This window comes from Streptomyces sp. NPDC099050 (assembly GCF_044759865.1).
GTDB lineage: Bacteria > Actinomycetota > Actinomycetes > Streptomycetales > Streptomycetaceae > Streptomyces.
Genome location: NZ_JBIWAE010000010.1, coordinates 1 through 115068, shown reverse-complemented (window position 1 = coordinate 115068; position 115068 = coordinate 1). Strand labels below are relative to the sequence as shown.

At 71.9% G+C, this 115068-nt stretch carries 92 protein-coding genes, 1 tRNA gene and 2 pseudogenes (1 of these 95 only partly in view); 38 read left to right on the top strand and 57 right to left on the bottom strand.

What is annotated here, in order from left to right; genetic code table 11:
• Positions 1-586, bottom strand: partial view of a ketopantoate reductase family protein gene (locus ACIQV3_RS18880; protein ID WP_403713525.1) — the 5' portion only. Its footprint begins 419 nt before the window's first position; the window shows 586 of its 1005 coding nt (coding positions 1-586); the start codon lies at positions 584-586; its stop codon lies off the left edge, out of view.
• A 45-nt stretch (positions 587-631) separates the two neighbouring features.
• Between ACIQV3_RS18880 and ACIQV3_RS18875 the strand changes: the two genes are divergently transcribed.
• Positions 632-1489 (top strand): aldo/keto reductase, encoded by an 858-nt coding sequence (locus ACIQV3_RS18875; protein WP_403713524.1) that lies wholly within the window; start codon positions 632-634, stop codon positions 1487-1489.
• A 159-nt stretch (positions 1490-1648) separates the two neighbouring features.
• Here ACIQV3_RS18875 and ACIQV3_RS18870 read toward each other — a convergent pair whose 3' ends face one another.
• The 3 genes and pseudogenes from ACIQV3_RS18870 to mgt form a co-directional block, all read right to left on the bottom strand.
• Positions 1649-2221, bottom strand: coding sequence for a DUF1697 domain-containing protein (locus ACIQV3_RS18870; RefSeq protein ID WP_403713523.1), 573 nt, complete (start codon positions 2219-2221; stop codon positions 1649-1651).
• A gap of 35 nt (positions 2222-2256) precedes the next feature.
• The gene (locus ACIQV3_RS18865; protein ID WP_403713522.1) at positions 2257-2679 is read right to left on the bottom strand and encodes a GNAT family N-acetyltransferase; all 423 of its coding nucleotides are present in this window, start codon (positions 2677-2679) and stop codon (positions 2257-2259) included.
• 44 nt (positions 2680-2723) lie between these two features.
• Positions 2724-3988: pseudogene (mgt, locus tag ACIQV3_RS18860) on the bottom strand (macrolide-inactivating glycosyltransferase).
• A 66-nt stretch (positions 3989-4054) separates the two neighbouring features.
• On the opposite strand from mgt, the gene ACIQV3_RS18855 reads away from it, so the two are divergent.
• A complete protein-coding gene (locus ACIQV3_RS18855) occupies positions 4055-4921 on the top strand; it encodes a phosphotransferase enzyme family protein (protein ID WP_403713641.1) in 867 nt (288 codons plus the stop codon).
• A gap of 23 nt (positions 4922-4944) precedes the next feature.
• The gene (locus ACIQV3_RS18850) at positions 4945-5583 is read left to right on the top strand and encodes a hypothetical protein (RefSeq protein ID WP_403713521.1); all 639 of its coding nucleotides are present in this window, start codon (positions 4945-4947) and stop codon (positions 5581-5583) included.
• Between the two features lie 30 nt (positions 5584-5613).
• On the opposite strand, the gene ACIQV3_RS18845 is transcribed toward ACIQV3_RS18850, so the two are convergent.
• Positions 5614-6204, bottom strand: coding sequence for a DUF2867 domain-containing protein (locus ACIQV3_RS18845; RefSeq protein WP_403713520.1), 591 nt, complete (start codon positions 6202-6204; stop codon positions 5614-5616).
• Positions 6205-6299: 95 nt separating this feature from the next.
• Between ACIQV3_RS18845 and ACIQV3_RS18840 the strand changes: the two genes are divergently transcribed.
• Positions 6300-6857 carry a TetR/AcrR family transcriptional regulator gene (locus tag ACIQV3_RS18840; protein ID WP_403713519.1) on the top strand — a complete coding sequence of 186 codons (558 nt, stop codon included), beginning with the start codon at positions 6300-6302 and terminating at the stop codon, positions 6855-6857.
• Positions 6858-6875: 18 nt separating this feature from the next.
• Here the strand turns inward: ACIQV3_RS18840 and ACIQV3_RS18835 are convergent, their stop codons facing one another.
• Both ACIQV3_RS18835 and ACIQV3_RS18830 read right to left on the bottom strand, forming a co-directional pair.
• Complete coding sequence (locus tag ACIQV3_RS18835) at positions 6876-7595, bottom strand: exonuclease domain-containing protein (RefSeq protein WP_403713518.1); 720 nt, start codon at positions 7593-7595, stop codon at positions 6876-6878.
• Between the two features lie 128 nt (positions 7596-7723).
• Positions 7724-9004 (bottom strand): SAV2148 family HEPN domain-containing protein, encoded by a 1281-nt coding sequence (locus ACIQV3_RS18830; protein ID WP_327303820.1) that lies wholly within the window; start codon positions 9002-9004, stop codon positions 7724-7726.
• A 321-nt stretch (positions 9005-9325) separates the two neighbouring features.
• Here ACIQV3_RS18830 and glgX point away from each other — a divergent pair, with 321 nt between their 5' ends.
• Positions 9326-11440, top strand: coding sequence for a glycogen debranching protein GlgX (gene glgX, locus ACIQV3_RS18825; RefSeq protein WP_403713517.1), 2115 nt, complete (start codon positions 9326-9328; stop codon positions 11438-11440).
• Here the strand turns inward: glgX and ACIQV3_RS18820 are convergent.
• Positions 11425-12708, bottom strand: a complete 1284-nt coding sequence (locus ACIQV3_RS18820) for an MFS transporter (RefSeq protein WP_403713516.1) — start codon at positions 12706-12708, stop codon at positions 11425-11427. The two genes, glgX and ACIQV3_RS18820, sit on opposite strands and share 16 nt — an antisense overlap.
• 82 nt (positions 12709-12790) lie before the next feature.
• Between ACIQV3_RS18820 and treY the strand changes: the two genes are divergently transcribed.
• The 3 genes from treY to ACIQV3_RS18805 all read left to right on the top strand — a co-directional run bounded on the left by treY (position 12791) and on the right by ACIQV3_RS18805 (position 17168).
• Positions 12791-15175 (top strand): malto-oligosyltrehalose synthase, encoded by a 2385-nt coding sequence (gene treY / locus ACIQV3_RS18815; RefSeq protein ID WP_403713515.1) that lies wholly within the window; start codon positions 12791-12793, stop codon positions 15173-15175.
• A gap of 168 nt (positions 15176-15343) precedes the next feature.
• A complete protein-coding gene (locus ACIQV3_RS18810; protein ID WP_403713514.1) occupies positions 15344-15721 on the top strand; it encodes a hypothetical protein in 378 nt (125 codons plus the stop codon).
• 94 nt (positions 15722-15815) lie between these two features.
• A complete protein-coding gene (locus tag ACIQV3_RS18805; RefSeq protein WP_403713512.1) occupies positions 15816-17168 on the top strand; it encodes a M14 family zinc carboxypeptidase in 1353 nt (450 codons plus the stop codon).
• A gap of 35 nt (positions 17169-17203) precedes the next feature.
• Here the strand turns inward: ACIQV3_RS18805 and ACIQV3_RS18800 are convergent, their stop codons facing one another.
• The gene (locus ACIQV3_RS18800; RefSeq protein ID WP_403713511.1) at positions 17204-17674 is read right to left on the bottom strand and encodes a GNAT family N-acetyltransferase; all 471 of its coding nucleotides are present in this window, start codon (positions 17672-17674) and stop codon (positions 17204-17206) included.
• A gap of 86 nt (positions 17675-17760) precedes the next feature.
• Positions 17761-18324 (bottom strand): FHA domain-containing protein, encoded by a 564-nt coding sequence (locus ACIQV3_RS18795; protein ID WP_403713510.1) that lies wholly within the window; start codon positions 18322-18324, stop codon positions 17761-17763.
• A gap of 112 nt (positions 18325-18436) precedes the next feature.
• Between ACIQV3_RS18795 and treZ the strand changes: the two genes are divergently transcribed.
• Positions 18437-20284: a malto-oligosyltrehalose trehalohydrolase gene (gene treZ / locus ACIQV3_RS18790; RefSeq protein WP_403713509.1), complete on the top strand. Its 1848-nt coding sequence runs from the start codon at positions 18437-18439 to the stop codon at positions 20282-20284.
• Positions 20285-20327: 43 nt separating this feature from the next.
• Positions 20328-21098, top strand: coding sequence for a class I SAM-dependent methyltransferase (locus tag ACIQV3_RS18785; protein ID WP_403713508.1), 771 nt, complete (start codon positions 20328-20330; stop codon positions 21096-21098).
• A 36-nt stretch (positions 21099-21134) separates the two neighbouring features.
• Here ACIQV3_RS18785 and ACIQV3_RS18780 read toward each other — a convergent pair whose 3' ends face one another.
• Together ACIQV3_RS18780 and ACIQV3_RS18775 are read right to left on the bottom strand one after the other, a co-directional pair.
• Positions 21135-22256, bottom strand: a complete 1122-nt coding sequence (locus ACIQV3_RS18780) for a M24 family metallopeptidase (RefSeq protein ID WP_403713507.1) — start codon at positions 22254-22256, stop codon at positions 21135-21137.
• A gap of 100 nt (positions 22257-22356) precedes the next feature.
• On the bottom strand, positions 22357-23514 hold the full coding sequence (locus ACIQV3_RS18775; RefSeq protein ID WP_403713506.1) for a heparan-alpha-glucosaminide N-acetyltransferase domain-containing protein: 1158 nt from the start codon (positions 23512-23514) through the stop codon (positions 22357-22359).
• A gap of 152 nt (positions 23515-23666) precedes the next feature.
• Here ACIQV3_RS18775 and ACIQV3_RS18770 point away from each other — a divergent pair.
• Positions 23667-23739 (top strand) — tRNA-His (locus ACIQV3_RS18770).
• Positions 23740-24166: 427 nt separating this feature from the next.
• Here ACIQV3_RS18770 and ACIQV3_RS18765 read toward each other — a convergent pair.
• Entirely contained in the window at positions 24167-24922 is a 756-nt protein-coding gene (locus tag ACIQV3_RS18765; protein WP_403713504.1) for an alpha/beta fold hydrolase, read from the bottom strand.
• Positions 24923-25123: 201 nt separating this feature from the next.
• Entirely contained in the window at positions 25124-27187 is a 2064-nt protein-coding gene (locus ACIQV3_RS18760) for a phosphocholine-specific phospholipase C (protein WP_403713503.1), read from the bottom strand.
• Positions 27188-27504: 317 nt separating this feature from the next.
• Here ACIQV3_RS18760 and ACIQV3_RS18755 point away from each other — a divergent pair, with 317 nt between their 5' ends.
• The gene (locus ACIQV3_RS18755; protein WP_403713640.1) at positions 27505-27654 is read left to right on the top strand and encodes a hypothetical protein; all 150 of its coding nucleotides are present in this window, start codon (positions 27505-27507) and stop codon (positions 27652-27654) included.
• A 52-nt stretch (positions 27655-27706) separates the two neighbouring features.
• Positions 27707-28246, top strand: a pseudogene (locus tag ACIQV3_RS18750) (contact-dependent growth inhibition system immunity protein); the annotation flags it as partial.
• Here ACIQV3_RS18750 and msrB read toward each other — a convergent pair.
• From msrB to ACIQV3_RS18730, 4 genes are all read right to left on the bottom strand, one after another.
• A complete protein-coding gene (msrB, locus tag ACIQV3_RS18745; protein WP_403713502.1) occupies positions 28218-28634 on the bottom strand; it encodes a peptide-methionine (R)-S-oxide reductase MsrB in 417 nt (138 codons plus the stop codon). The pseudogene ACIQV3_RS18750 and the gene msrB overlap by 29 nt on opposite strands.
• Before the next feature lie 36 nt (positions 28635-28670).
• Positions 28671-30068 (bottom strand): UDP-N-acetylmuramate--L-alanine ligase, encoded by a 1398-nt coding sequence (murC, locus tag ACIQV3_RS18740; protein WP_403713501.1) that lies wholly within the window; start codon positions 30066-30068, stop codon positions 28671-28673.
• A gap of 82 nt (positions 30069-30150) precedes the next feature.
• Positions 30151-30618, bottom strand: coding sequence for an indole-3-glycerol phosphate synthase (locus ACIQV3_RS18735; RefSeq protein WP_403713500.1), 468 nt, complete (start codon positions 30616-30618; stop codon positions 30151-30153).
• Positions 30619-30765: 147 nt separating this feature from the next.
• Positions 30766-31545 (bottom strand): pyrimidine reductase family protein, encoded by a 780-nt coding sequence (locus ACIQV3_RS18730; RefSeq protein WP_403713499.1) that lies wholly within the window; start codon positions 31543-31545, stop codon positions 30766-30768.
• Between the two features lie 36 nt (positions 31546-31581).
• Here ACIQV3_RS18730 and zapE point away from each other — a divergent pair, with 36 nt between their 5' ends.
• The 5 genes from zapE (at position 31582) to ACIQV3_RS18705 (ending at position 37457) form a co-directional block, all read left to right on the top strand.
• Positions 31582-32691 (top strand): cell division protein ZapE, encoded by a 1110-nt coding sequence (zapE, locus tag ACIQV3_RS18725; protein WP_403713497.1) that lies wholly within the window; start codon positions 31582-31584, stop codon positions 32689-32691.
• A 61-nt stretch (positions 32692-32752) separates the two neighbouring features.
• Entirely contained in the window at positions 32753-33184 is a 432-nt protein-coding gene (locus tag ACIQV3_RS18720; RefSeq protein ID WP_327303848.1) for an OsmC family protein, read from the top strand.
• A gap of 378 nt (positions 33185-33562) precedes the next feature.
• Entirely contained in the window at positions 33563-34945 is a 1383-nt protein-coding gene (locus ACIQV3_RS18715; RefSeq protein ID WP_403713496.1) for an alkaline phosphatase PhoX, read from the top strand.
• A 725-nt stretch (positions 34946-35670) separates the two neighbouring features.
• Positions 35671-36501, top strand: a complete 831-nt coding sequence (locus tag ACIQV3_RS18710) for a PPK2 family polyphosphate kinase (protein WP_403713639.1) — start codon at positions 35671-35673, stop codon at positions 36499-36501.
• A 17-nt stretch (positions 36502-36518) separates the two neighbouring features.
• Positions 36519-37457: a polysaccharide deacetylase family protein gene (locus ACIQV3_RS18705; RefSeq protein WP_403713495.1), complete on the top strand. Its 939-nt coding sequence runs from the start codon at positions 36519-36521 to the stop codon at positions 37455-37457.
• A 57-nt stretch (positions 37458-37514) separates the two neighbouring features.
• Here ACIQV3_RS18705 and ACIQV3_RS18700 read toward each other — a convergent pair whose 3' ends face one another.
• Together ACIQV3_RS18700 and ACIQV3_RS18695 are read right to left on the bottom strand one after the other, a co-directional pair.
• Positions 37515-37715: a hypothetical protein gene (locus ACIQV3_RS18700; RefSeq protein WP_403713494.1), complete on the bottom strand. Its 201-nt coding sequence runs from the start codon at positions 37713-37715 to the stop codon at positions 37515-37517.
• A 21-nt stretch (positions 37716-37736) separates the two neighbouring features.
• Complete coding sequence (locus tag ACIQV3_RS18695; RefSeq protein WP_403713493.1) at positions 37737-38411, bottom strand: AIM24 family protein; 675 nt, start codon at positions 38409-38411, stop codon at positions 37737-37739.
• Between the two features lie 70 nt (positions 38412-38481).
• Between ACIQV3_RS18695 and ACIQV3_RS18690 the strand changes: the two genes are divergently transcribed.
• From ACIQV3_RS18690 to ACIQV3_RS18670, 5 genes are all read left to right on the top strand, one after another.
• Positions 38482-39231, top strand: coding sequence for an aminoacyl-tRNA hydrolase (locus ACIQV3_RS18690; protein WP_403713492.1), 750 nt, complete (start codon positions 38482-38484; stop codon positions 39229-39231).
• 193 nt (positions 39232-39424) lie between these two features.
• The gene (locus ACIQV3_RS18685; RefSeq protein WP_403713491.1) at positions 39425-40900 is read left to right on the top strand and encodes a DUF692 domain-containing protein; all 1476 of its coding nucleotides are present in this window, start codon (positions 39425-39427) and stop codon (positions 40898-40900) included.
• Positions 40897-41946 (top strand): TIGR04222 domain-containing membrane protein, encoded by a 1050-nt coding sequence (locus ACIQV3_RS18680; RefSeq protein ID WP_403713490.1) that lies wholly within the window; start codon positions 40897-40899, stop codon positions 41944-41946. Before ACIQV3_RS18685 ends, ACIQV3_RS18680 begins: the two co-directional genes overlap by 4 nt.
• An 84-nt stretch (positions 41947-42030) precedes the next feature.
• Complete coding sequence (locus tag ACIQV3_RS18675) at positions 42031-42816, top strand: TIGR04222 domain-containing membrane protein (protein ID WP_403713489.1); 786 nt, start codon at positions 42031-42033, stop codon at positions 42814-42816.
• An 81-nt stretch (positions 42817-42897) separates the two neighbouring features.
• Positions 42898-44730, top strand: coding sequence for an alpha/beta hydrolase (locus ACIQV3_RS18670; RefSeq protein WP_403713487.1), 1833 nt, complete (start codon positions 42898-42900; stop codon positions 44728-44730).
• Between the two features lie 105 nt (positions 44731-44835).
• Here the strand turns inward: ACIQV3_RS18670 and hemQ are convergent, their stop codons facing one another.
• Positions 44836-45549, bottom strand: coding sequence for a hydrogen peroxide-dependent heme synthase (gene hemQ / locus ACIQV3_RS18665; RefSeq protein ID WP_327303858.1), 714 nt, complete (start codon positions 45547-45549; stop codon positions 44836-44838).
• Between the two features lie 4 nt (positions 45550-45553).
• Positions 45554-47065, bottom strand: coding sequence for a protoporphyrinogen oxidase (hemG, locus tag ACIQV3_RS18660; RefSeq protein ID WP_403713486.1), 1512 nt, complete (start codon positions 47063-47065; stop codon positions 45554-45556).
• Positions 47066-47244: 179 nt separating this feature from the next.
• Between hemG and ACIQV3_RS18655 the strand changes: the two genes are divergently transcribed.
• Together ACIQV3_RS18655 and ACIQV3_RS18650 are read left to right on the top strand one after the other, a co-directional pair.
• On the top strand, positions 47245-48228 hold the full coding sequence (locus ACIQV3_RS18655) for a DUF4349 domain-containing protein (RefSeq protein ID WP_403713485.1): 984 nt from the start codon (positions 47245-47247) through the stop codon (positions 48226-48228).
• 64 nt (positions 48229-48292) lie between these two features.
• Positions 48293-49681, top strand: a complete 1389-nt coding sequence (locus ACIQV3_RS18650; RefSeq protein ID WP_403713484.1) for an FAD-dependent oxidoreductase — start codon at positions 48293-48295, stop codon at positions 49679-49681.
• Between the two features lie 115 nt (positions 49682-49796).
• On the opposite strand, the gene hemE is transcribed toward ACIQV3_RS18650, so the two are convergent.
• Complete coding sequence (gene hemE / locus ACIQV3_RS18645; RefSeq protein ID WP_403713483.1) at positions 49797-50861, bottom strand: uroporphyrinogen decarboxylase; 1065 nt, start codon at positions 50859-50861, stop codon at positions 49797-49799.
• Between the two features lie 91 nt (positions 50862-50952).
• Here hemE and ACIQV3_RS18640 point away from each other — a divergent pair, with 91 nt between their 5' ends.
• From ACIQV3_RS18640 to ACIQV3_RS18615, 6 genes are all read left to right on the top strand, one after another.
• Positions 50953-51615, top strand: a complete 663-nt coding sequence (locus ACIQV3_RS18640) for a DUF3000 domain-containing protein (protein ID WP_243331447.1) — start codon at positions 50953-50955, stop codon at positions 51613-51615.
• Between the two features lie 332 nt (positions 51616-51947).
• Positions 51948-52610: a response regulator transcription factor gene (locus ACIQV3_RS18635; RefSeq protein ID WP_214956508.1), complete on the top strand. Its 663-nt coding sequence runs from the start codon at positions 51948-51950 to the stop codon at positions 52608-52610.
• Positions 52611-52743: 133 nt separating this feature from the next.
• A complete protein-coding gene (locus tag ACIQV3_RS18630; RefSeq protein ID WP_403713482.1) occupies positions 52744-54057 on the top strand; it encodes an HRDC domain-containing protein in 1314 nt (437 codons plus the stop codon).
• A gap of 136 nt (positions 54058-54193) precedes the next feature.
• On the top strand, positions 54194-54970 hold the full coding sequence (locus tag ACIQV3_RS18625) for a ferritin-like domain-containing protein (RefSeq protein ID WP_403713481.1): 777 nt from the start codon (positions 54194-54196) through the stop codon (positions 54968-54970).
• Positions 54971-55101: 131 nt separating this feature from the next.
• A complete protein-coding gene (locus ACIQV3_RS18620) occupies positions 55102-56328 on the top strand; it encodes an acetyl-CoA C-acyltransferase (protein WP_112447308.1) in 1227 nt (408 codons plus the stop codon).
• Complete coding sequence (locus tag ACIQV3_RS18615) at positions 56325-58457, top strand: 3-hydroxyacyl-CoA dehydrogenase NAD-binding domain-containing protein (RefSeq protein ID WP_403713480.1); 2133 nt, start codon at positions 56325-56327, stop codon at positions 58455-58457. The genes ACIQV3_RS18620 and ACIQV3_RS18615 overlap by 4 nt, the downstream gene beginning before the upstream one ends.
• 90 nt (positions 58458-58547) lie before the next feature.
• Here ACIQV3_RS18615 and ACIQV3_RS18610 read toward each other — a convergent pair whose 3' ends face one another.
• The 6 genes from ACIQV3_RS18610 to ACIQV3_RS18585 all read right to left on the bottom strand — a co-directional run bounded on the left by ACIQV3_RS18610 (position 58548) and on the right by ACIQV3_RS18585 (position 68660).
• Positions 58548-59807 (bottom strand): phosphodiester glycosidase family protein, encoded by a 1260-nt coding sequence (locus ACIQV3_RS18610; protein WP_403713479.1) that lies wholly within the window; start codon positions 59805-59807, stop codon positions 58548-58550.
• The gene (locus ACIQV3_RS18605) at positions 59800-60528 is read right to left on the bottom strand and encodes a hypothetical protein (protein WP_403713478.1); all 729 of its coding nucleotides are present in this window, start codon (positions 60526-60528) and stop codon (positions 59800-59802) included. Before ACIQV3_RS18605 ends, ACIQV3_RS18610 begins: the two co-directional genes overlap by 8 nt.
• On the bottom strand, positions 60525-61304 hold the full coding sequence (locus tag ACIQV3_RS18600; protein ID WP_403713477.1) for a rhamnogalacturonan acetylesterase: 780 nt from the start codon (positions 61302-61304) through the stop codon (positions 60525-60527). The genes ACIQV3_RS18605 and ACIQV3_RS18600 overlap by 4 nt, the downstream gene beginning before the upstream one ends.
• A 19-nt stretch (positions 61305-61323) precedes the next feature.
• A complete protein-coding gene (locus ACIQV3_RS18595) occupies positions 61324-65763 on the bottom strand; it encodes a glycosyltransferase (RefSeq protein WP_403713476.1) in 4440 nt (1479 codons plus the stop codon).
• The gene (locus tag ACIQV3_RS18590) at positions 65760-66941 is read right to left on the bottom strand and encodes a CDP-alcohol phosphatidyltransferase family protein (protein WP_403713475.1); all 1182 of its coding nucleotides are present in this window, start codon (positions 66939-66941) and stop codon (positions 65760-65762) included. The genes ACIQV3_RS18595 and ACIQV3_RS18590 overlap by 4 nt, the downstream gene beginning before the upstream one ends.
• 216 nt (positions 66942-67157) lie before the next feature.
• Positions 67158-68660 carry a hypothetical protein gene (locus ACIQV3_RS18585; RefSeq protein WP_403713474.1) on the bottom strand — a complete coding sequence of 501 codons (1503 nt, stop codon included), beginning with the start codon at positions 68658-68660 and terminating at the stop codon, positions 67158-67160.
• A 259-nt stretch (positions 68661-68919) separates the two neighbouring features.
• Between ACIQV3_RS18585 and ACIQV3_RS18580 the strand changes: the two genes are divergently transcribed.
• On the top strand, positions 68920-69996 hold the full coding sequence (locus ACIQV3_RS18580; protein WP_403713473.1) for an LCP family protein: 1077 nt from the start codon (positions 68920-68922) through the stop codon (positions 69994-69996).
• Between the two features lie 58 nt (positions 69997-70054).
• Here ACIQV3_RS18580 and ACIQV3_RS18575 read toward each other — a convergent pair whose 3' ends face one another.
• The 7 genes from ACIQV3_RS18575 to ACIQV3_RS18545 form a co-directional block, all read right to left on the bottom strand.
• Complete coding sequence (locus ACIQV3_RS18575; protein ID WP_403713472.1) at positions 70055-70570, bottom strand: GNAT family N-acetyltransferase; 516 nt, start codon at positions 70568-70570, stop codon at positions 70055-70057.
• A 20-nt stretch (positions 70571-70590) separates the two neighbouring features.
• Positions 70591-72105 carry an amino acid permease gene (locus tag ACIQV3_RS18570; protein WP_403713471.1) on the bottom strand — a complete coding sequence of 505 codons (1515 nt, stop codon included), beginning with the start codon at positions 72103-72105 and terminating at the stop codon, positions 70591-70593.
• Positions 72106-72206: 101 nt separating this feature from the next.
• Complete coding sequence (dxs, locus tag ACIQV3_RS18565) at positions 72207-74123, bottom strand: 1-deoxy-D-xylulose-5-phosphate synthase (protein WP_403713470.1); 1917 nt, start codon at positions 74121-74123, stop codon at positions 72207-72209.
• A 252-nt stretch (positions 74124-74375) separates the two neighbouring features.
• Positions 74376-75647 carry a sugar ABC transporter permease gene (locus tag ACIQV3_RS18560; RefSeq protein ID WP_403713469.1) on the bottom strand — a complete coding sequence of 424 codons (1272 nt, stop codon included), beginning with the start codon at positions 75645-75647 and terminating at the stop codon, positions 74376-74378.
• Positions 75644-76432, bottom strand: a complete 789-nt coding sequence (locus tag ACIQV3_RS18555; protein ID WP_267752825.1) for an ATP-binding cassette domain-containing protein — start codon at positions 76430-76432, stop codon at positions 75644-75646. Before ACIQV3_RS18555 ends, ACIQV3_RS18560 begins: the two co-directional genes overlap by 4 nt.
• A 168-nt stretch (positions 76433-76600) precedes the next feature.
• The gene (locus ACIQV3_RS18550; RefSeq protein ID WP_403713468.1) at positions 76601-77704 is read right to left on the bottom strand and encodes a sugar ABC transporter substrate-binding protein; all 1104 of its coding nucleotides are present in this window, start codon (positions 77702-77704) and stop codon (positions 76601-76603) included.
• Between the two features lie 130 nt (positions 77705-77834).
• Positions 77835-79049 (bottom strand): ROK family transcriptional regulator, encoded by a 1215-nt coding sequence (locus tag ACIQV3_RS18545; protein ID WP_243331471.1) that lies wholly within the window; start codon positions 79047-79049, stop codon positions 77835-77837.
• Positions 79050-79638: 589 nt separating this feature from the next.
• Here ACIQV3_RS18545 and mgtA point away from each other — a divergent pair.
• Positions 79639-82359 (top strand): magnesium-translocating P-type ATPase, encoded by a 2721-nt coding sequence (gene mgtA, locus ACIQV3_RS18540; RefSeq protein ID WP_403713467.1) that lies wholly within the window; start codon positions 79639-79641, stop codon positions 82357-82359.
• Positions 82360-83069: 710 nt separating this feature from the next.
• On the opposite strand, the gene ACIQV3_RS18535 is transcribed toward mgtA, so the two are convergent.
• From ACIQV3_RS18535 to ACIQV3_RS18510, 6 genes are all read right to left on the bottom strand, one after another.
• Entirely contained in the window at positions 83070-83996 is a 927-nt protein-coding gene (locus tag ACIQV3_RS18535; protein ID WP_403713466.1) for a carbohydrate ABC transporter permease, read from the bottom strand.
• Between the two features lie 12 nt (positions 83997-84008).
• A complete protein-coding gene (locus tag ACIQV3_RS18530; RefSeq protein WP_403713465.1) occupies positions 84009-84953 on the bottom strand; it encodes a carbohydrate ABC transporter permease in 945 nt (314 codons plus the stop codon).
• Positions 84954-84996: 43 nt separating this feature from the next.
• Entirely contained in the window at positions 84997-86448 is a 1452-nt protein-coding gene (gene ngcE, locus ACIQV3_RS18525; RefSeq protein ID WP_403713464.1) for an N-acetylglucosamine/diacetylchitobiose ABC transporter substrate-binding protein, read from the bottom strand.
• Positions 86449-86760: 312 nt separating this feature from the next.
• Positions 86761-89490 (bottom strand): aconitate hydratase AcnA, encoded by a 2730-nt coding sequence (gene acnA / locus ACIQV3_RS18520; protein WP_403713463.1) that lies wholly within the window; start codon positions 89488-89490, stop codon positions 86761-86763.
• A 139-nt stretch (positions 89491-89629) separates the two neighbouring features.
• Positions 89630-89788 (bottom strand): hypothetical protein, encoded by a 159-nt coding sequence (locus ACIQV3_RS18515; RefSeq protein WP_403713462.1) that lies wholly within the window; start codon positions 89786-89788, stop codon positions 89630-89632.
• The gene (locus ACIQV3_RS18510) at positions 89785-91413 is read right to left on the bottom strand and encodes a hypothetical protein (RefSeq protein WP_403713461.1); all 1629 of its coding nucleotides are present in this window, start codon (positions 91411-91413) and stop codon (positions 89785-89787) included. The genes ACIQV3_RS18515 and ACIQV3_RS18510 overlap by 4 nt, the downstream gene beginning before the upstream one ends.
• A 43-nt stretch (positions 91414-91456) precedes the next feature.
• Here ACIQV3_RS18510 and ACIQV3_RS18505 point away from each other — a divergent pair, with 43 nt between their 5' ends.
• Complete coding sequence (locus tag ACIQV3_RS18505; RefSeq protein ID WP_403713460.1) at positions 91457-92155, top strand: amidohydrolase family protein; 699 nt, start codon at positions 91457-91459, stop codon at positions 92153-92155.
• A gap of 61 nt (positions 92156-92216) precedes the next feature.
• Here the strand turns inward: ACIQV3_RS18505 and ACIQV3_RS18500 are convergent, their stop codons facing one another.
• A complete protein-coding gene (locus ACIQV3_RS18500) occupies positions 92217-93098 on the bottom strand; it encodes a haloalkane dehalogenase (protein WP_403713459.1) in 882 nt (293 codons plus the stop codon).
• A gap of 98 nt (positions 93099-93196) precedes the next feature.
• Here ACIQV3_RS18500 and ACIQV3_RS18495 point away from each other — a divergent pair, with 98 nt between their 5' ends.
• Both ACIQV3_RS18495 and ACIQV3_RS18490 read left to right on the top strand, forming a co-directional pair.
• Positions 93197-93688 (top strand): MarR family winged helix-turn-helix transcriptional regulator, encoded by a 492-nt coding sequence (locus ACIQV3_RS18495; protein WP_403713458.1) that lies wholly within the window; start codon positions 93197-93199, stop codon positions 93686-93688.
• Positions 93689-93766: 78 nt separating this feature from the next.
• Complete coding sequence (locus ACIQV3_RS18490; RefSeq protein ID WP_327303888.1) at positions 93767-95296, top strand: UDP-N-acetylglucosamine 1-carboxyvinyltransferase; 1530 nt, start codon at positions 93767-93769, stop codon at positions 95294-95296.
• Between the two features lie 491 nt (positions 95297-95787).
• On the opposite strand, the gene ACIQV3_RS18485 is transcribed toward ACIQV3_RS18490, so the two are convergent.
• Positions 95788-96420 (bottom strand): ADP-ribosyltransferase, encoded by a 633-nt coding sequence (locus ACIQV3_RS18485; protein ID WP_403713456.1) that lies wholly within the window; start codon positions 96418-96420, stop codon positions 95788-95790.
• A 401-nt stretch (positions 96421-96821) separates the two neighbouring features.
• Between ACIQV3_RS18485 and ACIQV3_RS18480 the strand changes: the two genes are divergently transcribed.
• On the top strand, positions 96822-98249 hold the full coding sequence (locus ACIQV3_RS18480; RefSeq protein WP_403713455.1) for a cytochrome P450: 1428 nt from the start codon (positions 96822-96824) through the stop codon (positions 98247-98249).
• Between the two features lie 3 nt (positions 98250-98252).
• On the opposite strand, the gene ACIQV3_RS18475 is transcribed toward ACIQV3_RS18480, so the two are convergent.
• Positions 98253-99800 (bottom strand): MFS transporter, encoded by a 1548-nt coding sequence (locus ACIQV3_RS18475; RefSeq protein ID WP_403713638.1) that lies wholly within the window; start codon positions 99798-99800, stop codon positions 98253-98255.
• 126 nt (positions 99801-99926) lie between these two features.
• Here ACIQV3_RS18475 and ACIQV3_RS18470 point away from each other — a divergent pair, with 126 nt between their 5' ends.
• Positions 99927-102056, top strand: coding sequence for a prolyl oligopeptidase family serine peptidase (locus ACIQV3_RS18470; protein ID WP_403713454.1), 2130 nt, complete (start codon positions 99927-99929; stop codon positions 102054-102056).
• A gap of 112 nt (positions 102057-102168) precedes the next feature.
• Here the strand turns inward: ACIQV3_RS18470 and ACIQV3_RS18465 are convergent, their stop codons facing one another.
• The 12 genes from ACIQV3_RS18465 to ACIQV3_RS18410 form a co-directional block, all read right to left on the bottom strand.
• Positions 102169-103200: an ABC transporter ATP-binding protein gene (locus ACIQV3_RS18465; protein WP_403713453.1), complete on the bottom strand. Its 1032-nt coding sequence runs from the start codon at positions 103198-103200 to the stop codon at positions 102169-102171.
• Positions 103197-104228 carry an ABC transporter ATP-binding protein gene (locus ACIQV3_RS18460; protein WP_403713452.1) on the bottom strand — a complete coding sequence of 344 codons (1032 nt, stop codon included), beginning with the start codon at positions 104226-104228 and terminating at the stop codon, positions 103197-103199. The genes ACIQV3_RS18465 and ACIQV3_RS18460 overlap by 4 nt, the downstream gene beginning before the upstream one ends.
• Positions 104228-105214, bottom strand: coding sequence for an ABC transporter permease (locus ACIQV3_RS18455; RefSeq protein WP_403713451.1), 987 nt, complete (start codon positions 105212-105214; stop codon positions 104228-104230). Before ACIQV3_RS18455 ends, ACIQV3_RS18460 begins: the two co-directional genes overlap by 1 nt.
• A complete protein-coding gene (locus ACIQV3_RS18450) occupies positions 105211-106182 on the bottom strand; it encodes an ABC transporter permease (protein ID WP_403713450.1) in 972 nt (323 codons plus the stop codon). The genes ACIQV3_RS18455 and ACIQV3_RS18450 overlap by 4 nt, the downstream gene beginning before the upstream one ends.
• Before the next feature lie 2 nt (positions 106183-106184).
• Positions 106185-107936 carry an ABC transporter substrate-binding protein gene (locus ACIQV3_RS18445; protein ID WP_403713449.1) on the bottom strand — a complete coding sequence of 584 codons (1752 nt, stop codon included), beginning with the start codon at positions 107934-107936 and terminating at the stop codon, positions 106185-106187.
• A 230-nt stretch (positions 107937-108166) separates the two neighbouring features.
• The gene (locus ACIQV3_RS18440; RefSeq protein WP_403713448.1) at positions 108167-108877 is read right to left on the bottom strand and encodes a GntR family transcriptional regulator; all 711 of its coding nucleotides are present in this window, start codon (positions 108875-108877) and stop codon (positions 108167-108169) included.
• A 74-nt stretch (positions 108878-108951) separates the two neighbouring features.
• The gene (locus tag ACIQV3_RS18435) at positions 108952-109884 is read right to left on the bottom strand and encodes an ornithine cyclodeaminase family protein (RefSeq protein ID WP_403713637.1); all 933 of its coding nucleotides are present in this window, start codon (positions 109882-109884) and stop codon (positions 108952-108954) included.
• A gap of 23 nt (positions 109885-109907) precedes the next feature.
• Positions 109908-110939 carry a proline racemase family protein gene (locus tag ACIQV3_RS18430; RefSeq protein WP_403713447.1) on the bottom strand — a complete coding sequence of 344 codons (1032 nt, stop codon included), beginning with the start codon at positions 110937-110939 and terminating at the stop codon, positions 109908-109910.
• The gene (locus tag ACIQV3_RS18425; RefSeq protein WP_403713446.1) at positions 110936-111940 is read right to left on the bottom strand and encodes a proline racemase family protein; all 1005 of its coding nucleotides are present in this window, start codon (positions 111938-111940) and stop codon (positions 110936-110938) included. Before ACIQV3_RS18425 ends, ACIQV3_RS18430 begins: the two co-directional genes overlap by 4 nt.
• A 42-nt stretch (positions 111941-111982) precedes the next feature.
• Complete coding sequence (locus tag ACIQV3_RS18420) at positions 111983-112912, bottom strand: dihydrodipicolinate synthase family protein (RefSeq protein ID WP_403713445.1); 930 nt, start codon at positions 112910-112912, stop codon at positions 111983-111985.
• Between the two features lie 88 nt (positions 112913-113000).
• Positions 113001-114383 (bottom strand): NAD(P)/FAD-dependent oxidoreductase, encoded by a 1383-nt coding sequence (locus ACIQV3_RS18415; protein ID WP_403713444.1) that lies wholly within the window; start codon positions 114381-114383, stop codon positions 113001-113003.
• Positions 114364-114696, bottom strand: a complete 333-nt coding sequence (locus ACIQV3_RS18410) for a (2Fe-2S)-binding protein (RefSeq protein WP_403713443.1) — start codon at positions 114694-114696, stop codon at positions 114364-114366. Before ACIQV3_RS18410 ends, ACIQV3_RS18415 begins: the two co-directional genes overlap by 20 nt.
• Positions 114697-115068: the final 372 nt, after the last annotated feature.

Genomic DNA, 115068 nt, shown 5'->3' with positions numbered 1-115068 from the left:
GCTTCGCGTACTTCCACCGCATCACGTCCTCGACGACCGGCGCCCCGAACCCGGCCTTCTCCAGGTCGGCCGCGATCCGCCGGGCCCGCGCGTCCGCGCCCCCGGCGGCCTTCCCGAGGTGCAGGATCCCGGTCAGCGGCGCACACGGCGCGGAGACCACCCCCGGCTCCAGGAAGGTCGCCGGCAGCCACACGCAGACCCCGTACACGCGCGCGAAGCGCCGTAGGGCGAGGCGTTCGCTCTCCACCCCGTTCTGCGCGCACAGCACCGGCAGCCGCTGCGCGGCCGTGCCGCCGCCCGCGACCTCCGCGTCGCCCCACGCGTCGAGGGCGGCGAGCGCGTCCTGGGTCTTGACGGTCAGCAACAGCACGTCTTCGGGGCGCAGTTCGCCGAGCTCCGCCGGACCGCCGACGACGGGCAGCCGGTGTACCCGCTCCCCGTCCGCCGTGGTGAGCCGCAGCCCGTCCGCCCGCAGAGCCTCCGCGTGGGGGCCGCGCGCGACGAGCACGACCTCGCTGCCGGACTCCGCGAGCCGTCCGCCGATGGTCGCGCCGATCGCTCCGGCGCCGATGATGATGTAACGCATGCCCTCGAGCCTGGCACATCCGCGGCCCTGGGTTACCGTCGGGCCATGTCTGTTGACGTGGATGAGACGTTCGCCCTCGGCGGGGACCTGCCCGTACGCCGCCTCGGACTCGGCACCGGCGGTCTGGTCGGCTCCGGCTACTGGGGCCCCCGCGACGCGCGCCCCGCGTCGGTCGCGCTGCTGCGCACGGCCGTCGCGCGCGGGGTCACCCTGATCGACACCGCCGACAACTACGGCCCCCACCTGGCCGAGGAGCTGGTCGCCGAGGCCCTGCACCCGTACGGGGAGCGGCTGGTGGTCTCCACCAAGGGCGGGGTGGTGCGCACCGGCCCCGACCAGTGGCACGCGGCGGGCCGCCCGGAGGACCTGCGCTCGATGTGCGAGGCGAGCCTGCGCAGGCTCCGCCTGGACCGGATCGACCTCTACCAGCTGCACCGCTTCGACCCGGCCGTCCCGCGGGCGGAGCAGCTGGGCACGCTGGCCGAGCTCCGGGCGGAGGGCAAGATCCGCCACATCGGGCTGAACACGGTGACGGCGGACCAGCTGAGGGAGGCCCTGACCCTGGTCCCGGTGGCCTCGGTGCAGAACCCGTACAACCTCCTGAACCGCTCCTCGGCGGAACTCCTCGCCCTGTGCGAGGCGCGGGGCATCGCCTTCCTCCCCTACTACCCGCTGGGCAGCGGGGCCCTGACCCGGGAGAGCGCCGCCGCGCTGACGGCGGTCGCCACGGAACACGGCGCGTCCACCGGCCAGATCGCCCTGGCCTGGCTCCTCCAGCACTCCCCGGTCCTGTGCCCCACCCCCGGCACGGGCTCCCCGGACCACCTGGCGGAGAACCTAGACGCGGCGACGGTCCACCTGACCCCGCACGAGATGACCCTGCTGAACGGCCTGGCGGACTGAGCCGCTCTCATCAGACGACGAGCGGCCGGGTGTCGGGGTCGGCGCCCTCGGTGAGCCGGCCGAGCCTGTCGTTGTCGAGAGAGGTCACGGTGGCGGAGCCGGTGGTGGGCGCTCGGCGTCCGTGGTGGTGAGGAGGGCGAGGTCGGCGAAGTCCATGCGTCAGTCTCGCGTGAGTTCCACCAGCTTCGCGACGGTGTTCCAGTTGCGGGTGGTCACGTCCAGGCCCTTGACCACCGCAGGCTTGGCGAGGGCCTCGCCCAGTTTGGAGCGGCCCAGGCCGTTCGGGGCGTGGAGGTAGATGACGCGGTCGCCCACGCGGTACTCCTCCGGGAGGTACGCGGGGGCGTCGATCGAGGCGAACCGGGACTCGGCGGGCTGCTCGGAGCAGAAGGTGGCGTGGAGCTGTTTGCCTTCGAGTTCGGCAGCGGGGAAGGGGCAGGCGTCGGCGACGGCGCGCAGGTGGGCACCGTCGAGCACCAGGCAGGGGACCCGGAAGCCGAAGTGCGACTCGATGGCGGCTTCCAGCTCGCGGGCGAGGGCGGTCGGGGCCTTCCCGCTCGCGTCGGCGAAGACGGCGTTGCCGCTCTGGAGGTACGTCTGCACCTCCTCGTGGCCGAGGCCCTCCAGGACTTGGCGCAGCTCAGCCATCGGGACCTTCTTGTTCCCGCCGACGTTGATGCCTCGGAGCAGCGCCGCGTATGTGGTCTTGGCGGCCTTGGTCGTCTTGGTCATGGCTGCACGATAGGGCGCACCCCTGACAACGCGGATCAGGCCCCGGCCGCGCGCCGCAGGTGCAGGTGCCCGTCGAGCGGGTAGGAGGGCGGCGCCGACGGCAGGATCCTGCCGAAGGCGTAGCCGCTCTTCTCGGCGACCCGGCAGGACGCCGCGTTGTCCACTTGGTGGAGGAGTTCGAGGCATTCCAGTCCCTCGGCCCGGAAGGCCTCGAAGGCCCAGGCGCTGAGGGTGTCCAGGGCTCGTGGGGCCACGCCCCGCCCGCGGGCCCGCGCCGCCGTCCAGTAGCCGGCCTCGGCGGAAGCCCTGCCCGGTCCGAGGCCCTTCAGCGCCACGTGGCCCACCACATCAGGGCCCTCCGGGGTCTCCTCCAGGACGGCGAAGCCGAACCGCGCGCCCAAGGCCCAGTCCCGCTCCCGGTCCCGCACCCACCGCAGCCCCTCTTCCACACCCTCCACGGGAGGACTCGCCCACCGTCGCAGACCGGGGTCCCGGTACGCCCTCACCGCTGTTCGGGCAGTTCGGCCTCGATGAGGTCGGCCGCCTGGTGGGTGCCGCCCTCCGTCGCCATCTCGCGGCGGATGCGGTCCGCGCGGGCGGCGACCTCCGGGTCGGCGACCAGGGCGAGGACGGCCTCGCGCAGGGTCGTGGCGTCGGCTTCGGCCATCGGGACGTGCCGGGCGACCCCCAGGCCGGCCAGCATGTCGGCGTTGCCGAACTGGTCGACCGCCTGCGGGACCGCGACCATCGGGGTGCCGGTGGCCAGCCCCTCCTGGCAGCCGCCCGTGCCCGCGTGGGTGATGAAGGCGTCGGCCTGGCGCAGGATGTCCAACTGGGCTACCCAGCGGTGGACTTCGACGTTGGCGGGGATCGCGCCGATCTCGGCCTCGTCGGTGAACTTGCCGATCTGGAGCACCACGTGCCAGTCGGGCAGGTCCCCGAAGGCCTCCACGCACGTCCGGTAGAAGGCGGGCTGCTTGGTGAAGGTGGACCCGAAGGAGATCAGGAGGACCTTCTTCCCCTCGGCGCCCGCGGGGCGCGTCCAGGTGCCCTGAGTGGCGCTGCGATCGCCCTGGCAGGCGCCGACGAAGGTGTACACGGCCTCGTCGACCCGGTCGGCGTGGGGCTGGAGGGCGCGCGGCATGAGGACGACGCTGCGGCGGGGGCGGCCGACGAACCGGTCGCTGTCCTCGTCGATGCCGTTCTCGTCGAGCCAGGCCCGGAAGCGGGCGTAGTACGCCCGCCCGCGCTCGGAGGCGTGCAGTGCGGCCGTCATCGGTGCGGCGACTTCCTCCTCGTAGCCGGTCCAGGCGACCAGGGTCGGGGAGAGGGAGACCGCGGGGACGCCCCAGCGGTGGGCCAGGACGATCGCGGGATAAGCGGTGATGTCGTGGAGGACGAGGTCCGGCTGGTCACCCTCGAAGGCGGCCGCGAGCTGCGGGAGGGCCTGGACGGCGTCGGTGAGGAAGGGCTCGATGTTGTCGATGACCTCGGTGCCCCACGCGTCGGGGTCCTCGTCGGTGGGGAGGGTGGAGTTCCAGATCACCGGCGTGGCACCGGTCTCGGCGATCTTGTCGGCGTATGCGGCGGGGATGGCGTAGCTGACGCGGTGTCCACGGGCGACCAGTTCGCGGATCACTTCGATGCTCGGGTTCACGTGGCCGGCGGCGGCGATGGAGAACATGGCGATGTGGGCGGGCTTCGGGGTCGTGGTCATGAGGAGAAGATAACGAGACGAGACGTCTCGTGCAACCTGTTGGGGAGAATCCTCAAGGACGGGCCGGGTGCGAAACTTGTCCGGTCATGAGCACGGACGGACTGCGGAGAGACGGCATGGACGAGGCACGGGCCCGGGAGGCCCTGACGGCGGCGGGCCTGGCACGGGCGGGGTCGCCCGCCCCCCGGCTGCTGGCCCTCGGCGAGAACGCCGTCTTCGCGCTCGACGACGGCCTGGTCGCCAAGGTCGGCCGGGAGGCCGCTCTGCTGCCGCGCGCCCGGTTGGAGCTCGCGGTGGCGGGCTGGCTGGCGGAGTCCGGGGTCCCCGCGGTCCGCGCGGCCGAGCCGGAGCCCCGGCTGGTGGACGGACACCCGCTGACGTTGTGGCACCGGCTCCCCGACGCCGTACGCCCGGCCGGCCCGGCGGACCTCGCGGCGCTGCTGCGGCGGATCCACGCCTTGCCCGCGCCCCCCTTCGCACTGCCCCCGCGCGATCTCCTGGGCGGGGTCGAGCGCTGGCTGCGACTGGCGGGCGGGGCGATCGATCCGGCGGACGCGGCGTACCTGCGGGCCCGCCGCGACGGGTACGCCGCCCAGGTCGCCGCCCTCACCCCGCACCTCGCGCGGGGCCCGATCCACGGCGACGCGCTGCCCCGCAACGTCCACGTGGGCCCGGACGGGCCGGTGCTCGTCGACCTGGAGACGGTCTCCGCCGACCTGCGCGAACATGACCTGGTGGTGATGACCCTCTCCCGCGACCGGTACGGACTGCCCGGCGCCTCGTACGAGGAGTTCACGGCGGCGTACGGCTGGGACGTGCGCGACTGGGAGGGCTGCGCGGTCCTGCGCGGCGCCCGCGAAACGGCCAGCTGCGCCTGGGTCTCCCAGCACGCCCCGGCCAACCCCAAGGCCCTGGCCGAGTTCCGCCGCCGGGTGGCCTCCCTGCGCGAGGGGGACCCGGAAATCCGCTGGCACCCGTTCTAGCGGTGCCGTATCCCTTTACCCCTATGAAACTGCCCCTCACCATCCACCGGGCCCGGCTCGGCCCGGTGGAGTTCAAGGTGATCCGCCCTGCCCGCCCGCCGGCCCGCGCGGTCCTGTCGGACGGCAACTGGCGCCTGCACGTCCAGGTCGACCAGGGGGCCGCGCAACTCATCGCCGGGCTGTGGTCGCTCGCGGCCACCTCCCCGCGCTCGCTGGTCCACCTGCCCCTGCGGCGCACCGACCCCGACACCGGGGCACCGGGCCTCGACCTGGTCCTCCTGCACCACTCGCTCCAGTTCGCGCCCTCGCGCTGGAAGGAGCTGCGGGCCCGGTTGGGCCCGGGCCGCCCGCAGACCGCGGACCTACCCGGACCGGCCTCCTCCGCCCCGGTGGTCGACCCCTGGCCGGAGCGGCGCCACGCGGAGAACCGGGACCGGTTCCACCAGCACGTCCACGCCGGGACGCTGTTCATGACGGGGAGCGCCAAACTCTTCGCCGACACCGCGCGGTTCTTCGCCGACGTCGCCCACCAGGGCCCCGGGTACGTCTTCGCCCACCCCGACCACCGGCACTACTGCGCGACGCTGGGCGCCTACGACAACACCGTCAGCGCCGGCAGCGGGATCCACATCGTCTACCGCGACCGGTGGCCGGCCCCGTGAGCACGTCTCTCTCCCCCCCCCCCCCCCGGATCAGGCCGCGCCGGAGACCGAACGGTCCTGCCACTCGCGGCCGATGCCGCGGATCATCGCCGGGTACACCCCCAGATAGCGGAAGGGCTTGATGCCCAGCATGTAGACGGCGCCGAGCAGGCCATTGGGCTTGACCAGGACCGCCATCTGGCCGCGGTAGCCGCCGCTGCCGTCCGGGACCCAGCTGATGTGCATCACGCCGTGCACGGTCCGGTTGGCCGTCTCCGCCGCCCACTCGTCGTGCGTCTGGTAGACGGAGCTGAACGGGACCGAGCCGAGGTCGGGCCCGCGGGGACCCTCGCGCAGGTCCGCCGGCAGCCGGTCGCGCAGCGTCGCCACCCGGCCCCCGACGCCGTCGGCGGGCTTGTCCCAGCCGAAGAGGGCCCCGAGCTTCCAGCGGATCGCGAAGAGCGCGCGGCCCACGAAGGTGGGGACGGGGTCTCCACCGCTCGCGAACTGGCGCACGAGCCGTTCGAGGTCGTCCGGGCCGCCGGGGGTCGGCAGCTCCCACACGTCCTCGACGTGGAAGTCTCCGGCGATCTCGTGGATCCGCCAGGGCCGGTCGGTGTGTGCGGTACTGGGGAGTCTCATGAGCAAGCCCCTATCTATACGATGCCGTATAGAAGAAGGTTAGCCGATCCATACGGCACCGTATAGATCAAACTCGTGCAGGACGGGGAGACATCGTGGGCGCCATCCGCACGCCGCGGCGCGGCTGGATCGAAGAGGGACTGCGGGCGCTCGCCGCCGGGGGCCCCGAGGCGGTCCGGATCGAGTCGCTCGCACAGTCCCTCGGCGTCACGAAGGGCGGCTTCTACGGGCACTTCGGCAACCGTGACGCCCTGCTCGCCGAGATGCTCGAGACCTGGGAGCACGAGGCCGCCCAGGTCGTGATCGAACAGGTCGATGGCGCGGGCGGAGACGCCAGGGCCAGACTGAAGCGGCTGTTCGCGATCGTCTCGGTCGCCGAGGGGCCGACGCAGGGCGTGGCGGCCGAGCTCGCGATCCGCGACTGGGCCCGGCGCGACGAGTCCGTCGCGGCGCGGCTGCGGCGCGTGGACAACCGCCGCATGGACTACCTGCGTTCGCTGTTCGGCGCGTTCTGCCCCGACGAGGACGAGGTCGAGGTCCGCTGCATGATCGTCTACTCCATGCGGATCGGAGACCACCTCATCGCCGCCGACCACGGCGGCCGCAGCCGCGCCGAGGTCATGGAGCTGACCCGCGACTGGCTGCTGCGGTAGGACCCCGCCCCTCGCGCGTCAGACCCGGTACGGCACGACCGGCCAGGCCCGCTCGACTATCGCCTCGGGGTCCGTGGTGCGCCGCAGGTAGCTCTGCAGCGAGGCCGCCTGCTCGGCCGCCGCGCGGACCTGGAGCTCGTGCAGGTCCGCCAGGGCGACCGTCCCTATCGCCGCGTGCGCGGCGCCCATCCGCCGTGCGGCGCGGGCCGCCGCCAGCGCGTCCGCGCCCGCGTCGTGCGCCGCTTCCAGGCTCACGCCGTAGTGCTCGCAGAGGGCCTGGAGGGTGCGCCGGCCCTTGCGGTAGCGGTCCGCGTGCTTGTCCAGGACCAGGGGGTCGATGACGGGCGGCGCGGCCGCCGCGGGCCAGCGCTCGCCCAGCGGGCGGATTCCGTGGCGGCGGCACTCGCGGTCCAGCAGGGTCAGGTCGTACCGCGCGTTCATCACCACCAGGGGGGTTCCCGAGCTCAGTGCCTCCACGAGCGTCCGGGTGATCTCCTCGATCGCCGGGGCCGCCGCCATCCCCCGCGAGCGGGCGTGGTCCGTGGAGATGCCGTGGATCGCCGAAGCCTGCTCCGGGATGGGCACGCCCGGGTCGACCAGCCAGGTCCGCTCCCGGGCCACCTGCCCGTCCGGGCCGACCGTGACGATGGCCGCCGTCACGATCCGGTCGGATTCGGTGTCGGTGCCCGTGGTCTCCAGGTCGAAGGCCACCATCGGCCCGCCGTGCCAGTCCCCCATCCAGTCTCCCGCCCAGTCCCCCGCCCGGTCCCCCATCACGTGCCCCCCGTACCCGTCCCTCTACGTCAACGGCTTTCAGCCTGACACGGGCCACTGACAGCCCCGGAGCCGGGGCGGCCGGCGACCGTTCAGGACACCGGGCGGGAGTCCTGCCAGATCGACTCGAATTCCTCGCGGTAGGTCGGGAACAGCCCGTGCTCGTGATCGGGTCGCACCGGTGCGGCCCGCCCGCCGCCGCGCAGGACGAGGACCGGCGCCTCCATGCCCCGGGCCCGGCGCAGGTACGACTGGACCACCGCGATGCCCGAGGACTCGCCCTCGACCAGGTAGGCGGTGAAGCGCGGGGTCTCGTCGAAGACGTGGATCTCGAACCGCGAGGGGTCGCGCAGGCCCGCCCGCACCCGCCGCACGTGCAGGATGTTCATCTCCACCGAGCGGCTCAGCTCGCCCTTGCGCAGGCCGAGCTCCCGCTCGCGCCGCTTGACGGCGCTGCTCGCCGGGTTCAGGAACAGCAGCCGCACCCGGCAGCCGGCCTCCGCGAGGCGTACGAGTCTTCGCCCCGAGAAGTTCTGGACCAGCAGGTTGAGCCCGATGCCGATGGCGTCGAGCCGCCGCGCGCCGCCGAAGAGGTCTTCCGCCGGGAGCTGGCGCTGCAGCCGCACCCGGTCCGGGTGGACGGAGATGACGTCCGCGTACCGGTCGCCGACCAGGTCCTCGACGGCGTCGATGGGCAGCCGGTCCGCCGCCGGGGAACCCGCGCCGCCGCCCAGTACCTCCAGCAGCCGCGCCGACGCCCGCTCGGCCTGCTCCAGGACCGCCCGGGACAGGGCCCGGTTGCGCGAGACGACGTTGCGCGTGACCTCCAGCTCGTCCAGCGCCTGCTCGATCTCGCGCCGGTCGTCGAAGTAGGGCTCGAAGCAGGGCCAGTGCTGGACCATCAGTTCGCGCAGCTGCGGGAGGGTGAGGAAGCTCAGCACGTTGTCGTCGGCGGAGTCGAGCAGGTAGCCCTTGCGGCGGCTGACCTCGCGTACGGCGACCGCCCGCTGCACCCACTCCTGGCCGGCGGGGCCCGCGGCGGCCACCACCCAGTCGTCCCCGCCGTGCACGGGCTCGTAGACCGGCCGGAGCACCGCTCCGACCACGGAGCGCAGCCGCTGTTCGATCAAGTTCAGCCAGATGTAGGCACGGCCGGCGCGCTGGGCCCGGGTCCGGACCTCGCTCCAGGCGTCCGCGCCCCAGTCCAGCTCGGCGCCGGCTCCCGCCTGCGCCTTCCCGGTTCCGCCGGCTTCCGGCGGGGCCAGCGACACGGCCCCGGCGGGGATCGCGCCGGCCGTCCCGCCCGCGGCGTCCGCCGGGCCGCCCTCGTGACCGCCGTCACCAGGGGGCAGCTCCAGACCTCCCGAGCTCACCCGTGCACCGCCTCCTGCGTCTGGACGCCCGTCTCCAGTGATCACGGAAGGGTACTCCGCGCGTGCGGCACCCTGCAGCCCGATGCGGGCGCCTGAGGCCCGACGCGGGCTCAGGGGCCGTACCCGGTCCGTCCGTTGGCTCATTATCCGCTCTGCCGACGATCTGATCTCCCCATCGTCGGCCCACCCTCTTATCAGCTCTCCGGGTCACCCGGTAGGACCCTCCCAAGTCCCCGCGTGGAAGCCCACTTTCGGGGAAGATCTGGCAGTGACGTGGTCCACGCCGGATCAGCCCGACACAGAGGGGAAGAGTCGTTTTCTATGCAGGTCTGGCCGGGGCAGGCGTATCCGCTCGGTGCCACGTATGACGGCGCCGGCACCAATTTCGCGGTCTATTCGGAGGCCGCCCGACGCATCGAACTGTGTCTGCTGCACGACGACGGTTCGGAGACAGCGATCGAGCTGCGCGAGACCGACGCGTTCGTCCGGCACGCCTACCTGCCGGGCATCATGCCCGGCCAGCGCTACGGGTTCCGGGTTCACGGCCCCTACGAGCCGGAGCGCGGACGGCGCTGCAACGCGGCGAAGCTGCTCCTGGACCCGTACGCGCGGGCCATCGCGGGCAGTGTCGACTGGGGCGAGGAGGTGTACGGCTACCACTTCGGCCGGCCCGACTCCCGCAACGATCTGGACTCCGCGCCCAAGAGCATGAGTTCGGTCGTGGTCAACCCGTACTTCGACTGGGCCAACGACCGGCCGCCGCGCCACGAGTACCACCACACGGTGCTCTACGAGGCCCACGTGAAGGGCCTGACCATGCGCCACCCGGACCTTCCCGAGGAGTTGCGCGGCACCTACGGGGCGCTCGCGCACCCCGCCGTCATCGGGCACCTGACCAAGCTGGGGGTGACGGCGCTGGAGCTGATGCCGGTCCACCAGTTCGTCAACGACCACCGCCTCGTGGACGACGGGCTCAGCAACTACTGGGGCTACAACACGATCGGCTTCTTCGCCCCGCACAACGGCTACGCCTCGGGCGACCGCGGCCAGCAGGTGCTGGAGTTCAAGTCGGCCGTCCGGGCCCTGCACGAGGCCGGCATCGAGGTGATCCTCGACGTGGTCTACAACCACACCGCCGAGGGCAACCACCTGGGTCCGACGCTGTCCTTCCGGGGACTGGACAACGCCTCGTACTACCGGCTCGCGGACGATCCGCGGCACTACATGGACACCACGGGCACCGGGAACTCGCTGCTGATGCGGTCCCCGCACGTGCTCCAGCTGATCATGGACTCGCTGCGCTACTGGGTCACCGAGATGCACGTGGACGGCTTCCGCTTCGACCTGGCGGCCACGCTGGCCCGCCAGTTCCACGAGGTGGACCGGCTGTCCTCGTTCTTCGACCTGGTCCAGCAGGATCCGGTGGTCAGCCAGGTCAAGCTGATCGCGGAGCCGTGGGACCTGGGCGAAGGCGGCTACCAGGTGGGGAACTTCCCGCCGCTGTGGACCGAGTGGAACGGCAAGTACCGGGACACCGTACGGGACTTGTGGCGCGGGCAGCCGCGCACGCTCGCCGAGTTCGCGGGCCGGCTGACGGGCTCCTCCGACCTCTACCAGGACGACGGCCGGCGGCCGCTGGCCTCGATCAACTTCACCACCTGCCACGACGGTTTCACCCTGAACGACCTGGTCTCGTACAACGACAAGCACAACGAGGCCAACCGCGAGGGCAACCGGGACGGCGAGACCCACAACCGCTCCTGGAACTGCGGTGTGGAGGGGCCGACGGAGGACCCGGACATCGGGGAGCTGCGCGAGCGCCAGATGCGCAACTTCATCGCCACGCTGATGCTTTCGCAGGGCGTGCCGATGATCAGTCACGGTGACGAGTTCGCCCGCACCCAGGGCGGCAACAACAACGCCTACTGCCAGGACAACGAGCTGTCGTGGGTGAACTGGCCGGAGCCCGGCAAACCGGCGCCCGCACTGCTGGAGTTCACCCGGCAGATGGTGTGGCTGCGGCGGGAGCACCCGGTGTTCCGGCGGCGCCGCTTCTTCCACGGCCGGCCGGTGGAGGGGACGCACGACGAGCTCTCGGACATCGCCTGGTTCACCCCGCACGGCGAGGAGATGCGGGCCCGCGACTGGCAGGCGCAGCACGCGCGGGCGCTGACGGTGTTCCTGAACGGGGAGGCCATCTCGGAGCCGGGCACCCGCGGGGAGCGGATCACCGACGACTCGTTCCTCCTGATGTTCAACGCGGGCGCCGAGGCACAGGACTTCACGGTCCCGGCCGGGCACGGCGCGCAGTGGCGCCTGGTCGTGGACACGGCGCGGCCCGAGGTACTGGCACCCGGTACCGGGCCGCAGTACGCGGCCGGGGACCGGGTGACACTGACAGGACGGTGTCTGGTGGTGCTTCAGCGCCCGGCGTAGGCGGCGCCTTCCAGCAGGACGTCCGGACGGGCGCCCCCGCCGGCAACGACCGGGGCGTGCGTCCGGCCCGACGGCACACGGGTGACCAGGGCCAGGACCAGGCACAGGGCGGCGGCCCCCACGGCCACCGCGAAGGCCGCGGAGGGCCCGTACCACTCGGCGAGCCGTCCGGAGACGGCGAGCGAGGCGGCCTGTCCGGCGACGAGCGAGCTGGCGGCGAAGGCCATCGACTCGGCGAGCCGGCAGGGGCTCACCGCGCGCTCGGTGATGGCGAAGGCGGTGATCAGGTGCGGGGCGTAGGCGGCGCCGAGCACGGTGACGACCACGTACAGCGGCCACAGGGTCTGCGTGAAGAGCAGCGGTACGGAGAGCACGAGCGCGGCGGCGGTGGCCCATCGCCAGCGCAGCCGCAGCCCGAAGCGGGCGGGCAGCGCGCCGAGCGAGAGCCCGACGGCGGCGCTGACGACTCCCATGGCCGCGTACACGATGCCGGCCTGGCCGGGGACGCCCAACTGTGCGGTCAGGGCGGCGATTCCGGCCTGGCAGGCACCGAACATGGCGCCCTGGAGGGCGAGGGAGCCCCGTACGGCGAAGACCACGCGCGGCGGACGGACCCGGACCCGGTTCTTGCCCCGGCCGGCTCCCGCGGGCACTCCGGCCGTGACGGCGGCGGTCGGGTGCAGTGCGTAGAGGCTGCCGAAGACGGCGACGAGGGCGGCCGCGCCGCCGAGGGCGACGGCCGGGTGCAGGGCGAGGGTGGCCAGTCCCACCAGGGCGGGTCCGAAGACGAAGGAGACCTCGTCCAGGGTGCCTTCGAGGGAGTGGATGGCGCCCACGACGCCCTCGTCGGACTTGGCGCGGTGGGCCAGCGCCACGGAGCGGGTACGGGCGAGCGGGCCGATCAGCGGGACGGAGGCCCCGGTGACGAAGCCGATCGCGGCGAGCGGGACGGTGGCGAGCTCGGAGAGCGCCCCGGCCACCAGAGCGGCGGTCGCCACCGCGTTGACGGCGGCGGCCGTCAGGACGACGGCACGCTGCCCGTGACGGTCGGCGAGCCGGCCCAGGACGGGTCCCAAGACCACCTGTCCGGCGGAGAGCGTGCCGCCGACTATGCCCGCGGTGGCGAGGGAGCCGCTGGTCTCGGCGACGAGGAGGACGCTGCCGAACTGCGCCATGGCGACGGGCAGTCGGGCGAGGAAGGAGATGAGCGGGAGTAGGGGCCCGGTCAGGGCAATGACTCTTCGATAGGTGTTGACGGTTCCAAACACTTGAGCAACGTTAACCCGGCGCATTCACCCGGATGCATTGGGTAATGGCACGGAATCCCGCATCCTGGGTACGTACGTTCTCATGAGCCTGCCCCCGCGCACCGGTCGCACGAGTCCCGAGTTCAACCGGCCGGAATCCGATGAACCACCGGCCGCCACCCCCACGTCCACCTACCGCCTGCAGCTGCGCCCCGAGTTCACCTTCGGCGACGCGCGGGCCGTCGTGCCGTACCTCGCCTCGCTCGGCGTGTCGCACCTGCACCTGTCCCCCGTACTGGAGGCGGTGCCCGGCTCCTCCCACGGGTACGACGTCACCGACCACACCCGGGTCCGGGTGGAGCTGGGCGGGGAGGGCGGGCTGCGCGCCCTGGCCGCCGAGGCCCGCGCGCACGGGCTCGCACTGGTGCTCGACATCGTGCCGAACCACATGGCGCTGCCGACGCCGCTGCGCCTCAACCGGCCCCTGTGGGAGGTGGCCCGGGAGGGCCCCGGCTCGCCGTACGCGCGCTGGTTCGACATCGACTGGGAGGCGGGCGGGGGGCAGCTGCTGCTGCCCGTGCTCGCGGAGCCGCTGGATCCCGGCGAGGTCAAGGTCGACGGGCGGGGCGACCGGGCCGTCCTGCGCGTCGGGGAGCTGGAGTTCCCGCTCCGGGAGGGCACGGCCGGGCTGGAGCCGGCGGCGCTGCTCGCCGCCCAGTGGTACCGGCCCGCGTGCTGGCGGGAGGCCAGGACCGGCCTCAACTACCGTCGCTTCTTCACCATTTCGGAGCTGATCGGGGTGCGTGTCGAGGACCCCGAGGTCTTCGGCGCCACCCACGCCAAGGTGTTGGAGCTGGTCCGCGACGGGGTCGCCCGGGGGCTGCGGATCGACCACGTGGACGGACTGGCGGACCCCGAGGGCTACCTGCGGCGGCTGCGGAACGCCGTCGGCCCGGACTGCTGGGTGGTGGTCGAGAAGATCCTGGCCCGCGAGGAACGGCTGGCTCCCGCCTGGCCCGTGGCGGGGACCACCGGGTACGACGCGCTGTACCGGGTGGACGGCGTACTGACCGACCCGGCCGGGGCCGCACGGCTCGACGCCCGGTTCCGCGAGGCGACCGGGCAGCCCCGGTGGGAGGTGACGGCCTCGGCGGGCGCCCGGGAGGTGCTGACCGGGGACCTGGCCGCGGAACTCACCACCCTGGAGCGACTGGCCGGTCCGGAACTAGCCCCCGGCGTACGCGAGTTGCTCATCGCCTACCCCGTCTACCGGCCCTACCCCGGCGACCCGGACCTCGCCCCCGGGGCCCTGGAGCGGGCCGCCGCGGAGGCCGGCGCGGCCCCGGTGGCGGGCGTACGCGAACTCCTGCTGCGGGACCCGGCCTTCGCGGCCCGCTTCGCCCAGACATCGGCGGCCCTGCGCGCCAAGTCCCTTGAGGACAGGGCCTTCTACCGGTACGCCCCGCTGCTGTCGGCCACCGAGGTGGGCGGGGATCCGGGGGCTCCGGCCGTCACGGTGGCGGAGTTCCACGCCTACGGCGCCGAGCGGGCCAGGCTGTGGCCCCGCTCCGGGACGGTGCTGACCACGCACGACACGAAGCGCAGCGCGGACGTCCGGGCACGGATCTCCGCGCTCTCGCAGGACCCGGAGTCCGTACCGGCGCCGGCCGGGGCGGATCCCCAACTCGCCTGGGTGGCCTGGCAGACGGCGTTCGGACTCGGGGCCGACGGCGCCGCCCCGGAACGCGCCGACCGGCTCGCCCAGGCCCTGCTCAAGGCCGTCCGCGAAGCCGCCCTGCACACCACCTGGACCGAGCAGGACCCCGCGTACGAGGCCACGGTCCCGGAGCACCTCCCGGAGGCCGCCCCGGAGCCGGCCGGCGCCCTGGCGGCGGCGGCCCGCGCCAACCTGCTCGGCGGGGCGCTGCTGCACCTGGCGATGCCCGGGGTCCCGGAGGTCTACCAGGGCTCCGAGACGGAGTACCGGGCCCTGGTCGACCCGGACAACCGGCGGCCCGCCGTCTTCCCCCGGGAGACCCTGGCCCGACTGGACGCGGGGGCCGCGCCCTCCGGTACGGCCGAGGAGAAGCTCGCCCTCACCGCCGCCCTGCTGCGGCTGCGGCGGAGCGAGCCCGGCCTGTTCACGGGCTACGCCCCGCTGATCGCCCGGGGCCCGGCGGCGGAGCACTGCGTGGCCTTCGCCCGCTCGGCCGGCCTGGTGGCGGTGGCCACCCGCCTGTCGCACGGACTGGCCGGGGCCGGCGGCTGGCGGAACACCACCCTGCCCCTGCCGCCGGGACGCTGGCGGCGGCTGCGGCTCCTGGGCGCGACGGGCGCCGGGGCCGGTGGGACCGGTGGGACCGCCGAGGCCGCGCGGGCGGCGCACGGAGCGACGCACGGAGCGGCGTACGAAGGCGAGCTGCGCCTCGCGGAGCTCCTCGCCGACGCCTCGCCGGTCGCCGTCCTGCTGCGGGAGGACCGTACCTAGCCTCACCGGCGCCTTCGGGACGTCCCGCCGTCCGGTTGTCGCCGCCGAACAGACCCTTCTCGGCCATCGGAGGCCCGGCAGCCGGTTTGTACAAGACCGGGCCCGGACGCCGTTGCGATCGTCTGCCCCGTTCCGCTCACCACTGATGCGTCCTCTGAAGGAGTCACCATGGGAATGAAGCAGATCAAGCGCAGGGCAGGCATCGTGCTCGCGGCCACCGCGATGCTGACGGGCGTATCCGGCATCGCATCGGCGACCTCGGCACAGGCGGCGGCGAACGCGAGCTGTTGGTACTCGGCCACGCCCAACAACTCCAGCCTCAAGACCACGCTCAAGGGGACGTACAACCTCAAGAGCGGCATCGGTTCGGTCTGCAGCAACGTCCGCTCGGTGAGCACCGGCACCGTCTTCTACGTCTGGTGCGGGGCCGTCAACCCCGACTCGGGCGTGCTGTGGTTCTACGGCCGGGTCGCCGGTACCGAGACCAAGGGCTACATGTCCTCGGACAACCTGAACTACGTCAGCGGAAGCTGGAGCTACTGCTAAACGGATCGGGTCGCGGGCGGCGGTACGGCGGTGCCGTGCGCCCGCGGCGCCCGAACACGGCTAGGGCGGGCTCGTGGCGGGAAGGGGATCACCTGTGACCCTCATCCGTGACATGTGCTACCCCACTCCCCACGAACTGGCCCTGGCCGCCCGCGCCCTGGCCGATGAACACCCCGGCCTGGCCACGCTCCGCCGGATCGGCGCGTCCCGGGCCGGGGAGCCCCTGTGGCTGCTCTCCGTGGGCTCCACGGCGATGGCCACGACCGGTGCCACGGCCGCTGCCATGACCAGTGGCTCGACCGCTGCCCTGACCGGTGCCACGGCCGGTGCCACGGCCGCTCCGAACGTGCTCGTCGTCGCCGGCGCCCACGCCAACGAGCCCGTGGGCGGGGCCACCGCCCTCGCGCTCGCCCGGCACCTGATCCGCGTATCCGCCGCCCCGGCCACGGCCACGGCCACGGCGACCTGGCACTTCCTGCTCTGCGCCGACCCCGACGGCGCGGCCCTGCACCGCACGCCCCGCCCGTACTCCCTGCTCGACTACCACCGGAACTTCTTCCGGCCGCCCGGTCCCGAACAGCCCGAGTGGGCGCCGTCTTTACTGCCCCCGGACCGCCTCCCGCCGGAGACCCTCGCCCTGACCCGGCTCATCGACGAACTCCGGCCCGCCCTCCAGGTCTCCCTGCACGGAACCGACCTCGGCGGCTCCTGGGTGCAGCTGACCCGGGACATACCCGGTCTCGCCGAGCCCTTCGGCAAATCGGCCGCCGACCTGCGCATCCCCGTGGAGACCAGCGCCTCGGACGCCTCGGGCTGGCCCTCGCCGGGGGCGGGGATCTTCGTGATGCCCCAGCCCGGGACCACGGCCGACGGGCCGCTCCACCCCGAGGACACCCGGCTCAGCACCTGGTACCACGCCCACCGCCACGCCGGCACGACCGCGATCGTCGAAGTCCCCATGTGGGCCTCGGACCTGGTGGACGACCCGGCCCCGCACCCCGACCCCCGCGCCGCCCTGCGCATCCTGGCCGGCCGGCTCACCGCCGACGCCGCGCGGGTGGCGGCCCTGCGGGAGGGCGCGGCCGGCGGTACGGATCCGGCCGCCGCGGCCCTGCTGCGCGCGGTGGACTGGACGCTCGCGCTGATCCCCCGGATCACCGCCGAGTGGACGGGCCCCGGCGCCCCCGCCGAGGCGACGGCGGCGTACATCGGCAGCATCGACGCCTTCGGCCGCAGGCTCTCGCTGCGCGCCGCCGCGATGCTGCTCCGGGTGCTGCGCGCCGAGGGGCACCCGACGGCGCCGGCCGTGGACCGGCTCGTCACGGGGTGGTGCGAGGAGTTCGCGGACCGCTTCCAGGCACGCTGGGTCCCGGTGGCCACGCAGGTGGAACACCAGTCCCGGGTCGTCCTGGCCGCCTACGACCGGCTCGTGGCGGCTGGCCGGTAGGCGGGGGGAGCCCGTAGGCGGGGGGTGCGCGCCGCCTACTCCACCGGCAGGGCGTACCGGAGCTTCGGCTTGCCGGTGGCCCCGAGCCGGTCGTAGAAGCGGATCGCGCCCTCGTTCCAGTCGGGCGTCTGCCACTCGACGTGGCCGAGGCCCAGCTCGCGGGCGAGCGCGGCCACCCCGTCCACGAGCGCGGCGCCGAGGCCGTGTCCGCGGGCCTCCTCGGCCAGGTAGAGGCAGTCCATGTGGAGGTAGTGGCGGGCCTCCCAGAAGGAGAACTCGGCCGAGCAGGCCGCGTACCCGGCGACCTCGCCCCGCGGGGTCTCGGCCAGCAGCACCCACAGCCGGGCCCCCGCGGCGAACAACTGCGGGCCGAGCCGGTCGCCGAGACCGGCCGGACGGGGCGCGGACCTCTCGTACACCATGTGCTCGCGCATGAGCTCGACCAGGCGGGTCAGGTCCTCGGGGCGCGCGGGCCGTACGACGGGGGCGGCAGACGTGTGTTCCATGGAAGTCATCCTCCGCACGACGCGCGTCCGGACGCCACCCGGGCCCCGGCCCGGCCCCGCAGCCCCGCAGCCCGGGCCCCGGCTCCTCAGCCGCCCGTCAGCCGGAAGCTCATCCGGCCGAAGCCGATCTGGTCACCGTCCCGCACCACCGCCGAGCCCGTCACCCGGCGCCCGTTGACCGTGGTCCCGTTCGTCGAGCCGAGGTCCCGCACCACCCAGACCCCGTCCCGGATGCCCAGTTCCGCGTGGGCCCGCGAGACCGTCTCGTGGCTCAGGCGCAGCCCGTTGCCCGGGTCGCGGCCGATCCGCAGCGGTCCGGCGCTCGGGTGCGGGAGGAGCAGCGGGGGCAGCTTCTCCACGGCCCACGCCCTGCGCACCCCCACGGACACCGCCGAGACCCGCCCCACCCAGCCGAACAGCCGCCGGGTCCACGGGCTCTCCCCCGTCTCCCTGCCCTCCAGGTCCGCCGTGAGTACGGCGAGGTCCTCGGAGCGGCGGGCGACGAGGGCGAGTTCCATGCGGCGCAGGAAGGTGTCGTGCGACAGTTTCCCGACGGCGGCGCCCTCCCTGAGCTGGCCCAGGGCACGGTCGCGCTCGGCATCGGAGAGCCGCGGGGCGGGGAAGGGAGGGAACTCGAAACTCGACGTCACCAGGTGATTGTCGGCCTGTCGAGGGCAGAGTGTCCAGAACTCCCGCGCCCGGCCGGAGATGATGGCCCGGACACGCAGGTTGGGGTACCGCCGCCAGACGAGGGGACCGTCCGTGCAGTTCGAGGTGTGGGCACCGCTGACAGACCGGGTCGTACTGCGGCTCGACGGGGCCGCGTACACGATGGCGCCCGATCCGGAGCGCGCCGGCTGGTGGGTCGCCGAGGCCCCGGCCGCCGACGGATCCCGGTACGGGTTCCAGCTGGGCGGCGGCCCGGAGACGCTCTTTCCCGGGGACGATCCGCGCGACCCGGTCCACCCCGGGCAGCACGCGGAGCACCCGGACCACCTGCATCACCCGGACCACGTACGCCCCGTACGGCCCGATCCGCGCGGGCGGCGCCTGCCGGACGGCCCCGACGGGATCTCGGCCGTGGTCGACTTCGCCGCCCTCTCCCCCGGCGAGCCGGCCCCCTCGCCCCGGGTGCCGCTCCAGGACGCCGTCCTGTACGAGCTGCACATCGGCACCTTCACCCCCGAGGGCACCTTCGACGCGGCCGCCGCCCGCCTCGGCCACCTCACCGCCCTCGGCATCACGCACGTCGAGCTGATGCCGGTCTGCTCCTTCCCCGGGCGGCACGGCTGGGGGTACGACGGGGTCGCGCCCTGGGCGGTGCACGAGCCGTACGGGGGCCCGGCCGGGCTGGTCCGGTTCGTGGAGGCCGCGCACGCCGCCGGGCTCGGCGTGGTGCTGGACGTGGTCCACAACCACCTCGGCCCCTCCGGCAACCACCTCCCCGTCTTCGGCCCGTACTTCACGGAGACCCACCACACCCCCTGGGGCGCGGCGGTGAACCTGGACGCGCCCGGCTCCGACGAGGTCCGCGCGTACTTCCTGGGCAGCGCGCTGGCCTGGCTGCGCGACTACCGGATCGACGGGCTGCGCCTGGACGCGGTGCACGCGCTCGCCGACGACCGGGCGCTGACCTTCCTGGAGGAGCTGTCCGCGGCGGTGGACGAACTGGCCGCCGAGACGGGCCGGCCGCTGTTCCTGATCGCGGAGTCCGACCGCTGCGATCCGCGCACCACGACCCCGCGCGCCGCCGGGGGCCTGGGCCTGCACGCACAGTGGAACGACGACTTCCACCACGCCCTGCACTGCGCGCTGACCGGTGAATCCCAGGCCTACTACGCGGACTTCGCCGAGGCCCCGCTCGGGGCGCTGGCCAAGACCATGACCCGGGCCTTCTTCCACGACGGGACCTGGTCCTCCTTCCGGGGCCGCCACCACGGCCGGGCGGTGGACCGGGGCCGCACCCCGGCGCACCGCTTCCTCGGCTACACCCAGACCCACGACCAGATCGGCAACCGCGCGCTGGGCGACCGGCTCGCGGCCTCCCTGTCCCCCGGGCTGCTGGCGTGCGCGGCGACGGTGGCGCTGACGGGGCCCTTCGTGCCGATGCTGTTCATGGGCGAGGAGTGGGGCGCCGGCACCCCGTGGCAGTACTTCACCGACCATCCCGACGAGGAGCTCGCCGAGGCCGTACGGGCGGGCCGGCGGCGGGAGTTCGCGGAGCACGGCTGGAAGGCGGAGGAGATCCCCGACCCCCAGGACCCGGCCACCCGGGACCGCTCCTGCCTCGACTGGGCCGAGCCGGGCGGGGGGTCCCACGCCCGGCTGCTGGACTGGTACCGCACCCTGATCACACTCCGCCGCACCCACTCCGACCTGCGGGATCCCGATCTGGCGGCGCTGCGGATCGCCCATGACGAGGAGCGCCGCTGGCTGACGTTCCGCCGGGGCGACGTCCGCGTGGTGGTGAACCTCTCCGGGGAGCCGGTCACCGTCGCACTCGGCCGCAACGGGGTCCGGGTGCTGGCCGCCTGGCTGCCCGTGGAGCATCCCGACGCCGACGGGCGAGTCCACGTACCGGCCGAATCGGCGGTGGTGCTGGGCCTGTAAACCCGGTCGCGGCGACCCGGGACCGTCTGATGAGGTGGGCCCCATGAAGATCGATTCCTCCGCGACCGGCCGCGGGCACACGGCCAAGTACGACCGGATCGGGGTGGGTTACCGGGAGATCCGGCAGCCTGATCCGCGGCTCGCCTCGCTGATCGCGGGCGCCCTGGGGGACGCCCGGACGGTGGTCAACGTCGGGGCGGGCGCCGGTTCGTACGAACCGGAGGACCGCGAGGTGACCGCCGTGGACCCGTCCCAGGTCATGCTCGACCAGCACCCTGGTACCCGCAAGGTCAAGGCCGGGGCGGAGGAACTTCCCTTCGAGGAGGGGCAGTTCGACGCGGCGATGGCGGTGATGACCGTCCACCACTGGCCGGACCCCGCGCGCGGGCTGGCGGAGCTGCGGCGGGTGTCCCGGCGCCAGGCCGTCTTCACCTGGGATCCGGAACACAGCACGGAGCTGTGGTTCTTCGAGGAGTACCTGCCGCAGATCGGGGAGCGGGAGCGCTCCAGCTTCGTCCCGCTGTCCGTGGTGACCGGGGAGCTGGACGCGCACACCGTGGTGCCCTTCCCCGTCCCGCACGATTTCACCGACGGGTTCCGTGCCGCCTTCTGGCGCCGGCCCGAGTCCTACCTCGACCCGGCCGTACGGGCCGCCAGCTCCACCTTCGCGAGCCTGCCGGCCTCCGTGGTGGAACCGGCGGTCGCCCGACTGCGCGAGGACCTGCGGTCGGGGGCGTGGCAGCGCCGCCACGCCGGCCTGCTGGAGCGGGAGAGCGTCGACTACGGCTACCGCCTGGTCCTCGCCGGGGCCTGAGCCCCGGCGAGGAGGCGCCCTCCCGCCGCCGGCCGCCTACTCCACGAGGGCCAGCTCCCGGGAGGCGTTGTTGAAGCTGCGGCAGCCGTTCGCGGTGACCGTGATGATGTCCTCGATGCGGACCCCGAACCGCCCCGGGAGGTAGATCCCCGGCTCCACGGAGAAGCACATGCCGGGGACGAGGGGCTGCTCCTCCCCTTCCACCATGTACGGCGGCTCGTGCGTGGTGACTCCGATGCCGTGGCCCGTGCGGTGGATGAACTGCTCGCCGTAGCCGAACTCGGTGATCACCGCGCGCGCCGCCCGGTCCACGTCCTGGCAGGCGGCTCCCGGCCGGGCCGCCGCCACGCCCGCCAACTGGGCCTCGCGGACGATGTCGTGGACGCGCTGCTCCTCCTCGGTGGGCTCGCCGACGTGGACGGTACGGGAGATGTCGGAGCCGTAGCCGTGCTTGAGGCCACCGAAGTCGAGGACCACCATGTCCCCGTGCTGGATGACCCGGTCACCGGCTTCGTGGTGCGGGTTGGCGCCGTTCGGGCCGGAGCCGACGACGGTGAAGTCCACCTGGGAGTGGCCGTGCACGCGCAGCAGCGCGTCCAGGTCGGCGGCGACGTCGCTCTCCCGGCGCCCGGCGAAGGGGACATGGAGGATCTGCGCGTACGCGGCGTCCGCCGCCTCGCCGGCCGCCGCGAGCCGGGCCAGCTCGCGCCCGTCCTTGACCGCGCGCAGCATCGGCAGCGCATCGCTCAGCGCGGCGTACGAGGTGTCCGGCAACTCCCGTTGCAGGCCCAGCAGGTGCAGGGCCCAGGTGTTGTCGCTGACCCCGAAGCGGCCGGTCACGTCGAGCAGCGGCGAGGTCACGGTGTACGGGTTCTTCCCGTCGGCCCAGTCCCGCAGGGTCAGGGCGCCCGCGCCGGGGGACTTCGCCGCGTCGGGGGCTTCCAATGCGGGGACGACGAGGACGGGGTCCTGCCCGGCGGCGAGGACGAGCAGGGTCATCCGCTCGGTGTCGACGGGCCGGTACCCGGTGAGGTGGGCCAGGTCGGGCCCGGGGGCGACCAGCAGGCCTGCCAGCCCCGCGTCGGCGGCGGCCTGCGCGGCGGCGGCCATCCGGGCGGCGTAGTCGGCGGCCGTGAAGGGATCGGAGTCATGGTCCATGACTCCGATCCTGCCGCGCCCCACCCCCGGACGGCAGGGGGCCGCGCCGATCACCCCGACCCCACCCCACGCGGCCCGCTGCGCGGGGCCGGGCTTCGCGTCACGCCGGGGTCGCCGCCCGCAGCGCCCACTCCAGCGGCCCCCGCCGCAGCTCCGTACCGCGCAGGAAGTGGGCCCAGGCCAGGCAGCCGATCACCGCGGCGCCCGAGAAGCCGCCCAGCACCTCCCACCCGCTCCAGCCCCGCGGGAACACCGCCAGCGCGAGCGCGTGCACCACGTACACCGTGAGGGCCATCGCCCCGACGGCGGCGAGCGGCCGCAGCAGTCGCGTCACCGCCCGGCCCGCGCGGTGCGCGGCCAGCGCGAGAAGGCCTATGAGGGCCGCCCCGACCCCGGAGTTGCCGAGGGTCTCCAGCGGGGTCTGGCTGTAGGGGCCGGCCACCAGCAGCCAGTCCCAGGAGGTGCTGGGGACGGCGCCGAACTGCTCCCCCAGCACGGCCGCGACCGGGTCGGGCTCCGCCGCGGCCCAGGGGTGTTCCCGTGCGACGGCCTCCAGCAGCGGCCCGCGCCGGCCGCCGGGTCCCAGCGCGAGCCAGGAGGCCCCGTAGCCGGCGAGGGCGGCCGCCGCCCCGTAGCCGGTCAGCATCCATAGCGAGCGCCGGCTCCGCAGGTCGGCGAGGCGGCCCAGGGCCATGCCGGCCAGGACGTACGGGAAGTAGGTGAGCAGCGGGTAGGCGCCCGAGAGCAGCAGGTCCCGCAGCATCCCGCCGGCCCCCGCCCAGCTCGCCAGGTCGGCGGGGAGCGGGGTGGCGCCGCGCCCCGCGGTGCGCAGTCCGAGGGCCGGGCCCAGGAGGTACGAGAGGACCGGGCCGAGCACCACCGAGGCGCCCGCGACGACTGCCAGGGTGCGGGTGCGCAGCCGGGTGAAGGGTTCTGCGGCCAGGAAGTAGACGGCGTAGAAGGACAGGATCACGAGGATGCCGGGCGAGAGCGCGGCGAGGCCCAGGCCGAGCGCGCCGAGGATCGCGCAGCGGGTCAGGGTGGCCCGCAGGGGCGGCGGGCCGGCGGCGCGGGAGCGGGCGAGCGCGAGGGAGAAGCCGGCGATGAGCGTGAAGACGGCCGGTGCCCGGCCGTCGGCGGCGACGAGCAGCCAGCCGGGGCCCTCGGGCACGGGCGGCGGGCCGACGTGCACGGCGAACATGCCGAGGACGGCGATGCCGCGGGCCGCGTCGAGGCCGGTCAGTCGGTTGGGTCCCATACGGATAGGGAGGGGGATCCGGGGCCCGGGGTTGCCTGCGCCCCACCCGGACCCGGGCCGGGCCGGGCCGCCGGAAAAGGCGTCGCGGGAGCACCCCGCTGATCAGCTATGCTGTGCTTGCACATCGAACGGGCGGTCCGCCGCCCTTCGTGGTGGGTGTAGCTCAGTTGGTAGAGCACCTGGTTGTGGTCCAGGTGGCCGCGGGTTCAAGTCCCGTCACTCACCCTATTGATCCCGTGGGGGTCGCGAGTTTTCCTCGTGACCCCCACGGGTTTTTTCGTTCCCCGCCGGGGCGGCGCGGCAGGATCAACCGCATGAAATGGGACATCGGCGGTGCCCCGGCGCGGCGGCGGTCTCCTCGCACTACGGCCTCGCCCGGGATGCCCGGGGGTGGGGCGTGATGGACAATTCGGTGGGCGGCTACTGCGCGCTGAAGCTGGCCCTGCGCACGCCGGACGCCTACCGGGCGGCGGCCGCGCTGTCGGCCCCGTACGCGGCCGTGCGGGACGCCGGCACCGGCGACCTGTTCGGCGGCGACGCGGGCCGCGCGCAACTACGAGACCTGGGCGCGCGAGGTCCCGTCCGCCCTGGAGTGGCTGGCGGGCCGGCTGAGCCCGCACTGACGGGGGGGACGGCGCCGGGCCCGGACGGCCTACCCGCGCAGGAAGGCCTCCACCTCGGTGGCGAAGGCGACCGGGGTCTCGTGCGGCGGGTAGTGGCCGGCGCCGGGCAGCGGCTGGATGCGGCAGTTCGGGTACGAGACCTGCCAGGTGCCCCGCATGAAGTCCACCGTGAGCGCGAGGTCGTACTCGCCGACGAGGACCAGCACCGGGACGGTGCTGCCCTTCACGGCGGCGGACAGGTCGAGCGGCTGCCAGCTCGCGAGGTACGCGGCGAAGGCCTCCTGCAGGGACACATCGAGGGAGTGCGCGACCATCCGCTCCAGCCAGTACGGGCTCGCGCGGCGGCCGGTGACGATGTCGAGGATGGCGCGGCGGTTCTCCGGGTCGGCGGCGGCCCCGTAGAAGAGGTCGTGGGTGGCGTCGTCCATCTCGTAGGGGCCGGCGGGGACCGGGTTGACGCCGATCAGCTTCTCGACCCGCTCCGGGGCGCGCGCGAGGACCTGCTGCATGGCCTTGCCGCCCATGGAGTGGCCGAGGAGGGAGAAGGTGTCCCAGCCGAGCTCGTCGGCGAGCGCGAGGACGTCGTCGGCGATCTCGGGGAGCGCGTACCGGCCGGGAACGTCCCTGCGGTCGCCGTAGCCGCGGTAGTCGAGGAAGGCGTACGAGAACTCCCGCGGGTCCAGGTGGTCCAGTACGGAGCCCCAGTTGGCGGACGTGCCGAACCAGTCGTGCAGCACGATGACGCGGACGGGGCCGGTGCCGGTCCTGCGGTGGGCGATGGCCATGCGTTCTCCCTCGGTGACGGGGCGGAAAGAATTGCCGCCGTACGTTCTGCCCACCGCACCTGCCATCACACCGTACGGCCGGTACTCCGCCGTCAGGTCGGTCTCGCCGTTCGCCCCTCCGCGATGCGGCGCCCGCGAAGCTCACGCAAGCGTTGACTTCGCGGGCGCCGAAAGCGAGCGGATCCACCCGTACGGGAACGGTCAGACGGTCTTGATCGCCGGGTCCGAGACTCCGGCCGCGCCCGTCTCCACGTGGCCGGCGAAGCGGCGCAGGAAGGTGGTGTCGGCGTCGGAGACGACGGTGACGTCGTACCAGCGGGCCGTGCCGGACAGCGACACGGTGTGCGCGACGGTGGCGCCCGCCGCGACGCGCACGACCTGGGCCGCGCCGCCGTAGGCGTTGGTGACGGTCAGGTTGACGGCCGCCGTGCCCCCGTTGGTCAGGGACAGCACCAGGTTGCCGGTGGACGCGGAGTGGCGGGCCGTGGCCTCGGGGCCGGCCTTCTTCGCCGGGCCCTTCCAGGTGCGCAGGAAGCCGTTCGGGCCCCAGACCGAGAGGTTGATCTGGTTGCCGGTGGAGGCGCTCGTGCTCCAGGTGTCCGACAGGGTCTTGCCCGCCTCGACCGTGTAGGGCCACGGGCCGTCCGTACGGTTGCCCGAGGTGCTGTGGAAGTGGGCGCCGAGGGTCGGACCGGAGGAGAAGGTCAGGGTGAACTTGCCCGTGGAGACGGCGGCCTTGCCGTCCACGTACGGGGCGTAGCCCAGGGCGCGCGTCGGCTTGGAGCCGGCTTCCTGCTTGGGCAGGGTGCCCGTCGCGGGCGGGGCCGGGTTGTAGGACGCGTGGCGGTTCTTGTCCGGCGGTACGTACGAGGCGGTGGACGGCAGGGCGGCGGGCGCGGAGTCGGCCCGGGTGAAGTCGAAGGCCGAGGTCAGGTCTCCGCAGACCGCGCGGCGCCACGGGGAGATGTTGGGCTCCTGCACGCCGAAGCGCTTCTCCATGAAGCGGATCACCGAGGTGTGGTCGAAGGTCTCGGAGCAGACGTAGCCGCCCTTGCTCCACGGGGAGACCACGATCATCGGGACGCGGGGGCCGAGGCCGTACGGGCCGGCCGCGTAGCCGGAGACGCCTCCGGTGTACAGGTCGCCGGTGACGCTCGCCGTGGACAGGCCCCAGGCCGAGGACGTGGGCGGGTACGGCGGGACGACGTGGTCGAAGAAGCCGTCGTTCTCGTCGTAGGTGATGAAGAGGGCCGTCTTCGCCCACACGTCGGGGTTCGCGGTCAGCGAGTCCAGGACCTGCGAGATGTACCAGGCGCCGAAGTTCGTCGGCCAGTTGGAGTGCTCGCTGAAGGCCTCGGGGGCGGCTATCCAGGAGACCTGCGGGAGGGTTCCGTTCACGACGTCCGCGCGCAGCTTGTCGAAGTAGGTGCCGCCCGCCTTGACGTTGGTGCCGGTCCGGGCCTTCTCGTACAGGGCGCTGCCGGGCTGGGCGTTGCGGTAGGTGTTGAAGTACAGCAGCGAGTTGTCGCCGTAGTTTCCGCGGAAGGCGTCGTTGATCCAGCCCCAGGATCCGGCGGCGTTCAGGCCGTCGCCGATGTCCTGGTAGACCTTCCAGGAGACTCCGGCCGACTCCAGGCGCTCGGGGTAGGTCTTCCAGCCGTAGCCGGCTTCCTGGTTGCCGAGGACCGGGCCGCCGCCCGCTCCGTCGTTGCCCGTGTAACCCGTCCACATGTAGTAGCGGTTGGGGTCGGTGGCACCGATGAAGGAGCAGTGGTAGGCGTCGCACACCGTGAAGGCGTCGGCGAGCGCGTAGTGGAACGGGATGTCGTTCCGGGTCATGTACGCCATGGTCGTGGCCGTCTTGGCCGGGACCCACTTGTCGTACTTGCCGTTGTTGTAGGCCTGGTGGCCGCCGGCCCAGTCGTGGTTCAGCCCCGTCAGGAACTGCATGCCGAGGTCGTTGATCTGCGGGTTGAAGGGCAGGATGTCCTTCGTGCCGTTGGACTGGTGGAAGACGGACTTGCCGTTGTCCTGGACGACCGGCCGCGGGTCCCCGAACCCGCGGACCCCCTTCATCGCACCGAAATAGTGGTCGAAGGAACGGTTCTCCTGCATGAGGACGACGATGTGCTCGATGTCCTGGATGGTGCCGGTACTGCCCTGGGCCGAAATGGCGGCGGCCCGCGCGATGCTCTCGTTCAGCATCGTGACGGCGGCGGCGCCACCGGCGATCTGCAGGAACCTGCGCCGATTCAATTCAGTCATGGAGAACGACCTCTGCGGGTGAGACGGGTGCGGGGGATGTCGATGGGCGCCCCAAGGACAGCGGCCCCGGGGTACCGGTCGGCATTGCTTGAATGACAGTGGGCCGTACACCTGGAGAACGGAATACCTCGTCAGACGGTTCATGCCCCACGCGCCACTTCCCTTCAGCGCCGTCGTCCCCGTGCGGCGGCGCGGCGGCCGCGGATACTCACCCGGTCGGCGGGCGGGATGAGCATCCGTATTCAGGACCGGGCCCGGACGGCGCGTCATGGTGAGGACGTGCCGAGATCCTCGCCGGCCGGGCCCGGCGGGCCCTGGTGGTCACCGGGGAGACCCCGAGCCGGGCCGTGCGGACGGCGCCCGCCGACTTCGCCGAGTTCCGCGCCGGCTTCGCGGGCCACACCTTCGGCGACGCGGGGGCTGCCGTCCTCGTGGAGCCGGTGGAGCGCGGCGGGTCCTCCACGTGAACACCGAGACCCACTCCGAGTACTGGCGGGTCGCGGGCATACCGGGCGGTGGCTGCGCCTCGGCGAGTTCTACCCCGTACCGGACGTCGGGCTGCCCGACAACGAGATCCAGGACTGGCTGCTGCGGTTGGCGGACCGGCTCAAGGAGAGCGTGGAGACGGGCGCGGCCCCGGCTCCCGCCACCCCGCGGACCCGCTGGGAGTGGCACGCCCGGTTCCCGGAACTCGGGCAGTTGCTCGGCGGCTGGTTCTCCCAGGACAGGCCGGACGAGTTCGAGGACCACGGGGCGGCCCTGCGGGACTACCCCGACGGCACGGATCCGGGCCTGGTCGCCCAGCTCTCGGGCGAGCTGCACGACCTGCTGTCCCTGCCGCTGGACGAGTCGGACTACGCGGTCGCGCTGGCGGAGCTCGGCATGGAGGTGGATCCGCCCGCCCCCAGCGGTCCCGGCGCATGGCTCGCCGAACTGGCTGACCTGCTGCGCCGAACCGGACGGACCCGATTTCGCGCGGCCCGTTCCGGGACGGACCCGCTCCCTTCCGGAAGCGGGTCCGCGGTCCCGGTCAGCCCTCGGCGGCTGCCGCGGGGGTGAGGCGCAGGGAGATGGAGTTGATGCAGTAGCGCTGGTCCGTGGGGGTCGGGTAGCCCTCGCCCTCGAAGACGTGGCCCAGGTGGGAGCCGCACTTCGCGCACAGCACCTCGGTGCGGACCATGCCGTGGGCGACGTCCGCCTTCAGTTCGACCGCGTCGGAGTCCTTCGGGTCGTAGAAGGACGGCCAGCCGCAGTGCGACTCGAACTTCTCCGTGGAGCGGAACAGTTCGGAGCCGCAGCCGCGGCAGCTGTAGACGCCCTCGGTCTTGGTGTCCGTGTACTCACCGCGGAAGGCGGGCTCGGTTCCGGCGAGGCGCAGTACCTGGTACTCGGACGGCGTCAGCTCCGCCTGCCACTGCTCGTCCGTCTTCTCTACCTCGTACGACATGACTGATCTCCCGTTTTCCCGCTCTTCCCAGAGCCGTCAGTTCGACAGACGGGCCAGGATGGCCGGCCCCAGGTCCGTGACGTCGCCCGCACCCATGGTGAGAACGAGATCGCCGGGCTTGGCCATTCCCGCGATGACGTCCGCGACGGCTTCCTTGGAGTGCTCGGGGGTGACGTCGGCCCCGGCGGCGCGGGCGGCGTCGAGGATGATCTCGCTGGTGATCCCCGGGATCGGGTCCTCGCGGGCCGGGTAGATGTCGAGGACGACCGAGGCGTCGGCGAGGGCGAGGGCCTGGCCCATCTCCTTGCCGAGTTCCTGGGTGCGGGAGAAGAGGTGCGGCTGGAAGACGACCAGGATGCGGGAGTCCCCGGCGGCGGCGCCGCGGATGGCCTCCAGGTCGGCGGTCATCTCGGTGGGGTGGTGCGCGTAGGAGTCGATGACCTGGACCCCGGCGGCCTCGCCCTTGAGCTGGAGGCGGCGCTTGACCCCGGTGTACTTGCCGAGGGCGGAGGCCAGGTTGTGCGCCGGAATGCCGAGCGCGACACCGGCGGCGAGGGCCGCGACGGCGTTGTGAGCGTAGTGGCGGCCGGGCACGGAGACGGTGAAGGTGAGCATCCGCCCGTCGATGACGACGGTGACCTCGCTGGTCAGCCCGCGCGGGGTGATCTTGGTGATCTGGACGTCGGCGGTGGGCTCCTCGCCGTACGTGACGACCGTCAGATCGGGATTGCCGCTGACGCGCCCGGCGATCTCGGCCGCGCCCGCCTGGCCGTGGGCGATGACCAGGGTGCCGCCGGCCGGAATCTTGCCGACGAAGGTCTCGAAGGACGCGTAGATCTCGTCCATCGACGCGTAGTTCGCGTGGTGGTCGAGCTCGGCGTTGAGGATGATCGCGACCTGCGGCGTGTACTTGTGGAAGCTGCGGTCGCTCTCGTCCGCCTCGGCCACGAAGATGTCGCCCTCGCCGTGGTGGGCGTTGGAGCCGGGGGCGTCCAGGTCGCCGCCGATGGCGTACGAGGGGTCCAGGCCCAGCGCCGAGAGGGAGACGGCCAGCATCGAGGTGGTGGTGGTCTTGCCGTGGGTGCCGGCGACGGCGATCGGCCGCAGGCCGTCCATCAGCCCGGCCAGGGCGTCGGAACGGTGCACGACGGGGATGCCGAGCTCGGCGGCGCGGGCCAGCTCCGGGTTGTCGGCGCGGATGGCGCTGGAGACGACCACGCAGGTGGCGTCGTCGGCGAGGTGACCGGCGGCGTGCCCGATGTGGACCGTGGCGCCGTGGGCGCGCAGCGCCTGGGCGGTCTCGGAGTCACGGGCGTCGCTGCCGGCCACCTTGGCGCCGCGCTGGGCCAGGATCTTCGCGATGCCGGACATGCCGGCGCCGCCGATGCCGATGAAGTGGGGCCGTTCCATGGCGGTCGGCAGGCCGGGCTTCATTCAGGTAGCTCCAGGATCGAGTGCGTACGTACGGCAGCCGGATGCGCTCACTACGGGGATGCGCGGTCCGGCCGCCTCCACCCTATTCCTTGTGGGCGAAGAGCTTGAGCACCGGAACGCCGACCTTGTGGCGCGCCCGCGAGGCCCAGTCCCGGTGGAAGAACTCCTCGACGTAGTGCGGGGCGGTCAGCACGATCACCTCGTCGGCGTTGGTTTCGGCCACCACCGCCTTCAGCTTGTCGAGCGGGTGGTCTTCGACGATCTGCCCGACGGCCTTGGCTCCCTTGGCCCGCAGGGACGCGAGGGAATGCTCGATCGCCAGTTCGGCGGGGCCGCGGGCCGCGTCGCCCTCCGGTTCGTCTCCCTCGCGAATGGCCTCGGGAAGCTCACCGAGCGCTACGTCGTCGATGGCGCGCAGCAGCCGGTCCCGGTCGCCGCGGGGCTGCATGAGGACGATGAAGGAGACCTGCTCGTCTCCGTGGAGGGTGGTGACGAAGTCCACGTCGACGGGGGTCAGCGGCTGCTCGATCATCAATACGCTCGTGAACACGGACGCCCTCTCCTTCGTGGGCCGAGACCGGCCGGCCGGCCCCTGCGGAAACCATCCTGCCCCGCTGTCGCACGGGGCCTGTGCGGTTATACCTGCCCACTACTGTGCCCAGCGGAAGCTAAGCGGAACGACAAATTCCGCCTCTCTTCAGATCCGACGGTAACGCGTGAACAGAAACCCGGCCTCTTCCAGCAGGCAGGCCGGTGCGAGCCGGTGCGGAACCGTGACGGACGGACCGCCCGAGATCCGCTGGGCGTCACCCGCCGTGAGCACCGGCGAGATCGTCAGGCACAGCTCGTCCAGCGCGTCCGCGGCCACGAACTGGCCCAGCAGCCGGGGCCCGCCCTCGGTGAGCTGGCGGCGCAGCCCCCGGTCCGCGAGCTCCCGTACGGCCCGGGCCGGGTCCACGGCCGCCCCGTCGCCCGCCACCACCACCTGCGCCCCGGCCTTCGCGGCCTCGGCGACCCGGTCGGCGGGGGCGGCGGCTCCGGTGAGCAGCAGGGTGGGCACCAGCGGGGAGGTGAACAGCGGCAGCGAGAAGTCCAGGTCCAGGCCGGCCGAGACCACGGCGATGGCCGCGGCGGGCCCCTGACCGGCCGCCTCGCGGCGGGCGGCGAAGGCCTCCCGGGCCCGCGCGGGGCGGTAGCCCTCCTGGCGAACCGTTTCCGCACCGACGACGATCACATCGGCCAGGGCTCGCAGGGTGCCGAAGATCCGCATGTCCGTCTCGCCGGAGATCGGCTGCGAACGCCCGTCGTGCTGGGCCGCGCCGTCCAGGGTGGAGACCATGTTGGCCCGCAGCCAGTGGCCGCGGCCGTCCGGGCCGAGCTCGGGGTACTCGTACGCCTCGGCGAGTTCGTCCAGCGACCATTCACGGTCGGTCTGGTCCGCTGATGTCTGATCGGTCACAGGGAACAGGCGTCGCATCGGTGCAGTGTGCCACGCCCCGTAGAGTTAAGAGCTGTGTCAACCTCTCTCTCGCCCTCAGCGTCAGCCTCCGGGCGGCCCCCGATAGCCGACGCGGGACCGCGGTCCCTGTGTGCCCGCGAGCCGCGGGTGCCCGCCGAACGGCTCGTGGCCGAGATGGTGCCACCGCCCCGCTTCGACGCGGTGCGCTTCGACACCTACGACCCGGACCCGCAGCAGCCCAGCCAGTCCGAGGCCGTCACCGTCCTCGCGGACTTCGCCGCGGGCCTCGGAGGGGCGCACGCGAGCGGCTCGGGCAAGAAGCGCTGGTTCTCCAGGACCCCGAAGAGCACGGCTCCGACCGGGCCCCGCGGGGTCTACCTCGACGGCGGCTACGGCGTCGGCAAGACCCACCTGCTCGCCTCCCTCTGGCACGCCACCCCGGCCGAGCCGGCCCTCAAGGCCTTCGGCACCTTCGTCGAGCTGACCAACCTGGTCGGCGCGCTCGGCTTCCAGCAGACCGTGCAGACCCTCGGCGGACACCGCCTGCTGTGCATCGACGAGTTCGAGCTCGACGACCCGGGCGACACCGTCCTCGTCTCTTCCCTGCTCAGCCGCCTGGTCGAGCGGGGCGTGGCGCTGGCCGCGACCTCCAACACCCTGCCGGGCAAGCTCGGCGAGGGCCGCTTCGCCGCCGCCGACTTCCTGCGGGAGATCCAGGGCCTGTCCGCGCACTTCCGCCCGCTGCGCATCGACGGCCAGGACTACCGCCACCGGGGCCTGCCCGAGGCTCCCGCGCCGTTCTCCGAGGAGCAGGTCACGAAGGCGGCGTACGCCACCGAGGGCGCGAGCCTCGACGATTTCCCCGGGCTGCTGGAGCACCTGGCGCGGGTCCACCCCAGCCGGTACGGGGCCCTGACCGACGGCATAACGGCCGTCTGCCTCACCGATGTCGGCCCGGTTCCGGACCAGTCGACGGCGCTGCGGCTGGTGGTCCTGGCCGACCGGCTGTACGACCGGGAGGTCCCGGTCCTGGCGGCGGGCGTTCCCTTCGACCGGCTGTTCAGTGACGAGATGCTGAACGGCGGCTACCGCAAGAAGTACTTCCGCGCCATCTCGCGGCTCACCGCGCTGGCACGCGACGCGAAGCCCCTGGTGTCCCAGTAGGTTTGGGGGCGCCGGGCCGTTCCACGGGCCGGCCGTTTCCACATCTGCGAAGGGATCCACCATGGCTGGCGCTACCCGCAATGCACATGCCGTCTGGGAAGGCGACCTGTTCGAAGGCAAGGGCGAGGTCACCCTCGACTCCTCCGGCCTCGGCAGCTACCCCGTCTCCTGGCCCGCGCGTACCGACGCGGAGGCGAACGGGCGGACCAGCCCGGAGGAGCTCATCGCCGCCGCGCACTCGAGCTGCTTCAACATGGCCTTCTCGAACGGTCTCGCGAAGGCGGGCAACCCGCCGACCAAGCTGACGACCTCGGCCGCCGTCACCTTCGTGCCGGGCAAGGGCATCACCGGGATCCACCTCACCGTCGAGGGCGAGGTGCCGGGCCTGGACAACGACGCGTTCGTCGCCGCGGCCGAGGACGCCAAGCAGAACTGCCCGGTCAGCCAGGCCCTGACGGGTACGACCATCACCCTCAGCGCGAAGCTGGCCTAGCCTCTGCGCTCCGCCCGGGCGGGCCGATGGGTCCCGCCCGGGCAGATCCCGGCCCGCCCGGCCCTGCGGGCAAAGCCAGCCCCGCCGGCGTTCGAGGCGCGGAGCATGGGGCGGAGCCCCGGCGGGGTCCGGGCGGCCACATCCAGCCCTGCGGGCAAATCCAGCCCCGCCGGCGTTCGAGGCGCGGGGTCCGGGGCGGAGCCCCGGCGGGGTCCGGGCAGAGCCCGGGGAACGGTGGAAGGGCGGGGAGGGGCACGGCCCCGCGCAGCGGGCTCCCGCTCCCCGGCCGGGACCGGCGCCCGCGCGGCGCGGCGAGGACGGCGCGGCGGCGTGGTACCACGGGCCGGTCGAAGACCGCCCCCGCACCCGGAGTTTGCGATGAACCTGAGCCGACGCAGTCTGATGGCGGCCGCCACCATCTCCTTCGCGGGATCGCTCGGCGCCCTCTTCGCCGGAGCCGCACCGGGAGCGGGCGCGGGCGCGCGCAGCAACGGCGCGAGGGGTACGGCCGCCTCCACCCGCGGCTACGGCCCGCTCGTGGCCGACCCCGCCGGACTCCTCGATCTGCCCGCCGGGTTCACGTACCGCGTCCTCTCGCGCACCGGCGACCCGCTGCGTTCGGGCGAGGGCACCGTCCCCGGCAACTTCGACGGCATGGCCGCCTTCGACGCCGGGCGTGGCCGCGTCCGGCTGGTGCGCAACCACGAGAACCGCACCACCGCCGCCCTGCGGGTCCCTCCCGTCGAGGGGCTCACCTACGACCCGTACGCCCTCGGCGGCTGCACGCTCCTCGACCTGGACCCGGCCGGCCGGGTCACCGCCGAGCGCGTCGCCCTCGCCGGCACCGCCGTCAACTGCGCGGGCGGCCGTACCCCCTGGAACACCTGGCTGTCCTGCGAGGAGACCGAGGACCGCGCCGGCACCGCCGGCTACACCCGCGACCACGGCTACGTCTTCGAGGTCGACCCCGCCGACCCGCACCGCTCCGGCGCCGTCCCGCTCACCGCGATGGGCCGCTTCGCGCACGAGGCCGTCGCCGTGGACCCGCACCGCGGTGTGGTCTACGAGACGGAGGACGCCTTCACCGAACCCTTCGGGCTCTTCTACCGGTTCTTGCCCGCCCGCCCCCTCGGCGGGCTCGGCTCCCTGCGCGCGGGCGGCGAGCTGGAGGCGCTGCGGGTCCCCGGACTGGCGAACCTGGCGGTGGTGGACGAGCCCGGGGCCGAGTTCCCGGTGGAGTGGGTGCCCGTGCCGGACCCGTCCGCGTCCGGAACCCCGATCCGGCTCCAGGACTTCGGCCCCGGCGGGATCACCCACGCCCAGAAGCTGGAAGGCTGCTACTGGGGCGACGGCGGCGTCCACTTCGTCTCCAGTTACTCCCGCACCCGCGAGGGCTCGCCCGCCGACCACCACGGCCAGGTGTGGTTCTACGACCCGCTGCGCGCGCGGCTCCGGCTGGACGTGGTCTTCGGCCCGGCCGCCGACGTCCGGCTGCCCGGCGACTCCCCCGACAACATCTGCCTGGCCCCCGACGGCGGACTGATGGTGTGCGAGGACGGCGGCGGCGCGCAGTACGTCTTCGGCGTGACCCCCGGCGGCGAGGTGTACCCGATGGCCCGCAACGCCGCCGACATCGGGAAGCCGGGGGCGCCGGAGTGGGGCGAGTTCGCCGGGGTCACCTTCTCCCCGGACGCCCGGACGATGTACGTGAACGCTTACACGCCCGGAACCACCTTCGCGGTGACGGGTCCATGGCAGTGATCCGTACTGCCTTACGGCCCGCCCGCACCGCCCTCCGGCCCGCCCGGCCTGGTCTTTCGTCACGTCGCGGTCCACCGCGTTGTGGTGGAGGATCTTATGGAGTCGACGGATCGAGGTAGGTAGCGGTGGCCAAGAAGGACAGCAGGAAGCCGGCGGGGGCGGCCGGGGCCGCCGAGAACGCGGGTGCCTCGAAGGCCCCTAAGGACGCGAAGGCCGCCAAGGGCGCGGGCGCCGGGGAGACCCCGAAGCCGCCCAAGGGCGACAAGGCCGAGAAGCCTTCCGAGGCGGGGAAGTCCACCGCCGCCAAGGCGGCGAAGGCCGCCAAGGCCGACAAGGCCGACAAGGCCGACAAGCCGGAGAAGGCGGAGAAGCCGGAAAAGGCGTCCAAGGCCGAGAAGGCAGTCAAGGTTCCGAAGGCCCGCAAGGCCTTCCAGGTGGCCCCCGTGGAGGCCGCGGAAGCGGCCGCCCCGCCCGCCAAGGGCGAGAAGGCCGCCAAAGCGGAGAAGAAGGCCGATCCCGGCAGCACCGCGGGCACCGCCACCGCCGCCACCGCCGCCGGTGGGAAGCCGAAGTCCAAGCCCCTCTCGCTGCGCGAGCTGCTCCGCATCTCCGCCGAGAACTCCAAGGGCTCCAAGGGCGCCGCCCGCAAGTCCGCAGGCCACGGGCACGGGCACGGGCACGGCCACGGGCACGGCCACGGCCACGAGTACGGGTACGACGCCCCCCTGAGCCCCCTGCTCCGCGTCCCCTCCGGCGAGCGCGTCGACCTCGGGGCCTTCCGCCCCGGAGCGACCCCGGCCGGTCCCACCGACAAGGCGGCCGGCGTGGCGGCCACCGCCCGGATGGGTGAACGGCTCGCCTCCCTCCAGGAACGGCTCTACGCCGCCAGCACCGCGGGCGACCGCCGCCGCGTCCTGCTCGTGCTCCAGGGCATGGACACCAGCGGCAAGGGCGGCACCGTCAAGCACGTGATCGGCCTGTTCAACCCCTCGGGCTGCCGGATCAAGGCCTTCAAGGCGCCCACGCCGGAGGAGCAGAACCACCCCTTCCTCTGGCGCGTCATGAAGGCGCTCCCCCAGCCGGGCGAGATCGGCATCTTCGACCGTTCGCACTACGAGGACGTGCTGATCGCCCGCGTGCGCGACCTGGTGCCGCGCGGTCAGCTGGGCCGCCGCTACGCGCAGATCAACCGGTTCGAGAAGTCCCTCGCCGACGACGGGGTCACCGTGGTGAAGGTCTTCCTCCACATCGGCTACGAGGAGCAGCGCAAGCGGCTCCTGGAGCGGCTCGACAACCCGGACAAGCACTGGAAGTTCAACACGGGCGACATCGAGGAGCGCTCCGTGTGGCCCGCGTACCAGCAGGCGTACGAGTTGGCCCTGGAGCGCTGCTCCACGGACGCCGCGCCCTGGTACGTCATCCCCTCGGACCGCAAGTGGTACCGCAACTGGGCGATCAGCAAACTGCTGCTGGAGCATCTGGAGGGCATCGCGCCGCAGTACCCGAAGGGTGACTTCGACGTGGAGGAGTGCCGCACCCGTCTGCTTGCCACATAGTCATATATTTTGCGCATGTGACCATCTCAGTGCGCAGGACGGCTGCCGTCGCGGCCGTAGCAGCTCTCAGTGCCGCCCTCGCCGCGTGCGCGGGCGGCACCGGTACGCCGGACGCCGGCGGCCGGGCCCGGATGGGAGCCTCCGCGGCCCCTTCCGATCCGGCCTCCGCCTCCCCTTCCACCGCGGGCTCCGCCGCCCCGCCGGCGAGCCCCCGGAGCAGTCCGCCGGCGTCCCCGCAAGCCGGTGCACCCGGCAAGGCGCCGACCATGGCTCCTGGTCCGGGCGGTCTGACCCCCGTCTTCGACCGCGCGAAGCAGCGCACCGACAAGACGGTGGCGCTGACCTTCGACGCCGACATGACCTCCGACCAGGGGCCGCGCGCGGCGGGCGGGGAGCGCTTCGACAACCCGCAGCTGATCTCCACGCTGCGCACCCTCAAGGTGCCCTCGACGGTCTTCATGACGGGCCGCTGGGCGGAGGAGTACCCGGACCAGGCGAAGTCCATCGGCACGGACCCGAACTTCGAGATCGCGAACCATTCGTACAGCCACCACGCCTTCAAGTCCCCCTGCTACGGACTCCCCACCCTCGACGAGGCCGCCGCCCGCGCCGACGTGGACCGGGCCTTCGAGGCCTTCCGCAAGGCGGGCGCGGTCAACACCGTCCCGTACTTCCGCTTCCCCGGCGGCTGCTACGACGACCAGGCGCTGCGGGCCATCTCCACCGCCAAGGTCACGGCCGTCCAGTGGGACGTGGTCAGCGGGGACGCGTTCGCGAAGGATCCCGACGCGGTGGCCGAACAGGTCCTGGCCGGGGTGAAGCCCGGCTCGGTGGTGGTCTTGCACTGCACGCGCAGCGCCGCCCCGGTCACCGAGGAGGCCATCCGCACGCTCGTCCCGGAGCTGCGCAAGCGCGGCTACCGCTTCGTCAAGGTCTCCGACCTCATCGGCAAGTAGCCCGCGCCCCCTGCTCCGGCCCGCGCTCCGGCCCCTGCTCCGGCCCTCGCTCCGGCCTCAGCCGGAGCAGGCCGTGCGCTGCGCGTCCTGCCACTCGCACACCGGGCACAGCACCACGCCCGGTGTCGCGACCCCGTACTCGGTGGGCTTCCCGCACTCCACGCAGTCGGCGTAGGGCGGCCCGGGCACCCGCCCGGCGGGGGCCGCGGGGGTGGGGCAGTACGAGGAATCGGGCACGTACCGCTCCGTCTGGTCCATGCGTACGAGCCTACTGCCCGGTCAGTGGGCGGCGGCCGACTCGGTGGCCTCGCTCGGGCGGACGATGACGAAGCCCTCGCCGCTGAGCTTCAGCTGGACGGCTTCGCCGGAGCCGCCGCGGATCATCGAGCCGACGGACTGGGAACGGTGCAGCGCCGTCTCCAGGCGGGCGCTCCAGCCGACCACCGCGTCGGTGTCCACGTACACGGGGGTCTGCGGGGTGACCGGGATGATGATCGGATTCCCGTCGCAGACGACGGCGAGCTTCCCGGTCCCGGTGAAGAGGCTGTTGAAGAGGCCGCCTCCGGTCATGCCGGCGCCCTTGAGCATCTTGATCTCGTAGCCGAGGGTCGGATCGAAGCACAGGACGTTGCGGCCGTTGACGGTCAGGGCGTCGCCGGGCTCGAACTCGATGATGAAGCAGTGGCCCGCCCGGTGCGCGAACCAGGCCTCGCCCTGCCCGCGTACGGACATCAGCGCGAGCCCCTCGCCCGTGACGGCGCGCTTGAGCATGCCGCCGATGCCCTGTCCCTTGCGCTCGAACTGCAGGTTCCCCCGGAAGGCGACCATGGAGCCCTGGCGGGCGAGCATCTCACCGTTGACGGTGTACTTCACCGACTTGGCGTTCTGCAGGGTCATACCGGGGACGGCGGACGCCTCGGCCAGGTTCACTGACGCGAAAAGATCACTCTTCATTCCTCGATCCTCGCCCGGCCCGGGCCCCTCGGGCATCAGCCTGGAGGTGGAGGCTGGCAAACTTGGCCGGATGAGCACCGAGGACGCGCGCCACGACACGCAGGTACCCGCAGTCGGGTCCGACAGCCCCTTCCGGCAGGAGCGGATCGCCCGCGACGACGCACCGCAGTACGTCCTCCCGCTGGTCGTGCGGATCGAGAAGGCGGAGCCGCCGGCCCGGACCGACGCCCTGGAGACGGCCGCCCGCGCGGTGCTCGTCCTGCTCACCGACGAGCGGTCGGCCGGCGAGGGCGAGTGGGCGGCGGCGGTGCGGGACTGGCAGGACGCCCGGATCCGCAAGGTGGTGCGCAGGGCGCGCGGGGCGGAGTGGCGCAAGGCCGGGACCCTGCCGGGCCTCACGGTGCACGGCGCGGACTCGGAGGTACGGGTCTTCCCGCCGGTCCCGCTCGACGGCTGGCCCAAGGAGCTGGCCAAGCTCCAGGTGTCGGGCACCGATCTGGACGACCCGGAGCCGGTCGCCCCTGCGGAGGCCGGGCTGCCGGTCCTCTGGCTCAACCCGGACCTGGACATGTCGGCCGGCAAGGCCATGGCCCAGGCCGGACACGCGGCGCAGCTCGCGTGGTGGGAACTGACCGGCCCGGAGCGGACCGCGTGGCGGGAGTCCGGCTTCCGGCTGGCCGTACGGACGGCCGCGCGCGAGCGGTGGACGGAGCTGTCGGGGAGCGGGCTGCCGGTGGTGCGGGACGCGGGGTTCACGGAGATCGCGCCCGGCTCGTGCACGGTGGTCGCGGACCATCCGGCGCTGCGGGCGCGGCTGTAGCGCGGGTTCGCGGGCGCGGCCGTAGCGCGGGGCCCGTGGCTGTGGGCCGCGGGGCCCGTCCGTCCCGGCATCCGGAAACCTCGGCCGGGACCGCAACCTCAAATGTTGCTCTGAACGTCCCCCTGGGCGGGTTGGCCCGGCTCCGTCGGGGCCATCACATCGGCACACGGACCGATGAGAGGGGGCGGGGGACATGAAGCCCATGGCACACCTGGGGGTGGGCATCGGCTGGCGGCCGGAGATCGCGGGGGCGGTGGAAGGCCTGCCGGGGCTGGACTGGGTCGAGGTCGTGGCGGAGAACATCTGCCCCGGCCACCTGCCGGAGTCCCTGCTGCGGCTGCTCGAACGCGGGGTCCGCGTGGTGCCGCACGGAGTCTCGCTGGGCATCGGCGGCGCCGACCGCCCCGACCCGGCGAAGCTGGCCGCGCTCGCAGAGCGGGCCGTGGCGCTGGGGGCTCCCCTGGTCACCGAGCACATCGCCTTCGTACGGACCTCCTCGGTGGCGCCGGGACCGGTGCTCGAAGCCGGTCACCTGCTGCCCGTGGCGCGGACCCGGGACGCGCTGGACGTGCTCTGCGAGAACGTACGGATCGCGCAGGACGCGCTGCCGGTGCCGCTCGCGCTGGAGAACATCGCGGCGCTGGTGTCGTGGCCCGGTGAGGAGCTCACCGAGGCGCAGTTCCTGACCGAGCTCGTGGAGCGGACCGGGGTGCGGCTGCTGATCGACGTGGCCAACCTGCACACCAACCGGGTCAACCGGGGGGAGGACCCGGTGGCCGTGCTGGACGGGATCCCGCTGGAGGCGCTGGCGTACGTGCACGTCGCCGGGGGCGTGGAGCGGGGTGGGGTGTGGCACGACACGCACGCGCATCCCGTGCCGCGCGTGGTGCTGGATGTTCTTGCCGAGCTCCGCTCCAGGGTGGACCCGCCGGGTGCGCTGCTGGAGCGGGACGACGACTTTCCGGCCGGGGCCGAGCTGGCGGGTGAGCTGGCCGCGATCCGGGGAGTGCTGGGTGGCCCGGGCGGCCCTGCGGGGGCTGTCCCCTACCCGCCCTTCCACCGTTCCCCGGGCGCTGCCCGGACCCGCGCCTCAAACGCCGGCGAGGCTGGATTGCGCTCCGGCCCGGACCGCGCCCCGGGCGACGGCGGGGTCGGGGTCGGGGTCGGGGTCGGGGTCGGGGTCGGGACAGCGTCCGAGCCCGACCGCGACCCTGGCGACGGCGGGGCCGGATCGGACGGCGGGGTCGGGGCCGGGCTCGATGCCGCGCGGACTCGGGTCGGGATCGGGCAGGCCGCGCTGTTGTCTGCGCTCGTGGCCGGGACTCCCGTGCCCGAGGGGTTCGACCGGCAGCGGGTGCGCGTACAGGCGCGGGCGCTCGCGGCCAAGCGGGCCGATGTCGTGGCGAAGCTGGCGCCCGAGCTGCCCGGGATCCTGGGCGGGGAGGACGCGTACCGGGAGGCCTTCCTTCGGTACGCCCGGCAGCGGCCCATGACCGCCGGATACCGGCGCGACGCGATGGACTTCGCCGAGCACCTGCTGGTCCGGGACCTGCCCGCCGACCCCGCCGCGCGGCGCCGGCTCACGCTCTGGTGGCGGGACCGGGCCGGGGCCCGGCCGCCGGGCCGGGCCGTGCGCTGGGCCCGCGCCCTGGTGGGGAGGGCGGCGTGAACTTCTTCGACTTCCTCGCCGTGGCCGTCTGGATCGGCGTCATCACCTCCGGCGTCCTGCTCCTGCGCGGCCTGTGGCGGTCGCGGCCGGCCACCCTCGGCCCCGCCCCGCGCCTGCACGACCTGTCCGAGGCCGCCTTCATGGCCGGCGGGCCCGGCGCGGTGGTGGACGCCGCGCTCGTCTCGCTGCTCTGCGACGGCCGGATGCTGGTCGGCGGGCCCGGCATCGTCCAGGTCCGGCCCGGGGTGCGGGGCGCCGACCCCGCCCAGCGGGCCGTGCTCCAGGCCTGCCAGGGTGCCGCGTCCGGGTGGCTCTACCAGATCCGCTACGCCGCCATGCGGGACCCGGCCGTCCAGGAGACCGGCGACGCGCTGGCCGCCCGCGGGCTGATCGCCGCGCCCGGCGGCCGCCGCCGCTGGCTGCGCCACGGGGTGGTGCAGGCCGTGGTGTGCGGGGTGCTGCTCGTGCTCTCGCTACCGCTGTCCTTCGTGGCCTTCGCCCTGCAGGACGGGCCCGTGAGCTTCCACGTGCCGTTCATCGTGGAGGTGCTGCCCGTCCTGCTGGGCGGGATCGTGGTGGGCACCGTCGGGGCCTCCCGCGCCCGGCGGCGGATCACCCCGGCGGGGGCCGAGGCGCTGCGCTTGGTCCGCGCGCACTACGGGGCCGACCAGAGCCCGTACGTCCAGACCTCGCTGTTCGGGCTGCGGGGCCTGCGGGACCCGTACCTGCGCGAGCAGTTGGTGCCGGCGGCCCGCGGGACCCGGCTGGCGGCGGCCCAGTCCCGATCGCGTTCCGGCGGCCCGGGGTCCGACTGGGACTCGGGCACAGCGATGGTCCCCGTGGTCTGGTGCGCGGGTTCCAGCGGCGGCGGGTCCGGCGGGGCGGGCTGCGGATCCTCCGGTGGGAGCGGCTGCTCCTCGGGGTCGGGCTGCGGATCCAGCGGGTCCGGCTGTTCGAGCGGCTCCGGCGGGTCGAGTTGTTCCAGCGGTTCCAGCGGATCGAGTTGCAGCAGTTCTTCCAGTTCCAGTTGCGGCAGCAGTTCCTGACCGCCCATCACGGACCCGTCACGAGCCGCTCACACCTCGGCACAGGGCTGTACCGGGCGGTTCTGCGTCTTGTAGAACTCGGACATGTTCTGGGTCCTGTTCCTCCTCCTCGCCTGGGCAGGGCTGCTGTTCGCGTGCACCCGCCTCCTGAAGGCAGCCTCCGAACTGGCGGAGCCCCCGCCGGGCACCGACGCCCGCCACCACCACGACGAGCTGAGCCTGTACGAGGCCGCCTACCTCGCCGGGGGCCCGGAGCGGGTGGCCGAGCTGACCCTGCTGTCGATGCAGCGCCAGCGGCGGCTGCTGCTCGCGCACACCGGCTGGGCGACGGTGGTCGACCCGGTGGGGCGCGATCCGCACGAGTGCTCGGTGCTCGGCGCCTTCGGGCCGGACGGGCAGGAGCCGGTGACCTCCGTACGGTCGGCCGTGGCGCGGGACGCGGCCGTACGGGCCCTCGCGGAGCGGCTTGGAGAAGCCGGGCTCGCGTCGCGCGACGAGGCCCGGCGGGACGTCGAGTCGGGGATCCGGTCGGTCCGGCGGGCCACCGTGCTGGTCCTCGGCATGATGGTCGCCGCCCTGTGCGTGCCCGATCCGGGGACCACGACCACGATGATCCTGTGCTGGTTCGCGCTGCCGCTGATCCTGGCGCTGGGCTGCCTGGCCATAGCCCGCGTCGAGGGGCACGGGCAGTCTGGGTGGGCCTCCCCCGCCGGCCGGCGGCTCCTCGTGGAGCTGGGGCGGGAGCAGGGCGCGCGGGGCTCGCTCACCGCGGTGGCCCTGCGGGGGCTCCGCGCCGTCACGGATCCCGAGCTGCGGGCGGCCCTCACGTACGGCAGGCGGGGGCGGATTCCGCGGCAACGGGGGCATTGAGCGCGACACCGGCCGGTGGTCCTGTACAGGAGGCCGCCCGCCGGATCTCATCGGGAGGTCCGATGAGATGAGAGGCCCGCCATGCGCATGCCCCGGGTGCCCGCCACGGTCGCGCTGGCCGCCCTCGCGCTGGCCGCCTCCCTGCCGATGACCGCCGGCGCCGAGGCCGCTCCCCCGGGCCCGCCCGGGGTGACGGCGGGCCCATCGACCTCGGGCCCATCGACCGCAGACGCATCGGCCGCGGACCCGCCTTCGGACGCATCGCCTGCGCCCCCGGGTCCCGCCGGAGCCGCCCGGGCGGCCGCCGAGGCCGCCGGGGCCGAGCTCGTGGCCCGGCTGGCCTCGGCCGCGGCCTCCGCCGCGCGCGGGGGGCCGTCCGGCCCGGACCGGGATCCGGCACCGGACCGTCAGGGTGCCCGCGACGGGCTGAAGTTCGGGCCCTGTCCCGTCGCCGAGGGGCTCGGCCCGGACGTGCGGTGCGGCACGCTCCGGGTCCCGGTCGACTACGCCCGGCCCTTCGGCCCGCGGACCGAGATCCTCGTCAGCCGGGTCGCCGCCTCCGGCGCGGGCGGGGTCCGGCGGCAGGGGGCGCTCGTCTACAACCCCGGCGGACCGGGCGGGAACGGCCTGTTCTTCCCGCTCGTCGCCGGCCTCCCGGAGTGGCGCCGGGTCGGCGCCGCCTACGACCTCGTCGGCTACGCCCCGCGCGGGGTGGGCCGCTCGGGGCACCCGCTGTCCTGCCAGGACCCGGCGCGGTACGACCGGGCCCCGTCGGAGGCCGCCGGAGCGCGGCCGGACGCCGCCGCGAAGCAGACCCGGATCGCCGCCGCGCGGGCCTACGCCCGCGGCTGCGCGGAGCGGGCCGGGGCCGACCTCGGCTCGTACACGACCCTGAACAACGTCCGCGACCTGCACGTGCTGCGTGCCGCGCTCGGCGAGAGCGGGCTGACCTTCATGGGGGCCTCGTACGGCACCTACCTCGGCGCGGTGTACGCCACCCTCTATCCCGGCCACGTCCGCCGGATGGTCTTCGACTCGGCCGTCGACCCCGACCCCCGCAAGGTCTGGTACCGCGACAACCTCGCCCAGGCCGCCGGCTTCGAGCGCCGCTGGGCCGACTTCCGCGCCTGGGCCGCCCGCCACCACGCCGCGTACGGGCTCGGTGCCACCCCCGAGGCGGTGCGGGCGAGTTACGAGCGGGTGCGGGCCGCGGTGGCCCGCGAACCGGCGGGCGGGGTGGTCGGCACCGGGCAGCTGCACTCCGCGTACCTGCGGGCCGCGTACTACGACGAGGTCTGGCCGGACCGCGCCGCGGCCCTGGCGGCGTTCCTGCGCGGCGATCCGCGCCCGCTGGTCTCGCTTGCCGCCCCGGACCCGGCGGCGGCCGTCGAGGGCGAGAACGCCACGGCCGTCTACACGGCGACCCTGTGCAACGACGCCCCGTGGCCCGCCGACTGGGAGACCTGGGACCGCGACAACACCGAACTGGCCCGCACGGCCCCCTTCGAGACCTGGGCCAACGCCTTCCTGAACCTGCCCTGCGCCTTCTGGCCGGTGCGCGAACGGCAGCGGCCGGTGGACGTGGGGGTACGGCCGGACGCCCCGCTCCCCCGCACGCTGATCGTCGCGGCGGAACGGGACGGCGCCACCCCGTACGGGGGCGCGCTGGAGCTCCAGCGGCGGCTCGGGCCGCTGGCCGGGCTGGTGACGGAGGTGGGGGCCGGCACCCACGGGGTGGTCGGCGGACGCAACGACTGCGTGGACGCTCACGTGGAGCGGTACTTGCTGACAGGTGACACGGCGGGATCACGTGTCACGTGTGCGCCGCATCCGGAGCCCGCACCGGTGTCGCTGGACGACCGGGCAGCGAGCACCCGGGGGCACCCCAGGGCACTGCTGCCGCCAGTCGTCTGAACTTCCGGGCGGGATCTCCGGCTGCGTCGATTCGGGGGCAGGGCCTCCCGATCCCCGGAGGACGCCGGTCAGCGGTCCTCCGGTCCTTCCCCCCAGGGGAGGTCTCTAGGCGAGTCCGTCCACCAGATCGGCGACGGACTTGCGGCGCCCGGTGTAGAAGGGCACCTCTTCGCGGACGTGCATGCGGGCCTCGGAGGCGCGCAGGTGGCGCATGAGGTCGACGATGCGGTACAGCTCGTCGGCCTCGAAGGCCAGCAGCCATTCGTAGTCGCCGAGCGAGAAGGAGGCGACGGTGTTGGCGCGCACGTCGGGGTAGCCGCGGGCCATCATGCCGTGGTCCTTGAGCATGCGGCGGCGGTCCTCGTCGGGCAGCAGGTACCAGTCGTAGCTGCGCACGAAGGGGTAGACGCTGACGTAGTCGCGCGGCGTCTCGTCGGCCAGGAAGGCCGGGATGTGGGACTTGTTGAACTCGGCCGGACGGTGCAGGGCCATGTTCGACCAGACCGGCTCCAGCGCGCGTCCCAGCTTGGTGCGGCGGAACAGGTTGTACGCGGTCTGCAGCTCGTCGGAGGTCTCCGCGTGCCACCAGATCATGATGTCAGCGTCGGCGCGCAGGCCGGAGACGTCATAGGTGCCGCGGACGGTGATGTCCTTGGCGGCCAGCTGGTCGAACAGCTCCTGGACCTCGTCGGCGAAGCCGGCGCGGTTCTCGGGGAGCACGTCCTTGAGCTTGAAGACGGACCACAGGGTGTAGCGGATGACCTCGTTGAGGTCCTTCGCCTTCTTCCCCGCGTTGGGAATCTTCTCTGGTGCAGTCATGTGTCTATTGTCCCGTGTGCTGATCAGTGGTCGGTGCCAGGGGTGCCCCACCGGCCCCCAACGTGGCGATCACCACGTCGGCGGCCTTGCCCGCGCTCGCGATGCAGGCGGGGACGCCGACCCCGTCGTAGAGCGCTCCGCACACCGCGAGGCCCGGCAGCGCCGCGACGGCGGAGCGGATCCGGGCCACCTTCCCGAGGTGGCCGACGGGGTACTGGGGCAGGCCGCCGTCCCAGCGGGTGACGGTGGAGGCCACCGGGCGGACGGTGGGCCCGAGTCCCACGGCCTCGCCGAGGTCGGCGAGGGAGACCCCGACCAGTTCCTCGTCGGAGCGCTTGAGATCCCCCTCGTCGCCGTGGCGGCCGACGGAGGTGCGCAGCAGGAAGAGGTCGGGATCGGTCCCGGCCCAGGCCCACTTGTTGCTGGAGAAGGTCGAGGCCTTGATCGTCCGGCCGTCCACGGGCGGTACGAGGAACCCGCTCGCGCCGCCGTCGGCGATCGCGCCCGGCAGGTCGCGGCGGCGCAGGGCCATCGTGACCAGGGCCATGGAGGCGTACTCGACCCCGCGCAGCTCGGTGGCGGCGGCGGGCGCGATCCGGTCGAGCAGCCGGGCGGCGGGCCCGGCCTGCACGGCCACGACCACCCCGTCGGCCTCGATGACCTCGGCGCCACCTGCGCCGTCCGTGCCTTCCGCGGGTCCGGCGACCACGCGCCAGCCGGTGGGCGTACGGGTCAGCTCGCGCGCGGGGCTGTCGAGGAGGATGCGGGCTCCGGCCGCGCGGCAGGCCTCGGCGACGGCGAGCGGGAGCCTGCCGATGCCGCCGTCGATGCCGGAGAAGACGGGGCCGGTGTGCCCCGCCCGGGCCGCCCGGGCCTGCAGGTCCCGTACGCCCTCGCCCAGGGAGGCGTGGGTGCGGGCGGCTTCGAAGAGCTGGGGGACGGCGGCCCGCATCGAGATGCGGTAGGAGTTGCCCGCGTAGACCCCGCCGAGCAGCGGTTCCACGAGCCGGTCGACGACCTCGTGGCCCAGCCGGGCGGCGACGTACTCGCCGAGGGCCACGTCCTCGCCGATCTCCTGCGGCTCCAGCGTGTCCTCGGCCCCGGCCCGGGCCAGGCCCTCGGCGGAGAGCACTCCGGACGCGGCGAGCGGGCCCAGGTCGCCGGGGACGCCCATGACGTGACCGCCGGGCAGGGGCCGCAGCGCGCCGCGGGTCCAGAGGCGGGCGGTGGCGGTGGCGGGCGGCTGCAGGGCTTCGCCGAGGCCGACCGCGCGGGCCAGTTCGAGTGCTTCGGGGCGGCGGGCGAGCACGGATTCGGCGCCGAGGTCCACGCGCAGGCCTGCCAGTTCGCCCGAGCGCAGCTTGCCGCCGAGGCGCGGGCCGGCCTCCAGGAGGGTGACGCGAAGGCCCTCGGCGAGCAGCCGGTGGGCCGCCGCGAGGCCCGCGATTCCGCCGCCGATGACGACGACGTGCCCGGCGGGGGCCGGCCGGTCCGTACGCGTGTCCGCTTCGTGCATGGACACATCGTCTCAGACCGCTCATCGGGCGATCGCCGAGGCCTGACCGTGACCGCTTCGGCACCAGCTCGGGACCGCGCGTACGAAACCCGGGACGGGGCCCCGTACGTCAGAACGTCAGAACGTCGAAGGACAGATGCGCATCCGGCGATTCGGACACCTACCGGGGGGACCCAACGATGCACACCCAGCACAGACGTTACGGGCGGTACGGACGGCGTTCGGCGACGGCCCTGGCGGCGCTCTCCCTGACGGGGGCGCTCGTCCTCACGGGCTGCGGCTCCGGCGGTGACGACAAGAGCATGAGCAAGGCGGACTCGGGGTCCACCCAGCAGCTGGAGGCCGGACAGGGCGGGTCGGCGGCTCCGGCCCCGGCCGCGTCGGCCGCGCCGGGCGCACCGGCCCCGGCCGCCGAGAAGAACCAGCCGCAGGCTCCCGCCGTCCGCACGCAGATCATCCGCACGGCGACGCTCGGCGTGGAGACGGCCGACGTCCAGAAGGCGACGGCCGGCGCCCGGACGGCGGCGGAGAGCGCGGGCGGGTACGTGGGCAACGAGGGCACCACGCGCGCGCCCGATGGGTCGATGACCTCGACGGTGACCCTGCGGGTGCCGGGCGAGCGCTTCGACGCGGTGCTCGCCGCGATGGAGGGCGCCGGGAAGCTGCTGGAGCGCAAGGTCGAGGCGCAGGACGTGACGCAGAAGGTCGCGGACGTCGACAGCCGGGTCAAGTCCCAGCAGGCGAGCGTGGTGCGGGTGCGGGAGATGATGGAGAAGGCCTCGGGTCTCAGCGAGGTCGTCACCCTGGAGTCCGAGCTCAGCAAGCGCCAGGCCGATCTGGAGTCGCTGCTCGCGCAGCAGACGGCGCTCAAGGACCAGACCTCGCTCGGCACGATCACGCTGACGTTCTCGGAGCCGGGGAAGCAGCCGGTCAAGGAGAAGGAGAAGCCGGATCCGGGCTTCTCCGACGCCCTGGCCGGCGGCTGGAAGGTCTTCGCCTCGGCGGTCCTGTACCTGCTGATGGCGCTCGCCGCGGCCTCGCCGTTCCTGCTCAGCGGCGCGATCCTGCTGCTCGCCTGGCGGCTGTACCGCAAGTGGCGGCCGGCGCGGGCGAAGTCGGACGCGGCGGACCCGGACGCGACGCCGCCGCCGGTCCGGGACTGATCACCCGTACGCCCGTAGCGTGGTCCCCGCAGACATCGGCGGTGGGGAAGGACGGTACGGGCGCATGGCGAACGGCACGGAGCGGCTGGTGGTGGTCGGCGGTGACGCGGCGGGGATGTCCGCCGCGTCACAGGCCCGGCGGCTCAAGGGCCCGGCGGAGCTGGAGATCACCGCCTTCGAGCGCGGGCACTTCACGTCGTACTCGGCGTGCGGGATCCCGTACTGGATCGGCGGCCTGGTCGACGGCCCGGACGAGCTGATCGCCCGGACGCCCGAGGAGCACCGCGCGCGGGGCATCGACCTGCGGACGCGGACGGAGGTCGTGGAGCTGGACCTCGCGGGAGCGCGGGTGCGCGCCCGGGATCTGGAGTCGGGCGCCGAGTACTGGACGGGGTACGACAAGCTCGTCCTCGCCACCGGCGCCCGCCCGGTCCGCCCCCGGCTGCCCGGGATCGGCGCGCACGGGGTGCACGGGGTGCAGACGCTGGACGACGGGCAGCGGCTGATGGCGGACCTGGAACGGACGGCGGGCCGCCGGGCGGTGGTCGTGGGCGCCGGGTACATCGGCGTGGAGATGGCGGAAGCCCTGCTCGGGCGGGGCTTCGAGGTCACCGTGCTGCACCGGGGCGAGCAGCCGATGTCCACGCTGGACCCGGACATGGGCGGGCTCGTCCACAGTGCGATGAACGGCATGGGCATCCGAACGGTCGCCCGCGCCGAGGTGACGGAGATCCTCACCGACGCCGAGGGCCGGGCCCGCGCGGTGGTCACGGCGGCCGGGGAGGAGTACCCGGCGGACGTGGTCGTCCTCGGCCTCGGCGTCGAGCCGCGCACGGCGCTGGCCCGCGCGGCGGGCCTGCCGCTGGGCGAGTCGGGCGGACTGCTGACCGACCTGTCCATGCGGGTCCGCGGCCACGAGAACATCTGGTCGGGCGGCGACTGCGTGGAGGTCCTGGACCTGGTGGCGGGCCGGATGCGGCACATCGCGCTGGGCACGCACGCGAACAAGCACGGCCAGGTCATCGGCTCGGGCGTGGGCGGCGGCTACGCGACCTTCCCGGGCGTGGTCGGCACGGCCGTGAGCAAGGTCTGCGACCTGGAGATCGCCCGTACGGGGCTGCGCGAGCGCGACGCCCTGGCCGTCGGGCTCCGCTTCGTCACGGCGACGATCAGCTCGACGAACACGGCGGGCTACTACCCGGAGGCGGCGGAGATGACGGTGAAAATGCTGGCGGAACGCCGTACGGGCCGCCTCCTCGGCTGCCAGATCGTCGGCGGCCCGGGCTCCGCGAAGCGGGTGGACATCGCCGCGGTGGCCCTGACGGCCGGCATGACGGTGGACCAGATCGTCTCCCTGGACCTGGGCTACGCCCCGCCGTTCTCCCCGGTCTGGGACCCGGTGCTGGTCGCCGCCCGCAAGGCGGTCACCGCGGTGCGGGCGGCGGGGGTCTAGCCCTGCGGGCCGCTTCCCCGGGCTCCGCCACGGACCCCGCGCCCCAAACGCCGGCGAGGCTGGAATCGCCCTGCGGGCGATCCAGCCTCAGCCGCGCCGCGGCGCCCCGCAGGGCCTAGCGCTGCGTCTGCGTGTGGACGTAGTCCACCAGGCGGGTCAGGGCGTCCGGGGGGGTCGTCGGGAGGACGCCGTGACCCAGGTTGAAGATGTGGCCCTCCAGGCCCGCCGCGGCGTCCAGCACCTCGCGGGTCTTGGTCTCGACCGCCTCGGTGGTGGAGAAGAGGACCGCCGGGTCCAGGTTGCCCTGGAGCGCCTTGCCGGGGCCGACGCGGTGGACGGCGTCGCTCAGGGAGACGCGGTAGTCGACGCCCATGACGTCCGCGCCGGCCTCGCCCATGAGGCCGAGCAGCTCACCCGTGCCCACGCCGAAGTGGATGCGCGGGACCCCGTAGGAGGCGACGGACTGAAGGACCTTCGCGGAGGCGGGCATCACCGAGCGGCGGTAGTCCGCCGGGGCGAGCGCGCCGACCCAGGAGTCGAAGAGCTGGATCGCGGAGGCGCCGGCCTCGATCTGGACCTTCAGGAAGGCGGAGGTGATCTCGGCGAGGCGGTCGAGCAGATCGGCCCAGAGCTCCGGGTCCCCGTACATGAGGGCCTTGGTGTGCTCGTGGTTCTTGGAGGGGCCGCCCTCGACCAGGTAGCTCGCGAGGGTGAAAGGCGCGCCGGCGAAGCCGATCAACGGCGTGGAGCCCAGTTCACCCGTGAGCATGCCGATCGCCTCGGTGACGTACGAGACGTCCTCCGGAGTGAGGTCGCGCAGCTGTGCGAGGTCCTCGCGGCGGCGGATCGGCTGGGCCACGACCGGGCCGACGCCCGGCTTGATGTCCAGGTCGATGCCGATGGCCTTCAGCGGGACCACGATGTCGGAGAAGAAGATGGCCGCGTCCACGTTGTGGCGGCGGACGGGCTGCATCGTGATCTCGGTGACCAGGTCGGGCCGCATGCAGGATTCCAGCATCTGCGTGCCCTCGCGCACCTTGCGGTACTCGGGGAGCGAGCGCCCCGCCTGTCGCATGAACCACACGGGGGTGTGCGGCACCGGCTCGCGCCGGCACGCCTTCAGGAAGGCGGAATCGTACGTCTGGCTCGGCGTGCCCGTGGGGCGGGTGTTGGCGCTCACGACTCAAATCTTCGCACGTATGAAGAAGTGCCCGGCCCGGCACGGGTGTGGCTGCGCCGTACGGGGGCTCGTTCCGCCTAGTCTTCCCCGCATGGCTGCGGCTCAGGGACGATTTTCAGATGGCGCTGACGGTACGGACAGCGCGAAGGACAGCTCCGTCCCACTCCCGTTCCGGCGGGCGGTCGACGGCTTGAAGAAGGCGAGGCTGCGGCAGGGGATCGAGATCGATCCCACCAAGCCGCCACAGAGACTGGCGCCCCACGCGTACGCGCTGGAGGCGGCGGTCGTGGACGGCGACGAGGACCTGGCCGACGGCCGGCTCATCCTCCTGCACGACCCGGCCGGGCACGACGCCTGGCAGGGCACCTTCCGGCTGGTGACGCTCGTACGGGCGGAACTGGAGCCGGAGATGGCCGTGGACCCGCTCCTCCCGGAGGTGTGCTGGTCCTGGCTGACGGGGGCGCTGGACGCGCGCGGGCTGACGTACGGGGAGGCGAGCGGGACCGTCACGATGGCCGCTTCGCACTACTTCGGCGGGCTCGGAGAGCGGCGGCCGGCGACCCAGATCGAGATCAGGGCCTCGTGGACCCCGCGCGAGGGGGTGGGCGGGGTGCCCGACACCGCCGCACACCTGTCGGCCTGGTGCGAACTGCTGTGCCAGATCGCGGGGCTGCCGCCGGTGGGCCCGACCGAGACGGTGACCGGCGTGGTCTCGCTGCCCCAGCGGCGCGGACCGCATCACCCTCAGGGGTAGTTCCGGGGTGGTTCCGGGCGGTTCCGGGGTGGCTCCGGGGCCGTTCCGCGAGGCCGGGGCCCTGCGGGACCCGCGCCGCACCCCTGCCGGACCCGCGCCGGCCCGCACCCCGATGCCGGGCCGGATGTCGTTACAGGGCGTCCGTTGCGGGCTTCTGATCACCCTATGATCGATCGTGCGTCCGAATTGCCCGAATTGTTACTCACCAAATCGTGATCATTCCCTAAAGCCGGGCGGGTGACGTGCCGAAGGAGTCATAGACCATCCGCACGGTTCGCACCGGCTTCCTTCCCCGAGCCGGCCGTCCCGCCACTCCCCCCCAGGAGGCCTAGGTGTCCGTTCTTCTCGAGCAGCCCGCAAGCCTGGTCGCCTACCGCCCGAACAAGCCGACGGCCATGGTCGTCGTGGCCGACCCGCGCGTGCGTTCCACCGTGACCCGCCATTTGTGGGCCCTCGGAGTACGCGACGTGATCGAGGCTTCGTCCATCGCGGAGGCCCGTCCACGCATCGGCAGCCCGCGCGACATCTGCGTGGCCGACGTACACCTGCCCGACGGCTCCGGCCTCACCCTGCTGTCCGAGACCCGGGCCGCCGGTTGGCCGAACGGCCTGGCCCTGTCCGCCGCCGACGACATCGGCGCCGTGCGCAACGCCCTCGCGGGCGGAGTGAAGGGCTACGTCGTCACCGGCACCCGGACCAACATCGGGCTCCCGTCCCGGCCCGGCGCCGCCCCCATCGGCGCCGCCGCGGCCCGTATGCACCGCCGCCCCCCGGGTGCCCCGAGCCACCCGGGCGGCTACCGAGAGCTCTCCGGCCGCGAGGTCGAGGTCCTGCGCCTCGTCGCGGAGGGCCAGTCCAACAAGGCCATCGGCGTTTCGATGGGCCTTTCCGCCCTGACCGTCAAGTCCCACCTCGCACGGATCGCCCGCAAGCTGGGCACCGGCGACCGGGCCGGGATGGTCGCCGTCGCCCTGCGGACCGGGATCATCCACTGAACCGGCCGATATCCCCCGAAGGACCCCGGGAGAACTCCCGGAGAACCCGGGGAAACGTCCGTCCTCCCCCCTCGCGCCCGTCGCCGGAACGTTCCGGCGACGGGCGCGTCGCATCCACGGATACCCTTGACCGGTGACCGACGCCCAAGAAACCGCAGCAGGCCTGCGCACCACCACCGGGGGCGGCCCCCCGGACGACGAGGTTTCGTCCGACGGGCTGCCGATTCCCTTGCTAGAACCCCGTGAGGGCATCCCCCCGGTGGTCGCCGACGCCGCCGCGCTCGCCGAGGTGGTCGCGGCCTTCGCCGCGGGCACCGGCCCCGTCGCCGTGGACGCCGAGCGCGCCTCCGGCTACCGCTACGGCCAGCGCGCCTACCTCGTACAGCTGCGCCGCGAAGGCGCGGGCTCCGCACTGATCGACCCGGTGGGCTGCCCCGACCTCTCCTCCCTGGGCGAGGCCCTGGCCGGCGCCGAGTGGATCCTGCACGCAGCCACCCAGGACCTGCCCTGCCTGCGCGACATAGGCATGGCGCCCACCTCCCTCTTCGACACCGAGCTGGCCGGCCGCCTCGCCGGCTTCCCGCGGGTCGGACTCGGCGCGATGGTCGAAGGGGTCCTCGGCTACTCGCTGGAGAAGGGCCACTCCGCCGTCGACTGGTCCACCCGTCCGCTCCCCGAGCCGTGGCTGCGCTACGCCGCGCTCGACGTGGAGCTGCTCGTGGACCTGAGGGACGCGCTGGAGAAGGAGCTGGACCGGCAGGGCAAGCTGGATTGGGCCCACCAGGAGTTCGACGCCATCTGCGCCGCGCCGCCCGCGCCGCCGCGCAAGGACCCGTGGCGCCGCACCTCCGGCATGCACAAGGTGCGCCGGCGCAGGCAGATGGCCGTGGTCCGGGAGCTGTGGGAGTCCCGGGACCGGATCGCGCAGCGACGTGACGTGTCACCGGGCAAGGTGCTGGGTGACGCCGCGATCGTCGAGGCCGCGCTCTCCATGCCGCTGAACGTGCAGGCCCTCTCCGCCCTGCCCGGCTACGGGCAGCGCATGGGCCGGCGCCAGCTGGACCAGTGGATGGCGGCCGTGGACCGGGCGAAGGCCCTGCCCGAGGCCGAACTGCCGCAGCCGGGGGCCACCCCGGCGGGTCCGCCGCCGCCGCGTTCCTGGGCGGACAAGGACCCGGAGGCAGCGGCGCGGCTGGCCGCGGCCCGGACGGCCGTGTCGGCGCTGGCGGAGGGGCTGAACCTGCCGCAGGAGAACCTGATCACCCCCGACACGGTCCGCCGGCTGTGCTGGGAGCCGCCGCTGCGGCTGGAGGCCGACGCGGTGGCCGAGGCGCTGGCGGGCTACGGAGCCCGCCCGTGGCAGATCGAGCAGGTGACGGACGCCCTGGTCACGGCCCTGGCCGCGACCGCGCCCGTGGCGGTGCCCGAGCCCGAGCCCGAAGACTGACGCACCCGCGCCCGCGCCCGCGGGACATGGCGGAGCCCCCCGACCCTCGGGCCGGGGGGCTCCGCCATGTCCCGGTTCCGCTACAGCCGGACCCGGCTCCTTTTGAACACGCTCAAAGACCACTAGTTTTTTGAACGTGATCAAACATGGGTGGGGACACGACACGTGGCTGGCCGACTTCGAGGCCGAGCGGGAGCGGCGGGCCGAGCGCGGCGATCCCGACTGGGACCGGCCCGCCGCACTGCCTCCGGAGCTGATCCGGAGCCTGCAGCGGTTCCAGGTCGGGGAGGACGGGGACGGCTCCGCACTGATCGGCAAGGCCGACCGGGCGGGCGACCCGGTGTACGCGCGGGCCGTACGGCTCTTCGTGGCCGAGGAGCAGAACCACGCGCGGATGCTGGCCCTGCTGCTGGAGGCCGGGGGCGCGGGAACGCTGGCCGGGCACTGGAGCGACACCGTGTTCGTCTGGCTGCGGCGGCTGCTGGGCCTGCGGGTGGAGCTGCTCGTCCTGATGGTGGCGGAGGTGGTGGCGCTGCGGTACTACCGGGCCGTGCGGGACGGGGCCGCCGATCCGCTGGCCTCGGAGGTCGCGGGCCGCATCCTGACCGACGAGGAACGCCACGTCCCCTTCCACTGCCTGCGCCTGCACGAGGCCCTGACCCCCCTCCCCGCGCCGGCCCGCCGGGCCGCCCTGCTCGGATGGCGGGCAGCGCTGGCAGCCGCGGCCACGGTGGTCGCGGTCGACCACGGCCCGGCCCTGCGCACCCTGGGCGTCCGCCGGCGCGTCTTCGTCGCGGACACCGTCCGCTCCTCGGCTCCCATGGCCGCGGCCATGGGAGCCGCCACCACCACTGCCTCCGCCACCGCCACACGCTCCTTCGTGCCGGATGTGCGGCGGGGTCGCGGAGTGTGACCTTCGCCGCTCCTCCCAGGGGGGCTGTGCATGCCGGTTACCGGCAAGTAGCATGATGAGGTGAGCGGGCGCTCAGTGATTGGGCGCGCCCCCGCGCAGCAGTGCACACCCGCACCTGGAGGAGAGCCAACGTGCCTCGTACCGTCAGGGACGTCGTCTTCGTCGACGGCGTCCGCACCCCGTTCGGCAAGGCGGGCCCGAAGGGCATCTACAACGAGACCCGCGCCGACGACCTCGTCGTCAAGGCCATCCGGGAGCTGCTGCGCCGCAACCCGGACCTGGACCCCGCGAAGATCGACGAGGTCGCCATCGCCGCGACCACGCAGATCGGCGACCAGGGCCTGACGCTGGGCCGCACGGCCGGCATTCTCGCGGGCCTCCCGCAGTCCGTTCCGGGCTACTCGATCGACCGCATGTGCGCCGGCGCGCTCACCGCCGTGACCGCCGTCGCGGGCGGCGTGGCCTTCGGTGCGTACGACGTCGCCCTCGCCGGCGGTGTCGAGCACATGGGCCGCCACCCCATGGGCGAGGGCGTGGACCCGAACCCCCGCTTCGTCTCCGAGAAGCTGGTCGACGAGTCCGCCCTGTTCATGGGCATGACCGCCGAGAACCTGCACGACAGGTACCCGACGATCACCAAGCTCCGCGCCGACGAGTACGCCGTGCGCTCGCAGGAGAAGGCCGCCAAGGCGTACGCCGACGGCAAGATCCAGCAGGACCTGGTGCCGATCTCGGTGCGCAACAACAACGAGGCGGCCGGCGAGACAGGCTGGGGCCTGGTCACCGCCGACGAGCCGATGCGTCCGGGGACCACGCTGGAGAACCTGGCGGGCCTCAAGACCCCGTTCCGGGTCCACGGCAACGTCACCGCGGGCAACGCCGCCGGTCTCAACGACGGTGCCACGGCCGCGATCATCGCGTCCGAGGACTTCGCCCGCGAGAACAACCTCCCGGTCAAGATGCGCCTGGTCTCGTACTCCTTCGCGGGTGTCGAGCCGGAGGTCATGGGCTACGGCCCGATCCCGGCCACCGAGAAGGCGCTGGCCCAGGCCGGTCTGACGATCGACGACATCGGCCTCTTCGAGGTCAACGAGGCCTTCGCGGTCCAGGTCCTCGCGTTCCTGGAGCACTACGGCATCGCCGACGACGACGCCCGCGTCAACCAGTACGGCGGGGCCATCGCCTTCGGCCACCCGCTCGCCTCCTCGGGCGTGCGCCTGATGACCCAGCTGGCCCGTCAGTTCGAGGAGCAGCCTGAGGTCCGCTACGGCCTGACCACCATGTGCGTCGGCTTCGGCATGGGCGCCACGGTCGTCTGGGAGAACCCGAACTTCACCGCCGAGGGAGACAGCAAGTGAGCACCACCACCACTGAGCTCCTGAAGGGCGCGGCCGAGCTGTTCCCGGACGAGGTCGTCACGCGCGCGCTCGTACGCCACCTGGACCTGCCCTTCGGCGCCGGGCGCTTCGCGCTCGTCACGCTGGACAACGGCCTGGACCACACCAAGCCGACCACCTTCGGCCCGCAGTCCCTCGCCAACCTGAACGCGGCGATCGACCAGGTCGAGCAGGAGGCCCTCGCGGGCTCCATCGTCGGTGCGGGCCTGACCGGCAAGCCGTTCATCTTCGCGGTCGGCGCCGACCTCAAGGGCGTCGAGCTGCTGAAGAAGCACGACGAGGCGCTCGCCATCGGCAAGGGCGGCCACGACGTCTTCAAGCGCCTCGCGGCGCTGGCCGTCCCCACCTTCGCGTACTACAACGGCGCGGCGATGGGCGGCGGTGTCGAGGTCGGTCTGCACTGCACCTACCGCACCGTCTCCAAGGCCATCCCGGCCTTCTCGCTCCCCGAGGTCTTCCTCGGCCTGGTTCCCGGCTGGGGCGGCTGCGCCCTGCTGCCGAACCTGATCGGCGCGGACCGCGCGGTCTCGGTGATCATCGAGAACTCGCTCAACCAGAACCGCCAGCTCAAGGGCAAGCAGGTCTTCGAGCTCGGGATCGCCGACGCCCTGTTCGAGGGTGCGGACTTCCTGGAGCAGTCGCTCCTGTGGACCGCGAACGTGCTGAACGGCACCACCGAGGTCGTCCGCGACGAGATCGACCGCGGCGAGGCCTGGGACGCGGCGGTCGCCCGCGGCCGCTTCATCGCCGACTCCAAGGTGCACGGCGCGGCCCCGGCCGCCTACCGCGCGCTGGAGATCATCGAGGCTGCCAAGGACGGTGACCTGCAGAAGGGCTTCGACGCCGAGGACGCGGCCCTGGCCGACCTCATCATGGGCGGCGAACTGCGCTCCGGCATCTACGCCTTCAACCTGGTCCAGAAGCGCGCCAAGCGCCCGGCCGGCGCCCCGGACAAGAACCTGGCCCGCCAGGTCACCAAGGTCGGCGTCGTCGGCGCGGGCCTGATGGCCTCGCAGCTGGCGCTGCTGTTCCTGCGCCGCCTGGAGGTGCCGGTGGTCCTCACCGACATCGACCAGGAGCGCGTGGACAAGGGTGTGGGCTACGTCCACGCCGAGATCCAGAAGCTGCTCGGCAAGGGCCGCATCAACCAGGACAAGGCCAACCGCCTGACCGCCCTGGTGACGGGCGTCCTGGACAAGGCCGAGGGCTTCGCGGACGCGGACTTCATCATCGAGGCCGTGTTCGAGGAGATGTCCGTCAAGCAGAAGGTGTTCGCGGAGGTCGAGGCGGTCGCCCCGGCGCACGCGATCCTCGCCACCAACACCTCCTCGCTGTCGGTCTCCGAGATGGCCTCCAAGCTCCAGCACCCGGAGCGCGTGGTCGGCTTCCACTTCTTCAACCCGGTCGCGATCCTCCCGCTGCTGGAGATCGTCCGCGGTGAGCAGACCGACGACGCCTCGCTGGCCACGGCCTTCGGTGTCGCGCGGAAGCTGAAGAAGACCGCGGTCCTCACCAAGGACGCCCCGGCGTTCGTCGTGAACCGCATCCTGACCCGCTTCATGGGCGAGATCCAGAACGTCATCGACGAGGGCACCCCGGTGGTCACCGCCGAGAAGGCCATCGAGCCGCTCGGCCTGCCGATGTCCCCGCTGGTGCTCCTGGAGCTCGTGGGCCCGGCGATCGGTCTGCACGTCTCCGAGACCCTGAACCGCGCCTTCCCGGAGCGCTTCACCGTCTCCCCGAACCTCGCTGCGGTCGTCAAGGCCGGCAAGCGCGGCTTCTACGTCTACGATTCCGGCAAGCCGGAGCTGGACCCCGAGGTCGCCGCCCTCCTGGTGCAGGGCGATGTCGTCCTGACCGAGGAGCAGGTCCGTGACCGCGTCCTGGACGCGGTGGCGCAGGAGATCGGCCTGATGCTGGAGGAGGGTGTCGTGGCCGAGGCCCAGGACATCGACCTCTGCCTCATCACGGGCGCGGGCTGGCCCTTCCACCTGGGCGGCGTCACGCCGTACCTGGACCGCGAGGGCGTCTCCGAGCGGGTGAACGGCAAGAAGTTCCTGGCCCCCGGCCTGGCGAGCGTTCCGGTCTGATCCGGACCTCGGGTACGACGACGGCCGGTGTCCGCCGCCCCGCGAGGGGTGGTGGGCACCGGCCGTTTCTTCGTACGCGGTCTGCCGGGCTCAGCGCGGGAAGAGCGCCAGCGCGTTGGCCACGGGCCGTTCGATGACCTTCCCCGGGGTCTCCCGCGGGTTGTTGCGCAGCTCCCCGAGCACGACCATGCTCGTGGACCCGCCGCCGTCGAGGCCGATCGCGTCCTGGGCACCGAGCGAGGCCATGAGTTCGGCGGCCTCGGCGAGCGTGGCTCCGGCGTCCACGCCGGGATTGCGGCCGTCGATCGTGACCAGGAGCAGCGCGCCGTCCTCGGTGATGCCGGCCAGCGTGCGCGGAGCCTTCCTGGGGGTGGAGGCGGCGGCGCCGAGTGCGGACTCGCCCTCCTTCAGCAGCCGGTAACGGCCGCCCACCGCCGTCTCGACCGGACCGCCCACGGGGAGGCCCACCATGTCGTTCATCTGCACGGAGCGCTTGATCCGGTCGCCCCTGCGGGCGTGGGACTCCAGCCAGTCCACGGATCCGCCCGTCGCGTAGAGCGTGCTGCCCTTCGCGGGTACGCGCCCGCCGGCGGGCTTGCGCAGGTCCACGACCCGCCCGTCACCGTCGAGGACCGCTTCCATGCTGCCCGCGGGGCCGGGGGGCGTACGGTCGCCCCACTCCTCGGTGAAGGCGACGAGCTCGTCCACGTCCGTGCACAGACCGCCGTACGGCTCCTCCATCGGCTCTTCCGTGACGGCCAGGCGGTCGCCGCCCACGCCTCCGCAGCCCAGGACGCGGCCCGCGACCCGGTTGATGCCGTCCAGTTCCCCGCGTGCGCCGTCGTCCGAGATCACCTGGCCTTCCGTAGTGACCTCGTCGATGCGGGCGTCGAGCCTGCCGTCCCGGGTGCCGAGCAGCAGGGCCGTACGGCCGTTCGTCGCCTCGCTGAGCAGCCGGCCGCCCTCGGTGTACAGGCCGAGGGGGTCCCCGTCGTATCCGCCGTAGTTCTTGCCGGTGCTGATGTCGAAGTAGGAGGCGTTGACGGCGGCCACCGCTCCGGCGGCCGAGGCCATCTCCCGTACGGTCTCGGCGTGGGCGAGGGAACTGCCGTGCACGGCCCCGGCCCGGACCTCGGCGTCGGGGCGGATCGCGAGCATCTGGACGTGGGACACCGCGCGGCCGTCGAGCTTGCGGGTGAACTCCTTGTAGGTGACCCCCCTGGGCAGTGCCCCGTCCGGGACCGGCGCCCGGGAGGAGAACCCGGGTTCCGGAAAGTCCGATCCGCTCGAACATCCCGCCAGTGTCACGGCCATGACCAGGGCGGCTGCCAGGCGGGCGCGCCTAGCCACGGAAGGCACTCAGTGCCCCCGGTGACATGCCCAGGTCGCCTATCCGGATGGTGACGTGCGAACGCACGGAGTGGCCGGCCTCGTCCTCGTAGGTGCAGGTGAAGAAGTCGTAGCCCTGGTAGGAGGCGGGGGCCTGGTAGACCACCGTGCCGTCCGGGGCGCAGTGCAGCATGCCCTGGCGGGGGATGCCCACGCCGGTGCGGCGCAGACCGCGCTCGGCGTCCGGGGGCAGGGTGACCTGGGCGCCGGGCGGCAGGTGCAGGGCCCGGCCGGGGACGCTGTGGCGGCGGATCCAGAACCCCTGGTCCTCGATGCCGGAGCTGGGGATCAGCTTGTCGCCCTCGGCGGGCATCAGGCCGACCACCACGCGCGGGAGCGTGATCGCGCCGTCGGGGGCGTCCGGCTTCACCTTCACGGTGCAGGTGTGGGTGACGGCCTCGGTGCCGGAGGCGAAGCCCATGTAGCGGCCGTTCTTCAGCAGCCGCAGGCCGTTCAGGCCGCCCATGACCACCGCGTCGCCCAGGGTGTCGCCGAGGACGTAGCCGTAGGTCCGGTACGCGCCGCCGCTGGGCGTGAGGGTCATGGCCAGGGTGAACTCCTGGCCGGGGACCAGGGGCCGGCCGGGGTCGGCCGAGGCCGCCAGGTCGAGCACACCGCTGAAGGCGCCCTGGGTGATCCAGGCGCGGACCACGGGGAACCAGGTCGTTGCTTCGCCGCTCATGCCGTCGCTCCCACCATCGCCGCGCCGACCCGCTCCTTGGTGAGCCGGTCGAATTCGACGTCGTCCAGGAATTGCACCGCCTGGTTCGCGTCGAACTGGTTCTCCAGGTTGCGGAAGAACGGGGCGGGCAGCAGCTCGCGCGAGCGCAGCTCGCCGGCGACGAACCGCGCGCACTCCACGGCGCCGACCGGTCGCAGGTGCGAGTTGTCCCCCACCCCGTCGGGGTAGTTGGGGTGCTCGCCTGGTTCCAGGTAGAGGAAGACCTGCTTGCAGCCCTGCGGGCCGAGCTGCCGCCACCAGGCGACGCTCCACTCGTTGAGGTCGATCAGGGGCGCGGACATCTGCGCCGCCACCTCGCGCTTGGCGGCCGGGTAGAGCTTCAGCGGCCGGCGGAAGTTGCCGAACCGGTCGAAGACCGCGCGTTCGTGGCTGGGGACGAGGACGGGGTGGGCGCCGCGTAGCCGGGTCTCGATGACGTAGCGCCGCAGGTTGCCCTGGTAGTCGTCGAAGGGCTCGGTGTGCAGGCCGGCGCCGGGCTTCATGTCGTTGGGGCCGAAGGAGATCAGGTGCAGGTCGCCGGGACGGATGTTCTCCATGATCCAGCCGAGCCTGCCGCGCTCCATGAAGCTCTTGGTGCTGGCCCCGGCCCGGGCGCAGTTGATCACGTCCACGCCCTGCATGAAGAGCGGCATCGCCTGCCCCCAGCCCGTCATGGGGGCCATGCTGCCCTGGCGGCTGCACACGCTCGATCCGCCGGACAGGAAGATTGCCGTCATGGTGCGTCCTTCATGTGTCTCAGAACTCCCCGAAGCCTCGTGCCCCGAGGTGCAGCTGCGCCCGCTGGTCGCCGGCGATGTTGGCGTCCATGGATTCGATGACCTGGAAGGCCCGTTCGCAGTTGGAGGTGTCGCGCAGGACGAAGAACTCCTCGGCGCGCCGCCGGTACTGCGGTTCCACCTCGAACTGCCGCTCGATGGTGGCGATGATCTCCTGGACGGCGTGGTCGACCGTCCGGCAGGCCGGTCCGAAGCCGTCCCGGGCGAGATCGAAGTAGCCCCGCTTGTAGTGCTTGCTGTAGAAGGACTCGTCGTCGAAGTTCGTGTAGACGATGGGCTTGCCCATGTACGCCACGTCGAAGAACACCGATGAGTAGTCCGTGACCAGCATCGAGCACTCGCGCATCGCGAGCTGCACGTCGCGGCCCGTCGTGGACACCGTGACCGATGGATGGTCGATCTTGAAGTGGTTCAGGTAGGGGCGGATCTCGTAGTGCGGCATGAACTCCAGTTCCACGCCGTAGTACTGGAGCGCGCTCAGCAGCCGTTCGTTGCGCAGCAGCGCCGAGAAGAACCGGTAGTACTCGGACGCGGCGAACGGGATCTCGGGCTTGGCCGCCTTGTTGTACGAGGGCGCCACGATGTCGCGGCGCCAGGTCGGCATGACCAGGATCCGCCGCGGTCCGTTCACCGGCTCCAGGGCGTCGAAGCGGGGCAGGCCGGTCGCGGCGACGCGCGCGTAGCCGTAGCCGCAGTGCTCCGCGTAGTACGAGCGCTCGCTGCGGCCCGTGGTGAGCACCATGTCGACGTTGGTGGCCTGGCCGTGGATGGAGGCCACGACGTCGTTGTAGACGACTCCGTGCTGGAGGAACACCCGCTTGTAGCGCAGCAGGTCGCCGTAACCGCGCAGGAACGCCCGCTTGAGGAGGCCGGGGAAGCCCAGGTAGGCCTCCAGGTCGTAGGCGTTGATGAGGCGTTCCGCGTGGAGCAGGTAGGCGCGGTGCTTCCATGACAGCCGGTCGATGACCTGCCCGTACCGGGCGACCTTGTCCCAGTCGGGGGAGTCGCCGTTGATCGAGTAGTAGACCTTGGTCTTGGGCCGGTTCTGCCGGATCCACTTGAACAGGTGGTAGCTGTTGTCCTGGGCGGTGTCCTCGCGCTCGCCGATGATCCAGATGCCCCGGTTGTGCAGGTAGGGGTACGTGAACCAGTACATGAGGCGCGTGCGCCAGCCGGGGCGCCCCGGCAGCGAGTTGCGCAGCTCCCACTTGAACCGGCGCAGCTTGTCCTTGCACCGGGCCCCGAAGCCGCGTACCCAGCGGACGGTGACCTGCTCCTCGTCGTCGATGGACACGACGAAGCGCTGCCTGCCCCGGGTGTGCACGCCCTTGAAGCGGTGGAGCATCTGGCGGGCCGCCAGCGGGACGTCGTGGTGGCGGTCCTGGTCGACGAACCGGATCACCATGGACAGCTCGGTGTTGGCCAGCGCGTCGAGGGTGCCCGGGCGGGCCGTGGCGCGCCAGCCGGAGAACCAGTCCTGGTTCTTGCGGGTGCGCCAGCGGTCGCGGCGGTAGTTCTGCTCCACGGGGAGCGTCACCTCGCGCTGCCCGTCGGAGAGGACCAGCTGGAGCTCGTTGGTGTAGCGGGTGTTGATGTCCACGCCGGAGAGGACGAGGAGCCCCTCGAAGTGGATCTCGCCGCCGGTCCAGTCGAAGGTCTCCAGGACGGCGCTGGCGCGCGGAACGCGCAGCAGCGTGGTCCGCACCGGGTCGGACACCAGTCTGCGGTAGACGCCCTCTTCGTCGAGGAAGAGCGTGGGCAGGTACTCCGGTGCGCCGAGCGGGTCCGCGAAGAGGTCGAGGTTGCCCGTGACGATCGCGTGGTGCTGGACCTTGGACTGCGGGTGGACGGCGTACTGCAGGATCACGTCGTCGGGGATCTGGCTGTAGACCGACCCCAGCAGGGGCAGGATCGAGGCGAGCTCGGGCCGGCTCATGATGCGGTGCATGTTGCGCACGTAGGGCTGGAGGGTACGGACGACGAAGCGCTGGGCCAGGACGATGGTCCGCGGCGGCGCTCCCTGCACCGAGGCCAGTACGTGTGCGGCCAGCCGGATCCGGTCCACCGTCTTGACGGGGTCGTTCCAGGGGGAGTCGAAGAGCGAGTTCTGGTTCTGCTCGTCACGCTCGAAGAAGCGGGCGTCCGGCGCGATGGCCACGGTCCGCGCGTACAGCACGGCCGGGACGGTGAACCAGTCGTCCTCCACTCCCGGGCCCGGGCCGCCGCGGAAGCCGTGCTCCCGGATGTAGGAGGTCTTGAAGAGCTTCCCGCCGAGCAGGGTGGAGAAGACGAGGTAGGGCGCGTCGGTCAGTCTGCGGACGCTGTCCTTGGCCGTGAAGTACCGCTGCCACGGCTCGTCCTCGCTGCGCCACGGGCCGGGGAAGTTGTCGGCCTGGCCGGCGACGACGTCGGCGCCCTTCACCTTGAGGGCGGCCGCGAGGAGCCGGCCGATGGAGTCCTCGCCGAGGATGTCGCGGGCGCGCGCGAACATCACGTAGGGCGCGGCGGCGTACTGCAGGCCGTGGTCGAAGGCGGCGGCGGCGCCCAGGCTGTGCTGGGTGACGACGCCCGTGTTGGGGTAGTAGGCGGCGAAGGCCGCGAGCTGCCGGTCGGTGCTGTCGTTCGAGCCGTCGTCGACGAACACGACCTGGGTGCGGGCGAAGCTGCGCTGGGCCACGAGCGAGGCGAGGAACTCGCGCAGGTGGTACTCGTCGTTGTGGCAGTGGACGACGAGGGTGGCGGCGTAGCTCTCGGGCAGTTCCACGGGGCCGGTCGGTGCGGCGCTCTGCCACCACCGCCACGGGGTGCCCCGGTCCGAGGTCTTGACCTTCTGCTCCCCGGTCTCCGGGCGCAGGCCGAGGTTGCCGCTGACGGTCTCGTAGACCTCAAAGACGCCCGTGTCGATGGAGTGCCGCATGCCGGCGACGTCCACACCGCTGATGTTCAGCGCGGTGGAGACCCGCTCGCCGGCGTGCCGGAGCTGGACGAAGAAGTTCCAGTTGCCCACCCGGTCGGTCTTGTCCAGGGTGGCCTTGAGGTCGATGGTGGTGTGGTACCGGATCCAGTCCTTGTCGATCTCCACACCGGAGACGGGGAAGTGGTGGTCAGCCTTGGTGCTGCGGCGCCGCAGCACGGCGATGAGCTCGACCTTGTCATCGGCGGCGAACCGGCTGAACTGGTTGCGGATCGCGCCGGAGATGTGCAGCTCGCCGTCGACCATCTCGATCGACTCGGCCTTGTTGTACATGCGGGAGTCGGCGAGCTTCTGGCCGGTCAGCTCCAGCTCGGTGACTTCGAGGAAGCTCGCCGCGTCCGGGTAGCCGAGCAGCGACCCGGACCAGAACACGCGCCCGTCGCGCTCCACGATGTCGGAGCTGATGACGCTGCGGCGCTTCATGTAGTCGGAGGCCGACACCGCGATGTCGACGCGTCCGTGCATGAGGCCGAAGGCGCGGATCCGCTCCATGGGGCCGCACAGTTCGAAGGTGCCCGGGTCCAGGCTGTGCAGGTACGGGGCGACGGCCGTGAGGAATCCGCTGTGGAAGGCGTGGTCGCCGGTGCGCAGCTCGGGCGTGTACAGGCGCAGGTCGTGCGAGAGGAACTTGGCGCCCTTGCGGGCCAGCAGGTCCGGTCGGCCGACGCTGTGCAGGAAGCTGTCGGTGTACTGGTGCACCAGGACGCGGTCGCGGATGCTGCGCAGCTCGTGGCGGCGGTTGGTGATCGACGGCTGATCGGACTCCCGCTCCCACATCCACCGGTAGACCGGGGTGGCGAGGATGGTGAAGGAGCGGGCGTGGAAGTTCGCGACCGTGGAGAAGTAGGTGTCCTCGAAGAAGACGCCCTCGGGGAAGCGGATCCCGTGGTTGTCGAGGAAGTCGCGGCGGTACAGCTTTCCGGCGGCGATCGGGTCGTCGATCAGCTCGGGCATGCCGCTCAGGCCCGCGACCGTCTGGTCGGCCGGGTAGAGCTGGGGCTGCCAGACGGTGAGCTCGTCCGTGGCGTGGTTGATGCGCACGACACGGCCGGCGGTGATCTCGGAGCCCGTGACGAGTGCCGAGGACAGCAGCGTCTCGGCGGCCTTGAGCGGGAGCTCGTCGTCCGCGTCGAGGAACATCACGAACTGGCCGGAGGCGGCCTCGATGCCGTTGTTGCGGGGCGCGCCGCAACCGCCGCTGTTCTGCGGCCGCTCGATGACCCGGACGCGTCCGTCCTGGGCCGCGAACTGGTGGGCGAGGGCGAGGGTGCCGTCCGTGGAACGGTCGTCGACGACGAGCACCTCGACCCCGCGGTGCGTCTGCGCCAGGGCCGACTGGAGGGCCCGGGCGAGCGTGGCACTCGCGTTGAAGGCCGGTATGACGATGGTGACGCCGTAGTGCGATATGTCGGCCGGGAAGCTCATCGAGAGTAGTGCTCCGGTTCGACGTAGCCGGGCCGCAGGGCCTGGGCCGGGATCTTGGAGAGCTGCATGGTGTCCGTCGCCACGCCCGTGTACTCGTTCGGGTAGGGCGCGGGGTACGGCACGAAGCCGGGGTCCTCGTACGGCTCGGGGGCGGGGAAGCGCTGGGCGGCTTCCTCCACCTCGCGCAGGTCGACCTCGCCGCGCCGGCGGTGGCGTCCGGCGTGCAGGTGCTCGGCTATGGAGCCCGCGCGCGTCGGGATGTTGCCGGGGTCGAGGCGTTCCATCGTGCGCGTGAAGTCCCGGGTGGAGAGCCAGAACTTGAACATGATGACGAGCTCGAAGCCGCCCATCAGTACGGCCGACACCGCCGTGGTCCACAGGATGTGACCGATGACGGGACCGACGATGAAGATGAACATCTGGAACTCGATGCCGCTGATGAGGTGCGGCCGGATGCGGCTCTGCACCAGCGCGTGGCGCACCCGCGCGTACCAGGGGAACTTCTCGCGGAACTGCTCGTGCAGGTCGATGACCTCGGCCTGCTCGGCGTCCGTGCTCTGGCGCTTGAGCTCGTCGGCCTGGCCCAGGGGGTTCTCGCGCAGCAGGTCCTCGATGAAGACGACCTTGCGCTCCTCCTCCTCGACTCCCTGTTCCGCCTGGCGGGCGAGGGTGACGGCGGCGATCTTGGCGCGCATGGACATGCGCATCTTGTAGATCTGGAGGGCGTCGACGTAGCGGAGCATGTCGAGGAAGATCACGACGAGGGCCGCGAGCAGGTACACCTCTTCGTCGTTCTGGACGAACTGCCCGCCCATCAGGGTCAGCGCACAGACCAGGACGCGGATGCGGTCGAAGACGTAGTCGAGCCAGCCGCCGAAGATGGTCCCGTTGCCCTTGAGCCGGGCGAGCTTGCCGTCGATGCAGTCGAGGATGAAGCTGAGGTGGTACAGGGCGGCGCCGATGCACAGCGAGACCCAGTCGCCCTGGAAGAAGAAGTACGCCGAGCCCAAGCCCACGAAAAGCGCGGCCCACGTCACCCGGTTCGGCGTGACGAAGTTCCATCGCGCCAGCACACAGACGAGACGGGTCGCTATCGGGTCGACCAGAAGGACTGTCCACCAGGCGTCCCGCTTCTTGCAGGTCAGCTTCTGGACGGCCTTCAGTGACAGCTTGGACATAACCCCTCAGTCATCGACACCGGCACGGGATGTACAGGCAGAACCTTCATCCTGTGATCACGTGTGACGGCAAGTGGCGGCCAGCGACCCCAACCGTTCACTTATGGTTCAGGTAAAGGGCGTTCTTCAGACTTTAGCAAGACGTGACAGACGCGAGCTAGGCCAGAAGTCGACAGCCACCCCCGGCAAACCGGCGCAGGGTCGGATCAAACAGCCTTACTGGACACGCCAGGGAGTGAACTCCAGGCCATCGGATCCCAGTTGCTGCCGGGCGACGCGCAGCCGTCCGTCCATTCCCACCGTGACGATCACCACACGGCCCTGGCTGTCGAAGGCAGCGGCGGGCGGAACGATCGAGCGCTCCCCCGAAGGCGACCACCACACCCCCGTGTCCGGCCGGCCGTCCGGGTGCGCGCCGATCGCCGGCACTCCCCCCTGGCCGCCGCGCACGAGCACCGTGCAGCCCCAGCCCTGGATGTCGGCGCCCACGACCCCGGTGACCGGTCCGTCCCCGTCGGGTCCGCCGAGGCCTATCGGCGCATGGGCGCCCGGCCACCAGACGCAGACCTCGTTCGTCGCCGCGTAGCGGAAGCGCACCGTCCCGGATTCCGGGGCGGCCGACAGGCTGCCGGCGCGCGGGCTCACCGGGATCCGGCGGTCCTCCTGCCATCCCGCCGCCGTGCTCCCGTGGTACCAGTGCACGGCGGCATCGCCGTCACGGGTCCGGGCCACGAGGTGCACACTGCCGTCGGGCGACGCGAAGACCGCCATCTCGTCGGCGACCTTCCGCCCGCGCAGGGCCTCCCAGCTGCTCAGCGCCCCCTTCGGGGACTGCTTGAGCACGCTGATGCCCCGTCCGAAGTTGCGGACGAAGACGTGCATGAAGCCGTCGGCGGCGAAGGCGGCCACCGGGAACCCGATGGAGCGGGCCACCTGCCACGACGTGTGGGGGTTGCCGAGCTTGACCCACGGCCCCAGCGGCCGGCCCGTCTGGTACTGGGCGGCGTACACCACCTCGAGGTCGGCGCCGCCCTCCTTGCGGTCCTTCCGGCTCAGACCGATCAGGTACGCGTACCCGTCGGGCCCCTGGACCACGGTCAGCCCCGGCATCAGGTCCGGTCCTTCGAGCAGCTCCGGTCCGCTCCACCCCTCGGCCTCGGTGCGGCCCTCGGTCCACCGGGCGACGCCGGCGGCCGTGGGCAGGTACGCGGACAGCCGGCCGTCCTTGCCGCTGACCAGCCACCGGGACGGCAGCGGGTACCGGCCGGCGGACTCGGGACGGAGCCCGGGGTCCGTGCCGGCCGCGCGGCAGTCCACGAAGACCGGCACGCCGACGGCCCGCTGATACCGGCGGGCCGCCCTCAGGGCGCTGCGCGCGGCCTGGCCGCGGGCCGGCGGCTCGTGGACGATGGGGAGCTTTCGCTCCTTGTCGTAGCCGACGTGCGTGGGATCCGGGTCCAGCGTGCGCACGCGGACGGGCCCGGTCTCGTGGAAGACGTCGAGGATCTGGCCCGTGACGCTGCCCACTCCCGCGTCCAGGACGAAGGGGTCTCCGGAGAACCGGCAGCCGCGCCGGCGCGCCTCGGCCACAACCGCTTCCAGAGCGCGGTATTCGGAGTCGGTGCCGCCGTCGAGGCAGACGATCTCGATCGCCGAGCCGTCCGGCTCCGAGGCGATCAGGGGGACGGCATCGCCGGGCGTGGCCACGACGATCGCCACCGGACCGGTCCGGGCGACCCCCGTACGCGGGGCCGCCGAGGTCTGCCCGGAGGGCGTGGCGCCGCGTCTCGTCCGACGTCCGGTCGCTCGGACCATTGGCTCGCTCCCCATTCCCCTCGCGCTGCGCTTATCCACTCCATACCGACCCCGAAGACGATAGGCGCTCTCCCGTTCGAGTTGAAAATCTGCCTATAGTGCAGCGGCATCCGGCCCACCGCGCCGTCCGTCAGCCGACCGAGGCCCCGAGGATTCGAGCAGTATGACCCAACAGACCGCCACGCCCGGCCATCGGAACACCGGGCGGCGTGCAGCGCGTCCGCCCAGGTCACGCGGCCGCCGCGCGATGAAGATCGTCCTGGTGGTGGTGGTCCTGCTCCTGCTCGGCGCCGCCGGCACCGGCTGGTGGGCGTACAACCACCTCAACGAGAACATCGACAGCGTCGACCTGAACCAGGAGATCGGCGTCGACAACCGGCCGGCGAAGGTCCCGGACAGCGGGCAGAACATCCTGGTGCTCGGCTCCGACTCGCGCGCCGGTGCCAACGGCGAGCTCGACCAGGGCGATGTCAGCGGCTCGCGCTCGGACACCAACATGCTGGTGCACATACCCGAGGGCCGTAAGAAGGCCACCGCGATCAGCATCCCCCGCGACACCCTCGTGACCCGGCCCGAGTGCAAGGACAAGAACGGCAAGTCGGTCGCGGGCGCGAACCGCGTCATGATCAACAGCGTCATCGGGACCGGCGGCCCGGCCTGTGTCGTCAAGACCGTCGAGAAGATGTCCGGCGTCCGTGTCGACCACCTGGTGAAGGTGGAGTTCGCCGGCTTCAAGGAGCTCGTGGACGCGCTCGGCGGCGTGGACGTCACCCTCGACAAGCCCATCAAGGGCGGCCTGAACCTCGAGGCCGGCACGCACCGTCTGAACGGCGAGGACTCGCTCAAGTTCGTTCGCACCCGCCACGGTTACGGCGACGGCAGCGACCTCGGACGCATCGACCTGCAGCAGAAGTTCATGATCGCGATGCTGTCCGAGATCCAGAAGCAGGACGTCCTCAGCAGCCCGGCCCGGCTCTACAAGCTCGCCGACGCCGGCACCAAGGCGCTGACCACGGACGCCGAACTCGACTCCCTCAAGGGCCTGTCGGACTTCGCCCAGAGCATGAAGGGCGTGGATCCGGCGACCATGGAGACGATCATGCTCCCGGTCAACTACGACAAGATCAACAAGAACCGCGTCGTCGCCGTCGAGCCGCAGGCCGGCCAGCTGTGGGAGGCCCTGCGCAACGACCAGCCGATTCCTGCCTCGGCGAAGAAGTCCCCCGCCACCGGCGGCTGACCGACACTGCTCGCGGCTCGCGGCCCCGGCCCCCGATGGGGGCCGGGGCTCGCCGGCGTCAGGAGCCGTCGCCGCCCAGCGCCACGCGCCAGTTCCCGCTCGCGTGCCACTCCCCCGGCGGGTACTCGAACCGCACCTCCCCGAGGAGCGTGAACCCCGCCGCGCGGCACACCGCGTTGGAGGCCGGGTGGTCGACGGACGGGAAGGCGTGCAGGTGGCGGCGGGTGCCGTGGGCGCCCGCGTGGGCGACGAGGGCGCGGGCCGCGCCGGCCGCGAGGCCCCGGCCCTGGAACTCGGGGAGGATGCCCCAGCCGGTCTCGTAGACCTCCTCGCCCTCCCAGAGGCGCTCCCAGAAGCCGACACTGCCCACGCTCTCCCCGTCGGCCACGACCCGGAACATCCGCCCGGCCCCCGGCTCCCGGGCGCTCAGCGCCAGATAGCGCCGGTGGCGGTCCCGGAGTTTGTCCTCGGTCTCCGGGCCGCCCAGGTGCCCCGTCATGGCCGGCTCGTTCTTGCGCAGCAGCAGCCAGAAGTCGTCTTCCGCCCAGGGTTCCAGTCTTACGGTGATCTCCATGCCCTCACCGTAGGACAGCGTCAGCGGCCCTCGCGCGCCGGGTTCGGGGTCATGCCCTCGCCCCGGCCCAGGCGGCTGTGCCGCTTCCCGTAGAGGTAGTAGACGGCGATGCCGACCACCATCCAGATCCCGAAGCGCAGCCAGGTCTCGGCCGGCAGGTTCAGCATCAGCCAGACCGACGCGGCGATCGACACGATGGGCACGAACGGCACCCACGGGGTGCGGAAGGACCGGTGCAGGTCGGGCCGGGTGCGGCGCAGGACCATCACGCCGAGCGCGACGACGACGAAGGCGAAGAGCGTGCCGATGTTCACCAGGGTCGCCAGCTCGTTGATGCTGGTGAAGCCGGCGACGATCGCGATGACCACGCCGAGCAGGATCGTCGGACGGTAGGGCGTACGGAACTTCGGGTGGGTCCGCGAGAAGAACCGCGGCAGCAGTCCGTCGCGGCTCATCGCGAAGAACACCCGGGTCTGGCCGAGCAGCAGGATCATGCAGACCGTGGTCAGGCCCACCGCCGCACCGAAGCTGATGATGCCTCCGAAGACCGGATGGCCGGCGGATTTGAAGGCGTCGGCCAGCGGGGCGCTGACGGAGAGCTCCTTGTAGTTCTGCATGCCGGTCACCACGATCGAGACCGCCACGTAGAGCACGGTGCAGATGATCAGCGAGCCGAGGATGCCGCGCGGCATGTCCCGCTGCGGGAGCTTGGTCTCCTCGGCGGCGGTGGCCACCACGTCGAAGCCGATGAAGGCGAAGAAGACCACGGAGGCGGCGGTGAAGATGCCCATGACGCCGAAGTTGGTGGGCTCGTAGCCGAAGAGGAGCTGGACGAGCGGGGCATCCAGTCCGGAGCCGCCCGTCTGGGGTTCGGCCGGCGGGATGAACGGCGTGTAGTTGGACTTCGTGATGAAGAACGCGCCGGCGATGATCACGATGAGCACCACCGTGACCTTGATCGCGACGACCACCGCGGTGATCCGCGCGGACAGTTTCACCCCGACGACCAGGATCGCGGTGAGCACCAGGACCAGGACGAAGGCGAGCAGGTCGAAGCTGCCGCCCGGAACGTCGGGCCCCTGGAGCGAGGCGGGCAGGTGCAGGCCGGCGTTGTCCATGAGCGAGCGGACGTACCCCGACCAGCCGACGGCCACGACCGCGGTGCCGAGCGCGAACTCCAGCACGAGGTCCCAGCCGATGATCCAGGCGGGCAGCTCGCCGATCGAGGCGTACGAGAAGGTGTACGCGGATCCGGCCACCGGGACGGTCGAGGCGAACTCGGCGTAGCACAGGGCGGCGAGCGCGCACACGATGCCGGCGGCGACGAACGCGAGGGCGGTGGAGGGGCCGGCGGTTTCCTTGGCGACCTTGCCCGTGAGGACGAAGATGCCGGTGCCGATGATCACGCCGACGCCGAAGACGGTCAGGTCCCACGAGGAGAGCGACTTCTTGAGCGCGTGTTCCGGCTCTTCCGTGTCGAGGATCGACTGCTCGACAGATTTGGTACGGAAGGGACCGTTCAGGTTCCTACTCACCGACGCACCTCCGCAGGGCAGACCGCATCGAAACGAAACGGGCCGGAAGGCCCACCCTCCAAGGGTGAACCTCCCGGCCCGTGACGTGCAACCGCAGATGATCAGTCGACGGTGGCGGCGGGCTCGCTGTCGTAGCGCCCGTCGAGCTTGGCCACCAGGCCGGTGACCTGCCGCGCGATGTCCGGGGCGGTCAGACCGATCTCGGCCATGACCTCCTTGCGCGTGGCGTGGTCCAGGAAGCGCTGCGGAATGCCGAAGTCGCGCAGCGGTACGTCGACCCCCGCGTCCCGCAGTGCCTGCGCGACGGCGGAGCCCACACCGCCGGCGCGGCTGTTGTCCTCCACCGTGACGACCACGCGGTGACCGTCGGCGAGCGGGGCCAGGGCCTCGTCCACCGGCTTGACCCAGCGGGGGTCGACCACGGTCGTGGAGATCCCCTGCTTGTCGAGCAGATCGGCGATCTCCAGGCACATCGGGGCGAGCGCGCCGACCGAGACGAGCAGTACGTCCGGACGGGTGACCTCGTCGGCCGGACGGCGCAGCACGTCCATGCCGCCGATCCGTCCGACGGCCGGGACGGCCGGGCCGACGACGCCCTTGGAGAAGCGCACGACGGTCGGCGCGTCCTTCACCAGGACGGCCTCGTTCAGCTGGGCGCGCAGCTGCTCCGCGTCGCGCGGGGCGGCCAGGCGCAGGCCCGGGACCACCTGGAGGATGGACATGTCCCACATGCCGTTGTGGGAGGCGCCGTCGGTGCCGGTGACACCGGCACGGTCCAGGACGAAGGTGACCCCGCACTTGTGCAGGGCGACGTCCATCAGGACCTGGTCGAAGGCGCGGTTGAGGAAGGTCGCGTACACCGCGAAGACCGGGTGGGCGCCGCCGGAGGCCAGGCCGGCCGCCGAGGTGGCGCCGTGCTGCTCGGCGATGCCGACGTCGAAGATCCGGTCAGGGTAGGCGTCGGCGAACTTCTTCAGGCCGACCGGCTGGAGCATGGCCGCGGTGATGGCGACGATGTCCTTGCGGTCCCGGCCGAGCTTGACCATCTCGTCGGCGAAGACGGAGGTCCAGCTGGCGGCGTCGGTGGAGACCGGCAGGCCGGTGTCCGGGTGGATCACGCCGACCGCGTGGAAGCGGTCCGCCTCGTCCTGGACGGCCGGCTGGTAGCCCCGGCCCTTCTGGGTGAGGCAGTGCACGATGACCGGTCCGCTGAAGCGCTTCGCGCGCTGCAGGGCCGATTCCAGGGCCTCGATGTCGTGGCCGTCGATGGGGCCGATGTACTTCAGGCCCAGGTCCTCGAACATGCCCTGCGGGGCGATGAAGTCCTTGAGGCCCTTCTTGGCCCCGTGCAGGGTCTCGTAGAGGGGCTTCCCGACGACCGGGGTGCGCTCCAGGAGGTCCTTGCCGCGGGCCAGGAAGCGCTCGTAGCCGTCCGTGGTGCGCAGGGTCGCCAGGTGGTTCGCGAGGCCGCCGATGGTGGGGCCGTACGAGCGCTCGTTGTCGTTGACGACGATCACCAGGGGGCGGTCCTTGGCGGCGGCGATGTTGTTCAGCGCCTCCCAGGCCATGCCGCCGGTGAGGGCCCCGTCGCCGATCACCGCGGCGACGTGGTGGTCCTCCTTGCCGAGCACCTCGTTGGCCTTCGCGAAGCCGTCGGCCCAGCCCAGCACGGTGGACGCGTGCGAGTTCTCGATCACGTCGTGCTCGGACTCGGCGCGCGAGGGATAGCCCGACAGGCCGCCCTTCGTGCGCAGCCCGCCGAAGTCCTGGCGGCCGGTGAGCAGCTTGTGCACGTAGGCCTGATGGCCGGTGTCGAAGAGGACCTTGTCCTTGGGCGAGTCGAAGACCCTGTGCAGAGCGATCGTCAGCTCTACGACACCGAGGTTGGGGCCGAGGTGCCCGCCGGTCTTGGAGACGGCGTCGACGAGGAAGGTCCTGATCTCGGCGGCGAGCCGCTCGAGCTCCTCCTGGCTGAGCCGGTCCAGATCGCGCGGTCCCTTGATGCGGGTCAGCAGCACCCGTGCCTCCTTGCAGTCGCTTGCTGGTCTGCCGAGTCTAATGTTCGCGACTCGGGCGACGGTAAGGCGCGGTCCCGGTCAGCTCACACCTTTGTCATACCTGTACACATCAGCACGGAGTCACACCCCTCAAACGGGGCCATATCCGCACACGTGTACGTACATGCCTACGCACAGGTGCCCGGCGCCACACGAAGTGGCACCGGGCACTGTGACGGTTCTTACCGCCGCGTCACGCTCCGCGCACGCCGGTCAGGCGCGCCCGGCCGTCTTCTGCGTCTTGCGGGTGACCGAGTCGATCACCACGGTGGCGAGGAGGACCGCGCCGGTGATCATGTACTGGATCGGCGTCGCGATTCCCTCCAGTGCCAGACCGTACTGGATGGACGTGATGACCATGACGCCGAGGAGGGCGTTCCAGGTGCGGCCGCGGCCGCCGAAGAGGCTGGTGCCGCCGATGACGGCCGCCGCGATCACGTTCATCAGCAGGTCGCCGGCGCCGGCGCTCTGGTTCGCCGCAGCGATCTTGGAGGCCCAGAAGAGGCCGCCGATCGCCGCGAAGGTGCCGGCGATCGCGAAGACCGTGATCCGGACCCGGTTGACGTTGATGCCGGCGCGCCGGGAGGCCTCGACGCTGCCGCCGAGGGCGAAGACCTGGCGGCCGAAGGTGGTGCGCCGCAGGACGAAGTCCGTGGCGACCAGGGCCAGCACGAAGAGCACGACCGCCAGCGGCAGGCCCTTGTACTGGTTGAACACCAGGGCCGGGCCGAAGGTGAACACCGCGAGGAGCCCGGTGCGCAGCAGGATCTCGCCGAGCGGCCGGGAGGGGACCCCCGCCGCCGCGCGGCGCCGGTTGTCCGAGAACGTGGCGAGGAAGTAGCCCGCCACGGCGAGGGCGGCGAGCCCGTAGCCGACGGCCACGTCCGAGAAGAAGTACGTGGTCAGCTGCCCGACCACGCCCTCGGAGTCGAGGTTGACGGTGCCGTTGCTGCCGAGGATCTGCAGCATGGCGCCGGACCAGAAGAGCAGGCCCGAAAGGGTGACGGCGAAGGCCGGGGCACCGATCTTGGCGAAGAAGAAGCCGTGGAGGGAGCCGATCAGGGCGCCTCCGGCGATCGCCGCGAGGATGGCCAGCCATTCGTTGACGCCGTTGGTGACCGAGAGGACGGCCACGATGGCGCCGGAGACTCCGGAGACGGAGCCGACCGAGAGGTCGATCTCGCCGAGCAGCAGGACGAAGATGATGCCGACCGCCATCATGCCGGTGGCCGTCATCGTGATCGCGATGTTGGTGAGGTTCTCGGCGCCGAGGAAGTTCGAGTTCAGCCCCTGGAAGATGCTCCAGATGATGATCAGGCCGAGGACGACGGGCACGGAGCCCAGGTCGCCGGCCTTGAGCTTGCGGCCGAACTCGTTCAGGTACCCGGCGAAGCCCTGCTCGCGTACGAGCAGGCGGGGGTCCACGGCCGGAATGGCGTCGTGGGCGGCGGCCGGATTGACGGGGTCTATGTGCTGGGTGCTCACTTGCGGGCCTCCCCGGTGCGGGCCGCCCGGCGGGTCACGGCGTTGTCCGTGGCCCCGGTGATGGCGGAGATGATCTCTTCCTGCGACGTGTCCTTCACGGAGAAGACGCCGTTGTTGCGGCCCAGCCGCAGGACGGCCACCTTGTCGGCCACGGCCTTCACATCGGCCATGTTGTGGCTGATGAGGATGACGGCGTGACCGCGCTCGCGCAGCCGCTCGACCAGGTCGAGCACTTGTGCGGTCTGCTCGACGCCGAGGGCGGCGGTGGGCTCGTCGAGGATCACGAGCTGGGGCTCGCCCAGCATGGAGCGGGCGATCGCCACGGTCTGGCGCTGACCGCCGGAGAGCGAGGCGATGGGGATGCGGACACTGGGGATCCGGATGGACAGGGTGGTCAGGAGCTCGCGTGCGCGCCGCTCCATCTCCACCTCGTCGAGGATGCCGCGCCGCTTGAGCTCGCGGCCCAGGAAGAGGTTGCCGACGACGTCGATGTTGTCGCACAGCGCGAGGTCCTGATAGACCGTCGCGATGCCCAGGTTCTGGGCGTCGTGGGGCTTGGTGATCGAGACCGGGCGGCCCTGCCACTCGATGACTCCGTCATCGATGGGGTGCACGCCGGCGATCGTCTTGACCAGCGTGGACTTACCGGCGCCGTTGTCGCCGACGAGGGCGACCACCTCGCCGGAGTGGATCTCGAGTTCTACGTCGGTGAGGGCCTGAACGGCACCGAACCGCTTCGAGACCCCTCGCAACGCCAGTACGGGCGCAGCGGACACATGAACCATCTCCTTGCCGCCTGACCGGCGGGGATGTCGTGCAAAAGAGCAGGACCACGGGGGATTTGAGAGAAACGTTTCTGTTCTGTTCTGTCCGGCGCCCCGCCGGTGGCGGGATGGAGGCGGGAGCGCCGGACAGGTACGGGGGGCCGCTCGGCGGACCGAGCGGCGGTGGCCCTACTTCAGGCCGATGGCGGCGCAGGCGGCCGCGTACTTGTCGGTGCAGATCTCGTCGACCGTGTAGACGTTGTCGCGGACGACGGTGTCCTTGACGTTCGCCTTGGTCAGCGAGACGACCGGGATCAGCAGGGACGGGACGCCCTTGGTGGTGGGGCTGTCGACCTTGGCGGTGGCGGTGGTCGCGATCGACTCGCCCTGGGCGAGGGCGACGGCCATCTTCGCGGCGGCCTCGGCCTCGGGGGCGTACGGCTTGTAGACGCTCATGAACTGCTCGCCCGCGACGATCCGCTGCACACCGGCGAGTTCGGCGTCCTGGCCCGTGACCGGGGGGAGGGGGGACACGCCGGCCGCCTTGAGGGCGGTGATGATGCCGCCCGCCATGCCGTCATTGGCGGAGTAGACGCCGATGACCTTGTCCTTGCCGAGCGCCGAGAGGGCGGCCGCCATGTTGGTGTTGGCGTTCTCCGGCTTCCACTCGACGGTGTCGTACTCCTTGCCGACGTTCACGTTGCCGTCGAGGACGGAGTGCGCGCCCTTCTTGAACAGCGCGGCGTTCGGGTCGGTGACCGAGCCGTTCATCATGACGATCTGGCCGTCCTTGGCCTTGGTGCCCAGGGCCTCGAGGAGCGCCTTGCCCTGAACCTTGCCGACCTCTTCGTTGTCGAAGGAGGTGTAGGCGTCGATCGGGCCCTCGGCGAGTCGGTCGTAAGCCACGACCGGGATGCCGGCCTCCTTGGCCTTCTTGACCGAGCCGGCGATGGCCTTGGCGTCCACCGCGCCGATGATCAGGACGTTCACCTTGTTGGTGATCATCGTGTCGACCTGCGAGTTCTGCGTGGTCGCGTCCTGCTTCGCGTTGGCGTAGACGACCTCGCCCTTGCCCGCGGTGAGATCCTTGACCGCCTTCTCGATGAGCGGCTTGTCGAACTTCTCGTAACGCGCGGTCTGGTTCTCCGGCAGGAGCAGACCGACCTTGACGGCACCGCCCTTGACGGCGCCGGAGGCGGTGTCCGTCTTGTCCCCGGACTCCTTCGCGCTGCCACAAGCGGCGAGCGAAACGGCCATGGTGCCGGCGGCAACGGCGACGGCAACTCTGCGCATACGCGTGTTCATTACTTGAACCTCCCTGACGAGGCCGCAGCACTGCGGCCGAGGTGGATGCGAGTCAACCCCGGCCGCAAGTTTGCCGTCAAGGAGTGAATGCTTAACGAGATGACAACGACGCCATTCGTTATCTAACTGAAGACAAGACGGCGGGGGCTCGCACTCCACTTCCATTTTCTGCCAAAAGCGTCGAATCGCCCATCTCACTCAGTACGAGGGCCAGCGCCCCCAGCACCTCGGCCCGCCCGCCCAGGGACCCCGTGAGCACCGAAAGCTGCCGGGCCGCACTGGGGATCGCGTACCTCCCCACGGATTCACGGATGGGGGCCAGGACCAGTTCACCGGCGTCCGCGAGGGAGCCGCCCAGGACCACCCGGCTGGGGTTCAGGAGGTTGCACAGGCTGGCCACCCCGCTGCCGATGTGGCGGCCCACGTCCGTGATGACCCGGCGGCAGCCGGGGTCCCCGTCACGGGCCAGCTCCACCACCCGCTCCATCGTCAACTCCGGCCCGTGGCTGCTCTGCAGGAGCGGCAGCACGTACCGGGCGGCGGCGAAGGTCTCCAGGCAGCCCCGGTTGCCGCAGCGGCAGACCGGACCCGATTCGTCCAGCGTGATGTGCCCTATCTCGCCGGCCGTGCCGCCGGGTCCGCGGTAGATCTGCCCGTTGATCACGAGACCGGCGCCGACACCGCTCGCGACCTTGATGTACGCGAGGTCCTTGACCCCGCGCCCGCTCCCCCAGACCAGCTCCCCCAGCGCCCCGAGGTTCGCGTCGTTGTCCACGTAGACGGGTACGCCCAGGCGCTGCGAGAGCTCGCGCCGCGGGTTGATCCCGGCCCAGCCCGGCAGGATCGCGGTGGACCCGAGGGTGCCGGACTCCAGGTCGATGGGACCCGGTACGCCGAGCCCGACGCCGATCACCTTGTCCCGGCCGATCCCGATGCCCTCGACGAGCCGCCCCACCAGGGCTTCCGCCCGGTCGAAGCCGTCGACCCAGGAGGCGTCCACGTCCAGCGGCTCGGACTCCTCGGCCAGCACCTGGTGGGCCAGGTTCCCCACCGCCACCCGCAGGTGGGTGTGGCCGAAGTCGACGCCGATCACGATGCCGGCGTCACCGCTGAGCGAGACGCTGCGGGCCCGCCTCCCCCCGGCGGAGGTGTCCGTGACCTCGACGGTCCCGGCCTCCTTGAGCTCCCGGACGATGTTGGAGACCGTGGCCGCCGACAGTCCGGTGCTCCGGGCGATCTCCGCCTGGGTCAGCGAACCGGCTAGCCGCACCGCCCGTACGACGCGCTCCAGATTGGCGCGATGCAGTGAAGACTGCGATCCGGGAGTCTGCACGACTCATCCACTCCTGCCCATAAGCAACGGCAAGCCGTCGCCCCCCGGCCGGGGCCGTCAGCGGCTGCGCGCTCCGGCTGACACGAGACCCCGGCGTCTCTCCAACTTGTGAACCCTTAGTCGAGCCTTTGCGCATCGAGACGTCAAGGGGCCGACGCAGTACGAAACGGTCACTACCGGCCATAAGTATGAGAGAAACCTCCATCCTGATCGTGCTACGGTCGCCGTGGCGCTGGTCAACACGGTCTTCACGGCCGGATCGGGCGCCCTCTGTCATACAAGCGCTACGCAAGGAGGTGTTCGGGATGAGTCCCGATCGAAGTCCTTGCAGCGCTCTCTTCGGCTGAGCTCCCTGAGCGGCCGGTCTCTCTTCGAGTGTGCACGCCCGCGGCCCCCCGCCGCCTCCGTGCGTTCCTGCATTCATCTTCGTAACCCCTTCCGCACGCCCTGACGCATCCGTCAGGCGCGCGTCATCCATGCCCATCGGCGTGCCCCGCGGCCATACGTACCGCTCCGCGCCGACCCATGATCACTCCACGTGACCGAACGGCTCCGTGCTGCCCGGACGCCGTGGAGGGAGGTTTTTGCCATGACCATGCTCACCCCCCGTACCCCCACGAAGCTCGCACCCCCGGGCCGGGCCCGCCGCGAGCGCAAGGCCGCCGAGCTGGAGGCCCGCACCCGGGTCGTCGGCGAACGGCTCGCCGGGGCCAGCGCCCGACCGGGCGTCCAGGTCCTGCAGGAAGTGGACGCTTCCCGCAACGGCCTCACCCACGCCGAGGCCGCGCTGCGCCTGGAGCGCCACGGATCCAACGTCATCGCCCAGGAACGCGCCCCGCGCTGGTACGTCCAGCTGGCGAAGGCGTACGCCAACCCCTTCATCGCCGTCCTGGTCTTCCTCGCGGCCGTCATGTACTGGCAGGACCCCGGCGACCCGGGCGTCGTCATCCTCTCCGTGATGGTCGGGATCAGCGGCGTACTGCGCTTCTGGCAGGAGTACCGTTCGGGCCGCGCGGCCGACGCGCTGAAGAAGCTCGTCACCACCACCTGCGCGGTGCAGCGCCGGGCCGGCAGCGGCTCGGGCGCCACCACCTTCGAGATCCCGATGGACCAGGTGGTCCCGGGCGATGTGGTCAAGCTGGGCGCCGGCGACCTGATCCCGGCCGACCTGCGGCTCATCACCTCCAAGGACCTGATGGTCAGCCAGGCCGCACTGTCCGGCGAGTCCCTGCCGGTCGCCAAGGCCGACACCCGCGCGGACGACCTCGGCCAGTCCGAGACCACCGACCCCGTCGAGGCCGACAACATCTGCCTGATGGGCACCTCGGTGACCTCCGGGACCGCGACCGGAGTCGTCGTCGCCACCGGCGCCGACACCTACTTCGGCTCGATGGCCGGCTCCCTGGTCGGCGAGCGCCCTGAGACCAACTTCGACACCGGCGTGCGCAAGGTCAGCTTCCTGCTGATCCGCTTCATGCTGGTCATGGTCCCGATCGTCTTCGTCATCAACGGCTTCACCAAGGGCGACTGGGAGGCCGCCTTCCTCCTCGGCATCGCCGTGGCGGTCGGCCTGACCCCCGAGATGCTGCCGATGGTGGTCTCGGCCAACCTGGCCCGCGGCGCCGTCGCGATGTCCAAGCGCAAGGTCGTCGTCAAGCGGCTCAACGCGATCCAGAACCTGGGCGCCATGGACGTGCTCTGCACGGACAAGACCGGCACCCTCACCGAGGACCGCATCGTCCTGGACCGCTACCTCGATGTGCACGGCGACGACGACAACGAGGTCCTGGAGTACGGCTACCTCAACTCGCACTTCCAGACCGGCCTGAAGAACCTGATGGACCAGGCGGTCATCGACCGCGTGGGCGAGGCCGAGGAGGTTGTCGTCGATGCCCGTTTCTCGATGGTCGACGAGATCCCCTTCGACTTCGCCCGGCGCCGGATGTCCGTGGTCCTGAACCGCAACAGCATCGTGGGCGGCTCCGGCCGGCCCGAGCACGTCATGATCACCAAGGGTGCGGTCGAGGAAGTCCTCGCCCTGTGCACCCACATGACGGACCGCGGACAGCGCGTCGAGCTGACCGAACAGCTCCGGTGGCACGTCACCCGCATCGCCGAGGACAACAACCGCGAGGGCCTGCGCGTCCTCGCCGTCGCCACCCGCACGATGAGCACCCCCCGCGACACCTACACCGTCGCCGACGAGGACCAGCTGACCCTGGTCGGCTTCCTCGCCTTCCTCGACCCGCCGAAGGCCGATGCGGCCCAGGCCCTGCAGGCCCTGGCCGACAAGGGCATCGCGGTCAAGGTGGTGACCGGGGACAACGAGCTCGTCGCCGCCCGGGTCTGCGCCGATGTCGGTCTCACCGTCGGCCACGTGGTGGGCGGCACCGAGATCGACGTCCTCGACGACGCCGAACTGCGCGTGCTGGCCGCCCGTACGACGGTCTTCGCCAAGATCAATCCGGTCCAGAAGGCCCGCATCGTACGGGCCCTGCAGGCCGACGGCCACACGGTCGGCTTCCTCGGGGACGGCATCAACGACGCGGCCGCGCTGCGCGACGCGGATGTCGGCATCTCGGTGGACACCGCCGTGGACATCGCCAAGGAGTCCGCCGACATCATCCTGCTGGAGAAGGACCTGACCGTCCTGGAGCAGGGCGTGATCCAGGGCCGGACCACCTTCGGCAACACGATCAAGTACATCAAGATGACGGCCAGTTCCAACTTCGGCAACGTCTTCTCGGTACTGGTGGCGAGCGCCTTCATCCCCTTCCAGCCGATGCTGGCGATCATGCTCCTGGTGCAGAACCTGGTCTACGACATCGCCCAGCTCGCCACCCCGTGGGACCGCATGGACGAGGAGTACCTGCGCAAGCCCCGGAACTGGGACGCCAAGGGCATCGGCCGCTTCATGCTCTGCATCGGGCCGATCAGCTCGATCTTCGACATCGCGATGTTCGTCATCATGTGGAACGTGTTCGCCGCCAACACCGAGGCGCACGCGGCGCTCTTCCAGTCCGGCTGGTTCATCGAGGGGCTGCTCTCGCAAACCCTGGTCGTCCACATGATCCGTACCCGCAAGATCCCCTTCATCCAGTCGCGGGCCTCCTGGCCGGTGATGGTGATGACCGTGCTCGCGGTGCTGACCGGCCTCTTCCTGCCCTTCTCCCCGCTGGCCGCCTCGCTGGGCTTCGTACCGCTGCCGGCGAGCTACTTCCCGTGGCTGATCGGCGTACTGCTGGCGTACTGCACGCTCACGCAGCTGCTGAAGACCGTGTACATCCGCAAGTTCGGCACCTGGCTCTGAGGAACCGTGGGTGAGTGGGGGCGGTCCTCCTACTGTGCCCGCTGGGGCGGCACATGGTCCGCGAACCGAGCGGCGGGCCGAGGTGGTCACCCCTTCGGGGCCGCGTGCCTGGACGTGGAGGAGGCTCACATCCGCCACCGACTGGCGACACGCTCGGCCAACCTGGCCGCCGACTGGGCTCGAACCGCAGCCAGGCCGACCCGAAGGCCGGCCTGGTTACGGTGCCCGTACTGCTGCCCCCAAGTCCGGGGGCGAATGCGCGAGGAAGCTGTCAGCAACCTCTCTCTCGACCGGTCCTGTTCACCGTGCAGGAATGAACCCTGCGCAGTGGCACGCCCCGAACGGTCTTGGGCGCACTGGGCTCCGGCTTTCACGGCCCGGTCGGCGACACGCATCATGTGCGTGGTCCGTTCCAGGAGGTCCGGTTCCCTCACGACCTGGCCAAGTGGACACGGCCAACGGCGGCGGGGAGGCCCTGAACCATCACTCCGGTGGAGCAGGGGCCCCGCACGCTGGCACCGCACCCGGCGTCCCAGATCGCACCAGCGACGCTACCCGACCGAGTGCCGCCCCTCGCAAGCCGCCAATCCGACAACCACCCAATCGAGCTAACGGCCGGGGTGAGCTGGTCGGTCGGGCCCGACCCCTCCGTCTCGGCGGTCAGCTGGTCGGTCGTGCCCGACCCGTCCGCCGCGTGAGCGGCGGACGGGTTACTTGATGGTGGCGGAGGTCAGGCCCGCCTGGATCTGGCGCTGGAAGGACAGGTAGACCACCAGCATCGGGATCATCGCGATGGTCACGCCGGCGAACAGCACCGGCAGGTCCGTCTCGTAGCCCATCTGGTACTGCAGCTGGATCAGGCCCTGGGTGAGCATGTAGCGCTCGGGGTCCGATCCGGTCTGCGGCTGCATCAGCACGGAGGGCAGGATGTACTGGTTCCACTGCCCCAGGACATTGAATATCCCGACGCTGATCAGGCCGGGCTTGGCCATCGGCATCATCACCTGGAAGAAGACCCGGGTGTGCGAGGCACCGTCGATCACCGCCGCCTCGTGCACGGCCGTCGGCAGCGTCCGGAAGAACGAGTGCATGAAGAAGACGGTGAATGGCATCGAGTACGCCACGTACACGAGGATCAGGCCCTGGTACGAGTTGAGCATGTCCAGCCGCTTCACCATGAAGAACAGCGGGACCAGCGCCAGGAAGACCGGGAACATGGCCCCGCTGACGAAGAAGTAGTAGACCGGCCGGTTGCCCGTGAAGGGGTAGCGGGCCAGGACGTACGCGGCCATCGAGCCGAGCAGCATCGTCAGCGGGACCGAGAACACCATCACGATCAGCGTGTTGGCGAAGTAGTCCCCGATGCCCTTGTCCCAGGCGCGCCCGAAGGCGTCGAACTCCCAGTTGGCCGGCCAGCTCAGGGCCGAGCTGCCGATCTGCACGTCGGTCTTGAACGAGCCGAGCACCAGCCAGATCAGCGGCAGGACGATCATTATCCCCCACACGGCGAGGAAGCCGTGTGAGAAGACGTTGAGCACCATGCCGTCGGAACCGCTCTTGCTCCCGCGGGGCTGCCCGGTGGCGGCGGAGCGCTTCTCGGCCGCCGCCTCGCCCGGTGCTTTGATCACAGTGGTCATCGTGGTCTCCCGCTAGAACTCGACGTGCTCGCGGCGAGTGGCCCGCAGCGTGATGGCGGAGAGGATCAGGGTGAGGACGAGCATCACGACCCCCATGGCACAGGCGTAGCCCGCATTGCCGAAGTAGAGGAAGTTACGCATCAGCACCGTCGCCATGACCTCGCTGTGGTGGTCCGGTCCGCCGCCGAACTGGCCCGAGGTCATGGTCGACACGAGGACGAACATGTCCATCGCGGCGATGCCGAGATAGACCGCGGAGGTCTGCACAGAATCCCACAGCAGGGGCAGCGTGACCTTGAAGAAGGTCTGGGCGCGCCCCGCGCCGTCGAGCAGCGCGGCTTCGTAGATGTCCTTGGGGACCGACTGCATGGCGGCCGAGAACAGGACGAGGTAGAAACCGACCCCGTGCCAGACGACGACGAGCAGCAGGCACCAGAGGACGAAGTTGGGCTCGTTGAGCCATTCGATGGGGTGGGCCGGGTCGACCAGGCCCAGTTTGGTGAGGAAACCGTTCAGCAGGCCCCCCTCGTCACTGCGGTACACGGCTCCGAAGAGCACCGCGAGGATGGCGAGGGAGAGCACCTGCGGGAAGAAGTAGATCACCTTGTAGAGGGCGGAGCCCGCCACCCCCTGGACCCCGCCGGCTCCGCTGCGCCCGCCGGCGTTCAGCATGAAGGCGAAGAACAGGGCGATGAGGATGGTGATCGTCGGGACGAACACCAGGAGCAGCAGGTTGTTCAGCAGCGCGCCGCCGAAGACCTCGTCCTTCATCAAGGCCGAGTAGTTGTCCAGCCCGACGAAGTCGAAAGTCGGAGACTGACCCGTCCAGTTGGTGAAGGAATAGCCGAACGTCTGAATGTACGGCCAGATGACAAAGGTCAGGTACAGCGCAAGGGGCAGGATGAGGAAGCCGGCGATGAAGCCGCCCCGCCCCTTGCTGTTCGCTACGTGGCTCATGGTGTCCGTCCCTGGTGTTTCCGGGTGCCCGGTGGACGCGGTGTCAGCTGCGCTTGTTGTTCTTGGCGTTCGGGTCCTGGGTCGCCTTGTTTACCGCAGCCTGGGCCCGCTTGATCCATTCCTTGGGCTGGATCCGCTTGGCCATCAGCTCATTGGACGCGTTCTGGATCTCGGTGTCCATCGCGCTGTACCAGTCGGCGTAGCGGTAGTTGAACGTGTTGTCCCCGGCCGACTTGAGTGCGGCGACGGCCGACTGGGTGCCCGGGCGGAGCTTGACCCCCGCGTCCACGCCGTCCTTGAGGACGGTGAGGGAGTTGGCCTGCTGGGCGAAGAGGGTCGACCACTCGCGGGACAGCATCGAGCGGAGGAACTCCAGGCCGCCGGCCTTGTTGGCGGCCTTCTCCGGGACGATGAAGGGCTCGCCGGCGCCGGCACGGATGGCCTCGAAGGGCAGCTTGGAGCCGGCCAGCACCGGCATCGGCAGGAACTGCATGTCGAAGTCTTCCGGGGTCTGCTTGAGCTGCTCGTTCTCCAGCCAGGAGCCGGAGGTGATGAAGGCGGCCTTGTACTGGTTCCACTGGGTCTGGGACTCGGTGTGGGTCAGGCCGTTGGTGCCCGGCATCAGCAGGTCCTTCTCGACCAGCTCGTACACCGCCTCGACGGCCTCCAGCGCGACCGGGTTGTCCGCGAAGGCGTTCGGCTCCAGGTTGTCGATCGCCTTCATGGCATCCAGGCCGCCCTTCTTGGCGATCAGGTCCATGATGGCGACGTTGATGTAGTACGGGTGCTTGCCCTGGTGGGCCAGGCCGCCGATGCCGGCCGCCTTGGCCTTCTGGCAGATGTCCATGAACTCGGGCCAGGTCTTCGGCGCGGTCCAGCCCTTCTCCTTGAAGAGCTTGCCCGAGTACCACAGGCCCCAGACGGTGTAGACGTACTGCAGCGCGACGAACTTGCCGCCGACCATGCCGGCCTCGATGGCCGCGGGGATCAGGGTGTCGCGGACCTTCTTGCTCGGGTCGTCGAGCGACGGGGCGTCGAGCACCACGGTGAGGTCGGCGAGCTGGTTGCCCTTCACGAGCACGTCCAGCTTGATCTGCTGGGCGCCGGAGTCGTCGACGACGTCCGGCGGGTTGCCGCCGTTGAAGCGGGGCTGCAGCTTGGAGGTGATCTCCTGGGTGGCGAGGTGCGAGGAAGTGGTGCCCCACTTCTTGTCGAACGCCGCTTCCCAGGCCTTGGCGTAGTCGTCGCCGTAGCCGCCCTTGAAGACGACCACGTCGAGCTTGCCGCCCTTGGCGACGCCGAAGGGGTTCTCCTTGGTGACGGCCACCTTGGACTCGTTGCCCTTGGTCGTCTCCTCGGAGCCGGAGGCGCAGGCGGACAGGAAGCTCATCGTCGGAACCGCGATGAGGCCGAGTGCCGCGGAGCGCTTGATCAGGTCCCGGCGGCCGAAGCCCTCACCGTTGCTGTGCTCGCCGTGGGCGGAGGTGGATCCCATGCTCAAGTCCTCGCCTTCGTCAGGAGTGTGAAGGAGGAAGGAAAGTGCGACTGCTGCCGCCCAGCGGACATCACCGCAGGTCCCCGCCGTCCCCCCGTCCGGAGCCGCTCGTTTCGCGGTGACCCGGACGGGCACAGGTATAGTCCACTTCCGCTCCTGTGAGCAAGATCATGTACCGGTATGGGCCCCGGCTTTTCCGAGTTGAGACCTCACCGTCACCTGACCTGGACTGTCGGAGCCGCCCGCAGAAACGGAAGGGCCGTACCCCCTTAACGGAGGTACGGCCCTTTGGTGCCGGTATGCGCTGTGTGCTTAGCCGCGGATGAGGTTGCGGAGCACGTACTGCATGATGCCGCCGTTGCGGTAGTAGTCCGCCTCGCCCGGGGTGTCGATGCGGACGACCGCGTCGAACTCCACGCCGGTGTCGGTGGTCACCTTGACCGTGCGCGGGGTGGTGCCGTTGTTCAGCTCCTCCACACCGGTGAAGGAGAAGGACTCCTCGCCGGTGAGGCCCAGGGAGGCCGCCGTGACGCCCTCCGGGTACTGCAGGGGCAGGACGCCCATGCCGATCAGGTTGGAGCGGTGGATGCGCTCGTAGGACTCGGCGATGACGGCCTTGACGCCGAGCAGCGCGGTGCCCTTGGCGGCCCAGTCGCGCGAGGAGCCGGAGCCGTACTCCTTGCCCGCCAGGATGACCAGCGGGATGCCGGCGGCCTGGTAGTTCTGCGAGGCGTCGTAGATGAAGGAGACCGGCGCGCCCTCGACGGTGAAGTCGCGGGTGAAGCCGCCCTCGGTGCCCGCCGCGATCTGGTTGCGGAGGCGAATGTTGGCGAACGTACCGCGGATCATGACCTCGTGGTTGCCGCGGCGGGAACCGTACGAGTTGAAGTCGCGGCGCTCGACGCCGTGCTCCGTGAGGTACTTGCCGGCCGGGGTGTCGGCCTTGATGGCGCCGGCCGGGGAGATGTGGTCGGTGGTGACCGAGTCGCCCAGCTTCGCCAGCACACGGGCGCCGGCGATGTCGGAGACCGGGGTGGTCTCCATCGTCATGCCCTCGAAGTACGGGGGCTTGCGCACGTAGGTGGACTGCGGGTCCCACTCGAAGGTGTTACCGGTCGGGATGGACAGCGCCTGCCACTGGGCGTCGCCCGCGAAGACGTCCTGGTAGGACTTGCTGAACATGTCTTCGCCGATCGCGTTCGCGACGACGTCGTTGACCTCGGCCTCGGTGGGCCAGATGTCCTTCAGGAAGACCGGGTTGCCCTCGGAGTCGGTGGCGATGGCGTCCCGGGTGATGTCCACCTTCATGGAGCCCGCGATGGCGTACGCGACGACCAGCGGCGGGGAGGCCAGGTAGTTCATCTTGACGTCGGGGTTGATGCGGCCCTCGAAGTTGCGGTTGCCCGAGAGGACCGAGGTGACCGCCAGGTCGGCGTCGTTGATCGCCTTGGAGATCTCCTCCTCCAGCGGACCCGAGTTGCCGATGCAGGTGGTGCAGCCGTACCCGACGAGGTTGAAGCCCATCTTGTCGAGGTACGGGGTCAGGCCGGCCTTGTCGAAGTAGTCGGTGACGACCTTCGAGCCCGGGGCCAGGGTGGTCTTGACCCACGGCTTGCGGGCGAGGCCCTTCTCGACGGCCTTCTTCGCCACGAGCGCCGCGGCGACCATGACGTAGGGGTTCGAGGTGTTGGTGCACGAGGTGATCGCGGCGACGGTGACGGCGCCGTGGTCGATCTCGAAGGAGGTGCCGTCGGCCAGGGTCACCGGGGTGGGCTTGGTGGGCACACCGTTGGAGGAGGCCGGGGAGTCGGACGCCGGGAAGGACTCCTTGCCGGACTCCTCGTCGTCGGAGACGTAGTTGCGCACGTCCACGGCGAACTGCTGCGAGGCGTTCGCGAGGATGATGCGGTCCTGCGGGCGCTTGGGGCCGGCGATGGAGGGGACGACCGTGGAGAGGTCGAGCTCCAGCTTCTCGGAGAAGTCCGGCTCGGCGGCCGGGTCCAGCCACAGGCCCTGCGCCTTGGCGTACGCCTCGACGAGGGCGACCTGCTGGGCGTCGCGGCCGGTCAGGCGCAGGTACTTCAGCGTCTCGTCGTCGATCGGGAAGATCGCGGCGGTGGAGCCGAACTCCGGCGACATGTTGCCGATGGTGGCGCGGTTCGCGAGGGAGGTGGCGGCGACGCCCTCACCGTAGAACTCGACGAACTTGCCGACGACGCCGTGCTTGCGGAGCATCTCGGTGATGGTCAGCACGAGGTCGGTGGCGGTGGTGCCGGCCGGCAGCTCGCCGGTCAGCTTGAAGCCCACGACGCGCGGGATCAGCATGGAGACCGGCTGGCCGAGCATCGCGGCCTCGGCCTCGATGCCGCCGACGCCCCAGCCCAGCACGCCCAGGCCGTTGACCATGGTGGTGTGCGAGTCGGTGCCGACGAGGGTGTCGGGGTACGCCTGGCCGTTACGGACCATGACCGTGCGGGCCAGGTGCTCGATGTTGACCTGGTGGACGATGCCGGTGCCCGGGGGGACGACCTTGAAGTCGTCGAAGGCGGTCTGGCCCCAGCGCAGGAACTGGTAGCGCTCCTTGTTGCGGCCGTACTCCAGCTCGACGTTCTGGGCGAACGCGTCGGCCGTGCCGAACTTGTCGGCGATGACCGAGTGGTCGATGACCATCTCGGCGGGCGAGAGCGGGTTGATCTTCGCCGGGTCGCCGCCGAGGGCCTTCACGGCCTCGCGCATGGTGGCGAGGTCCACGACGCAGGGGACGCCGGTGAAGTCCTGCATGATCACGCGGGCCGGCGTGAACTGGATCTCCTCGCTGGGCTGGGCCTGCGAGTCCCAGTTTCCGAGCGACCGGATGTGGTCGGCGGTGATGTTCGCGCCGTCCTCGGTACGGAGCAGGTTCTCCAGCAGGACCTTCAGGCTGTAGGGAAGGCGGGCGGAGCCCTCGACCTTGTCCAGCTTGAAGATCTCGTACGACTCGTCGCCCACCTGCAGCGTGCTGCGGGCGTCGAAGCTGTTCGCCGACACGACAGTCTCCTTCATGCATGAATTCGCGCGTATTGCCGCAATCCTGCCGCGAGGCACTCTGGCCTTTCCGCTAAGGTGAGGCTAAGTTAGGTCACCCTTACCAGCGGGGCGGCTGCGGCACGTCCGGGGCAGATATCTCGATGTCGAGATAACTCTAGTACATGCCAGGGGGGCGGGACGAGGCACGCACCCTCAGCCCCGCCGGGACGGTCAGCCGGCCAGTGGATTCCGCTTGTCCGGATTCGATCAGCTTGACCAGGGACGAAACCGCCGTTTCGGCGATCCGCTCCGGATCGAAGGTGACGGTGGTCACGGCAGGTTCGTTCTCGGCGTACGCCGGATCCTCGCCGGCACAGACCAGCAGGAGGCCCTTCTCCCCCGGGCCGGGGCTGGGGCCAGGGCTGGGGCCGGGACCTGAGAGACGGGGAACAGCGCGAGCTGGTCGCTTCGGTCCCGGCAGGTCCTGCCACCTTGATCGGGTGTGCCTGTGGTCCTTGGCGGGCTCGCGGCCCCGCGTGCCCTCGGTAAGGTGACGGTCTGGCCGGTAGCTCTCCGCACGACGATCCTCTGGTCGTGTGCGGTCACACCTGGCCGACGCCGGATCCCGTGTCCGAGGGCGCGTCTGCCGATCGCCACCGAGGCCGCATGGTGCCCGGTGACGATCGTGATCTTCGATTGCTGTTGAAGCGGCTGCTTCCAGTGCTGGGCTCCCCAGCGGGAGGTGTAGGCGGGGTCGACCGCGACGACGATTAGGCCGACGTGGTAGGCCATGCCGGACAGCCGGTCGCGGAAGCGGGCCGTGGGCAAGCCCGCAACCGTGCGCCGGAACGCCTTGCCACGCTTGCCGCGGCCCATCGTCTCGCGGCCCGTGGCGCGGGCGTCGGCGAAACCGAGGTTCTCGATGGCCAGACCGGCGCAGCCGTGCTGGTGCGCGAGACGGATCAGTTCGCTGATCGCGGCGCGCAGGCGTCCGTCGCGCTGGGATGTGGGTCCGGTCAGGTCGGTGGGTACGGTGATCGGACGGCCGACTGGGTTGCCGTGAACGTCGACGACGCAGGCGGCGAGGTGTCCGGCATTGAGATCCACGGCGAGCAGCCGGACACCGGTCGCGGCCAGCTCGGCGGGGGTCGGGAGAGACGTCGCCGGGGTGGACCAGGAGGCGTCGAGGTACCAGCGCCCGCGTTCCGGGTCGCAAACGATGTCGTAGCGCACCGAACGGTTGGCGCTGATCCGGTCCAGCCATTCGCCTTGGCGGTGATTGAAGGTGACGGCGCAGGCGAGCCGGTAGCGCCCCCGGGGTGCGTTGGCGAGGTGCCTGAGGGGTTCAGGGGGAACGATCTCGACCGTGCCTTCAGCGGGATCGACGGTGATCGTGTAGTTCCCGTACGGAGCGCCGGACTCCCCGTCAGCGGTCAGGAACATCCGGGCAGCGTCCCACCTCTCCCGCCACCCCGCGTGTGTGAGCCGGGCGTCCGTGAGGTGGTGCCGCGTCTTCGCCAGTCGGCCGCCACCCACAACGATCGCCGGATGCCCGGCCTCGATACGACGCTCCACCGCGACCAGGCGCGTGGTGAGCACCTGCAACCGGCGCTGCTTCTGCGCACGTTCGTCCGGGCTCGGGTAGCCCCGGACACCGCCCACACGCTGCCCGCACGGCACTGCCAGACGCTGAACGGTCTTGGCGATGGCCCGGCGCAGGGAAGCCCTCTCGTCGAACAGACATCTCAGGGAAAGCTGGTACTGATCCTCGCTCGCGCGGTTGATCGCCCCCGCCCAGCGGGACGACGACACCCTCGTCAGTGCCCGCTTCCGTTCCGCCCGCCGATTGCCCTTGACCGGCACCCTGCCGATACGGACACGCTCGGCAAGATCGGCACGGGCATGCCCGCCGAGATGCTCACCGACGACCCTCAAGACCTCGGCGTCGCTGGCGGACACGCGCAGACGATCCCTGATCCGCGCACCCGCGGGAGCGCACACGGTGAACGAGTCGACCGGCGCGCGTAGTACACGCTTCCGCTTCTCCTTGCTCCCACCACGTACCACCAGCTACCCCCCTCTCCCCACAGCGGCACTAACGTTCCCCATTCAGACTGACGCTTCAACGACGCCTCCGCGCCTGCAGCTCCTCCCGCTTCACTCTTACGAGGTAGCCGACAGCCGGCGATGGCCAACAGCCGAATCAACAGCCGGTTGCCCGGCGCACGGACCGGAGAAGGCGGGCGCGCGGCTGGCGGGCGGTTCGGACTGGCCGGTGGACGCCCTCCAGGTGTGGAACCAGCTCCGGACGGCGATCGACCGGCAGGGCGCGCAGGGGGCGGGCGAGCTGTACCGGGAGCAGGAGGCACTGAGCCGGGACACCACGCTGCGGATGCACACCTCGGGCACGGCCTGGCAGCTCCGCCAGGAGGAGCTGACCGGCACGCTGGAGCCGGGCAAGGCGGCGGACCTGGTGCTCCTGGACCAGGACGTGACGCGCTGTCCGGTGGCCGACATCAGCGGGACGGGCGTACGGATGACCCTGGTCGGCGGCCGTGTCGTGCGCGAGGCGGATTCGGCGTCGGGCCGGGCGGCTTCGGCCCGGCTGGCCCGCGCCGCGGCGGCGGGCGCGCGCCCGGCCGCGTACGCCCCGGTCCACGGGGGTGGGGGCAAGGGGCGGCACCACGCCTGCGGGCACTGAGGGTCCGGGGGCTCCCGGGAGGAGCCCCCGCCCCGGGCCGCCGGCCCCGTACTGCCGCCGCTCAGCCCACAAGGCCGTGGCGCGCGGCCCAGGCCGTGACGGCCGCGGCGATCTCCTCGGGCCGGTCCTCCGGGCAGAGGTGGGCGGCGGCGCCGCCGTACTCGGTCTCCAGCGCGGAGATGTTCTCCTCGCTCCACGCGACCAGCTCGGGGCCGACCATCAGGGCGGGCGAGCCGTCGAAGTGGAGCAGGAGCTTGGGCACCCGCGGGCTGGCGGCCAGCCAGGCGTCGTACGCCTCGACCCGGGCGACCACGTCCGCCGGTTGGCCGCCGATGGGCAGGGAGCGGGCGAACCGGAGCATGGGGACGCGACTCCGGGGGGTCGGGTAGGGGGCGGCGTAGACGGCATGGTCGGCCTCGTCCATGGGGTTCAGCACCGTCTTGCCGATGCTGTCCTCGATGAAGAGGTTCCGCTCCAGGATCATCTCCTCCCCCACGCCCGGGGTGCGGATCGCCTCAAACCGGGCGCGGGCGGCGGGCGGGTACTCCTCCCAGGTCATCGGCCGCAGGATCGTCTCCATGAAGGCGAGGCCGCGGACCTTCCCCGGGTGCCGGGCGGCCCGGTCGAAGGCGAGCGCGCCGCCCCAGTCCTGGCCCACGAGGACGGCCCCTTCGACCCCCAGGACGTCGAACCAGGCGTCGAGGTAGCGGGCGTGGTCGGCGAAGCGGTACGCGCCGCCGGGCTTGCCGGAACGGCCCATCCCGATGAGGTCGGGGGCCAGGACGCGGACCCCGCCCCCGATCCGGGGCAGTACCCCCCGCCACAGGTGGGAGGAGGTCGGGTTGCCGTGCAGGAAGACGAAGGGGACGCCGTCGGGGGCGCCCCCGGGGGCGCCGAGCTCCTCGTAGTACATGGTCGAGTCGAGTACGTCGATGACGGGCATGGGAAACCATCCGTTCCGATTCATTCGGGCCATAAACGTTTGTAGTACTAACGAAGTTAAATCGTTAGTACCACGAACGCAAGGGGTACGATCCCGGCATGACCACGGAAGAGGGCCAGGGCGCCCCCACCCTCCCGGCGCGACTGCGCGAACTGCCCAGCCGGCTGCTCTCACAGGCCTCGGCGCACGCCACGCGGCTCGTCACCGAGGGACTGAGCGGGGCAGACGCCCGCAAATGGCATTACGCCACCCTCGTCGCCCTGGACGAGTTCGGACCCGCGAGCCAGGCGGCCCTGAGCGGCCGCACCGGCATCCACCGCAGCGACCTGGTCGCCGTCATCAACGAACTCGCCGCACGCGAGCTGGTCGAGCGCACCCCCGACCCCGCCGACCGGCGGCGCAACGTCATCACCCTCACGACCGCCGGGCGGCGCCGGATGCGCAAGCTGGAGCAACTGCTCGCCGCCGCCCAGGAGGAGCTTCTGTCCCCTTTGTCCGCAAAGGAGCGCGAGCAGCTCGTCGGCCTCCTCGGCCGGCTCGTCGCGCACCACGCACCCGGCGGCCCCACGATGGAAGCTGACGACCGGTAACACCCGCCACCACCGCACCGCCACCCGTCTGCCACACCCGGATCGATCGACATCTCATATCTGAGATACGGTGCATCCATGGCAGACGACTACCTCGTACGCATCGGCAAGCTCATCCGTGACGCCCGGCAGCACCGGGGCTGGACACAGAGTCAGCTCGCGGACGCCCTCGGCACCAGCCAGAGCGCCGTGAACCGGATCGAGCGCGGCAACCAGAACATCAGCCTTGAGATGATCGCGCGCATCGGGGAAGCCCTCGACAGCGAAATCGTCTCCCTGGGCTACGCCGGTCCGATGCACCTGCGCGTGGTCGGCGGCCGCCGCCTGTCCGGCGCGATCGACGTCAAGACGAGCAAGAACGCGTGCGTGGCCCTGCTGTGCGCCTCGCTGCTCAACAAGGGCCGTACGGTCCTTCGCCGGGTCGCCCGCATCGAGGAGGTCTATCGCCTCTTGGAGGTCCTGAACTCCATCGGCGTCCGCACCCGCTGGATCAACGACGGCGTCGACCTGGAACTCGTACCGCCGGCCCGCCTCGACATGGACGCGATGGACGCGGACGCGGCCCGCCGCACCCGCAGCATCATCATGTTCCTGGGCCCCCTGCTCCACCGGATGGACCACTTCAAGCTGCCCTACGCGGGCGGCTGCGACCTCGGCACCCGCACCATCGAGCCGCACATGATCGCCCTGCGCCGCTTCGGCCTGGACATCACCGCGACCGAGGGCATCTACCACGCCCAGGTCGAGTCCGGGATCTCCCCGGACCGCCCGATCGTGCTGACCGAGCGCGGGGACACCGTCACCGAGAACGCGCTGCTGGCCGCCGCCCGGCACGACGGCACCACCGTCATCCGCAACGCCTCCTCCAACTACATGGTCCAGGACCTGTGCTTCTTCCTGGAGGCCCTCGGCGTCCGGGTCGACGGCGTCGGCACCACGACCCTGACGGTGCACGGCGTCCCGAACATCGACGTGGACGTGGACTACTCCCCCTCGGAGGACCCGGTCGAGGCGATGAGCCTGCTGGCCGCCGCCGTGGTCACGGAGTCCGAACTCACCATCCGCCGGGTCCCGATCGAGTTCATGGAGATCGAGCTCGCGGTCCTGGAGGAGATGGGCCTCGACCACGACCGCTCCCCCGAGTACACGGCCGACAACGGCCGCACCCGCCTGGTGGACCTCACCGTCCGCCCGTCGAAGCTCGAAGCCCCGATCGACAAGATCCACCCGATGCCGTTCCCCGGACTGAACATCGACAACGTCCCCTTCTTCGCCGCCATCGCGGCCGTGGCCCAGGGCCAGACCCTGATCCACGACTGGGTGTACGACAACCGCGCCATCTACCTCACGGACCTCAACCGCCTCGGCGGGCGCCTCCAACTCCTGGACCCCCACCGCGTCCTGGTCGAGGGCCCCACCCGCTGGCGCGCGGCGGAGATGATGTGCCCGCCGGCCCTGCGCCCGGCGGTGGTCGTCCTCCTGGCGATGATGGCGGCCGAGGGCACCTCGGTCCTGCGCAACGTCTACGTCATCAACCGCGGCTACGAGGAACTGGCGGAGCGCCTCAACTCGGTGGGCGCGCAGATCGAGATCTTCCGCGACATCTAGGAATCGCGGCACAGCGGGACCGAGCGGGGATGACGAATACTTCCTCAGAACCGTGCAGCGAGTGACCCCGCTAGCTGACGAGTCATCACCGTGGACGAGGCCCCGACACCCTTCACTCAGGGTGCCGGGGCCTCGGTCTTTCGATCTCATTTATCCGTACAAGCGCAGGCCATAGGCGCCATCCAGGAACTGATGGTGCGTTCGACCCCGCCCAGAGCGGCGGTTCGGCCTCACGTCCGTAGCCGCGCTGGGCGTCCCGAGTCGGAGCTGACGGCGTGGCGGCTCGCCCGCCGGGGCGGTGCCGGGGACATCGAACTGGGCATCGATCCGCGTCCCCACTGATGTCGCCCGCGGCGTCATGGCTGATCAAGGCCTTGCCCAGGGCCCCTCGTGAGGTCAGGCACAGATCGCCATGCCACGTGGCCGGCGATGGACGGGCCCTACCCGGGTCCGAAACGACGACGGACGGACGCCCTGGTCTAACGAGGTTTTCAGCCGGGGTAGTTGGTGCGCCAGGGCTCGTAGTGCGGGTTGTCCTCGCAGCGGTCCATGATTTCCACCTTCTTCACCGTGTCCACCGGGCAGACGGCCACGATGAACGAGCGGGCGATGCCACCCGGGAAGGCCACCTCGACCTGGGAGGCGTACTTGTGGGTGTCGCCGATGGTCTGGTTGACGTCCACGCCGCCCGGGGCGTCGATGTAGTAGTTCCAGCCGCTCTTCCAGGACTTGTAGAGGTCGTGGTTGTACGTGGTGGAGACGTACGGGGAGGGCTGGTTGACCAGGACGTAACTCTCGATGTCGTACTGGCCGGTCAGGGTGTCCCTGGGCAGGAAGCCCTCCTCGAAGACCACCGACGGCGGGCGGCCGTCCGAGCGGTAGAGCTGCTTGCAGTTGATCCGCCAGGAGGGGGAAGGGGTGATGCGTTCCACCTCGACGCGTTCGTCGGCGGCGGCGAAGAGGTGGTTCGTGACCCGGGGGCAGGAGTTGGCGGGAGCCGCCGCGTGGAGCGATCCGGGGGTGGCGGCCGGGGCGGACGCGGAGGCGGAAGCGGGGGGCAGCAGGGCGGCGGCGAGGGCCGTCGCGAGTACGGCGGCGCGACGGCGCAGGGCAGAGATGATCATGCGCTCACCCTCGCGCCCTCATGGCGCCCGCGCGGGCATCCTCACTCGATGGTGAGTGTGTCGGCGATCTCACGGACTCCCTTGACAGGGTGGCAAGTTGGTGGCGTAACGATCCTTCGGCGGACGCTCGCCCCACGGATCCGCACTCCGCTTCGAGACCGGAGCCCGCGGTCGTCCCGCCCCAGGCCCACTGCCGGCCGGCACCGCCGCCGAGGTCTCGGTCAGCAACCCGGGGACCCCGTGCCCGGACAAGGCCGGAGCAGCCCTGCGGCCCGTCTCCGTCAGGGCGGGGAGGCTCCGCGCGCTGCGGCGATATTCGGTCGGATGGGCCGGGAGACCTCGCATCCCGTGGGCCGCCGCCCCCAGAATCGGCCTGTCGGCACAGTTCTGAGGGCGGAGCCATGGCATCAGCAGCGCGAACACCACGAGCAGGTACGAGTACGGGTACAGGTACAGGTGCGGGTACCAGCGGCCGTACCGAGATACCCCGGCTGGAGGGTGCCCCGCTGCTCGGGTCGCTCGCCGACCTGAAGGCGGACGCCCTCGGTACGTATCAGCGGGCGCGGCAGCGGCACGGTGACGTCGTGCGGATCACCGCCGGTCCGCCGGGGCTGCGCACCGAGCTGCACTGCGTGTTCTCGGCGGAGGGGGCCCAGCAGGTACTGGCCTCGCAGGCGGCCAATTTCCGCAAGGACAACGCCCTCTACCAAGAGGTCCGCGAGGCCCTCGGCAACGGGCTGCTCACCAGCCAGGACGAGGACTACCTGCGCCAGCGGCGGCTGGTCCAGCCGCTGTTCACCAAGCGCCGGGTGGACGGGTACGCGGACGCCGTCGCTACCGAGACCGCTTCCACCCTGGCCGCCTGGGCGGCGGCCCCGGACGGGGTCGTCGACGTCGCGGACGAGATGATGACCCTGGCGCTGCGCGCCGTCGCCCGGATCCTCTTCGGCACCGACGTGGACGCCACCGCCGAGGTCGTGGACCGGTCCTTTCCGGTCATCACGGCCTACGTGATGCGCCGCGGCTACTCCCCCGTCAACGTCCCCCGCGACTGGCCCACTCCGGGCAACAAGCGGGCGGCCGCCGCGATGGACGAGCTGTACGCGGTGTGCGACGGGATCATCGCCGAGCGACGTGGCGACAGCAGCTCCGGAGCGGGCGAGGACCTGCTGTCGCTGCTCGCCGCCGCGAGCAGCGACGACGACGGGGAGTTCGACGCCACCGAGCTGCGCGAACAGGTCCTGATCTTCCTGCTCGCCGGGCACGAGACGACCGCCACCTCGCTGGCCTTCTCCCTCCACCTGCTGGCCCGCCATCCGGAGTTCCAGGACCGGGCCCGCGCCGAGATCGCCGCGGTGCTGGGCGACCGTACGCCGGGAGCAGCCGACCTCGACCGGCTCCCGTACCTCACCCAGGTGCTCAAGGAGGCCATGCGGCTCTATCCGGCGGCCCCCGCCATCGGCCGCCGCGCGGTCGCCGCGGCCGAGGTCGACGGGCACACCATCCCGGCCGGCGCCGATGTGATCGTGGCGCCCTGGGTGATCCACCGTCACCCCGGCTACTGGCCGGACCCGGAGCGTTTCGACCCGGACCGGTTCGCGCCGGAGGCGGAGGCGGCGCGGCCGCGCTACGCCTGGCTGCCCTTCGGCGGCGGCCCGCGCGCCTGCATCGGACAGCACTTCTCCATGCTGGAATCGGTGATCGCGCTGGCGATGCTGCTACGGGCCTACGAGTTCGAGGCGGTGGACACCGAGATCTCCGTCGTCGCCGGGATCACCCTGCGCAACACCAGTCCGGTGCGCTGCCGCATCCGCCGCCTGGGGACCTGACCGTCAGGCGCCCGCCGCCGGCGTGTGGTTGCCCTGGAGGCGGGCGAGGTCGGAGGGCCGCACCTGGATGACGAAGAGCGCGATCAGTGCCGTGACCAGGGTGAAGGCGGCTGCCGCCACGAAGGCGGCGCTGACGCCCGAGGTGAGGACCTGGTCGCTCCAGGGCTTCGGGTACTGCTTGGTCTTGGCGAAGAAGAGCTTCTGTTCGGGTGTGGCGGTGCGCAGGAAGCTGCCCGCCTGGTCCCTGGCCTCGTTGCGGCTGGCCGTGCCGAAGACGGTGACCAGGATGGACAGGCCGAGCGAACCGCCCACCTGCTGCATCGCGTTCAGCAGTCCGGAGGCCGCGCCCGATTCCCGGTCGGGGACGTTCGAGAGGGCCATCAGGGTCAGGGCCACGAACTGCATGCCCATGCCGGCGGAGAACAGCAGCATCGGTCCGAGGATGCTGCCCAGGTACGTCGAGTGGATGTCGGTCTGCGTGAGCCAGGCCAGCCCGGCGGCCGAGAAGAGGGAGCCGGCCACCATGAAGGGTTTGGGCCCGAACTTCGGCAGCCCCTGGGAGGTGATGCCCGCCGTCACCACGATCATCGCGCTGACCGGCAGGAAGGCGAGTCCGGCCCGCAGCGGGCTGAAGCCCAGCACGTTCTGCACGAACAGGGTCAGGAAGAAGAACATCCCGAAGATCGCGCAGGCGAAGAAGAGCATGATCGCGTACGTGCCGGCCCGGTTGCGGTCGGCGAACATGTGCAGGGGGGTGATGGGCTGGGGCGAGCGCTTTTCGTTGACGACGAAGAGGCTCAGCAGGACCACGGCCGCCGCGAAGGAGGCGAGCGTCAGCCCGTCGCGCCAGCCGTCCTGGGACGCGCGGATGAAGCCGTAGACCAGGGCCACCATGCCGAGGGTGGAGAGCAGCGCGCCCGCGAGGTCGAAGTGTCCGGGCCGGCGGGCGGATTCGCCGATCACCCTCGGGGTGACCAGGGCGATCAGCAGCGCGATGGGGACGTTGACGAAGAGCACCCAGCGCCAGTTCAGCCACTCCACCAGAATCCCGCCGGCCAGCAGCCCGATCGCGCCGCCACCGGCCGAGACACCGGCGAAGACGCCGAAGGCCCGGTTGCGTTCGGGTCCTTCGCGGAAGGTGGTGGTGATCAGCGCGAGGGCGGTCGGGGAGGCGATGGCGCCGCCGACGCCCTGGAGGGCGCGGGCGCCCATCAACTGGCCGGCGTTCTGGGCGAATCCGCCCAGCAGCGAGGCCAGGCCGAAGAGCAGGACGCCGAAGACGAAGACGCGCCGCCGGCCAAGGATGTCACCGGTGCGGCCGCCGAGGAGCAGCAGCCCGCCGAAGGTGAGGGTGTAGGCGTTGACGACCCAGGACAGGCTCTCGGTGGAGAAGTCGAGCGCGGTCTGGATGTGCGGCAGCGCGATGTTCACGATGGTGATGTCGAGAACAACCATGAGCTGGCACGAGGCGAGCACGAACAGAGCTAGTCCGCGATGACCGCCGTTGCCTTGGACCTTGCCGTCGGTCCCGGTGCTGGTACTGCTCGGCATAGCGTTCGGGTCCACTTTTTCGACGCTAAACCCGTATCAGGGGTGTCACCACCCGAACGGCGTAGGCCATGTGGCATACGCTGTGTGATATATAGCGTGTGGTATTTCACATGACACACTGATTCCATGGATCGCATGGATGACTTCCTCAGGCTCTCCGCGAGCACCGCCCGGTTCACCTACGGGGCCCCCCGCGCCTTCTCCTTCGGCGACGAAGGCCGGCTCCTCTGGTTCCTCCGCTCCACCGGCCCCACCGACCCCTTCGACGGACTATGGGTCCTGGACACCGCCACCGGCGCCGAAACCCTGCTCGCCGACCCCCGCGAGCTGTCCCCCGAGCCCGCGCCCCTCCCCGTCGTCGAGCGCCGGCTGCGCGAACGCTCGCGGCTCGTCGCCGACGGGATCGGCTCCTACGCGCTCTCCGCCGACGGGCGCACCGCGGTGTTCGCGCTGTACGGCCGCCTGTACCGTGCCGCGTACGAAGGCGCCCGCGCGGCGGACGCCGGAGCGCCCGCGCAGCCCAAGGAGCTCCCCACCACGGGGCCCGTCTTCGATCCGCGCCCGAGCCCCGACGCCTCGCGCGTCGCCTACGTCACCGGCGACGCCCTGCACACCGTCCCCGGTGGCCGGGTCAGCCCCGACGACGGAGCCCGCTGGGGCGTCGCGGAGTTCGCCGCCGCCGAGGAACTCGACCGGCACCGGGGGCACTGGTGGTCCCCCGACGGGGAGCGCCTGCTGGCCGCCCGCGTCGACGAATCCGCCCTCCAGCGGCGCTGGTTCGCCGACCCGGCGCACCCGGAGCTGCCGGCCGAGGACTTCGCGTACCCCGAGGCCGGCGGCCCCAACGCCGACGTGCGGCTCTGGGTGCTCGGACCGGGCCCGGACGCCGCCGTGCGGATCGACTGGGACACCGAGACCTATCCGTACTTCTCCGAAGCGCAGTGGCCTTCGAGCGACACCGGGCCCGGCGAGATCCTGCTCACCGTGCACGACCGGCTCCAGCGGAACGTCCTGCTGCTCTCCGCCGACCCGGACACCGGGCGGACCCGGGAGCTGTCGCGCACCACGCACCCCCAGTGGGTGGACCCCATGCTCCCCGGGACCCCGGCGCGCCTGGCCGACGGCCGGATGCTCACCTCGGCCGACACCCCCGGCGGGGCCGCCCGCGCGCTCGCGCTGGACGGCGCACTCCTCACCGGGGACGGGATCCAGGTCCGCAAGGTGGCCGGCACCCACGGGGACCGCCTGCTGATCGAGGCCGGGCAGCGCGACCCCTCCGAGCAGCAGGTGCTCCTGCTCGACCCGGACACGGGGGCGCTGACCCCGCTCGCGGACGGGCCCGGGGTGCACTCCGTCCTGGCGGCCTCCGCCGGGGCGCTGCTGCTCGGCTCCGCGGACGCCGACGGCATCCGGCGCGTCCTGCGGACCGCCGACGGCAGGGCCACCGACCCGAAGTGCAGTCCGCCCGGCGACCTGTCGCAGCCGCTGCCCTACCGGGTGGTCCCGGTGCTGGAGCGGGTCACCGAACACGCGGTGCCCACCGCCCTGGTGCTGCCGCGCGGACACGTCCCCGGCACGCGGCTGCCCGTCCTGATGGACAGCTACGGCGGCCCCGGCATGCAGGACGTCAGCGCCGAGCCGCGCCGCTGGCAGCACCGGCAGTGGTGGGCCGACCAGGGCTTCGCCGTGGTCACCGTCGACAACCGCGGCACCGCGTACGTATCACCGCGGTACACGCACGCCATGTACCGGGGCTTCTCCGAGGTCACCCTGGAGGACCAGGTCGCCGCCCTGCGGGCGCTCGGCGCGCGCCACGCCGACCTCGACCTGACCCGGGTGGGCGTCCGCGGCTGGTCGTACGGCGGGTACCTCTCCGCGCTCGCGGTGCTGCGCCGCCCGGACGTCTTCCACGCGGCGGCGGCCGGGGCCGCGCCGACCGACTTCCGGCAGTACGACACGGCGTACACCGAGCGGTACCTGGGTCTGCCCCAGGAGCACCCGGAGGTGTACGAGCGGGACAGCCTGCTCGCCGACGCGGCGGGGCTGCGCCGGCCGCTGCTGCTGGTCACGGGGCTGGCCGACGACAACGTCCACCCCTCGCACACCCTGCGGCTCTCGCAGGCCCTGACCGACGCGGGCCGTCCGCACCAGCTCCTCGCACTGCCGGGCGTCACGCACATGACCCCGGGCGGGGTGCGGGAGAAGATCATGGCGCTGGAGCTGGAGTTCTTCCGCAAGGAACTCGGCCTGGTCTGAAGCGCCGCCGGAACGGGAACCACCGGAACGAAGGAGGGGCCCCGGAGCGAGATCGTCGCTCCGGGGCCCTCCCCCTGCCCGGGTTCCCCGCCGGTCCCCCGGGGGTACGCGGCTACGCGATGTGGCAGGCCACCTCGCGGGAGGCGACCGTCCGCAGCAGCGGCCGTTCGGTGCGGCAGATCTCCTGCGCCACGGGGCACCTGGGGTGGAAGGTGCAGCCCGGTGGCGGGGCGGCCGGACTCGGCGGGTCGCCGAGCAGCACGATCCGCTCGCGCCGCCGCTCCGCCGCCGGGTCGGGCAGCGGGACGGCGGACAACAGCGCCCTGGTGTACGGGTGCTGGGGGTTCTCGTAGAGCGACTTCTTGTCGCCCATCTCCACGATCCGGCCGAGGTACATGACGGCGACCCGGTCGCTGACCCGTTTGACGATCGAGAGGTCGTGCGCGATGAACACATAGGCCAGGCCCAGTTCGGCGCGCAGCCGCTCCATCAGGTTGACGATCTGCGCCTGGACGGAGACGTCGAGGGCCGAGACCGGTTCGTCGGCGACGATCAGCCGGGGGTTGGTGGCGAGCGACCGGGCGATGCCGATGCGCTGCGCCTGGCCGCCGGAGAACTCGTGCGGATAGCGGTCGATGTGCTCCGGGATCAGTCCGACGAGCTCCATCAGTCCGGCGGCCCGGCGGCGGGCGTCCGCCGCGCTCGACCCCTGTACCAGCAGCGGGTCGGAGATGATCCGGGCCACCGTCTGGCGGGGGTTGAGGGAGGAGTGCGGGTCCTGGAAGACCATCTGGAGGTTCCGCCGCAGTGGGCGCAGGGTGCGCTGGGAGAGCCGGCTGATGTCCTTGCCGTCGAACTCGACGCTTCCGGAGGTTGGTTCCAGCAGCCGGACCAGCATCCGCCCGGTGGTGGACTTCCCGCAGCCCGACTCCCCCACGAGGCCCAGGGTCCGGCCGGCCTCCAGGTCGAAGGAGACTCCGTCGACGGCGCGCACGGGCGCCCCCCGGCGCCCGGTCACGCTGCGTTTGCCGGGGAAGGCCATCGTGAGGTCGCGCACGCGCAGCAGCGGGGGCGGGGTTCCGGTCTCGTCGCGGGCCGCCGGGACCCGGGCGGTGCGGGGGCCCGTCTCGTTCGCCGTGGTCATCGGGTCACCTCCCGGACGGCGCCGGCGAAGTGGCAGGCCGCCTCGCGTCCGGCGTCGCCGTACGGTCCGAGCTCGGGCCGCACCGTGGCGCAGCGCTCCCGGTCGTCCTCGCCGCCCGCGGCGGCCACGGCGCAGCGCGGGGCGAAGGCGCATCCGGGGGCCGGGGCGAGCAGGGAGGGCGGGGAGCCGGGGATGGCCCGCAGCGGTTCGTCGTCCGCGTCGTCCAGCCGGGGCAGGGAGTCCAGCAGCCCCCGGGTGTAGGGGTGCGCCGGGTCGGCGAACAGATCGTCCACCGGGGCCTGTTCGGCGGCCCGGCCGCCGTACATGACGAGGACCTCGTGGGCGACCCGGGCGACCACGCCCAGATCGTGGGTGATCATGACGACCCCGAGTCCGCGGTCCTGCTGGAGCCCGGCGATCAGCTCCAGGATCTGCGCCTGCACGGTGACGTCGAGCGCGGTGGTGGGCTCGTCGGCGATGAGCAGGTCGGGCTCGCAGGCCAGCGCCATGGCGATCATCGCGCGCTGGCGCATGCCGCCGGAGAACTGGTGCGGGTACTCCCCCGCCCGGCGGGCGGGTTCCGGGATGCCGACCTCGCCGAGCATGTCGACGGCGCGCCGCTTCGCGGCGGCCCGGCCGGCCCGGAAGTGGACCCGGAAGTGCTCGGCGATCTGCTCGCCGACCGTGTAGTAGGGGTGCAGGCTGGACAGCGGGTCCTGGAAGATCATGGCCATCTTGCGGCCGCGCAGCTTGGACAGCTCCTTCTCGGACTTGGTGGTCAGCTCCTGTCCGTCGAGGGCGATGGAGCCGCCGATCTCGGCGCCCCGGTGCAGGCCCATGACGGCGAGGGAGGTGACGGACTTGCCCGAGCCGGACTCGCCGACGATGCCGAGCGTGCGGCCGGCCTCTACGGTGAAACCGAGGGAGTCGACGGCGCGTACGGTGCCGCGCGGGGTGGTGAACGTGACGTGCAGGTCACGGACTTGGAGCAGCGGGGCCGCGGGGGGTGCGGCTTCGGGAGGAGCCATCAGTACCTCACCCTCGGGTCGATGACGGCGTACAGGAGGTCGACGGCGAGGTTCGCGACGACGATGAAGAAGGCGGCCAGCAGCGTGACTCCGAGCACCACGGGCTGGTCCGAGCTGACCAGAGCCCCGTAGAACAGCCTGCCGATGCCCGGGAGTCCGAAGATGGACTCGGTGATGACGGCTCCGGCGAGCAGGCCGCCGAGGTCCATGCCGAAGATGGTGAGGATCGGGGTCATCCCGGAGCGCAGTCCGTGTTTGACCACGACGGTGCGCTCGGGCATCCCCTTGGCGCGGGCGGTACGGATGTACGGCTCGGCCATGGCCTCGATCATCGAACCGCGGCTCTGGCGGGCGTACATGGCGGCGTAGAGCAGGGCGAGCGCGGTCCAGGGCAGGAGCAGGTTGCTCGCCCAGGCCAGCGGGTTGTCGCTGAAGGCCTGGTAGGTGGGGTAGGGCAGGAGCCCGGCGATGCGGATGACTCCGTAGATGAGCATCACGGAGGTGAAGTACACGGGCAGGGAGGCGGCGGCGACCGCGCCGACCATGAGGACCTTGTCCGTGGCGGTGTCCTTGCGCAGGGCGGCGGTGATTCCCGCGCCGAGGCCGAGGACGAGCCAGAGGGCGGCGGCGCCGACGGCCAGGGAGGCGGAGACCGGGAGCCGGTCCATCAGCAGGTCCCACACGGGCAGGGAGTTCTCGTAGGAGTAGCCCAGGCAGGGGAAGTCGCACTGGACGGCGTACTGGCCGGTGCCGAGGGTGCGTCCGGTGAAGATCCCGGTGATGAACTCGCCGAACTGCCGCCACAGCGGCCGGTCGAGGCCGAGGTACGCGCGTACGTCGGCCAGCCGCTCGGCGCTGCAGGTCTTGCCGCAGGCGGCCGCGGCCGGGTCGGAGGGCAGGACGTAGAAGATGAGGAAGGTGACGGCGGCGATGGCCAGCAGGACGCCGGCGAGGGCGAGGAGGCGGCGCGCGAGGTAGAGGATCACGTCCGGCCGCCCCTCGGGTCGAGGATGTCGCGCAGGGCGTCGCCGAGCAGGGTGAAGGCGAGGACCGCGAGGAAGAGGAAGAGGCTCGGGATGACGAAGTACATGGGGTCGGTCTCGTAGAAGGCCACGGACTCGGCGATCATCTGGCCCCAGGAGGGGGTGGGCGGGCGCACGCCCACGCCGAGGTAGCTGAGCGCGGCCTCGGTGCTGATCATGCCGGGGATGAGCAGGGTGGTGTACGCGATGACCGGGCCGGAGACGCCCGGGAGGATGTCGCGGGTCAGGATCCGCCAGGAGCTCGCCCCGCCCACGCGGGCGGCGTCCACGTACTCGCGGTGTTTGAGCGAGAGGGCCTGGCCGCGGACGACGCGGGCGACGCCGGGCCAGCCGAAGACGCCGATGACGACGGTCATGAGGACGATGCGGTTGACGTCCTTGGCCACCGACAGCATCGCGATCATGAAGATGAGGGACGGGAAGGACATCGTCAGGTCCATCAGGCGGGACAGGACGGTGTCGGTGCGGCCGCCGAAGTAGCCGGCGGCGATTCCGGCGGCGGTGCCCGTGACGACCACGATGGTGGTGGCGGCGAAGGCGATGAGGAGCGAGACCTGGGCGCCGTGGACGACGCGGGCGAACAGATCGCGGCCGGTCACGGGTTCGACGCCGAGCCAGTGCTCGGGGCTGATCCCGCCGAAGGAGCCCAGCGGCTGGCCGCCGAGGTAGGGGTCGATGGCGGACTTGTCGAACTCGTCCGGGGACCAGCCTCCCAGCGCACCCAGCCAGGGGGCGGTGACGGCCATCAGGACGAAGAGGAGGACGACGCAGAGACTGACGCGGACGGCGGGGCGGCGGCGGAGTTCCCGCCGGGCGAGCTGCCAGGGGCTGCTGCCCGGAGGGATCTCCTTGGCCGCCGCCGCGTCCGCCGCCTCCGGGGAGCCCGGGTCGGCGGCGAGGGCGGCGGTCATGATCAGCCCTGGCCCTGGCTCTTGGCCGGGTCCTTGAGGCCGATCGTGGCGTAGTCGAGCTGGCCGACCCAGACGGGGTGGCCGAAGGCGCCGGCGATGTTGGTGCCGACGAGCAGCGGCTTGCGCTCCAGCAGGACGGGGACGGCCGGGGACTTCTTCATGATCTCGGCGTCGAGGTCGATCCAGGCCTGGTTGGCCTGCTTGGCGTCGGCCATGGCGTTGATCTCGTCGATCCGCTTGATCGTCGCCTCGTCGTTGAACTGCGAGTAATTGCCCGAGTTGCCCTTGGCCTTGATGGTGCGGCCGTCGAAGACGAAGGGCAGGAAGGTGGACCCTGAGGGGTAGTCGGGGCACCAGCCGGACAGGACGAGGTCGGGGGCGGTGGTGGTGTCGCCGATGACGTCGTAGTAGGCGCCCGGGTCGACGGTGTCGATGACCACCTCGACGCCCGCGCGGGCCAGGCCCTGCTGGATGGCCTCCGCCTTGCCCTTGTCCCCGGTGGAGACGGCCAGGGAGACCTTCAGGGTCTCCTTGCCGGCGGCCTTGAGCAGTTCCTTGGCCTTGGCCGGGTCGCCGGCAGGCGCGATCTTCAGGGTGTCGGCCTGCTTGCCGCCGGAGAGGGCCGGCGGCAGGTAGGCGGTGGCGACCTCGTTGAGGGCCGGGCCGCCGCCCGCGGTGACCACGGCCTCCTTGTCGACGGCGTACTGCAGGGCCTCGCGGACCTTCGGGTCGTTGAAGGGGGCGCGGGAGTTGTTCATCTGGAGCATCTCGGTACAGCCCTGGGACTCGGCCAGCAGCCGCGACTTGATCTCCGGCTTGGGCAGCACCTTGGGGGCGCTCTCGGGCCGCATGTCGGACCACTGGACGGAGGAGGCGTCGGCGCCCTCCCCGGCGATGATCCGGTCGTCGATCTGGCCGCCCTTGAGGCCCATGACGACCACGAACTTGTCCGGGTAGGCCTTGCGGACGGTGTCGGTCTTGGCATCCCAGTGCTCGTTGCGGACCAGGACGAGCTTCTTGTCGCGGTCGTACGACTCGATCTTGTACGGGCCGGAGGAGAACGGGCGGGCGTCGTACTGCGTGCCCTTCTCCTGCGCCTCGGGGACCGGGGCGAAGGTGGGGAGGGTCGCGGTGGCGGAGAACTCGGCGACGGGCCGCTTCAGTTCGAAGACGATCGTGCGGTCGTCGGGGGTCTGGACCGAGTCGAGGTGCTTGCCCTGGAGCGGGCCCTTGTAGCCCTCGGCGCCGGCGAGGTACTGGGCCGCGTAGTCGGGGCCGCCGGTGAGGTCGGGGGCCATGGAGCGCTCGACGTTGTACTTGATGTCCTGGGCCTTGATGGGCGATCCGTCCTCGTACTTCACGCCCTCCTTCAGGGTGAAGGTCCAGGTCTTGCCTCCGTTGGAGGAGGTCCCGAGGTCGGTGGCGAGGTCGGGGACGAGCTCGCTGCCCGCCTTGCCCGGCTCGGCCTTGAAGGTGACCAGGGTGCGGTAGAGGAGGCGGGTGCCGAAGTCCATCGTCGGCATGACCCAGTTGCGGGCGGGGTCGAGGTGGGCGAAGTCCTGGTTGGACAGGACGGTGAGGGTGCCGCCCTTGACGGGTGCGCCGCCGAGGATCTTCCCGTCGTTGGCGGCGGCCGGGTTGGAGGCGCCGGCACCTGCGGCGGAGCCCTTCTTGGGGTCGGAGCAGCCCGAGGCGCCGAGTGCGAGTGCGGCCACCAGGGCGGTGGCGAGGGCGAGTTGGGTGCGCTTGGTCATGGGTCACTCCAGTGAAGGGCCGCGCTCTATGATGTGACCGGTAACATAGTAATGTGAAATTGCACTGACAAGGGGTTGGACCCAGGTCGGACCCACCGTTATCCAGCCGTGTCCAAATCGGTTCGGGCGGCGCGGCGTTGAGCATGCCGAAACACCGGGCGCGCCGCTGCGCCGCCCGGTGTCGAGGGGATGGGGAGCTGGGGCCGGCGGCCCCGAGCCCGGAGCCGGGGCTAGAGGCCCGAGCCCAGGCGGGTCTTGGGGCGGCCCACCGGTTCGTCGCGGCCCTGGGCCCAGAGGGAGCGGACGTGGCCCAGGTGGCGGGTCATGCAGGCTTCGGCGGCTTCCGCGTCGCCGCTGAGCATCAGGTCCAGGAGCTCGATGTGCTCCTCGGCGGAGGAGACCAGCTTGCCGGCCTCGTCCAGGCCCGTCAGGCCGTACAGCCGGGAACGCTTGCGCAGGTCGCCGACGGTCTCCACCAGGCGGTCGTTGCCCGAGAGGCCGAGGAGGGTGAGGTGGAAGCGCCGGTCGGCCTCCAGGTAACCGATGAGGTTGTGCTCGCGCGCGCTGGTGACGATCTCCTGCGCGATGGGGCGCAGCGCCTCCAGGGCCTCGGGCGTGGCGATCTTCGTGATCCGGCCGATGGTCGGGACCTCGATCATCGTGCGCAGCTCGGTGTACTGGTCCAGATCGCGCTCGCTGACCTCCGTGATGCGGAAGCCCTTGTTGCGGACCGGTTCCACCAGGCCCTCGCGGGCCAGGTCGAGCATGGCCTCGCGCACCGGGGTGGCCGAGACGCCGAGCTCGGCCGCGAGGCCGGGCGCGGAGTAGACGCTCCCGGGGCGCAGTTCACCCGCTATCAGGGCTGCCCGCAGGGCGTGGCCGACCTGGTCGCGGAGCCGTTCCTGAGCCTTGATGAGACTGTGCTGCTTCAGGTCACCCATTGCATTTCCTCCGAGACCGCTCACACCATCGGCGTGCGGAGGAACAGCGTACAATGTCACGTTGCGCTCGCTCCTCAGTGGACACCGCTCCCGGCGGCCTCGAACAGGGCCACCGCCACAGCGAGATCTTCCCAGGCCATGCCCACACTCTTGAAGAGCTGTGGACAACTCACCGCCGCCGGACCCGGCATCCGGCCCGCGACCAGGTCCGCCAGGGTGCCGCTGATATGACCGGCGCCGATGGCCCCTTCCGCCTCCGGGACCAGCAGGTCCCCCGCCTCGCGCAGGGCCGCCGTACGCGACTCCACGTACACGGCCGCCCGCCGGACCAGCGCCGTGTCCACCTCGCGGGCGTCCGGCTCGTGCGAGCCGACCGCGACCACGGTGGCTCCCGCCGCGATCAGCCGCCCGTCGAAGAGGGGTTCGCGGGAGGTGGTGCAGCAGATCACCAGGTCGGCGTCGGCCACCTCCGCCGCCACCCCCGTCCGGGCGGGGACGCCCAGCTCCCGCGCGTGCGCCGCCAGTGCCCGCGCGCCGGCGGCGCCGGCCGCGGACCCCGCACGGGCCACGACCACCACCTCCGCCAGCGGCCGCATCGCGTGCACCGCTTCGAGGTGCCCGTTCGCCTGGGGACCCGAGCCGAACAGCAGCAGCCGCAGCGGGCGCCCGGCCGGGGCCAGGTGGCGCAGCGCGAGCGCCGAGACGGCCGGGGTGCGCAGGGTGGTCAGCGCCGCCCCGTCGAGCAGGGCGACCGGGCGCAGGGTGGGCCCGTCCAGGAGGAGATAGGACCCGGTGATCCGGGGCAGCCCGAGCGCCGGGTTCCCCGGGGCCACCCCGGCGATCTTCACTCCGGCGTAGGCCCCGGTGGCGGCCGGCATCAGCAGCAGTTCCCCGCCGCCGGGCACCGGCAGGGCGCTGCGCGGCGGGCAGGTCTCCGGGTCCAGCCCGTCCCGCAGCGCGCCGGCCAGCGCGTCCGCGGCGGCGGCCGGGGTGAGCAGCCCGGCCATCTCGGCGCCCGACAGCTGGGGGATCACCACAGGAACCCCGCGCCGAGCGCGTCCTGCGGGTCGATGCTGAAGAGGTGTTCGCCCGTGCGGTACGCCGTTCCGGTGACCTCCGTGACCACGCCGTCGGCCACCCTCGCGGCGACGCGCCCGGTGAACACCGTGCCCACGACCGACTCGTGCAGCAGGTCCTCCCCCTCCCCCAGCCGCCCGTCCTCGGTGAGCAGCGCGAGCCGCGCCGAGGTGCCGGAGCCGCAGGGCGAGCGGTCGATCTGCCCGTCGGCGAAGACGGTGACGTTGCGCTGGTGCGGCCCGAAGGGGGTGTCGGGGAGGTCCTCGTACAGGGTGACCCCGTACACCCCGGAGAGCAGGGGCCCGTCCGGGTGCCAGGTCCCGGGGTGGGTGGCGAGGGCGGCCCGGATCTCCTTCCCCACCCGCACGAGCTCGGGCAGCGAGGCCGGGGTCACGTGGAGGCCCAGGTCCCGGGCGGGCAGGGAGGCGTAACAGGCCCCGCCGTGCGCGATGTCCACCTCGGCCATGCCGAGGGTGGTGGCGACGGGCACCTTGCGGGCGGTGGCGCGGGCCGGGACGTTGCGGAAGGTGACCCCGGTGGTGCGGCCCGCCGCGCGGTGCACGGTCGCGGCGACCCGCCCCGAGGGCACGTCGATCCGTACCTGGACGTCCCCGTCGTCCGGGGCGGTGACCCGGCCGGTGTCCACGGCCCAGGCGCCCAGCGCCATCGTGCCGTGGCCGCAGGCGGTGGAGTAGCCGTCCTTGTGCCAGAACAGCACCCCGAAGTGGGCCCCGTCGTCGTCGGGCGGGACAACGAAGCCCCCGTACATCCCGGCGTGCCCGCGCGGCTCCTGCACGAGGAGCCGCCGTACGTCGTCCAGGGGGCCGCGCCGGGGAGCCGTGCCCGATCCCCCCGGTCCGACGGCGGTGGCGCAGCGCTCGGCGACGGTGTCCCCGGGCACGGCCGGCCCTCCGCCGGAGGTGAGGTCGACGATCCGGAAGGGCTCGCCGGCGGTGTGGTAGTCCACGGTTCGTACGACGGTCACAGCAGGAACCCTCCGGGGAACGGATCGGACGGGTCGAGGAAGTACTGGGCGGTGCCGGTGATCCAGGCCCGCCCGGTGACGGTGGGCACGAGGGCCGGCCGGCCGCCGACCGTGGTCTCCGCTACGAGGCGGCCGGTGAACTCGGTGCCGATGAAGGACTCGTTGACGAAGTCCGTGTCCAGGGGCAGGAGTCCGCGGGCGTGCAGCTGCGCCATGCGCGCGCTGGTTCCCGTGCCGCACGGGGAGCGGTCGAACCAGCCGGGGTGGATGGCCATCGCGTGCCGGGAGCGGCGGGCGTCGGAGCCGGGGGCGGCGAGGTAGACGTGCTTGATCCCGGCGATGGAGGGGTTCTCGGGGTGGACGGGCCGGTCCGGTGAGGCGTTGATCGCCTCCATGACGGCCAGACCGGCGGCGAGCAGGTCCCCCTTGCGCTCCCGGTCGAAGGGCAGGCCCAGGGCGTCGAGTTCGACGAAGGCGTAGAAGTTGCCGCCGTAGGCGAGGTCGTAGGTGACCGTGCCGTATCCGGGGACCTCGGCCTTGAGGTCGAGGCCGACGCAGAAGGCGGGGACGTTGGTGAAGGTGGCGGCGGTGGCCGCCCCGTCCTCGACCCGGACGTCGACGCTGACGAGCCCGGCCGGGGTGTCGAGCCGGACGGTGGTGACCGGCTCGGCCACGGGCACCATGCCCGTCTCGACCAGGACCGTGGCGACCCCGATGGTGCCGTGCCCGCACATGGGGAGCAGGCCCGACACTTCGATGTAGAGGACGCCGAAGTCGGCGTCGGGGCGGGTCGGGGGCTGCAGGATGGCGCCGCTCATCGCGGAGTGGCCGCGCGGTTCGTACATGAGCAGGGTCCGGAGGTGGTCCAGGTGCTCGGTGAAGTGGAGCCGCTTGTCGGCCATGGTGGCGCCGGGGATCACCCCGACTCCCCCGGTGATCACCCGGGTGGGCATGCCCTCGGTGTGCGAGTCCACCGCGTGATAGACGTTTCGGGTGCGCATCAAGTCCCCCTCGGACTTTTCGACTCGGACTCTCGGACTGGGTTAGCTGAGGCCCTCGGCGAGCGCCTTCTCGGTGGCGGCGCGGACGCCGGCCTCGATCTCGCCGGTGAGCGGGAAGCGCGGCTGCCTGGTCGGACCGCCGGGGCGGCCGGCCAGGTCCATGGACAGCTTGATGGCCTGGACGAACTCGGTCTTGGAGTCCCAGCGCAGCAGCGAGTGCAGGGACTTGTACAGCGGGAGGGCGGTGTCGAGGTCTCCCGCGACGGCGGCGCGGTAGAGGGTGGCGCAGGCCTGCGGGAGCGCGTTGGGGTAGCCGGCGATCCAGCCGACGGCGCCGGCCAGGGCCAGTTCGAGCAACACGTCGTCGGCGCCGATCAACAGGTCCAGTCCGGGGGCGAGTTCGGCGATCTCGTAGGCGCGCCGCACGTCTCCGCTGAACTCCTTGACAGCGACGATGGAGCCGTCGGCGTGCAGCCGGGCCAGCAGGGACGGGACGAGGTCCACCTTGGTGTCGATGGGGTTGTTGTACGCGACCACGGGCACGCCGGCGCGGGCGACCTCGGCGTAGTGGGCGCGCACGGCGTCCGCGTCGGCCCGGAAGGCGTTCGGCGGCAGCAGGAGCACGGATCCGCAGCCGGCCTCGGCGGCCTGATCGGCCCAGCGGCGGGATTCGGCGCTGCCGTAGGCGGCGACGCCGGGCATCACGCGGGCGCCGTCACCGGCTGCCTCGACGGCGGTGCGGACGACGGCGGCGCGCTCCTCGTCGGTGAGGGTCTGGTACTCACCGAGGGAGCCGTTGGGGACGACGCCGTCGCAGCCGTTGGCGATCAGCCAGGCGACGTGTTCGGCGTAGGCGTCGTGGTCGACGCTCAGGTCTTCCCGCAGGGGCAGCGTGGTGGCGACCATGATGCCGTGCCAGGGGCGGGTGCGGGTGTCCGTACCGGCGGGCGCGGGGGTGTGCGCGTGGGTCATGAGAAGGCTCCCTAGGGTGATGTGTGACATTTTACTAGTGGGTACGGCGTGGCCACAAGAGGTGCGGCCGCCCTGTCGGCGGTTCCCGTCAGGGAAGTTCGGGGGGAAGTGCGGCGAGGTGCCGGAGCGGAACCGGGCAGGACAGCGGCCTGCGGTCGGGTGCGGGGTCGGTCCCGGCGAGGGCGGCCACGGCCGGCCCGCACATCCGGCCCTGACACCAGCCCATCCCGGCCCGGGTGAGGAGTTTGACCGTACGGGCGTCCCGTGCCCCCAGGTCTTCGACGGCCTCCCGGATCCGGCCCGCCGGGACCTCCTCGCAGCGGCACACGTCAGTGTCCTCGCGCAGCCAGCCGGTCCAGCCGGGGCCCGGGCGGTGCGCACCGGCCATCGCGGCGGCGAAGGCGCGCAGCCTCGTACGCGTACGGGCGAGGCGCGCCGGAACCGGCCGGCCGGCCACCGAACGGGCGGCGATCTCCCCCTCGGCCAGGGCCAGCTGGGCTCCCCCGATGCCGCCGGTCTCCCCGGCGGACCAGATCCCGGGGACGGAGGTGCGCTGCTCGGCGTCCAGCTCCAGGGCGACGGTGGCGTCCGGGCTCGGAAGGGTGGCGCAGCCCAGCCCGGTGGCCAGCTCCAGCTGCGGCACGAGCCCGTGGCCGACGGCCACGGCGTCGCAGGGGATGCGGCGGCCGCTGCCGGGCAGCGGGCGCCAGTCGCGGTCCAGGCGGGCCACGGTGACGGCCTCCACCCGGTCGGTGCCGTGGGCCTCGGTGACGGCGTGCCGGGTCAGGAGGCGGACCCCGTGCCGGAGCAGGGCCCCGCCGTACGTGGCGCCTTCGGCGAGCTTGCCGGGGTTGCGGAGCAGGGCGGGCACGTGGGCGGCGTAGCCGGTGTACGCCGAGGCCTCCACGACGGCCGGCACCCGGGCTCCGGCGGCGGCGAGCGAGCCGGCCACCGCGAGCAGCAGGGGCCCGCTCCCGGCGACCACGACCCGGCTGCCCGGAAGCACGAGCCCGCCCTTGAGCATGGCCTGCGCCCCGCCGGCCCCCACGACCCCGGGCAGGGTCCAGCCGGGGAAGGGCAGCTGGCGCTCGTAGGCACCGGTCGCGAGCAGCACGCTGCGGGCCAGGACCGTCGCGGCGGCCTCCTCGGGCCCGGCGACGGCGTGCAGGGTCCAGACGGCGCCCGGGACCACCGTCCAGACGTGGTGCCGGGGAAGATACGTGATCCGGCCGGCCGACACGTGGGCGCGCAGGGCGGCTTCGCGCGAGGCGAAGTCCCGCCATCCGTGGTGCAGCGCCTCGGGGCGGGCCGCGCCGAGTCCGGGCGCGGGGTGGCGGAAGTACTGCCCGCCGGGGCGCTCCCCCGCGTCGAGCAGGGTGACGCGCAGCCCCAGGCCTGCGGCGGTGACCGCGGCGGCGAGACCGGCGGGGCCGGCGCCGACGACGGCGAGGTCAGACGGCGAGGTCGTCACGGCCGGTCCCTTCCTGCGTGGTGACGTGGTCGCCCGGGCGGGCGGGGACGAGGCACGCCCGCTGGTTCGGGCGGCCGTTGACGGTGACGAGGCAGTCGTAACAGCTTCCGATCCCGCAGAACGCTCCGCGGGGGGCGGCGGTTTCACGGGTCGTGCGCCAGGCGAGGATGCCGGCGGACCAGAGGACGGCGGCGATGCTCTGCCCGGACTGGGCCGGGAGGTCGCGGTCGTCGAAGCGGAGGCTCCAGGTTTCGGTGGGGGCGCCGCCCACCAGGTCGCGGGGCGACCTCCGGCCCCTCGTGGCTTCGCTCATCGCTTCCTCCTCGATTCTCTGACGCGGCACGTTCTGCACCGCAGCTGCTGCCCCTGCGGGGCGGTTCCTCTGACCCGGCACGTTCCGCACCGGGGCTACTGCCCTGCGGGGCTGTCCCCTACCCGCCCTTCCACCGTTCCCAGGGCTCCGCCCTGACCCGGTCCTCAAACGCCGGACGGGCTGAAGAGCAGGGGTACCGGGCTGCGCCCGGACCCCTGGGGCTCCGCCCCAGACCCCGGTCCTCAAACGCCGGACGGCTGAACAGACCAACCCGGCCGGGGGCTGCGGGCCCGGGGTCGGGGACGGGGGCGGGGTGGGGTGTTGGCCGGGACGTAAAGCGTGATTTGTGGCGCACCACTCCGGATCACTGTC

What these genes read in the sequence shown, in the direction of transcription:
- ACIQV3_RS18490 (WP_327303888.1), top strand. Translation starts at nt 93,767, where the DNA reads ATGGCAGACGACTACCTCGTACGCATCGGCAAGCTCATCCGTGACGCC.
- ACIQV3_RS18650 (WP_403713484.1), top strand. Translation starts at nt 48,293, where the DNA reads ATGGCGAACGGCACGGAGCGGCTGGTGGTGGTCGGCGGTGACGCGGCG.
- treY (WP_403713515.1), top strand. Translation starts at nt 12,791, where the DNA reads ATGAGCCTGCCCCCGCGCACCGGTCGCACGAGTCCCGAGTTCAACCGG.
- ACIQV3_RS18760 (WP_403713503.1), bottom strand. Translation starts at nt 27,187, where the DNA reads ATGACTGAATTGAATCGGCGCAGGTTCCTGCAGATCGCCGGTGGCGCC.
- ACIQV3_RS18410 (WP_403713443.1), bottom strand. Translation starts at nt 114,696, where the DNA reads ATGAGCGAAGCCACGAGGGGCCGGAGGTCGCCCCGCGACCTGGTGGGC.
- msrB (WP_403713502.1), bottom strand. Translation starts at nt 28,634, where the DNA reads ATGTCGTACGAGGTAGAGAAGACGGACGAGCAGTGGCAGGCGGAGCTG.
- ACIQV3_RS18555 (WP_267752825.1), bottom strand. Translation starts at nt 76,432, where the DNA reads ATGGTTCATGTGTCCGCTGCGCCCGTACTGGCGTTGCGAGGGGTCTCG.
- ACIQV3_RS18460 (WP_403713452.1), bottom strand. Translation starts at nt 104,228, where the DNA reads ATGGCTCCTCCCGAAGCCGCACCCCCCGCGGCCCCGCTGCTCCAAGTC.
- ACIQV3_RS18845 (WP_403713520.1), bottom strand. Translation starts at nt 6,204, where the DNA reads ATGAGACTCCCCAGTACCGCACACACCGACCGGCCCTGGCGGATCCAC.
- ACIQV3_RS18720 (WP_327303848.1), top strand. Translation starts at nt 32,753, where the DNA reads ATGGCTGGCGCTACCCGCAATGCACATGCCGTCTGGGAAGGCGACCTG.
- ACIQV3_RS18685 (WP_403713491.1), top strand. Translation starts at nt 39,425, where the DNA reads ATGAAGCCCATGGCACACCTGGGGGTGGGCATCGGCTGGCGGCCGGAG.
- ACIQV3_RS18675 (WP_403713489.1), top strand. Translation starts at nt 42,031, where the DNA reads ATGTTCTGGGTCCTGTTCCTCCTCCTCGCCTGGGCAGGGCTGCTGTTC.
- ACIQV3_RS18535 (WP_403713466.1), bottom strand. Translation starts at nt 83,996, where the DNA reads ATGACCACTGTGATCAAAGCACCGGGCGAGGCGGCGGCCGAGAAGCGC.
- ACIQV3_RS18715 (WP_403713496.1), top strand. Translation starts at nt 33,563, where the DNA reads ATGAACCTGAGCCGACGCAGTCTGATGGCGGCCGCCACCATCTCCTTC.
- ACIQV3_RS18855 (WP_403713641.1), top strand. Translation starts at nt 4,055, where the DNA reads ATGGACGAGGCACGGGCCCGGGAGGCCCTGACGGCGGCGGGCCTGGCA.
- ACIQV3_RS18450 (WP_403713450.1), bottom strand. Translation starts at nt 106,182, where the DNA reads ATGACCGCCGCCCTCGCCGCCGACCCGGGCTCCCCGGAGGCGGCGGAC.
- ACIQV3_RS18655 (WP_403713485.1), top strand. Translation starts at nt 47,245, where the DNA reads ATGCACACCCAGCACAGACGTTACGGGCGGTACGGACGGCGTTCGGCG.
- ACIQV3_RS18695 (WP_403713493.1), bottom strand. Translation starts at nt 38,411, where the DNA reads ATGAAGAGTGATCTTTTCGCGTCAGTGAACCTGGCCGAGGCGTCCGCC.
- ACIQV3_RS18670 (WP_403713487.1), top strand. Translation starts at nt 42,898, where the DNA reads ATGCGCATGCCCCGGGTGCCCGCCACGGTCGCGCTGGCCGCCCTCGCG.
- ACIQV3_RS18480 (WP_403713455.1), top strand. Translation starts at nt 96,822, where the DNA reads ATGGCATCAGCAGCGCGAACACCACGAGCAGGTACGAGTACGGGTACA.
- ACIQV3_RS18800 (WP_403713511.1), bottom strand. Translation starts at nt 17,674, where the DNA reads ATGGAACACACGTCTGCCGCCCCCGTCGTACGGCCCGCGCGCCCCGAG.
- ACIQV3_RS18590 (WP_403713475.1), bottom strand. Translation starts at nt 66,941, where the DNA reads ATGTCCAAGCTGTCACTGAAGGCCGTCCAGAAGCTGACCTGCAAGAAG.
- glgX (WP_403713517.1), top strand. Translation starts at nt 9,326, where the DNA reads ATGCAGGTCTGGCCGGGGCAGGCGTATCCGCTCGGTGCCACGTATGAC.
- ACIQV3_RS18500 (WP_403713459.1), bottom strand. Translation starts at nt 93,098, where the DNA reads ATGCCCGTCATCGACGTACTCGACTCGACCATGTACTACGAGGAGCTC.
- hemQ (WP_327303858.1), bottom strand. Translation starts at nt 45,549, where the DNA reads ATGACTGCACCAGAGAAGATTCCCAACGCGGGGAAGAAGGCGAAGGAC.
- mgtA (WP_403713467.1), top strand. Translation starts at nt 79,639, where the DNA reads ATGACCATGCTCACCCCCCGTACCCCCACGAAGCTCGCACCCCCGGGC.
- ACIQV3_RS18550 (WP_403713468.1), bottom strand. Translation starts at nt 77,704, where the DNA reads ATGCGCAGAGTTGCCGTCGCCGTTGCCGCCGGCACCATGGCCGTTTCG.
- ACIQV3_RS18605 (WP_403713478.1), bottom strand. Translation starts at nt 60,528, where the DNA reads ATGAGCGGCGAAGCAACGACCTGGTTCCCCGTGGTCCGCGCCTGGATC.
- ACIQV3_RS18690 (WP_403713492.1), top strand. Translation starts at nt 38,482, where the DNA reads ATGAGCACCGAGGACGCGCGCCACGACACGCAGGTACCCGCAGTCGGG.
- ACIQV3_RS18700 (WP_403713494.1), bottom strand. Translation starts at nt 37,715, where the DNA reads ATGGACCAGACGGAGCGGTACGTGCCCGATTCCTCGTACTGCCCCACC.
- murC (WP_403713501.1), bottom strand. Translation starts at nt 30,068, where the DNA reads ATGAAGCCCGGCCTGCCGACCGCCATGGAACGGCCCCACTTCATCGGC.
- ACIQV3_RS18595 (WP_403713476.1), bottom strand. Translation starts at nt 65,763, where the DNA reads ATGAGCTTCCCGGCCGACATATCGCACTACGGCGTCACCATCGTCATA.
- ACIQV3_RS18785 (WP_403713508.1), top strand. Translation starts at nt 20,328, where the DNA reads ATGAAGATCGATTCCTCCGCGACCGGCCGCGGGCACACGGCCAAGTAC.
- ACIQV3_RS18730 (WP_403713499.1), bottom strand. Translation starts at nt 31,545, where the DNA reads ATGCGACGCCTGTTCCCTGTGACCGATCAGACATCAGCGGACCAGACC.
- ACIQV3_RS18445 (WP_403713449.1), bottom strand. Translation starts at nt 107,936, where the DNA reads ATGACCAAGCGCACCCAACTCGCCCTCGCCACCGCCCTGGTGGCCGCA.
- ACIQV3_RS18425 (WP_403713446.1), bottom strand. Translation starts at nt 111,940, where the DNA reads ATGCGCACCCGAAACGTCTATCACGCGGTGGACTCGCACACCGAGGGC.
- ACIQV3_RS18875 (WP_403713524.1), top strand. Translation starts at nt 632, where the DNA reads ATGTCTGTTGACGTGGATGAGACGTTCGCCCTCGGCGGGGACCTGCCC.
- ACIQV3_RS18440 (WP_403713448.1), bottom strand. Translation starts at nt 108,877, where the DNA reads ATGGGTGACCTGAAGCAGCACAGTCTCATCAAGGCTCAGGAACGGCTC.
- ACIQV3_RS18580 (WP_403713473.1), top strand. Translation starts at nt 68,920, where the DNA reads ATGACCCAACAGACCGCCACGCCCGGCCATCGGAACACCGGGCGGCGT.
- ACIQV3_RS18870 (WP_403713523.1), bottom strand. Translation starts at nt 2,221, where the DNA reads ATGACCAAGACGACCAAGGCCGCCAAGACCACATACGCGGCGCTGCTC.
- ACIQV3_RS18465 (WP_403713453.1), bottom strand. Translation starts at nt 103,200, where the DNA reads ATGACCACGGCGAACGAGACGGGCCCCCGCACCGCCCGGGTCCCGGCG.
- ACIQV3_RS18495 (WP_403713458.1), top strand. Translation starts at nt 93,197, where the DNA reads ATGACCACGGAAGAGGGCCAGGGCGCCCCCACCCTCCCGGCGCGACTG.
- ACIQV3_RS18780 (WP_403713507.1), bottom strand. Translation starts at nt 22,256, where the DNA reads ATGGACCATGACTCCGATCCCTTCACGGCCGCCGACTACGCCGCCCGG.
- ACIQV3_RS18640 (WP_243331447.1), top strand. Translation starts at nt 50,953, where the DNA reads ATGGCTGCGGCTCAGGGACGATTTTCAGATGGCGCTGACGGTACGGAC.
- ACIQV3_RS18470 (WP_403713454.1), top strand. Translation starts at nt 99,927, where the DNA reads ATGGATCGCATGGATGACTTCCTCAGGCTCTCCGCGAGCACCGCCCGG.
- ACIQV3_RS18600 (WP_403713477.1), bottom strand. Translation starts at nt 61,304, where the DNA reads ATGACGGCAATCTTCCTGTCCGGCGGATCGAGCGTGTGCAGCCGCCAG.
- ACIQV3_RS18475 (WP_403713638.1), bottom strand. Translation starts at nt 99,800, where the DNA reads ATGCCGAGCAGTACCAGCACCGGGACCGACGGCAAGGTCCAAGGCAAC.
- ACIQV3_RS18850 (WP_403713521.1), top strand. Translation starts at nt 4,945, where the DNA reads ATGAAACTGCCCCTCACCATCCACCGGGCCCGGCTCGGCCCGGTGGAG.
- acnA (WP_403713463.1), bottom strand. Translation starts at nt 89,490, where the DNA reads ATGAAGGAGACTGTCGTGTCGGCGAACAGCTTCGACGCCCGCAGCACG.
- ngcE (WP_403713464.1), bottom strand. Translation starts at nt 86,448, where the DNA reads ATGGGATCCACCTCCGCCCACGGCGAGCACAGCAACGGTGAGGGCTTC.
- ACIQV3_RS18485 (WP_403713456.1), bottom strand. Translation starts at nt 96,420, where the DNA reads ATGATCATCTCTGCCCTGCGCCGTCGCGCCGCCGTACTCGCGACGGCC.
- hemG (WP_403713486.1), bottom strand. Translation starts at nt 47,065, where the DNA reads ATGCACGAAGCGGACACGCGTACGGACCGGCCGGCCCCCGCCGGGCAC.
- ACIQV3_RS18530 (WP_403713465.1), bottom strand. Translation starts at nt 84,953, where the DNA reads ATGAGCCACGTAGCGAACAGCAAGGGGCGGGGCGGCTTCATCGCCGGC.
- ACIQV3_RS18810 (WP_403713514.1), top strand. Translation starts at nt 15,344, where the DNA reads ATGGGAATGAAGCAGATCAAGCGCAGGGCAGGCATCGTGCTCGCGGCC.
- ACIQV3_RS18835 (WP_403713518.1), bottom strand. Translation starts at nt 7,595, where the DNA reads ATGGGGGACTGGCACGGCGGGCCGATGGTGGCCTTCGACCTGGAGACC.
- ACIQV3_RS18775 (WP_403713506.1), bottom strand. Translation starts at nt 23,514, where the DNA reads ATGGGACCCAACCGACTGACCGGCCTCGACGCGGCCCGCGGCATCGCC.
- ACIQV3_RS18435 (WP_403713637.1), bottom strand. Translation starts at nt 109,884, where the DNA reads ATGGCCGGGCTGCTCACCCCGGCCGCCGCCGCGGACGCGCTGGCCGGC.
- ACIQV3_RS18575 (WP_403713472.1), bottom strand. Translation starts at nt 70,570, where the DNA reads ATGGAGATCACCGTAAGACTGGAACCCTGGGCGGAAGACGACTTCTGG.
- ACIQV3_RS18420 (WP_403713445.1), bottom strand. Translation starts at nt 112,912, where the DNA reads ATGACCCACGCGCACACCCCCGCGCCCGCCGGTACGGACACCCGCACC.
- ACIQV3_RS18765 (WP_403713504.1), bottom strand. Translation starts at nt 24,922, where the DNA reads ATGGCCATCGCCCACCGCAGGACCGGCACCGGCCCCGTCCGCGTCATC.